This window comes from Streptomonospora wellingtoniae (genome assembly GCF_031845375.1).
GTDB classification, from domain to species: Bacteria; Actinomycetota; Actinomycetes; order Streptosporangiales; family Streptosporangiaceae; genus Streptomonospora; species Streptomonospora wellingtoniae.
This window is the reverse complement of record NZ_JAVREK010000002.1, coordinates 1-114,341: the sequence shown is the minus strand read 5'-3', so window position 1 is coordinate 114,341 and position 114,341 is coordinate 1. Positions and strand designations below refer to the sequence as shown.

Annotated in this window: 103 protein-coding genes and 3 pseudogenes; 55 read left to right on the top strand and 51 right to left on the bottom strand. The window is 72.7% G+C overall.

All coding sequences use genetic code 11. The features are described 5' to 3' along the window. The first annotated feature begins 21 nt into the window (after window positions 1–21). The 8 genes from RM446_RS02310 (at window position 22) to RM446_RS02275 (ending at window position 10,023) form a co-directional block, all read left to right on the top strand. Window positions 22–201, top strand: coding sequence for an LxmA leader domain family RiPP (locus RM446_RS02310; protein WP_311543376.1), 180 nt, complete (start codon window positions 22–24; stop codon window positions 199–201). Window positions 202–548: 347 nt separating this feature from the next. Next, complete coding sequence (locus RM446_RS02305) at window positions 549–1,589, top strand: methyltransferase (RefSeq protein ID WP_311543375.1); 1,041 nt, start codon at window positions 549–551, stop codon at window positions 1,587–1,589. Continuing rightward, window positions 1,586–3,388, top strand: a complete 1,803-nt coding sequence (locus tag RM446_RS02300) for an ABC transporter ATP-binding protein (protein WP_311543374.1) — start codon at window positions 1,586–1,588, stop codon at window positions 3,386–3,388. Before RM446_RS02305 ends, RM446_RS02300 begins: the two co-directional genes overlap by 4 nt. Window positions 3,389–3,395: 7 nt before the next feature. Beyond that, window positions 3,396–4,358, top strand: coding sequence for an LLM class flavin-dependent oxidoreductase (locus tag RM446_RS02295; RefSeq protein ID WP_311543373.1), 963 nt, complete (start codon window positions 3,396–3,398; stop codon window positions 4,356–4,358). A 5-nt stretch (window positions 4,359–4,363) separates the two neighbouring features. Next, complete coding sequence (locus tag RM446_RS02290; protein WP_311543604.1) at window positions 4,364–5,842, top strand: flavoprotein; 1,479 nt, start codon at window positions 4,364–4,366, stop codon at window positions 5,840–5,842. A 17-nt stretch (window positions 5,843–5,859) separates the two neighbouring features. Continuing rightward, window positions 5,860–8,373, top strand: coding sequence for an insulinase family protein (locus RM446_RS02285; RefSeq protein WP_311543372.1), 2,514 nt, complete (start codon window positions 5,860–5,862; stop codon window positions 8,371–8,373). A gap of 190 nt (window positions 8,374–8,563) precedes the next feature. After that, window positions 8,564–9,364 (top strand): class I SAM-dependent methyltransferase, encoded by an 801-nt coding sequence (locus tag RM446_RS02280; protein WP_311543371.1) that lies wholly within the window; start codon window positions 8,564–8,566, stop codon window positions 9,362–9,364. Between the two features lie 146 nt (window positions 9,365–9,510). Then, a complete protein-coding gene (locus RM446_RS02275) occupies window positions 9,511–10,023 on the top strand; it encodes an LURP-one-related/scramblase family protein (protein WP_311543370.1) in 513 nt (170 codons plus the stop codon). 136 nt (window positions 10,024–10,159) lie between these two features. On the opposite strand, the gene RM446_RS02270 is transcribed toward RM446_RS02275, so the two are convergent. Then, window positions 10,160–10,423, bottom strand: coding sequence for a helix-turn-helix domain-containing protein (locus RM446_RS02270; protein ID WP_311543603.1), 264 nt, complete (start codon window positions 10,421–10,423; stop codon window positions 10,160–10,162). 690 nt (window positions 10,424–11,113) lie between these two features. On the opposite strand from RM446_RS02270, the gene RM446_RS02265 reads away from it, so the two are divergent. Next, the gene (locus RM446_RS02265; protein WP_311543369.1) at window positions 11,114–11,422 is read left to right on the top strand and encodes a TraR/DksA family transcriptional regulator; all 309 of its coding nucleotides are present in this window, start codon (window positions 11,114–11,116) and stop codon (window positions 11,420–11,422) included. Window positions 11,423–11,503: 81 nt separating this feature from the next. On the opposite strand, the gene RM446_RS02260 is transcribed toward RM446_RS02265, so the two are convergent. Then, window positions 11,504–12,892, bottom strand: a complete 1,389-nt coding sequence (locus tag RM446_RS02260) for an MFS transporter (protein ID WP_311543368.1) — start codon at window positions 12,890–12,892, stop codon at window positions 11,504–11,506. Between the two features lie 322 nt (window positions 12,893–13,214). Between RM446_RS02260 and RM446_RS02255 the strand changes: the two genes are divergently transcribed. After that, on the top strand, window positions 13,215–14,642 hold the full coding sequence (locus RM446_RS02255; protein ID WP_311543367.1) for an MFS transporter: 1,428 nt from the start codon (window positions 13,215–13,217) through the stop codon (window positions 14,640–14,642). 100 nt (window positions 14,643–14,742) lie between these two features. Here the strand turns inward: RM446_RS02255 and RM446_RS02250 are convergent, their stop codons facing one another. Continuing rightward, on the bottom strand, window positions 14,743–15,600 hold the full coding sequence (locus RM446_RS02250) for a helix-turn-helix transcriptional regulator (protein WP_311543366.1): 858 nt from the start codon (window positions 15,598–15,600) through the stop codon (window positions 14,743–14,745). Window positions 15,601–15,902: 302 nt separating this feature from the next. Between RM446_RS02250 and RM446_RS02245 the strand changes: the two genes are divergently transcribed. From RM446_RS02245 to RM446_RS02235, 3 genes are all read left to right on the top strand, one after another. After that, a complete protein-coding gene (locus RM446_RS02245; RefSeq protein WP_311543365.1) occupies window positions 15,903–16,682 on the top strand; it encodes an SDR family NAD(P)-dependent oxidoreductase in 780 nt (259 codons plus the stop codon). 382 nt (window positions 16,683–17,064) lie between these two features. Beyond that, window positions 17,065–18,099, top strand: a complete 1,035-nt coding sequence (locus tag RM446_RS02240) for a zinc-binding dehydrogenase (RefSeq protein WP_311543364.1) — start codon at window positions 17,065–17,067, stop codon at window positions 18,097–18,099. Between the two features lie 96 nt (window positions 18,100–18,195). After that, on the top strand, window positions 18,196–19,173 hold the full coding sequence (locus RM446_RS02235; RefSeq protein ID WP_311543363.1) for an aldo/keto reductase: 978 nt from the start codon (window positions 18,196–18,198) through the stop codon (window positions 19,171–19,173). Window positions 19,174–19,369: 196 nt separating this feature from the next. Here RM446_RS02235 and RM446_RS02230 read toward each other — a convergent pair whose 3' ends face one another. From RM446_RS02230 to RM446_RS02170, 13 genes are all read right to left on the bottom strand, one after another. Further along, entirely contained in the window at window positions 19,370–20,260 is an 891-nt protein-coding gene (locus tag RM446_RS02230) for a helix-turn-helix transcriptional regulator (protein ID WP_311543362.1), read from the bottom strand. A gap of 144 nt (window positions 20,261–20,404) precedes the next feature. Further along, window positions 20,405–20,947 (bottom strand): flavodoxin, encoded by a 543-nt coding sequence (locus RM446_RS02225; RefSeq protein ID WP_311543361.1) that lies wholly within the window; start codon window positions 20,945–20,947, stop codon window positions 20,405–20,407. A gap of 609 nt (window positions 20,948–21,556) precedes the next feature. Continuing rightward, window positions 21,557–22,243 carry a class F sortase gene (locus RM446_RS02220; protein WP_311543360.1) on the bottom strand — a complete coding sequence of 229 codons (687 nt, stop codon included), beginning with the start codon at window positions 22,241–22,243 and terminating at the stop codon, window positions 21,557–21,559. Window positions 22,244–22,277: 34 nt separating this feature from the next. Continuing rightward, entirely contained in the window at window positions 22,278–23,033 is a 756-nt protein-coding gene (locus RM446_RS02215; RefSeq protein ID WP_311543359.1) for a CHRD domain-containing protein, read from the bottom strand. Between the two features lie 134 nt (window positions 23,034–23,167). Then, a complete protein-coding gene (locus tag RM446_RS02210; protein WP_311543602.1) occupies window positions 23,168–23,905 on the bottom strand; it encodes a DUF1295 domain-containing protein in 738 nt (245 codons plus the stop codon). Window positions 23,906–23,980: 75 nt separating this feature from the next. Continuing rightward, a complete protein-coding gene (locus RM446_RS02205) occupies window positions 23,981–25,372 on the bottom strand; it encodes a class I SAM-dependent methyltransferase (RefSeq protein WP_398694287.1) in 1,392 nt (463 codons plus the stop codon). Then, window positions 25,369–26,670: a cyclopropane-fatty-acyl-phospholipid synthase family protein gene (locus RM446_RS02200; protein ID WP_311543358.1), complete on the bottom strand. Its 1,302-nt coding sequence runs from the start codon at window positions 26,668–26,670 to the stop codon at window positions 25,369–25,371. The genes RM446_RS02205 and RM446_RS02200 overlap by 4 nt, the downstream gene beginning before the upstream one ends. Next, on the bottom strand, window positions 26,667–27,533 hold the full coding sequence (locus tag RM446_RS02195; RefSeq protein WP_311543357.1) for a DUF1365 domain-containing protein: 867 nt from the start codon (window positions 27,531–27,533) through the stop codon (window positions 26,667–26,669). The genes RM446_RS02200 and RM446_RS02195 overlap by 4 nt, the downstream gene beginning before the upstream one ends. Then, window positions 27,530–28,834, bottom strand: a complete 1,305-nt coding sequence (locus RM446_RS02190; protein WP_398694285.1) for an NAD(P)/FAD-dependent oxidoreductase — start codon at window positions 28,832–28,834, stop codon at window positions 27,530–27,532. The genes RM446_RS02195 and RM446_RS02190 overlap by 4 nt, the downstream gene beginning before the upstream one ends. Before the next feature lie 313 nt (window positions 28,835–29,147). Next, complete coding sequence (locus RM446_RS02185) at window positions 29,148–29,885, bottom strand: anti-sigma factor (RefSeq protein ID WP_311543356.1); 738 nt, start codon at window positions 29,883–29,885, stop codon at window positions 29,148–29,150. Beyond that, window positions 29,882–30,484 (bottom strand): ECF RNA polymerase sigma factor SigK, encoded by a 603-nt coding sequence (sigK, locus tag RM446_RS02180; RefSeq protein ID WP_311543355.1) that lies wholly within the window; start codon window positions 30,482–30,484, stop codon window positions 29,882–29,884. Before sigK ends, RM446_RS02185 begins: the two co-directional genes overlap by 4 nt. 89 nt (window positions 30,485–30,573) lie before the next feature. Then, window positions 30,574–31,236: a fasciclin domain-containing protein gene (locus RM446_RS02175; protein WP_311543354.1), complete on the bottom strand. Its 663-nt coding sequence runs from the start codon at window positions 31,234–31,236 to the stop codon at window positions 30,574–30,576. 86 nt (window positions 31,237–31,322) lie between these two features. Further along, complete coding sequence (locus RM446_RS02170; RefSeq protein ID WP_311543353.1) at window positions 31,323–33,062, bottom strand: molybdopterin-dependent oxidoreductase; 1,740 nt, start codon at window positions 33,060–33,062, stop codon at window positions 31,323–31,325. Window positions 33,063–33,523: 461 nt separating this feature from the next. On the opposite strand from RM446_RS02170, the gene RM446_RS02165 reads away from it, so the two are divergent. The 4 genes from RM446_RS02165 to RM446_RS02150 all read left to right on the top strand — a co-directional run bounded on the left by RM446_RS02165 (window position 33,524) and on the right by RM446_RS02150 (window position 38,301). After that, the gene (locus RM446_RS02165) at window positions 33,524–34,681 is read left to right on the top strand and encodes a polyprenyl synthetase family protein (RefSeq protein WP_311543352.1); all 1,158 of its coding nucleotides are present in this window, start codon (window positions 33,524–33,526) and stop codon (window positions 34,679–34,681) included. Window positions 34,682–34,778: 97 nt separating this feature from the next. Next, window positions 34,779–36,299, top strand: a complete 1,521-nt coding sequence (crtI, locus tag RM446_RS02160) for a phytoene desaturase family protein (RefSeq protein WP_311543351.1) — start codon at window positions 34,779–34,781, stop codon at window positions 36,297–36,299. Beyond that, window positions 36,296–37,243, top strand: a complete 948-nt coding sequence (locus tag RM446_RS02155) for a phytoene/squalene synthase family protein (RefSeq protein WP_311543350.1) — start codon at window positions 36,296–36,298, stop codon at window positions 37,241–37,243. Before crtI ends, RM446_RS02155 begins: the two co-directional genes overlap by 4 nt. Window positions 37,244–37,296: 53 nt before the next feature. Further along, window positions 37,297–38,301 (top strand): DUF5914 domain-containing protein, encoded by a 1,005-nt coding sequence (locus RM446_RS02150; RefSeq protein ID WP_311543599.1) that lies wholly within the window; start codon window positions 37,297–37,299, stop codon window positions 38,299–38,301. Here the strand turns inward: RM446_RS02150 and RM446_RS02145 are convergent. Further along, window positions 38,265–39,839, bottom strand: coding sequence for an FAD-dependent oxidoreductase (locus tag RM446_RS02145; protein ID WP_311543349.1), 1,575 nt, complete (start codon window positions 39,837–39,839; stop codon window positions 38,265–38,267). The genes RM446_RS02150 and RM446_RS02145 overlap by 37 nt on opposite strands. Then, entirely contained in the window at window positions 39,836–40,576 is a 741-nt protein-coding gene (locus RM446_RS02140) for a class I SAM-dependent methyltransferase (RefSeq protein ID WP_311543348.1), read from the bottom strand. The genes RM446_RS02145 and RM446_RS02140 overlap by 4 nt, the downstream gene beginning before the upstream one ends. Before the next feature lie 52 nt (window positions 40,577–40,628). Between RM446_RS02140 and RM446_RS02135 the strand changes: the two genes are divergently transcribed. Further along, window positions 40,629–41,816 (top strand): lycopene cyclase family protein, encoded by a 1,188-nt coding sequence (locus RM446_RS02135; protein WP_311543347.1) that lies wholly within the window; start codon window positions 40,629–40,631, stop codon window positions 41,814–41,816. Window positions 41,817–41,900: 84 nt separating this feature from the next. On the opposite strand, the gene RM446_RS02130 is transcribed toward RM446_RS02135, so the two are convergent. From RM446_RS02130 to RM446_RS02110, 5 genes are all read right to left on the bottom strand, one after another. Next, complete coding sequence (locus tag RM446_RS02130; protein ID WP_311543346.1) at window positions 41,901–42,542, bottom strand: response regulator transcription factor; 642 nt, start codon at window positions 42,540–42,542, stop codon at window positions 41,901–41,903. Continuing rightward, window positions 42,535–43,893, bottom strand: a complete 1,359-nt coding sequence (locus tag RM446_RS02125) for a sensor histidine kinase (RefSeq protein ID WP_311543345.1) — start codon at window positions 43,891–43,893, stop codon at window positions 42,535–42,537. The genes RM446_RS02130 and RM446_RS02125 overlap by 8 nt, the downstream gene beginning before the upstream one ends. 2 nt (window positions 43,894–43,895) lie before the next feature. Then, complete coding sequence (locus RM446_RS02120; RefSeq protein WP_311543344.1) at window positions 43,896–44,594, bottom strand: ABC transporter permease; 699 nt, start codon at window positions 44,592–44,594, stop codon at window positions 43,896–43,898. Between the two features lie 89 nt (window positions 44,595–44,683). Continuing rightward, complete coding sequence (locus RM446_RS02115; protein WP_311543343.1) at window positions 44,684–45,610, bottom strand: ABC transporter ATP-binding protein; 927 nt, start codon at window positions 45,608–45,610, stop codon at window positions 44,684–44,686. A 190-nt stretch (window positions 45,611–45,800) separates the two neighbouring features. Further along, entirely contained in the window at window positions 45,801–46,478 is a 678-nt protein-coding gene (locus tag RM446_RS02110; RefSeq protein ID WP_311543342.1) for a TetR/AcrR family transcriptional regulator, read from the bottom strand. 158 nt (window positions 46,479–46,636) lie between these two features. Between RM446_RS02110 and RM446_RS02105 the strand changes: the two genes are divergently transcribed. Beyond that, the gene (locus RM446_RS02105) at window positions 46,637–48,523 is read left to right on the top strand and encodes a sodium:solute symporter family protein (RefSeq protein ID WP_311543341.1); all 1,887 of its coding nucleotides are present in this window, start codon (window positions 46,637–46,639) and stop codon (window positions 48,521–48,523) included. Window positions 48,524–48,773: 250 nt separating this feature from the next. Next, complete coding sequence (locus tag RM446_RS02100; RefSeq protein WP_311543340.1) at window positions 48,774–48,926, top strand: hypothetical protein; 153 nt, start codon at window positions 48,774–48,776, stop codon at window positions 48,924–48,926. A 126-nt stretch (window positions 48,927–49,052) separates the two neighbouring features. Here the strand turns inward: RM446_RS02100 and RM446_RS02095 are convergent, their stop codons facing one another. The 6 genes from RM446_RS02095 to RM446_RS02070 form a co-directional block, all read right to left on the bottom strand. Further along, window positions 49,053–50,456 (bottom strand): glycoside hydrolase family 5 protein, encoded by a 1,404-nt coding sequence (locus RM446_RS02095; protein ID WP_311543339.1) that lies wholly within the window; start codon window positions 50,454–50,456, stop codon window positions 49,053–49,055. 70 nt (window positions 50,457–50,526) lie between these two features. Continuing rightward, window positions 50,527–51,411 (bottom strand): carbohydrate ABC transporter permease, encoded by an 885-nt coding sequence (locus RM446_RS02090; protein WP_311543338.1) that lies wholly within the window; start codon window positions 51,409–51,411, stop codon window positions 50,527–50,529. Between the two features lie 3 nt (window positions 51,412–51,414). Continuing rightward, on the bottom strand, window positions 51,415–52,302 hold the full coding sequence (locus RM446_RS02085) for a carbohydrate ABC transporter permease (RefSeq protein ID WP_311543337.1): 888 nt from the start codon (window positions 52,300–52,302) through the stop codon (window positions 51,415–51,417). A gap of 68 nt (window positions 52,303–52,370) precedes the next feature. Next, window positions 52,371–53,666 (bottom strand): ABC transporter substrate-binding protein, encoded by a 1,296-nt coding sequence (locus RM446_RS02080; RefSeq protein WP_311543336.1) that lies wholly within the window; start codon window positions 53,664–53,666, stop codon window positions 52,371–52,373. Between the two features lie 455 nt (window positions 53,667–54,121). Continuing rightward, a complete protein-coding gene (locus RM446_RS02075; protein ID WP_311543335.1) occupies window positions 54,122–54,946 on the bottom strand; it encodes an NAD-dependent epimerase/dehydratase family protein in 825 nt (274 codons plus the stop codon). Between the two features lie 21 nt (window positions 54,947–54,967). Then, window positions 54,968–55,705, bottom strand: coding sequence for an IclR family transcriptional regulator (locus RM446_RS02070; RefSeq protein ID WP_311543334.1), 738 nt, complete (start codon window positions 55,703–55,705; stop codon window positions 54,968–54,970). Window positions 55,706–55,827: 122 nt separating this feature from the next. Between RM446_RS02070 and RM446_RS02065 the strand changes: the two genes are divergently transcribed. From RM446_RS02065 to RM446_RS02035, 7 genes are all read left to right on the top strand, one after another. Next, the gene (locus RM446_RS02065; protein WP_311543333.1) at window positions 55,828–56,733 is read left to right on the top strand and encodes a 5-dehydro-4-deoxyglucarate dehydratase; all 906 of its coding nucleotides are present in this window, start codon (window positions 55,828–55,830) and stop codon (window positions 56,731–56,733) included. Beyond that, window positions 56,730–57,995 (top strand): glucarate dehydratase family protein, encoded by a 1,266-nt coding sequence (locus tag RM446_RS02060; RefSeq protein WP_311543332.1) that lies wholly within the window; start codon window positions 56,730–56,732, stop codon window positions 57,993–57,995. The genes RM446_RS02065 and RM446_RS02060 overlap by 4 nt, the downstream gene beginning before the upstream one ends. Beyond that, window positions 57,992–59,164 carry a hypothetical protein gene (locus RM446_RS02055; protein WP_311543331.1) on the top strand — a complete coding sequence of 391 codons (1,173 nt, stop codon included), beginning with the start codon at window positions 57,992–57,994 and terminating at the stop codon, window positions 59,162–59,164. Before RM446_RS02060 ends, RM446_RS02055 begins: the two co-directional genes overlap by 4 nt. A 2-nt stretch (window positions 59,165–59,166) precedes the next feature. Continuing rightward, window positions 59,167–59,841 carry a TRAP transporter small permease gene (locus RM446_RS02050; protein ID WP_311543330.1) on the top strand — a complete coding sequence of 225 codons (675 nt, stop codon included), beginning with the start codon at window positions 59,167–59,169 and terminating at the stop codon, window positions 59,839–59,841. Beyond that, complete coding sequence (locus RM446_RS02045) at window positions 59,831–61,129, top strand: TRAP transporter large permease (RefSeq protein WP_311543329.1); 1,299 nt, start codon at window positions 59,831–59,833, stop codon at window positions 61,127–61,129. The genes RM446_RS02050 and RM446_RS02045 overlap by 11 nt, the downstream gene beginning before the upstream one ends. A gap of 33 nt (window positions 61,130–61,162) precedes the next feature. Next, on the top strand, window positions 61,163–62,161 hold the full coding sequence (locus RM446_RS02040; protein ID WP_311543328.1) for a TRAP transporter substrate-binding protein: 999 nt from the start codon (window positions 61,163–61,165) through the stop codon (window positions 62,159–62,161). A gap of 146 nt (window positions 62,162–62,307) precedes the next feature. Further along, a complete protein-coding gene (locus RM446_RS02035; protein ID WP_311543327.1) occupies window positions 62,308–63,477 on the top strand; it encodes an L-talarate/galactarate dehydratase in 1,170 nt (389 codons plus the stop codon). Between the two features lie 72 nt (window positions 63,478–63,549). On the opposite strand, the gene RM446_RS02030 is transcribed toward RM446_RS02035, so the two are convergent. Continuing rightward, entirely contained in the window at window positions 63,550–64,392 is an 843-nt protein-coding gene (locus tag RM446_RS02030) for a helix-turn-helix transcriptional regulator (RefSeq protein WP_311543326.1), read from the bottom strand. Window positions 64,393–64,643: 251 nt separating this feature from the next. Between RM446_RS02030 and RM446_RS02025 the strand changes: the two genes are divergently transcribed. From RM446_RS02025 to RM446_RS02015, 4 genes and pseudogenes are all read left to right on the top strand, one after another. After that, window positions 64,644–65,666: an aldo/keto reductase gene (locus RM446_RS02025; RefSeq protein ID WP_311543325.1), complete on the top strand. Its 1,023-nt coding sequence runs from the start codon at window positions 64,644–64,646 to the stop codon at window positions 65,664–65,666. Window positions 65,667–65,747: 81 nt separating this feature from the next. After that, window positions 65,748–66,347 (top strand): TetR/AcrR family transcriptional regulator, encoded by a 600-nt coding sequence (locus RM446_RS02020; RefSeq protein ID WP_311543324.1) that lies wholly within the window; start codon window positions 65,748–65,750, stop codon window positions 66,345–66,347. 31 nt (window positions 66,348–66,378) lie between these two features. Continuing rightward, window positions 66,379–67,311 (top strand): annotated as a pseudogene (locus tag RM446_RS24820) (PEP/pyruvate-binding domain-containing protein); the annotation flags it as partial. 1,003 nt (window positions 67,312–68,314) lie between these two features. After that, window positions 68,315–69,136, top strand: a complete 822-nt coding sequence (locus RM446_RS02015) for a PEP-utilizing enzyme (RefSeq protein ID WP_311543323.1) — start codon at window positions 68,315–68,317, stop codon at window positions 69,134–69,136. Window positions 69,137–69,247: 111 nt separating this feature from the next. Here RM446_RS02015 and RM446_RS02010 read toward each other — a convergent pair whose 3' ends face one another. Continuing rightward, window positions 69,248–70,501: an Nramp family divalent metal transporter gene (locus RM446_RS02010; protein ID WP_311543322.1), complete on the bottom strand. Its 1,254-nt coding sequence runs from the start codon at window positions 70,499–70,501 to the stop codon at window positions 69,248–69,250. A 227-nt stretch (window positions 70,502–70,728) separates the two neighbouring features. On the opposite strand from RM446_RS02010, the gene RM446_RS02005 reads away from it, so the two are divergent. Then, window positions 70,729–71,595: a fructosamine kinase family protein gene (locus RM446_RS02005; RefSeq protein ID WP_311543321.1), complete on the top strand. Its 867-nt coding sequence runs from the start codon at window positions 70,729–70,731 to the stop codon at window positions 71,593–71,595. A gap of 57 nt (window positions 71,596–71,652) precedes the next feature. On the opposite strand, the gene RM446_RS02000 is transcribed toward RM446_RS02005, so the two are convergent. The 4 genes from RM446_RS02000 to RM446_RS01985 all read right to left on the bottom strand — a co-directional run bounded on the left by RM446_RS02000 (window position 71,653) and on the right by RM446_RS01985 (window position 74,667). Beyond that, complete coding sequence (locus RM446_RS02000) at window positions 71,653–72,195, bottom strand: NADPH-dependent FMN reductase (protein WP_311543320.1); 543 nt, start codon at window positions 72,193–72,195, stop codon at window positions 71,653–71,655. 92 nt (window positions 72,196–72,287) lie between these two features. Further along, complete coding sequence (locus RM446_RS01995) at window positions 72,288–72,713, bottom strand: ester cyclase (protein WP_311543319.1); 426 nt, start codon at window positions 72,711–72,713, stop codon at window positions 72,288–72,290. An 8-nt stretch (window positions 72,714–72,721) separates the two neighbouring features. Further along, window positions 72,722–73,240, bottom strand: coding sequence for a flavin reductase family protein (locus RM446_RS01990; protein ID WP_311543318.1), 519 nt, complete (start codon window positions 73,238–73,240; stop codon window positions 72,722–72,724). A gap of 35 nt (window positions 73,241–73,275) precedes the next feature. After that, window positions 73,276–74,667 carry an LLM class flavin-dependent oxidoreductase gene (locus tag RM446_RS01985; protein WP_311543317.1) on the bottom strand — a complete coding sequence of 464 codons (1,392 nt, stop codon included), beginning with the start codon at window positions 74,665–74,667 and terminating at the stop codon, window positions 73,276–73,278. 599 nt (window positions 74,668–75,266) lie between these two features. Between RM446_RS01985 and RM446_RS01980 the strand changes: the two genes are divergently transcribed. The 3 genes from RM446_RS01980 (at window position 75,267) to RM446_RS01970 (ending at window position 79,151) form a co-directional block, all read left to right on the top strand. After that, window positions 75,267–76,592, top strand: a complete 1,326-nt coding sequence (locus RM446_RS01980; RefSeq protein WP_311543316.1) for a flavin monoamine oxidase family protein — start codon at window positions 75,267–75,269, stop codon at window positions 76,590–76,592. 532 nt (window positions 76,593–77,124) lie between these two features. Continuing rightward, on the top strand, window positions 77,125–77,913 hold the full coding sequence (locus RM446_RS01975) for an IclR family transcriptional regulator (protein WP_311543315.1): 789 nt from the start codon (window positions 77,125–77,127) through the stop codon (window positions 77,911–77,913). Between the two features lie 176 nt (window positions 77,914–78,089). Continuing rightward, on the top strand, window positions 78,090–79,151 hold the full coding sequence (locus RM446_RS01970) for a type III polyketide synthase (protein ID WP_311543314.1): 1,062 nt from the start codon (window positions 78,090–78,092) through the stop codon (window positions 79,149–79,151). 55 nt (window positions 79,152–79,206) lie between these two features. On the opposite strand, the gene RM446_RS01965 is transcribed toward RM446_RS01970, so the two are convergent. After that, a complete protein-coding gene (locus tag RM446_RS01965; RefSeq protein WP_311543312.1) occupies window positions 79,207–80,130 on the bottom strand; it encodes an RNA polymerase sigma-70 factor in 924 nt (307 codons plus the stop codon). Window positions 80,131–80,280: 150 nt separating this feature from the next. On the opposite strand from RM446_RS01965, the gene RM446_RS01960 reads away from it, so the two are divergent. Then, entirely contained in the window at window positions 80,281–80,664 is a 384-nt protein-coding gene (locus RM446_RS01960) for a DoxX family protein (RefSeq protein ID WP_311543311.1), read from the top strand. On the opposite strand, the gene RM446_RS01955 is transcribed toward RM446_RS01960, so the two are convergent. After that, a complete protein-coding gene (locus RM446_RS01955) occupies window positions 80,639–80,947 on the bottom strand; it encodes a sugar phosphate isomerase family (RefSeq protein WP_311543310.1) in 309 nt (102 codons plus the stop codon). The two genes, RM446_RS01960 and RM446_RS01955, sit on opposite strands and share 26 nt — an antisense overlap. Between RM446_RS01955 and RM446_RS01950 the strand changes: the two genes are divergently transcribed. Then, on the top strand, window positions 80,948–81,142 hold the full coding sequence (locus RM446_RS01950; RefSeq protein ID WP_311543309.1) for a hypothetical protein: 195 nt from the start codon (window positions 80,948–80,950) through the stop codon (window positions 81,140–81,142). It begins immediately after the preceding gene. A 97-nt stretch (window positions 81,143–81,239) separates the two neighbouring features. Here RM446_RS01950 and RM446_RS01945 read toward each other — a convergent pair whose 3' ends face one another. Next, on the bottom strand, window positions 81,240–82,073 hold the full coding sequence (locus RM446_RS01945; protein ID WP_311543308.1) for an SAM-dependent methyltransferase: 834 nt from the start codon (window positions 82,071–82,073) through the stop codon (window positions 81,240–81,242). A 426-nt stretch (window positions 82,074–82,499) separates the two neighbouring features. Here RM446_RS01945 and RM446_RS01940 point away from each other — a divergent pair, with 426 nt between their 5' ends. The 5 genes and pseudogenes from RM446_RS01940 (at window position 82,500) to RM446_RS01920 (ending at window position 86,593) form a co-directional block, all read left to right on the top strand. Beyond that, window positions 82,500–82,685, top strand: coding sequence for a GntT/GntP/DsdX family permease (locus RM446_RS01940; RefSeq protein ID WP_311543307.1), 186 nt, complete (start codon window positions 82,500–82,502; stop codon window positions 82,683–82,685). Between the two features lie 70 nt (window positions 82,686–82,755). Next, a pseudogene (locus RM446_RS01935) lies at window positions 82,756–82,908 on the top strand (CoA transferase); the annotation flags it as partial. Between the two features lie 334 nt (window positions 82,909–83,242). Further along, the gene (locus tag RM446_RS01930) at window positions 83,243–84,136 is read left to right on the top strand and encodes a polyphosphate polymerase domain-containing protein (protein ID WP_311543306.1); all 894 of its coding nucleotides are present in this window, start codon (window positions 83,243–83,245) and stop codon (window positions 84,134–84,136) included. A gap of 82 nt (window positions 84,137–84,218) precedes the next feature. Further along, window positions 84,219–84,905, top strand: coding sequence for a DUF4956 domain-containing protein (locus RM446_RS01925; RefSeq protein ID WP_311543305.1), 687 nt, complete (start codon window positions 84,219–84,221; stop codon window positions 84,903–84,905). Further along, the gene (locus RM446_RS01920; RefSeq protein ID WP_311543304.1) at window positions 84,905–86,593 is read left to right on the top strand and encodes a CotH kinase family protein; all 1,689 of its coding nucleotides are present in this window, start codon (window positions 84,905–84,907) and stop codon (window positions 86,591–86,593) included. The genes RM446_RS01925 and RM446_RS01920 overlap by 1 nt, the downstream gene beginning before the upstream one ends. A 193-nt stretch (window positions 86,594–86,786) precedes the next feature. Here RM446_RS01920 and RM446_RS01915 read toward each other — a convergent pair whose 3' ends face one another. Next, a complete protein-coding gene (locus tag RM446_RS01915; protein WP_311543303.1) occupies window positions 86,787–87,422 on the bottom strand; it encodes a TetR/AcrR family transcriptional regulator in 636 nt (211 codons plus the stop codon). A 157-nt stretch (window positions 87,423–87,579) separates the two neighbouring features. Here RM446_RS01915 and RM446_RS01910 point away from each other — a divergent pair, with 157 nt between their 5' ends. Together RM446_RS01910 and RM446_RS01905 are read left to right on the top strand one after the other, a co-directional pair. Beyond that, window positions 87,580–88,266, top strand: coding sequence for a sulfotransferase family protein (locus RM446_RS01910; protein ID WP_311543302.1), 687 nt, complete (start codon window positions 87,580–87,582; stop codon window positions 88,264–88,266). Window positions 88,267–88,433: 167 nt separating this feature from the next. Beyond that, entirely contained in the window at window positions 88,434–89,033 is a 600-nt protein-coding gene (locus RM446_RS01905) for a TetR/AcrR family transcriptional regulator (RefSeq protein WP_311543301.1), read from the top strand. A gap of 124 nt (window positions 89,034–89,157) precedes the next feature. On the opposite strand, the gene RM446_RS01900 is transcribed toward RM446_RS01905, so the two are convergent. After that, complete coding sequence (locus RM446_RS01900; RefSeq protein ID WP_311543300.1) at window positions 89,158–90,549, bottom strand: serine hydrolase domain-containing protein; 1,392 nt, start codon at window positions 90,547–90,549, stop codon at window positions 89,158–89,160. Between the two features lie 350 nt (window positions 90,550–90,899). Between RM446_RS01900 and RM446_RS01895 the strand changes: the two genes are divergently transcribed. The 3 genes from RM446_RS01895 (at window position 90,900) to RM446_RS01885 (ending at window position 93,907) form a co-directional block, all read left to right on the top strand. Then, window positions 90,900–92,387 (top strand): sensor histidine kinase, encoded by a 1,488-nt coding sequence (locus RM446_RS01895; protein ID WP_311543299.1) that lies wholly within the window; start codon window positions 90,900–90,902, stop codon window positions 92,385–92,387. Beyond that, on the top strand, window positions 92,384–93,037 hold the full coding sequence (locus RM446_RS01890; protein WP_311543298.1) for a response regulator transcription factor: 654 nt from the start codon (window positions 92,384–92,386) through the stop codon (window positions 93,035–93,037). The genes RM446_RS01895 and RM446_RS01890 overlap by 4 nt, the downstream gene beginning before the upstream one ends. A gap of 441 nt (window positions 93,038–93,478) precedes the next feature. Continuing rightward, a complete protein-coding gene (locus RM446_RS01885) occupies window positions 93,479–93,907 on the top strand; it encodes a DUF3237 family protein (protein WP_311543297.1) in 429 nt (142 codons plus the stop codon). 27 nt (window positions 93,908–93,934) lie between these two features. On the opposite strand, the gene RM446_RS01880 is transcribed toward RM446_RS01885, so the two are convergent. Next, window positions 93,935–94,351 carry a DoxX family protein gene (locus RM446_RS01880; RefSeq protein ID WP_311543296.1) on the bottom strand — a complete coding sequence of 139 codons (417 nt, stop codon included), beginning with the start codon at window positions 94,349–94,351 and terminating at the stop codon, window positions 93,935–93,937. 225 nt (window positions 94,352–94,576) lie between these two features. Here RM446_RS01880 and RM446_RS01875 point away from each other — a divergent pair, with 225 nt between their 5' ends. After that, on the top strand, window positions 94,577–94,744 hold the full coding sequence (locus RM446_RS01875) for a hypothetical protein (RefSeq protein WP_311543295.1): 168 nt from the start codon (window positions 94,577–94,579) through the stop codon (window positions 94,742–94,744). Between the two features lie 193 nt (window positions 94,745–94,937). Here RM446_RS01875 and RM446_RS01870 read toward each other — a convergent pair whose 3' ends face one another. Continuing rightward, window positions 94,938–95,849: a LysR family transcriptional regulator gene (locus RM446_RS01870; RefSeq protein WP_311543294.1), complete on the bottom strand. Its 912-nt coding sequence runs from the start codon at window positions 95,847–95,849 to the stop codon at window positions 94,938–94,940. Between the two features lie 153 nt (window positions 95,850–96,002). On the opposite strand from RM446_RS01870, the gene RM446_RS01865 reads away from it, so the two are divergent. From RM446_RS01865 to RM446_RS01855, 3 genes are all read left to right on the top strand, one after another. After that, window positions 96,003–96,863, top strand: a complete 861-nt coding sequence (locus RM446_RS01865; protein ID WP_311543293.1) for an aldo/keto reductase — start codon at window positions 96,003–96,005, stop codon at window positions 96,861–96,863. A gap of 190 nt (window positions 96,864–97,053) precedes the next feature. Further along, a complete protein-coding gene (locus tag RM446_RS01860; protein ID WP_449657170.1) occupies window positions 97,054–98,802 on the top strand; it encodes a gamma-glutamyltransferase family protein in 1,749 nt (582 codons plus the stop codon). Between the two features lie 337 nt (window positions 98,803–99,139). Continuing rightward, complete coding sequence (locus RM446_RS01855) at window positions 99,140–100,930, top strand: M23 family metallopeptidase (protein ID WP_311543291.1); 1,791 nt, start codon at window positions 99,140–99,142, stop codon at window positions 100,928–100,930. 90 nt (window positions 100,931–101,020) lie between these two features. On the opposite strand, the gene RM446_RS01850 is transcribed toward RM446_RS01855, so the two are convergent. The 5 genes from RM446_RS01850 to RM446_RS01830 all read right to left on the bottom strand — a co-directional run bounded on the left by RM446_RS01850 (window position 101,021) and on the right by RM446_RS01830 (window position 106,779). Continuing rightward, the gene (locus tag RM446_RS01850; protein WP_311543290.1) at window positions 101,021–101,743 is read right to left on the bottom strand and encodes a polyamine aminopropyltransferase; all 723 of its coding nucleotides are present in this window, start codon (window positions 101,741–101,743) and stop codon (window positions 101,021–101,023) included. Window positions 101,744–101,961: 218 nt separating this feature from the next. After that, window positions 101,962–102,822, bottom strand: coding sequence for a polysaccharide deacetylase family protein (locus RM446_RS01845; protein ID WP_311543289.1), 861 nt, complete (start codon window positions 102,820–102,822; stop codon window positions 101,962–101,964). Between the two features lie 12 nt (window positions 102,823–102,834). Continuing rightward, window positions 102,835–103,593: an SDR family NAD(P)-dependent oxidoreductase gene (locus tag RM446_RS01840; protein WP_311543288.1), complete on the bottom strand. Its 759-nt coding sequence runs from the start codon at window positions 103,591–103,593 to the stop codon at window positions 102,835–102,837. Then, entirely contained in the window at window positions 103,590–104,936 is a 1,347-nt protein-coding gene (locus RM446_RS01835; protein ID WP_311543287.1) for a M20/M25/M40 family metallo-hydrolase, read from the bottom strand. The genes RM446_RS01840 and RM446_RS01835 overlap by 4 nt, the downstream gene beginning before the upstream one ends. Window positions 104,937–105,108: 172 nt before the next feature. Beyond that, window positions 105,109–106,779 carry a PucR family transcriptional regulator gene (locus RM446_RS01830; RefSeq protein ID WP_311543286.1) on the bottom strand — a complete coding sequence of 557 codons (1,671 nt, stop codon included), beginning with the start codon at window positions 106,777–106,779 and terminating at the stop codon, window positions 105,109–105,111. 68 nt (window positions 106,780–106,847) lie between these two features. Here RM446_RS01830 and RM446_RS01825 point away from each other — a divergent pair, with 68 nt between their 5' ends. From RM446_RS01825 to panF, 3 genes are read left to right on the top strand one after another with little or no spacing between them, the layout of a single operon-like run. Continuing rightward, window positions 106,848–107,978, top strand: a complete 1,131-nt coding sequence (locus tag RM446_RS01825) for a M20 family metallopeptidase (RefSeq protein WP_311543285.1) — start codon at window positions 106,848–106,850, stop codon at window positions 107,976–107,978. A 5-nt stretch (window positions 107,979–107,983) separates the two neighbouring features. After that, window positions 107,984–108,304 carry a YhdT family protein gene (locus tag RM446_RS01820; protein WP_311543284.1) on the top strand — a complete coding sequence of 107 codons (321 nt, stop codon included), beginning with the start codon at window positions 107,984–107,986 and terminating at the stop codon, window positions 108,302–108,304. Between the two features lie 6 nt (window positions 108,305–108,310). Further along, window positions 108,311–109,816, top strand: a complete 1,506-nt coding sequence (gene panF / locus RM446_RS01815; protein ID WP_311543283.1) for a sodium/pantothenate symporter — start codon at window positions 108,311–108,313, stop codon at window positions 109,814–109,816. A gap of 115 nt (window positions 109,817–109,931) precedes the next feature. Here panF and RM446_RS01810 read toward each other — a convergent pair whose 3' ends face one another. The 3 genes from RM446_RS01810 to fdhA form a co-directional block, all read right to left on the bottom strand. Further along, window positions 109,932–110,522 (bottom strand): DUF2752 domain-containing protein, encoded by a 591-nt coding sequence (locus RM446_RS01810; protein ID WP_311543282.1) that lies wholly within the window; start codon window positions 110,520–110,522, stop codon window positions 109,932–109,934. 110 nt (window positions 110,523–110,632) lie between these two features. Continuing rightward, window positions 110,633–111,097 carry a pyridoxamine 5'-phosphate oxidase family protein gene (locus RM446_RS01805; protein ID WP_311543281.1) on the bottom strand — a complete coding sequence of 155 codons (465 nt, stop codon included), beginning with the start codon at window positions 111,095–111,097 and terminating at the stop codon, window positions 110,633–110,635. Window positions 111,098–111,367: 270 nt separating this feature from the next. After that, complete coding sequence (gene fdhA / locus RM446_RS01800) at window positions 111,368–112,588, bottom strand: formaldehyde dehydrogenase, glutathione-independent (RefSeq protein WP_311543280.1); 1,221 nt, start codon at window positions 112,586–112,588, stop codon at window positions 111,368–111,370. A gap of 563 nt (window positions 112,589–113,151) precedes the next feature. Here fdhA and RM446_RS01795 point away from each other — a divergent pair. Further along, window positions 113,152–114,036, top strand: coding sequence for an NPP1 family protein (locus tag RM446_RS01795; protein ID WP_311543279.1), 885 nt, complete (start codon window positions 113,152–113,154; stop codon window positions 114,034–114,036). A 101-nt stretch (window positions 114,037–114,137) separates the two neighbouring features. On the opposite strand, the pseudogene RM446_RS01790 reads toward RM446_RS01795, so the two are convergent. Then, window positions 114,138–114,341 (bottom strand): annotated as a pseudogene (locus RM446_RS01790) (IS110 family transposase); the annotation flags it as partial.

Genomic DNA, 114,341 nt, shown 5'->3' with positions numbered 1-114,341 from the left:
CCCGACGATCAGGAAGAGTTTATGAGTGACGAGAAGAACACCTCCGTGATGGAGCTCATCGGCTCCTACGACTCCTACGTGTCCGCTGAGGAGCTGTCGGCAGACGCTGCCTCCGAGGCGCCGGCGACCACCCTGCCGTGCGCGTCGGCCAGCTCGGTGCCGTGCTTCAACGTTTCGTACACGGTCGTCATCCACTGCTAGCACGCATGGGCGTTTCCAACGCCCCATGGGACGCGCCGGGCCGGTAGGGCTCGGCCCGGCTCCGCAGCCGCCAGCAGGTGCGCACGACCGCCGCCGGAAGCAGTCGAGTTCCGGTGTCAGACCGTGCCCCTGCTGGTCGGCCGGCAGGCCGGACCGCCGAATGGGGCGGCGCCCGCCCGTGGGGCCCGAGCGCCCGATCCGTTGCAGCGTGCCCGCACGCCCGCCCCCGTGCTGATTGGCACCGAGCGACACGGGGGTCTGAGACCGCAAGCCGTCCCGCTCAGGTCCACGGCGGCCGAGTGCGATCCGGGCGGGACCGTCTCCGCCGATCAGAAGGAGCCAGACGAGTGTCCACTCAGCCCTCGACCAGCGCGGAGGAGGCGGTCCGAACCCTGTTCGACATGGCCGGAACACTCCGCCCCGCTGCCATAAGGGCGGCAGCCACCCTGCGTCTAGCAGACCCGATCGCCGCCGGCACCACCGCCGCGGCGGACCTGGCCGACCTGGTCTCGGCCGATCCGGACCGCCTGACCAGATTGCTGCGCTACCTGGCCGCTCTCGGGCTCTTCGAGCGCACGGACGGCGACCACTACACGCTGACCGAACTCGGCGAGCTGCTCCGCTCCGACGGCCCTCTGAGCATCCGCGCCATGCTGGACGCCGACGGCGTCCTCGGTCGTGCCGACCTCGGGACGATGGATCTCGTGCACACCATGCGCACCGGACGTCCGTCCTATGAAAAGGTCTTCGGCACGGACTTCTGGTCCGACGTGCAGCGCAATCCTGCCTACGCCGAATCCCTCGAAGCCGTCCTGGGCTCGGGTGTGGGCTGGGATGCCGAGCTCATCATCGACTCCTACCCCTGGAAGTCGGCGACCCATGTCACCGACGTCGGCGGCGGTACCGGATCCCTGCTCATCGAACTGCTGCGCAAGCACGGCCACCTGAACGGCCGAGTGGTGGACCTCCCCAACGCGGTCGCCGCCGCGCGGCGGCGCCTGGCCGCAGCGGGACTGGACAGCCGGGGCGAGGCGACCGAGGCGAGCTTTTTCGACCGGATCCCCACCGGATCCGACGTCTACCTGCTGTCCGCGATCCTCGCGGACTGGACCGACGAGGAGGCGCAGCGGATCCTGCGCACGGTCGCCGAGGCCGCGGCGCCCGACGGACGGGTACTCCTGTCCGAAGTCAACCTGCCCGAAGCCGGTGCGGCCACCGACGATCCGGCCTCCACCGCGGCCGACCTGTACATCTCGGCAACGGTCACCACTCCCGCGCGGACCACGTCGGAACTGGTCCGTATCGCCGAGGGCGCCGGGCTGCAGCTGTCGTGGCGGGGCCCTGGGACCGAGGTCCGCTCCCTCCTGGAATTCACGGTGGTGTCATGAGCGACTCGAAGGAACCCGCCACGGAGAAGCGGGCCTCCGACGCGGCGGACGCGGTTCCGCCGCCCGCCGGGTTCGACGTGGTGTCGGAGCTGCTCTCGTACCGGGGCCGCATCGCGTCCGTGGTCGTCCTGGCCCTGCTCTCGACCGGCGGAACCCTTGCCCTGCCCATCCTCATGGCCCAGGTGATCGATGACTTCGGACAGGGCCCCGCCGTGGCAGCGTGGGTGGCGGCCATGGTCGCGGCCGCCCTGATCGGGGCCGTGGCCAACGCACTCGCCACCTACCAGCTGCAGGTCGTCGGCAACGCGGTCATCCTCGGGGCCAGGGAACGCGTGATGCGGCACAGCCTGGGCACCTGGGTCGGAAGGATCAAGCAGATCGGCTCCGGCGACCTGGCCGCCCGGCTGACCTCCGACTCCGCCCGGATCAAGGCCGCGGTGGAGACCGGTCTGCAGCTGCCGATGGCCGCGGTCAACCTCATCGGAACTGTCGTGCTGATGGCTGTACTGGACGTCAGCCTGCTCCTGATGACCGTGGCGGCGTTCGCCATCGCGTCCGCTCTCGTCGTCGGGGTCTTCCGCGCTCTGCGCCGCATCTACACGGCCGTGCAGGGAGACATCGGAACCATGTCGGAGAGGTTCGTCGCCGCTCTGGACGCCGTGACGGTCATCAAGGCCGGCCGCGCCGAGAAGCGCATCGGCGACGAGCTCGCCCGTGTCGCCGAACACGTGCGCGGTCTGGAACTCAAGGCTGCGCGGCTCGAGTCCTTGGTCGTGCCCACCATCACCTTCGGCCAGCAGGTCGCATTGGTCGTCGTGATCATCGCGGGCGGGGTCCGGGTGCTCGAGGGCCAGCTCGACATGGCCACCTTCGCGGCCTTTCTGCTCTACATGCTGCAGCTGGCAGCCCCGATCCTCATGGCCGCGACCAGTATGACCACCATCCAGGCGGGGCTGGTGGCCCAGCAGCGCTTCAACGGGGTCCTGTCCCTGCCGTTGGAAGGAGACGACGACCGCCCCGGGACTCGGCCCGAGTCCGACGACGCTCCTGCCGTCCGTTTCGAGGGGGTCGACTACGCCTACGACGGCCGCCCTGCACTGTCCGGGGCCGACATCGACGTGCCCAGGCGCGGTCTGACCGCCGTCGTCGGCCGCTCCGGAGCGGGCAAGAGCACGGTGCTCGGATTGATCGAACGGTTCATGGTCCCGACCACCGGCACGGTGAGCGTCCTGGGCCGGGCCACCACCGCCACGGACTTGTCCGACCTGCGGAGGCGGATCACCTACGTCGACCAGTCGTTCACCCTCCTGTCCGACACCGTGCGGAAGAACCTTCTGCTCGGTGCGGCCAGCGGCCGTGCCGACGACGAACTCTACGCCGTGCTGTCCGAGGTCGGCCTGGCCGAGGCGGTCCGGGACCTGCCCGCCGGCCTCGACACCGTGCTGGGAGGCGAGACCGACCTGTCCGGTGGCCAGCGCCAGCGGCTGGCGCTGGCTCGCGCCATCGCCGCGGACACACCGCTCGTCCTCCTGGATGAGCCGTCCTCCCAACTCGACGGCGTGAACGAGAACCGCCTGCGCGATACCGTCCGCCGCCTCGCCGCGGACCGGGCGGTCGTCGTCGTGGCACACCGGCTCTCCACCGTTCGTGAGGCCGACCACATCGTCGTTCTGGACGAGGGAAGGGTCGTCGGCCAGGGCTCCCACGACCATCTCGCGGTGACCTCAGCCGCCTACACCGCCCTCCTGGAAGGCCAGGGGGCGGCCGTCGGAACCTCCACCACCGGGACCGAGGAGTAGTCGCCTGATGGGCACGGTCTCCATCCTGATGCCGCTGGTCCCGATGCGTTCGGAGCAGATGCTGCCCTACGCCGCACTCGTTCAGTGGACGTCCGCGGCCCGCTTGTGGCAGGGGCACTCACCGCTGATCGACCCCCTCGACTCGTTCACTCAGACCGCAGGCGCCGGCTTCCGGGTGCCTGCGGGCATCGGTGTCGCCCTCATGCCCTACCGGCACCCCATGCAGGCGGCCCTGCAGTTCCGCTCGCTGGCGCTGGCCACGGGTCACCCGGTCGTCGCGGGGTTCTCGCCCGGGGATCCCCGCATACAGGAGGCGTTGCTCGGGCGGCCGTACGACAGTCCGCTGCGGGCCACTCGCGAGTACGTCTCCACCGTCCGCCGACTCCTGGCCGGTGAACACGTGCGCTTGGGCGGGGACTACGTTCGATGCGACATGTCGCTCTACCCCTTGCCCCACCCCGGCGTGGAGGTGGGTGTCGGCATGCTGCGCCCGAGGATGGCCCGCGTCGCGGGAGAGGTCGCGGACACGGCGATCACCTGGCTTGCGCCCGCCTCCTACCTCAGGGAGGAACTCATCCCCCGGATGCGGGAGGGAGCGGCCGAGGCGGGACGGCCGGCGCCGCGTGTCGCCGCAATCGTCCCCATGTGCGTGGACGCACCGGACCGGGACCCCCTGCAGGTACTGACGGCGGGAAGCAGCTCCCATCTGAGCAGCGCCCACTACCAGGACATGCTGCGCCGCGCCGGGGTCGCCGTCGATCCCGAGGACCTCTCCAAGACGGCCGAACAGGTCATCGAGGCGGGTGCCTTCCTCACCGGCGACCCCACCGGGCTGGCCGGGCGGATCTCCGATTTCCACGATGCGGGTGCCGACGAGGTCGTCATCAACCTCACCGGAACACACCAGCTCTCAGGCACCGCGGCGACGCTGGCGGAGATCGAGACCGTACTCAAGGAGACGGAACCGTGAACGGAATGCTCAACGCAAACGATCTGGCGCCCCCCGACGTGGGTGTGCGCCGGCTGCTGTTCGTCGTCACCGGTGCCGCCCCGGCAAGCTCCGTCCCGGGATGGCTCTCCTGGTTGAACGCCTCCGTCCCGGACCTGGAGACCACGGTGGTCGCGACGCGGAGTGCGTCGCGGTTCGTCACCCCCACAGCGCTCAGCGCGGCCGGAGTCAGGAAGATCATCGTCGACGAATGGCCCGACGACCCCGGCGGCGAAGGAGCCCTCCACGTCCGGCTGCAGGAGTGGGCCGAGGCGGCCGTGGTCTTCCCCGCCACATTGCACTACATGGGAAGGCTCGCGCTCGGGCTGGCCGACAGTCCGTCGCTGCTGGCCCTGCAATCCACGTCCGTTCCGATCGCGGTCGTGCCGTCGGTTCCGCCGGGAGCGAGTGAGGCCGAGCCCTTCCAACAGCACTGGGCCCGCCTGGTGGAACGCCGCAACATCGTGCTCGTTCCTCCCCTGGAGGGGACCAGCCTCACCACCGGCAAGCAAGGGGTCGGCGGTTCCGGGCCCCTGCACGACGCTCTGTGGCGCCTCCAGGAACGCCGCACACGGCTCCTGGAAGGGGCGGACCCCGCCCCGGGAAGGGGGACCAGCAGCGCGCTGCAGCGCTGCCGCGTCGACCGCACCGATGACTCGGACTACACCTGGACGGTCGAGCCGGGGTGGTTGCGTCCGAACGGCTTCGGCCGCATCCCCCCGGAGGTCGCCCGCCACGCCGAGCAGTCCACCGGAACCGTCCGCCTCCTGTCGGGCGGCGACGCGCCCGACCGCCGGGTCTACCGAACCCGCGGTGTCGACTCTGCGGCGGCGTTGCTGCTCTCGAAGGACCGGGATCCGGTTGACGGCGGCCCCCTGCCCGACCTGCTGCGGGGCATGGGGGAGGCTCTGCGCGCACTCCACGAGTGCGCTCCCGCTCCCGCGCACCACCCCCTCCCCCCGGCCATGGACCGGCTGAACCGCTGGCTGGAGGACCGTCCCGTCAGCTCCCAGTCCGCTTCGGTGGGGCGGCTGCTCCGCAGCACGGTCGGAGAGGGCCACTGGCGCACCCTGCGGCGTTGGGCACGGGAACTCTCCGAGCGGCAGGACACAGTGATCGTGCACGGATTCCCCAGCCTGGGTGCGCTGGTCCCCGACGCCGAGCTGACCCGCGCCGACCTGCTGACAGGCCAGGATACGGCGGTCTGCGCCCGTGAGTACGACCTCGGATTCGTCCTGGGCGAACTCATGGAGCTGCGCTGGCAGCGCGGGAGCGGTCCCGCCGCTTGGCAGGAACTGGCCGACGCGCTCGGCAAGGGGTACGGGGCCGCGCTGGACGATTCCTGCCACAGGGCCGCCACCCTGCGGATCGCACTGCACCTGCACGACTATGCCGCCTCGTTTCGATGGAACGCGGCCGAGATGCGGACCTACGGCTCCCTCCTGGGCCGCCTGCTCTCCATGTGACCCGTGAAAGGCGATCCATGCCCCCCGAACACATCCACCGGTACGCACTCTCCAACGGGCTGCGGGTCGTGCTCGCTCCGGACTCGCGGACTCCCCGGGTGGGCGTGGCCGTCCACTACGGAGTCGGGTTCCGGTCCGAGGAACCGGGCCATGCCGGATTCGCCCACCTGCTCGAGCATCTGATGTTCCGGGGGAGCCGGAACCTGCCGGACGGCCGCTTCCACGACCACATCGTCCAGAGCTTCGGCGAATCGGGCGGAACCACGCGCCAGGACTACACCGAGTACTTCCAGAAGGTGCCCGTAGGAGCGCTCGAGGCCGCCCTGTTCGCCGAGGCGGACCGCATGCGCGCCCCCCTCTTCACCACGGAGTCTCTTCGCGACCAACTGCGGGGCATCCAGCAGGAGATCGAGGACGCGATCCACGGTGACCTGCTTGGCGACCTCGCCTGGCCGTCCCTCCCCGCCGCCGCCTATCGGACGTGGTCCAACGCCCACAACGGCTACGGCCGCCCGGAGGACCTGGCCGGTGTCACCCCGGACCAGTGCGCCGCCTTCTTCCACCGCCACTACACTCCCGGCAACGCCGTCCTCACTGTGACCGGGGACTTCGCCCGGGACCGGGTCGTCGATCTCGTCGATCGCCATTTCGGCGACATCGGGGCCCATGACCCGTCTCCCCTCGGACTACCGGCCACCGAACCGGCCTGGACCGCGGACCAGTGGCACACCGGGACCCAGCCGGGACTCCCCGGGGCCGCGGTGGCCTTCGCCCACCGGCTCTCCTCCCCCCGGGAGGATCTCGACGGATACCTCTCCCACATGCTCGTGGCCGAACTCCTCACGGAGGATCCCGTCGAGCTCCCAGGGGCGTCTCCCGCCCGGGTGGACAGCTCCTGCGGGTTCTTCGAGCCCCTCGACACCCTCGGCCCGGACACCCTGGTGACCACCGCGCGCCTTCCCGCCGCCGAACACGCTGCCCCTCTCCTCGCGGGACTGCGGGACCGCGCGACCGGTATCGCGAACACCCGCGGAACCGGCAAGGAGGCGGCGGCCAGGATCATCCAACGACATCATCGGGAACACGCCGATCCGATGCGGCTGGCGCGATCGCTGGGGCGCACCGAACTCCTGCTCGGTGACGCCGAGCTGCTCCACCGGATCCCCGAACGGCTCGACGCTGCCATCGAACTCCTGCCCGTGACGGCCCGTCGAATCGGCAGCGCGCACGCCGCCGCCCTGGTCCTCGTCCCCGGGGCGCGCAGGGAAAGGCCGACCCACCGCTCGGAGCCGGAGGCTCCGACGGCCCGCCGGTCGGCTGCCCCGGCCGGCGCGGGCTCCAGCCGAGCGCTCGCACCGCCGGCCCTCATACCGCAGACCTCGGATGTGGCGGCCGACGTGTTCGACACCGCGGTCGACACGAGACTGCGACTCGTGGGAGCCCGTGACGCCCGCGTCCCTCTCGTCGAACTCAGGCTGCGCATCCCCCTGGGAGAACGGGTGTGGGCCCGGCCCGGTCGGGAGGGACGGCTCGTCCACGCCCTGCAGATCCGACTCTCCGAACTCGGAGGGCCGGCCCCCGGTACCTCGCTCGAACTGGACACCGACGGCCAGTGGCTGAGAGCGGTGGGAGCCGCAAACCCAGACCGCGTTCAGGCCTGGCTCACGCGCCTCGGGGCGGTTCTCGCCGGTCCTTCCGGAACATGGAACCGCCTCCCTCCGGCGCGGCCGCCTCAGTCACCCTACGTCTTCGCGGACGTCGCGATCCGGGCACTGGCCCTGGCCGGCGTCGAGACCACGGACGAGGAGCCGGTGGCGGCCCCCGCTCCGGACGGCGCGCTCCTTGTGGCGGTCGGACCGGTGGATCCGGAGAAGCTGCGTGTCATGGTCTTGGAGTCCTTCTCCGCATGGTGGGCCCGCGCCCCGGACAAAGCCGTCGAACACGCACCGCGGGAGCCGAACGGCGAACCGCTGTTCCTTCCCGGACGGGGCCGCAGCGCCCATCTGACCCTATGGACGCCTCAACCCGCGGGGATCCCCTCCGCCGCCTCCCTTCATCTGGCCATCGCCGCACTCGGGGGGCATCCCGCGTCCCGACTGATCACGGCCGCCCTGCGGCAGGACGGCAAGGGAGCCATCGTCTATGCGGGATACGACTGGATGGGAGACCGGGAACGCGTATTCATCCGATCCTCACAACCACGCGAGGGCCTGGAGGCGTCGCTGAGTACGTTCCGTCGCGAACTGCGGCGCCTGGCGGACGATCCTCCGTGCAGCGACGAACTGGCCGGGGTCGTCGACTACTGCACCGCTCAGATTCCGGTCGCCTTCGACTCTCCGAACGCCCTCGCCGACATGCTTGCCGCCGTGGTCGGCGGCCGGTTCGGCGCGCGCTGGCCCACCGAAGCGGTCGCCGAACTCCGCAGCACCAGCGCCGATCAGGTCCGTGAGGCCGCCGGGCTCTTGGGACGTGCCGACTTCCAAGCGGTTGCGGTCGTCCCGCAGGCCCCGGCGGGAACCTCTGGTGAATGACCGAGCCAGAAAAGCGCCGGCTGCCAAGAGTGGAGCGACGGCAGGCGGCTACGGCGGTGGCCGCCGGCGCGACTGGACCCGCCCGACCGAGCACTCCCGCTCTTCGGTCTCAGCCGCGAACCGATTCTATAACGTGAACGAGCGCCGCCCGACGAGATGAGGAAACGAACTTATGCCGGACTTTTTTGGTATGACTGAAGTGATCCATGGCCTGGATATTCCCGGAACCCAGGTCACGACAATGTACGACGGATTCCACGGTACGATCTACGGCAGCTTTGTCGACCAGAGGGCCGTCGACATCAATGTGGTGCAGAAATGGGCCGGCGATCGGCCGGCGCGAATACTGGATCTGTGCTGCGGTGTCGGCCGCTTCGCTCGGACCCTGGCGGCCGACGGCCACTCCGTCACCGCTGTCGACCTCTCCGAGGACATGATCGGTCGTGCCCGCGGGCTCTGGCACGACAAGGCCGGCCAGGCTCCGGGGCGAGTCGAGTTCATGACCGGCGACGCCACCTCCCTGGACCTCGGGGAGCAATTCGACGTGATCGTCGTGGGCGGCCTATCGCTGAGTACGTTGGACGACGATGGAAGGATTTCCACTCTCAAGGTGATTCGCCGCCACCTGGCGCATGGCGGAACCCTGCTGTGCGACTACATGCCCAGGCCCGATTGGACCGGAACCAAGGAGAATCACCTCTCATTCTCGTTCCCCAGTGACAACGGAAAGGCGTTCACGGTGATGTCCGTGCGCCAGGCCCCTTCCGAAGGCCGCCAGATCAGCAACATGTACTCCGAGATCATCGGAGAAAACGGTTCCACTCAGCGCATCCTCTCTGCGGAGACCGTCGGATATCTGGACCCGCCGACCGTCGTGGAGGAACTCCAGAGCGCGGGCCTTCGAGTCGAGGAGGAAGTGGAGATCAAACTACCGACAGGCTCGGACGACTCTTTCTTCTGTTTCGTCATGGTGCGTTGCACGGCCGTCTGATCGGCCACGCCCATCCAGCCGGCGCGAAGGACCGGTGCGCGTGGCGGTGGACGCAACCGCCGAGAGGACGGCAGGCATAGGCTTACCCCCGCGAGTAAGGGCGCCCGGTGCCGACGAGCGCTCCCCTGCTGACGGAGGGATTCCCGGTGAAGTTCACTGTCCGTGACCGAGTCTTCGACATCGGAGACGACTACTGGGTGGAAGACGAGGACGGAGAACGCGCCTTCCTGGTCGACGGAAAGGCGCTGCGGCTGCGCGAGACCTTCGAACTCAAGGATCCGGACGGAAACGAGCTCGCCGTCATCCGCAAGAAGCTGTTCAGCATCCGCGACACCATGCGGGTAGAGCGCGGCGGCGAAACGGTGGCCACCGTCCGCAAGCGGATGTTCAACCCCATCAAGGACAAGCTCGTCGTGGAGCTGGCCGACGGCCCCGAGTGGGAGATCACCGGCGACTTCTTGGACAAGGAGTACGCCATCAGCGACGACAGCGGCCCCATCGCCCACATCTCGCGGAAGTGGTTCCGAATCCGCGACGCCTACGCAGTGGACGTCAACACCTACCGCGACGACCCTGGAGGCGATCCCGCCCTCGTGATCAGCGTCGCCGTGTGCGTGGACGCCCTCACCGACGAAAGCGAGGAGAGCGAGGAGGAGTAGGACCGCGTCGCATCCGGGCATGCCGGGTGCCTGAGGCGGGCGGGGCCGGGCCGCGCGGTGCGCTGGATCCACCGGCCCTGCACTCGGGTGCCGGGCGCGTGCGTACCGATCCAGCGGCGGCGGGGGCCGGCGAGCTTCACTCCGGCGGGTCGGCGCCCGGCATCTCCTCGTTGATCCGTCGCGCCTCCTCCAGCTGGTCCTGCAGGATCACGATCTTGCAGGCCGCTTCGATCGGCGTGCCCTCATCGACCAGCTCGCGCGCCCGGGCCGCGATACGCAACTGGTAGCGGGAGAAGCGCCGGTGCCCGCCCGCCGAGCGCAGCGGTTCGATCAGCCCGGCCTCGCCCAGAGCGCGCAGGAACGCCGGCGTCGTGCCGACCAGTTCCGCGGCCCGGCCCATGGTGTAGGCGGGAAAGTCGTCGTCATCAAGTCGGTCATCGGCGTCGGATTCGGTCACTGCACCTCGTCAACGTCTCCGTGAGCACATCGAGGGCCCCGGCGCCATTGCGGCGCCGGGGCCCGAGAGTTCAACACCATCTACCTACCGGCACCAGCAGGGCCGGTCTGCCGATTCCCGTAGAACCTACTGCGACGGGAATGCGGGGATCGCGGTTGTCTGACCGTGGACCACCTTCTTCCGAACCAGGGTCCTGCGGTACCCGCGCGGCGACGTTCCTCGCGCGGGCGATCCTGATGGGGTCTACTCCTCTCGTCCTCACAACCTGCAACTGCTTCTGCTTTTCCATACTGGACCGCCGATCGCAGCGGTCCGTCGTACCACCGGCTCCCGGTGCCCTGACACCTGCACCGGTCGAGCCCTCCTGCTCCGCCGATACTCACCGGCGGCCATCCGCAGCCCGCTCTCTCGGCTACGACAGGAAAGTTAGCAGCAACCCCGACGCATGTCTACTCCGGCCACAACAGACTTTCGCATGCTGCCCGGGAAGACCGCTCGCGAAATAGCCGCCGCCCGGATGGCGTTGTGGCCTGCACCATGAATGACGCAGCCGATCTCCCTGAGCAGCCTTCCGGAACGGACCACCGCGCGGCAGCGGAGCGGATCCGCCAGGCCAGAGCCGAAGCGGAGGGATTGGCCGAATCCCTGATGCGCCAGTGGGACGGCGTCGTCGAGGCGGCCGCATCGACGGCGAACGACGACGAGCACGATCCCGAAGGACCCACGATCGCCTACGAACGCGAACAGCTCCAGGCCATGCGCGAACACGTGCGCGCCGAGCTCACCGATCTCGACCGGGCCGCCCAGCGGCTGCGCGAGGGGGTGTACTGGACGTGCGAGGGCTGCGGAGGTCCGATCGCCGCGGCGCGCCTCGGCGCGCGCCCCACGGCCCGAACGTGCATCGGCTGCGCGGGCAAGGCGCAGACCCGCTACCGGAGCTGATCGCAGCATTCCCCGCGCCGCGGCGTCCTCGCGCCCCATGTTCGTCGTTCGGACGTCGAGCGCACAGGGGGTTCGCGGGAATCACCGCGCGTCTCTCCGGGCCGCGGGCTCGACGGGCGGGTGCACGGGGCGCCCCGCGGGCAGCAGCGCGGCCGCCACGGCGGCGGCCGCCACGAGGCCGGCCAGGAGCAGGAACGCACCCCGGTCGGTACCGCTCGCCGCCGCGGCGGCGGAGGCGGCGGCCAGCCCCAGAGCACCGCCGAACTGCTTGCCGGTGTTCATCAGCCCAGAGGCCGCGCCGGCCTCATCCGCCGGCACCCCGGTGGTGACGGCCGTGGCCAGCGGTGTGTTCAGCAGTCCGCCCCCGATACCGATCACCAGGCTGGGGCCCAGCAGCGCCGAGACGAACTGCCCGGCACCGCCCAGGCCGAGCCACACCAGGCCGAACGAGGCGAGCACGGCGCCGAGGCCGACAAGCGCCCGGGGACGCAGGCGTTCCATCAACCGCGGCGTGATCCAGGTGTTGACCGCGAGCATGGCCGCCGTCAAGGGCAGGAAGGCGAACCCCGCCTGCAGCGCCGAGAAGCCCAGCTGACCCTGCATCCGGAAGGTCAGGAAGTACCACAGCGCGACCTGGAAGCACGTGCCGGCAAGCACGGTGGCGATGTTGCCGCAGACTACGGCGCGGTTGCGCAGCAGACCGGGCGGGACCAGCGGATGGTCGGTGCGGCGCTGGTGTGCGAGAAACAAGGCGAACAGTACAGCGCCCGCCGCGGCCGCGGCGCCCGAGGCGGCTGTTGCACCCTCGCCGACCGCGGAGAGTGCGTAGGCGGCGCAGGTCAGCCCGGCGGTGGCCAGGAGAGCACCGGCCGGGTCGATCCGGGCCCGCTTGCCGCCGGCCGGGGTGCGCCGGCGTAGCAGGACTGCGCCGACCAGGACGGCGCCGCCGATCGGCAGGTTGATCAGCAGCACGGCGCGCCAGGAGACGAGGTCGGTCAGCGCACCGCTGAGGATGTTGCCGATACCGCCTCCGGCCAGGCTGACCGCCGTCCAGGCGGCCACGGCCCGGATGCGCTCCCGCCCTTCGGCGAAGGCCGTGGTCAGCAGGGCGAACGTCGCGGGCGAGACGACCGCGGCGCACAGGCCCTGCACGGCTCGCGCGCCGACCAGCACCGCGCCGTCGGGTGCGAGGCCGCCCAGCGTCCCGGCGAGCGTGAACAGGGCCAGCCCCCACGGCAGCACCACCCCCGTACCGAAGACGTCGGCGAGCCGCGCGCCGGCCAGCAGTGCGCCGGCGAAGCCGAGGGTGTAGGCCAGCGCCACCCACGCCGACAGCGCCGGGCCGATTGCGAGATCGGCCCTGATCGACGGCAGCGCGACGTTGACGACGGAGACGTCGAGGACGACGAGCAGTTGCGCGGTGCAGGACACCCACAGTGGGAGGGAACGGCATGGTGCGGCTGACGACACCCGACCTCCTTTGATACAGTCGTATCACGGTGATACAAGCGTATCACCGGTGAGAACCCCCGGATGCCGAGCAGCCCGCGAAGAGATCCTGGACGCGGTCGAACGAATCCTCGCCAGTGCGGGCGCGCACGCGGTCACCTGCGGGGGAGGTGCCGTCCGTGCCGGGCGGCCGCCTTCCCGAAGGCGCGAGCGCCGCCGCGCCGCCGCGTGGCTCGTCCCCGCGATGTGGTGAAGGCAACGGACATGGCCCCCGTCTGAACACTGACGGAAGAGTAGGGTTCTGGGTGTCGTCCGCCTTCCGCGCTGCAGCGGGTCCTGTCGATTGGATCACTCCGGAACCCGCGCCGGAGGCGTCGGCCGACCACCCCGGATCGCAACCGCCCGGCCCCGGCGGTGCCGCCTTCCCACGTCGACCGAGGAGTCCTTCCTGCCTGCGCTCCGCAAGCCCGCGTCCACCACTCCCGCAGACGCGCCCCGCGCCGCCTCGCCCCCGCACCCCGTCCTGCTCGTCGCCCTGTCCGGCACGGTGCTCGCCCTCAGCGGCCCCGGGCAGACCGCCGGAATCTCCGTCTTCGTCGACCACATCATCGCCGACATCGGCATCAGCCGTTCGGCGGTCTCCACCGCTTACATGGTCGGCACCCTGTCAGGAGCCGTCGCGCTGCCCTGGATCGGCCGCGCCGTCGACCGCTTCGGCGTCCGCCCGGTCCTGGCCTGTGTCGCGCTGGCCTTCGGCGCCTTCCTGCTCCTGCTCGCCGCAGCCGGTGAGCTCGCCTCCCTGACCGCCGCGTTCGTCGGCGCCCGCGCAATGGGCCAGGGCGGCATGACCATGATCGCCACCACGGCCGTGGGCATCGCCGTCACCCGCAACCGCGGCACCGCCCTGGGCATCACCGGCGCCGTCGGAGCGGCCGGAATCTCGCTCTTCCCCCTTCTGGCCGAGCGGCTGATCGCCCTACTGGGCTGGCGCCACGCCCTGCTGGCCGAGGCGCTGCTGGTGTGGGCCGTCGTCCTGCCGATCGCCTGGTGGGGCATGCGCGGGGTGCGCAACGCCTCCGCCGCCCGGGCGGAGTCCGGCGCCCGCGCCGATGCCGCAGCCGCCTGGCCCCTCCGCGCGGTGGTGCGCACGTCGATGTTCTGGACGATCTCCGGCGCTGTGGCCTGCAGCGGCCTGGTCACCACCGCGGTGTTCTTCCACCAGGTCGCCCTGCTGGGCGAACAGGGGCTCACTCCCACGCAGGCGGCGGCCAACTTCCTGCCCCAGACCGTGGCCGGGCTCCTGGCCTCCATGGCCTTCAGCTCGGCCACCGACCGCTTCTCCCCCAAGCTGCTCATCGCGGCGTCGATGGCGGTGCACGCCCTCACCCTGGCCCTGCTCCCCTTCGTCGCACCCGGGGTCAGCGCCATGGCCTACGGCGCGACGCTGGGCGCGGCGGCGGCCGGTGCGCGGGCAGTGGAGGCCGCGGCGTTCCCCTACTACTACGGCACCGCGACACTGGGCACGCTACGCGGGCTCACCCAGTCGATCGCCGTGGCCTCCACCGCCGTGGGCCCGCTGCTGCTCTCCCTGGGACACGACGCCACCGGCTCCTACCAGCCCGTCGTGCTCGCAATGGCGGCCCTGCCCGCGGCCATCGACCTGGCCGCCCCCTTCGCCCGGCGGCCCCGCACGGCCGACGCAGCGGCGCCGGCGCAGGGTCCGGGTGAACAGGAGGCGGCCGAACCTGCGGAAGCGGCCCTGCGCGAGTAGTCCCGCAGCGACCGGTCTCGGGCCGCGGCGCCGACGCTCGGCGTTCAGCGCAGGGGCAGAGCCCGTCGGCGGTCGCCCGGCGGAGCGGCGGCCATCCGCGTCAGGAGCCGGGCTGCCGCCCAGTGGGCCCTTCGACGAGTGCCTGCGTCCCGATGACGTCCAGGAGTGCCAGGCGGTCGGCGTCCTCGGTCCCGGGTCGGGCCGTGTAGACCATGATGCGCAGGTCGCTGCCCGCGACGCTGAGGACGTCGCAGTCCAGGGTCAGGGCGCCGATGCGGGGGTGGTCGACGGTCTTGCGGGCGGCTTGGTGCCGGCCGACGGCGCCTGATTCCCACAGCGTGTCGAAGTGGGTGCTGCGGCGGCGCAGCTCGGCGATGAGGGCGTGCAGATTCGGGTCGCCGGGGTAGCGGCCGGCGGTGCGGCGAAGGTCGGCGACTTGCGCTGCCTGAAGCTCCGCTTGGGACCCGGGGGTGGGGCGCACGCGGCTGCGGGAACTGAGGAAGTTGCGCCAGACCGCGTTGAGGTCGCTGCCGTGCCATTCCCCCATGAGCGCCGTGTAGAGGGGGTTGGCGAGCAGTTGGGTCCAGGCGGCGTCGAAGACGGCGACAGGCGTTGCGGTCAGCCGGTCCAGCATGCGGTGCACGCTGGGGGTGATGTGCTGCGGAACCAGACCGTCGCCCGGCGGGGCGAGTCCGGCCAGCTGGAAGAGGTGGGCGCGTTCCTCCTGGGCGAGTCGCAGCGAGCGGGCAAGGGCTCCGACGACCTGGGGTGAAGGATGGGTGGCACGTCCCTGTTCGAGCCGGATGATGTAGTCGGCGGAGACGCCGGCCAACTGGGACAGTTCCTCGCGGCGCAGTCCGGCGGCGCGCCGCCGGCCTCCTGCGGGAAGACCGACGGCCTGGGGCGAGACGTTGTCGCGCCAGCGGCGCAAGGCCGCGCCGAGTGCTGTGGTCGCCATGCCGTCGATTATGACGAGCACAGAGCCGCCTGTCCTGGTACGCCCGTTCCCAGGAAAACGAGACGACTATCTGACCATGCGTCTCAGGCCGATCGTGGAGGCATGGCACACGCACGAGCATCCCCGGGGTTCGTTCCGGGGTTCACCAGACCGGGTGGTCAGGTCCCTACTCGTGGCCGCCGCGACCGCCGACCGTGAAGCGGCAATCCCCTGCACGCCCGGGTTCGACGCTCCGCCTCCCTCCCCGCCCGCGGCGCGGTCTCCGACTGCTCACCGACCGACGTCAGTAAGGAACTGCACCCATGAGCAAACTCGCCCTCGTAACCGGCGCCACGTCCGGCATCGGCGAGGCGTTCGCCGAACGCCTCGCCGCGGACGGCTACGACCTGATCATCGTCGGCCGCCGCACCGACCGGCTCGACGGTTTCGTCGCCGACCACCCCGGCGTCGCGGTGCGTACCGTCGCCGCCGACCTGTCCACCGCCGCCGGCATCGACTCCGTCGCCGAAATCTGCGCCGCCCAGCCACTGACCATGCTCGTCAACAACGCCGGCGTCGCCCACTACATGCCGATGGCCGACCTTTCCGCCGACCGAGCCCGCGAACTCGTCAACGTCAAGGTCCTCGCCCCCACCATGCTCACCCGCGCCGCCGTCGCCGGCATGCAGGAGCGCGGCGAAGGACAGATCGTCAACGTCGCCGGAATGATCGCCTTCAGCGGCCCCGCCGACGGTTCCGTCATGCCCCGGCGCGCCGTTTACGGCGGCGCACTGGCGAACCTCGTGGCCATGTCCCAGATCCTCAGCGCCGAACTGGAAGGAACCGGCGTCCAGGTGGAAGTCCTCTGCCCCGGCGTCGTCGCCACCGAGTTCCACGAGCGCCAGGGCCTCGACCTGAGCGCCGTACCCCGCATGACCGCCGCCGACGTCGTCACAGCCGGACTGCGCGGCCTCGAACTCGGCGAAGTCGTCTGCGCCCCCGGGGTGGAAGACGCCGGCCTCCTCGACGCCGTCTTCAGGGCCGACCTCGCCGCCTTCGGCGGACAGAGCCCCGAACTCGCCACCCGCTACCGGGCCGGCTGAACCAGTCGGCCTGCGGGTCGTCCAGCGCACTGCGCACGTGCTCATTCGCCGCCCGGGGCCGGTTCTCACACACCCCGCCCCTCCGCGCACCGCGATCGACACCCCGGGGGCACATGGGCGCCTGGACCGGTCAAGCGCGCCGCGCACGCTGTGGGGGTGTCTGCCGGTACCCCGATCGACAGGCCCTCCCCGTCCGCCCGCGGCTCTGGTTTCGTGGGAGGCACCGCATGCAACCAGAGCCGACGCGGCCTGCGGCGCGCCGCACGGCGGCAGGCACCCTGGACGGGTTGCCGTATGGAGCCGGCGGCAGGCCCGTTCGCGTGCCTGCGCCCGGCGGGCTCTGGTTGCAGCCGCAATCGACTGCAACCGACGAGGTGCTTCCATGCGCGCAACACTGATCTACGGGGCCGGCGACATCCGCGTCGAGCAGGTGCCCGACCCCAAGCTGCACGAGCCCACCGACGCCGTCGTGCGGGTGCTGCGCTACTGCATCTGCGGCAGCGACCTGTGGCCCTACGGCTCCCACCCCGCCTCCGAGCACGGCGACCGCATCGGCCACGAGTTCCTCGGCGTCGTCGAGGAGACCGGCTCCGAGGTCGCCGGGCTCACGGCCGGCGACGTGGTGGTGGCCCCGTTCGTGTGGGCCGACAACACCTGCGACTTCTGCGCCGAGGGCCTGCAGACCTCGTGCCGCCACGGCGGCATGTGGGGCGCCGACGGGGTGGACGGCGGGCAGGGCGAGGCGGTGCGGGTGCCCCAGGCCGGGGGCACACTGGTGAAGCTGCCGGTCGCGGTGGACTCGGCGCTGCTGCCCTCGCTGCTGACGCTCTCCGACGTCTTTCCCACCGGCCACCACTGCGCTCTTACCGCCGGGGTCGGCCCGCGCACCTCGGTGACGGTGATCGGCGACGGCGCGGTCGGCCTCTCGGCGGTACTGGCCGCCAAGCGGCTCGGCGCGGAGCGCATCATCCTGATGGGCCGTCACACCGACCGCACCGAACTGGGCCGCGACTTCGGCGCCACCGACGTCGTCGCCGAGCGCGGGCAGGAGGGCGTCGAGCGCGTCCGCGAACTGACCGGCGGCGACGGCACGCACACCGTGCTGGAGTGCGTCGGGCTCGCTCCGGCCGTGGAGACCGCGCTGGGCGTGGTGCGCGACGGCGGCGTGGTCAGCCGTGTGGGAGCGCCGCAGTACCAGCAGCTGCCCATGGACTTCGGCACGTTCTTCCGCAATATCACCCTGACCGGCGGTGTCGCTCCCGCCCGGGCCTACATCGACGAGCTCCTGCCCGACGTGCTGGAGGGCCGGATCGAACCGGGCCGGGTCTTCGACCGCACCCTCAGCCTGGACCAGGTTGCCCGGGGATACCAGGCCATGGCCGACCGCGACGCGCTCAAGGTCCTGGTCACGCCCTGACCTCCCGACCTCTGCGGGCGGGCCGCACCGCGTCAGGCAACGCCCGCCGGCCCACCCGTTCGCGGCATCGAGGACATAACCGAAAGGACGGCGACTGTGCAGCACATCGCACTCGGCACCCTGGACGTCTCGCGCATCGGCCTCGGGGCGATGGGCATGTCCCACGGCTACACCGGCGCGGGCAGCGACGACGCGGAGGCGATCCGCACCCTCCACCGGGCGCTGGACCTGGGCGTCACCCTGATCGACACCGCCGAGATCTACGGTCCCTTCACCAACGAAGAGCTCGTCGGGCGTGCGCTCAAGGGCCGCCGCGACGAGGCTGTACTGGCCTCGAAGTTCGGCCTGGTCTCCCACGCCGGCGGCGGAGAGTGGAACCTCGACAGCAGCCCCGCCAACGTCCGCGCCGCTGTCGAGGGTTCGCTGCAGCGCCTGGGCACCGACCACATCGACCTGTACTACCAGCACCGCGTCGACCCCGAGACACCCATCGAGGAGACCGTCGGCGCTCTGGGCGAACTGGTCGCCGAGGGTAAGATCGGCCACATCGGGCTGTCCGAGGCCAAAGTGGCGACCATCCGCCGCGCCCATGCCGAGCACCCCGTCACGGCACTGCAGTCGGAGTACTCGCTGTGGACGCGCGACCCCGAGGCCCAGGTGCTGCCGCTGCTGCGCGAACTCGGCATCGGCTTCGTGCCCTACTCGCCGCTGGGCCACGGCTTCCTGACCGGCAAGGTCCGCTCTGAGGCGGATTTCGGCGCCGACGACTTCCGCGCCACCAATCCGCGCTTCACCGGCGGGAACCTCGAACGCAACCTGCACCTGGCCGACGAGGTCCAGGCGATCGCCGCCGAGGTCGGCGCCACACCGGCACAGGTCGCCCTCGCCTGGCTGCTGGCCAAGGGCGACGACATCGCCCCCATTCCCGGCACCAAGCGCGTGGCACGTGTAGAGGAGAACACCGCCGCCGCCCGGGTCCGCCTCAGCGAGGAACAGGTCGCCAGGCTCGACGCCCTGCCTCCCGCCGCCGGCGGGCACCACAACGAGGAGCAGATGCGCATGATCGGCCGGTGACGCCGGCGGGTGCGCAGTTTGGGCCCGCGGTTCCGGGACGCGCGGCCCGGCATGCGGTGCCGGACCCGCGCGGCCCGCTCTGCTGGAACCGCGGCGGCGCCGCGGTGTGAGCTGCGCCTTCCAGGCCGTGCGAGGCCGCTCGCCCTCGGGGCCGCAGCGCGGACGGGCGCCTATCCGGGAACCGGACGCTGGGCCCTCAGTCCCGGTCGCCCGTCGGCGACTCCTCGGACAGCTCCTGGGTCGCCGCCCAGCTGGCCAGCATCGTCAACCCGTCGGCGGTAGGCGTGCCGCGAGCCGCGGTGTAGACGTTCAGAGACAGCCCGGGCTCGGAGGGCAGCTCCATCGACTCGAAGTCGAGGTCGAGCCGGCCCACCACCGGGTGGTGCAACCGCTTGCGGCCGCTGCGGTGGAACTGCACGTGGTGGGTGGCCCACCGCTGGCGGAACACCTCGCTGCGCGTCGACAGCTCCCCCACCAGCGCGACCAGCTCGGCGTCGTTGGGGTTGCGGCCGGCTTCCAGCCGCAGCATCGCCGCGGCGTCGTTGGCGATGCGCTCCCAGTCCACGAAGAAGTCCTGCGCCGCCGGGTCCAGGTAGACGAAGCGCGTCGTGTTCGCGGGCCGCCGCGGATCCGCGAGGACCGGGGAGTACAGGGCGCGGGCGAGGCGGTTCACCGCGAGGATGTCGTGGCGGCCGTTGCGGACCCAGGCCGGGGCGTCGGAGACGGCGTCGAGCACCTGCTGGACGGCGGGGCGCACGCTCGTGGGCGGCGCGCGTCGCAGCCGCCGGCGCTGCGGACCCGCGGCCCGGGCCAGGGCGTGCAGGTGGTCGCGCTCGGCCTCGTCCAGCTGCAGCGCACGCCCCAGCGCGTCCAGCACCTCCTCGGAGGCGCCGGACAAGTTGCCGCGCTCCATGCGGACGTAGTAGTCGATGGATACCCCGGCCAGCATCGCGACCTCCTCGCGGCGCAGCCCCTTCACCCTCCTGTTGCCGCCGTAGGCGGGTAGCCCGGCCTGGTCGGGGGTGATGCGCGCCCGCCGCGAAGAGAGGAACTCGCGCACCTCGGCGCGGTGATCGACCTGCTTCATACCTCCACACTAGGTCGCCCGCCTTCCGCATGGGAGGGAACGACGGTACCCCCTGACCTTCGGGGCCGGACGCCGAACCGGTCGGGGAGGCGGTATCCGCGCCGCGCCCGCGACCACCGCTGGGCCTCGGTACGGCGGATGCGGTCACGACTGGAGGAGACCGATGCCGGTCAGCCAGTGCTCGATATCCGGCTCCGCTTCTGCGACTTCCTCCCCGCGCAGGGCGAGTCCCTCGCCGATGACCGCACGGCCCACGTAGAGGTCCGCGTAGTCGTCGAAGACCTGGCCCACGCCGATCCCGTATGTCGCGAACGGATACATCGTCTTGCCGGCCATGTCGAAGCCGTCGAGGAACGTGTGCATGATCATCGGGGCGCGGTTGTTCCAGACCGGGCACCCCAGCAGGACCGTGTCGAAGCGGTCCGGATCCGGCAGGCTCCCCGTAATCAGCGGGCGGGCGTCACGGGCCTGCTCTCGCTGGTTCCGCGCGAGCGTGGTGTCGAAGTCGTGGGGATAGGGCTCGTCCTCCTCGATGCGGAACACCTCCACACCGGCCAAGTCGGCGATGGTGTCGGCTGCCGCCTTCGTGTTGCCGACCGCGAGGTCCCTTCGGCGCCCGTACCAGTAGTTCTCCCCGGCACGGGAGAAGTAGGCGAGCAAGGTGGCTGAGGTTCCGGCCGGTTTCATGGACGGTCCCCTCCCGGGTGTGGTGCGCAGGGTTCCCGGCGCCGGGGAAGCTGCGGCCGGGCGCGCCCGGTGCACTCCGGTCCGCCAGGGGTCCGGGCCATGTCTCGTCCTCCCTGTGGTGTCTGTTCACGACGGCAGGGCACTGCGGCGGGACGTCGTCGCGCATGGTCGCCCGGTCACCGCTGCGGCCGGGCGGGGCCGGAGAACCGGTCGAACCACCGCCGTCCAACCCCAAGATTGGCCCATCTCCCCTGGTCCAGAGGGTCCGCCTCGCCGACGCGGGCTGAGAGATCTCCGAACCGGGTGGCGCCCCGCCCGCGCACCGCCGCCGCCTGCTCCCCGCCGGACCCGTTCTGGAGCCGTCGCGCGACCGGGCGGACCCGACGGCCGCCACGGCCCAAAGGCGCGGCGCGGCCCGGTCCGCGCCGGCGCCGGCGCCGGCGCGCGGACGGCATGTCGATGCGGCGCGCACGGCCGCACAGACTTTCCGCCACCGAGCTGCCGCGGTGAAGCCGGGCCGGTGTACGCCGATGTCCCCGCCGAGCATCCCCCTGCGACCGGGGCTGTGCGGCACGGCCGCGGGGGTCGGGCCGCACAGCCCCGGTCGCGTCACGCCACGCCGCTCATCCGGGCGTAGACCACGGTGTTGTCGCGGTAGTGCCCGCTGTCGCCGTCGAAGGTGCCGCCGCAGGTCACCAGGCGCAGCTCGGCGCGGTTCTCGGTGGGGGCGTAGACCTTGCGCGTGGGAAACGCGCTCTTGGCGTACTGCTCTACCGCATAGACGGTGAACACGGCGGTCGTGCCGTCCTGGCGGCGCACCCGCACCTCGTCGCCGCTGTCCAAGTCGGCGAGGCGGTAGAACAGCGCGGGCCCGGAGTCGGAGTCGACGTGCGCACCCATCAGCGCCGGGCCGAACTCGCCCGGTGTGGGGCCGCCGTCGTACCAGCCGACGGTGTGGTCGCCTTCAGGCACCTGGATCTTGCCGTTGTCCCGGGTGCCGAGGGCGACGGTCTCACTGGTGTCGACACCGATCGCGGGGATCTCCAAGCCGTCCGGGGCCGAGCGGGGCAGCGTCTCGGTGTCCCGCTGCCCGGCGGAGCCGGACTCGGCGCCGCCGGGCGCCGCGCTCGGCGCGGCCGCAGAAGCGGACGACGCCGGCGGCCCGCCATCGGGCGCCTGCCCGCATCCGGCGGCGAGCGCCGCGAGCAGGAGAAGCGCCCCCGCGGCCGCCGCGGCACTGGTGGTGCCGCGGCGGCCGCTCGTCCGAGGACGCGGGTGATATGCGTCTTCGGGCACAGGGACCGGTGCTCCCATTCGGTTCATGCGCCGGTCAGCTGTCGTGGCGCAGGCGCCTGGCGGCGACGGCCCCGCCCACGGCCGTGGCCGCGAGCACACCGCCGAGACCGATCAGGCCGGCGTTCATGTTCATGCCGCCACCGGCCGTGCCGCCCGCACCGGTGTCCATGCCGCCCTGGGGGCTCAGCTGCAGCTCGCCGCAGGCGGCCGGTGCGGTGGCCTCCAGCGGCAGCTCCTCGTCCAGCGGGCTCTTGGCGTCCCCGCTGTACTCGCCGTCGCCGTTGGCGTCGATCCCGTGCACCACGACCGAGGCGGATCCGTCGCTGATGTCCTGGATCACGTCGTCGGACAGATCGACGGTGCGCTCGTAGGTATAGCCGTCGCCGGCGGGCATGCGGTCCACGGCCACCGCGCTGTCGGCGCCGGTGTCCCCCTCGGTGGTCAGCGACACCTTGACTCCGCCGTAGGAGCCTTGGCCCTCGGGAGTGGAGACGATGCCGTCGTCGTTGTCGTCGGCGTCCATGGTCGGGCAGACCCCCTGACCGCCGATGTGGATGTGCTGGGCGTGCGGCGAGTCGGGGACCGCGCCGCTGACGTTGACGGTGATGTCGGCGGTGTTGCCTTCGACCTCCACCCAGGCCTGTCCACTGGTGCCGGAGTCGTTGAGCTGGGCGAGGTTGCTCTGGAATGTCCATGTCTCCGCGGCGCTCGCGGGCGCGGCGGCGAACAGGCACGTCGAGAGGCCGAGCGGTAGGGCGATGGCGAGCGGTGCAAGCTTCCTGGCGTTCACAGTCGGTTCCTTCCGTGCGGGTTGTCGCGTGTGGCCGCACGCGTTCCTGAGGCGCCTCTACGTGGTATTCGGGCCTACGAAAGGGACGGTTTGGTCTGAATGGGAGAATGCTTCGATTTGTCGTCTTCCGGGTGCTACGCAAGTGGGCGCCGCGGCGGGAGCGGGAGGAATCCGCTGGTGCGGCGGGCGTACTCGGACCAACCGGGCCGATCGCGCATGCGCGCCTCCAGCAGGCGCTTGCCCGAGCCCGCGGTCAACAGCAGGGTCATCACCGCCGGCGCGGGCAGGGTGAGCAGACCGGGCCAGGTGTCGGCGCCCGCGATGTAGAGGCCCCACCACACGCACGCGTCGCCGAAGTAGTTGGGGTGGCGGGTCCACGCCCACAGGCCCCGGTCCATGATCCGGCCGCGGTTGTCGGGATCGGCCTTGAACCGGGCGAGCTGGGCGTCGCCGACCGCTTCGAAGAGGAAGCCGGTCAGCCACACGCCCGCGCCGACCGCCAGGAGGGCGCTCGCCGGGCCGGGCGTGTAGGCGGCCGCCTGCACCGGCAGCGAGACCGCCCACACGAGGAGGCCCTGCGGGAGATAGACCGTCCGCAGCGCGTAGATGTCGCGGCGACCGGGGGCGCCGGAGAGCAGCTCCGTATAGCGGGGGTCCTCGCCCGCACCGCGGCGCCGGGCACCGATGTGCACGGCCAAGCGCAGACCCCATACGGCGGTGAGCCCCGCGACCACCCACGTCCGCAACGGGTCGCCGTGGCCGGTGGACAGCAGCGCCGACACGGCGGCCACGAGCGCGAACCCCGCGCCCCAGGCGACATCCACGAGGTCGTGGCGGTCCTGGCGCCGCGCGGCCAGGAAGGTCGCCGCCATCAGGACCGCCACGGCCGCCCCTGCGGCCGCGAGGTTGATCCCGAAGCCGGCGAGTGCGCTTTCGGCGACCACGGTTCAGCGCACCCGCTCCGCGCCGCCCGCCGCAGCGCCGTCCAGGGGTGCCTTGGCGCCGCCGCGGCCGGCGGGGTCGCGGCGCACGGCCAGGATCTGGTCCACGCCCATGCGCCCCTCCTCGAAGGCCAGCGCGCCGCCCGCCAGATAGAGCCGCCATACCCGGGCCGTTTCGGCGCCCATGAGGGCGGCGACCTCGTCCCAGCGCCGCTCCAGTTCCGCCGCCCACGCGCGGGCGGTGCGCACATAGTGCTCGCGCAGCGCGTGGACGTCGCGCACCTCCAGACCCGCCCGTTCCAGCCGCTCGACCGTCCGACCCACCGGGCGCATGTGCATGTCGGGGGCGATGTAGGTCTCGATGAACGGCCCGCCCCCGGGCCGGCGCCCGCGCCGCGACATCTGCTGCACCAGGAGGCGGCCGTGCGGCGCCAGCAGAGCGCGCAGGCGCCCGGCGAACGCGCGGTACTCGCGTCGCCCCACGTGCTCGCCCATCTCGATCACGGCGACCGCGTCGAATCCCTCGCCGTCGAAGTCGCGGTAGTGGTCCTCCCGCACCTCGACCAGCTCGTGCAGACCGCGCTCGGCGACGCGTGCGCGCACGTAGCCGGCCTGCTCGGCCGAGAGGGTCAGGGCGGTGACGCGGGCCCCGTGGTGCTCGGCGGCGTGCAGGGCCAGAGAGCCCCACCCGCACCCGAGGTCGAGCAGCCGCGCGCCCGGACGCAGCGCGAGCTTGCGGCAGACGAGATCGAGTTTGGCGTTCTGGGCCTGGTCGAGGGTGCGCACGCAGGCGTCGGACCAATAGGCGCACGAATACGCCATCGACGGGTCGAGCAGCATCCGGTACAGCTCGTTTCCGGCGTCGTAGTGGTGGGAGACCGCATCGGCGTCGCGCCGGCGGCTGTGCCGGCGCCCGCTCAGCCGGGCCTCGGCCGCGGGCGGCGGAGGCGGCGCGCCGACGGCGCCGAGCACCAGGGCCGTGTGCGCGGCGCGCGCCAGCGCGGCCGGCCGGGGCCGGAACGGGCCGCGGTCGCGGAGGTCGGCGAAGACACGGGCGAGGGCGTCGGTAAGGTCGCCTTCGACGTCGATCTCACCGCTGACGTAGGCGCGCGCCAGACCGAGCTCGTCCGGTCGCGCCAGCACGCGGCGCAGCGCGGCCCGGTCGCGCAGCACGACGGTGACCGCGTCTTCGGGGCCGGCCTCGCTGCCGTCCCAGGCGCGTACCCGCACCGGCGCACGGCCGCCGAAAAGGCCCGCCGCGGCGGGCACGAGCATGTGCGCGACGCCGCGGGGCAGCCGGTCGGTACCCGCGGAGGGCGGCTCGGGCGGCCCTGCGGCGGCCGGCGCCGCGGACGGAGGCCGGGAGCCGGTGGCAGGAGAGGCGGGGCGGGTGGTCATGGCCGGTCACGCTCCATCACGATCTGCTCGACGTCGATCATCCCCGCGCGAAACCCCGCCTCGCAGTAGGCCAGGTAGAACGACCACATCTTCCGGAACACGGCGTCGAACCCGAGCGCGGCGACCTCGCCTTCGGCAGCCTCGAACCTCTCCCGCCAGATCCGCAGCGTCTCGGCGTAGTCGCTGCCGAACGCGCGGCGGTCGGCGATGCGCAACCCGGTACGCCTGCGCACCTGCTCCTCGATCGCGGGCACGGAGGGGATCAGCCCGCCCGGGAAGATGTACTTGTGCATCCAGGTGTCGCTGCCGCGCGAGGCCCGCATCAGGGTGTGCTCCATGGTGATCGCCTGCAGGCCGACCCGTCCGCCGGGTGCGGTGTGCCGGTCCAGCTCGGTGAAGTACACCGGCCAGTACCGCTCCCCCACTGCCTCGATCATCTCCACGCTCAGCACGGCGTCGTATCGGCCCTCGACCTCCCGGTAGTCGCAGAGCCGGATGTCGGTGCGGTCGGCGACGCCCGCGCGCCGCGCGCGCTCCCGGGCGAGGTCGCGCTGCTCCGGGGAGAGGGTGACGGAGGTGACGCGGGCGCCGCGTCGGGCGGCGCGCAGGGCGAGCTCGCCCCACCCGGTGCCGATCTCCAGGACGCGGGTCTCCTCCCCCACGCGGGTGGCGTCGAGGAGCCGGTCGATCTTGCGCCGCTGCGCGGCGGCCAACTCGGCGGGGCCGCCGTCTGCGGCGCCCTCGAACAGCGCGGCCGAGTAGGTCATCGTCTCGTCCAGGAACAGCGCGAAGAGGTCGTTGGACAGGTCGTAGTGGTGGTGGATGTTGCGCCGCGCCCCGCTGCGGGTGTTGCGGTGGCGGTGCGAGCGGCGCGGCAGCGTCACATGGCGCAGGGGTTGCAGCGGCCGCGGGACGAGAGCGCCGTAGTGCTCGGCGAGGACGGTGAGCAGCCGCACCGGTTCAGGCGCGGACCAGTCGCCGGCCATGTAGGACTCGCCGAAGCCGATCAGTCCGGCGGTGGCCAGTCGGCGGTAGAAGTGGTCGGGCCGGTGCAGTTCGAGCAGCGGCGCGTCGGGGCCGCCGGCTGCGGGCACCGGGCCGCCGGGGGTGGCGACGCGGATCGGGCTGTGCGCGAAGGCGTACGCGGCCAGCGCCCGTGCGGCGCGCCCGCGCAGGGGCGCCCGCGGGACGCGGACGACGTCGGGCCAGCGCCGGGGATCGATTCCGGGTTCGGCGCGGGTGCGGACGCCGGACGGGTCGCCGGGCTGGGCTGCGCGCGGAGGGTGGGTGGTGCTCATCGCCGATCCACCGCCTGTTCTGCTGTCGTATCGGTCGGGTCGGGTGTCGGGTCGGGTGCGGGTTGCGCGGCGCGCGCCCCGGCGGCGTCGCGCCCGAACGGCGGGCGCGCGAGGCGTCGGGCCGAAAGGGCCGTGCCGGCCGCCGGTGCGGGCTCCGGCCGCGGAAGCAGCGGCAGGCCGCGCAGCAGCAGCTTGATTCCCTGCAGGCGGATGCGCAGCGCGCCCAGCAGCGGCGTCATCGGGTGCCGGAGGGCCAGCCCCAGCAGCGCGCGGGGGGTCGCCGGGCGGCGCACGCCGCTCAGCGACGCCGTGAACGGAGCGCGGTCGTCGCGGTGCAGGGCGATCGCCAGCCGCAGTGTGCGTCCCGGTTCGGGCAGGCTGAGCCGGTAGGCGCCGTCGACCGCGTTGAACGGCGAGACGTAGAGCTCCTTGGGCGCCCGGGCCCGCCCGCGATGGTCGGTGCGCAGCAGGTAGCGGTGCCGCTGCCGGTAGGTGTTGTGCACCTCGGCGACGACGCACTCCAATGCGCCTTCGGCCGTGTGGCACCAGTAGACGGTGATGGGGTTGAACACCTGGCCCAGGACGCGGCCGTGGGCGAGCATCAGGACGCGGCCCCCGTGCAGGTCGATGCCGTGTCCGTTGAGGTAGGCGTCGATGTTGGCGCGCAGCGTGGCGCCGGGGTCGCCGCAGTGGTCGCGGGCCCGGAAGCGGGCCAGCGGGCGCAGCGGAGCCGGCAGGTGCGGCAGCGCGTCGAGGTCGACCAGCCAGTAGTAGCCGCGGTAGGCGAAGGTGTTGCGTACCGGTTCGGTCCGGGTGTGGCGGACCGTGGCCTCGTAGAGGGCGGGCGCCGCAGCGGAACTCATCGCCGCGCCCCCAAGCGTTCGGCGGCGCGCACGCCCGATCGGCAGCCGTCCTCGTGGAATCCCCAGCCGTGGTAGGCGCCCGCGAAGGCGAGCGCGGCGTCGCCGAGGTCGGGCAGCCGCTGCTGGGCGGCGACGGAGGCGGGTGTGTACACGGGGTGGTCGTAGGTCGTGTCGGCCACCACGCGGTCGGGGTCGACCGTGTCGGTGGCGTTGAGGCTCACGAGGTAGTCGCGGCCGGGGTCGAGCCCTTGGAGGCGGTTCATGTGGTAAGTCACCCGCACGGGGGTGTCACCGGGGGTGCAGGAGTCGAGCCGGTGGTTCCAGCTCGCCCAGACGCCGCGGTGGCGCGGCAGCAGAGCGGTGTCGGTGTGCAGCAGCGTCCGGTTGCGGGAGTAGCCGAAGGCGCCCAGGACGGCGCGCTGCTCTGCGGTGGGCCCGTCCAGCAGCTCCAGCGCCCGGTCGGCGTGGGTGGCGACGACGCAGCCGTCGAAGCCGGCCGCGTCGCCGTCGTCGGTGCGGACCTCGACGCCGTCGGCGGTGCGCACGACGGCGCGCACCGGCGTGGCCGTGCGTACCGCCGACAGCCCTTTGGCGAGGCGCTCGACATAGGTCCGCGATCCGCCCACGACCGTCCGCCATTCGGGTGAGCCGCCCAGGGAGAGCATCCCGTGCTGGTCCAGGAATGTGAAGAGGTAGCGCGCCGGATAGTCCAGAGCCGTTCCCGGCGGGCAGGACCACACCGCGGAGACGAGCGGCACCAGGTAGTGCGCGATGAAGTAGTCGGAGTGGCCGCCCTCGCGGGCGAAGTCGCCGAGGGCGGGGCCTCCCGCCGCCAGGAGCGGGTCGTCGGCGGCGCGTTCGAGCAGGGCGCGGGCCGAGCGGTGGAACCGCGGTATCTCGGTGAGCATGCGCAGGTAGGGGCGGTGCGCCAGGATGTGCGGTCCGGGTGCGAGGCCGCGGATGCCGCGCGACCCGGCGTACTCCAGGCCGCACCCGCGGCACTGCACGGACAGGCTCATCTCGGTACGGCGGGTGGCGATGCCGAGCTCATCGAAGAGGCGGGTCAGCTCCGGGTAGGTCCGCCGGTTGTGCACGATGAACCCGCTGTCGACCGCGAGCGCGGAGCCGGCCGGACCGGGAACGTCGTGGGTGTGGGCGTGTCCGCCCAGGCGGCTCTCAGCCTCGAACAGGGTGACCTCGGCACCGCCGCGCTGCAGGACGTGCGCTGCGGTGAGGCCGCTGACCCCGCTGCCGACCACCGCGACCCGGCGCGCCCTCCCCGACGCAGACATGAGGCTCATCGGACTCCGATCCCCTTTCGGTGCGAGCGCATCAGTCGATGCGGATGTGCTCCAGGGGTTCGTGGCCGGAGCGGGGAGCGGATTGGTCGACTTTCTCCGACGTGTGCGCATTGCGCGCGCGGAGGTCGGCTCCGGCCGCCGGGGCCGGAGCCGTTCGGACAGGGCGAGGGCGAGGCGGGCGGACATGCGGCGACCGCGGCCCGGGGAGCCGGCCGGTCGGCCGCGCCCGGCCCTCCTCCACGCCGCCGGCCGACACGACGCCCGCCCCGGCGGTGCCGGCGGCGGGCGCGTGGTCGCTCCGGAGGCGGCGGTGTCAGCTGCTCAACGGCATCTGCATCATCGGTTCACTCGTGGGCTGAGCGGAGCCGCCCTCGGGTTCGACGGTGACCGCGATGCCTTCGGCTTCACCGATGCCGGCGGCCAGCAGCGGGCGGACCTCGCCGCCCGGATCGACCCGGAGCAGACCGGCAGAACGCACCGAGCCGTCCGGGTCGGCGAGCCAGAGCTGGTAGTCCTGCTCGCTCAGCGGCTCCAGTCCTTGGGCGCTGAAGACCAGGTCGCCCCGGTTCTCGGAGGACACCGCCGTCACCGCGACCCCCTCGGCGGGCTGAGCGCTGGCCACTTCGGCGTCGGGCGCCGACAGCACCGCGGCGATCGACTCCTCGTTCTCTTCGAGCTGGGCGATCTGGCGCTGCTGCCAGGCGACCACCCCGCCCAGCGCCAGCACCACGGCCAGGCACGCGGCCAGCACCAGGCCGCCGCCCCAGCGCCACCACCGCGAGCGGGGCGCCGCCCAGCGGGTTTCGGCCGGAGCGAGCTGGCGGGTCCGGGAGACCTCCTCCAGGACGCGGCGGCGCAGGTCCTCCGGCGGTGTCCGGGCGGTGGCGGCGCCCAGCAGAGCCGCCGTCTCGGTGAGCCCGCGCACCTCCTGGACGCAGGACTCGCAGTGGGCGAGGTGCTCCTCGAAGCGGCGCAGCTCGTCCTCGGGCAGGGCGTTGAGCGCGTAGGCGCCGGCGAGGGTGTGCAGATCTTGGCGCAGTCGGGACGTCACCACTCCACCCCCAAGCAGTCGCGCAGGCGGATCAGTCCGTCGCGCATCCGCGTCTTGACCGTTCCCAGCGGCGAGGACAGCAGCTTCGCCACCTCACGGTAGGTGTATCCGCCGTAGTAGGCCAGACGCACCGACTGGCTCTGCAGTTCCGTCAGCGTCTCCAGGCAGCGCCGGACGCGCTCGTGCTCCAACCGCCCGGTGGCCTCCTCCTCGACCTCGTCGTACGGGCTTCCGTCGCCGACAGCGGCGGCCCGCGCCTCGCGCTCGGTTGCCGCCTGCTCGGTGCGCACCCGGTCGACGGCCCGGCGGTGGGCCAGGGTCATCATCCACGCCTGCGGACTGCCGCGGTGCTCGTCGTAGCGGCAGGCCCAGCGCCACACCTCGACCATCACCTCCTGAGCGACCTCCTCCGACTGGGCGGGATCGCGCAGGATGCGCCGGACCAGTCCGTACACGGACGGACTCATGCGGTCGTAGACCTGCTCGAAGGCGCGTTCGTCCCCGCGGGCGACACGGCGCAGCAGGTCGCTCAGCCCTTCCCGTGGCGGCGCCTCCGGACCGGCATCGCCCGCCAGACGGGGCACGGCATCGTCGTTCATCGTCCTCGTTCCTGTCCCGATCCACTACCCGGGCGGGCCGTTTCCACCGCGCCGACCCGCCCGGGAGCCGAAATCAGGGCACTGGGCCCTCAGCTCTGCGGCATCAGGACGCCGTCGATGATGTAAACCGTGGCGTTGGCGGTCTGCACGTTGCCGCAGACCACCCCGGCCTCGCCGTTGACCGTGTAGTCCTCGCCGGAACCCGAGGTCTCGACCTTGTCGCCCTGGAGCGAGGTGAAGGACCCGTCCTCGAGCTCGTCGGGGGCGTGCTTGCCTTCGACGACGTGGTAGGTCAGCACCTCGGTGAGCTGCTCCTTGTCCTCAAGCAGCGCGTTCAGGTCCTCTTCGGGAATCGCCTCGAACGCGGAGTTGGCCGGGGCGAACACGGTGATGTCCTCGGCTCCGTTCAGGGTATCGACCAGATCGGCCTGGGACACGGCGTCGACCAGTGTCGACAGCGCCGGGTTGTTGGACGCCGCGGTGGCGACCGGGTCCTCGGCCATGCCGGAGAAGCTGCCTGCACCGTCCTCGGGCACGTCGGCGCAGGCCGGGCCGAACGGCTCGTCCATCGCCGCGTCGGTGCCCCCGGTTTCGGCCGGCTCCTCGCTCGCTCCCCCGCTGCCGCCCGAGCCGGCGTTCTGCTCGTCGCCGCCTTCGGACATGCCGCCGCAGGCGGACAGCCCCAGTGCCAGAACGGCGACGGCCGAAGCGATTCCGAACCTGTTGGCGTTCTTGGCGTTGATGGTGTCCATGATGATCCTCGTTCCTTGACTGATTCGTCGTTCATTTGCGGTCGGGGCAGGGTGCGGGCGGTGCGTACAGGGCGCCCGCGGGGTGCTCACACCGTGGTGATCTGCACGGAATGCCAGCCCGAGGCCCCGTCGGGGATGGGCTCGACACGTTTACTGGTCTGCGTGTATCCGCTGTTGTCGGTGGCGCGGACTTCGAAGGTGTGGCGTCCCGGGCGCAGGTCGAACTCCCCGCTCCACTGCACCCAGGTGTCGATCCCGGGCACCTCGGCGAGGCGGGCCTCGCGCCAGGTCCCTCCGTCGACCCGCACCTCCACCACCTCGATCCCGCGCCGCTGCGCCCAGGCGACGCCGGCGACCGTGGTCGGGCCCGCCTTGGTCTCCTCCAGCGGCCGCGGCACGTCGATGCGCGACATGGTCTTGATCGGCGCCTTGAGCGCCCATCCGCGCTGCGCCCAGTAGGCGCGCGCGTCGGCGAAGCGCGTGAGGCGGATGTCGGTGACCCACTTGGTGGCGCTGACGAAGCCGTAGAGGCCGGGCACCACCATCCGCACCGGGAATCCGTGCGCGAAGGGCAGGGGCTCGCCGTTCATCGCCACGGCGAGGATCGCGTCGCGGCCGTCGAGGACCGCCTCGGTGGGGGTGCCGCAGGTCCAGCCGTCCTGCGAGGTGCTCAGGACCTGGTCGGCGCCGCTGTGCACGCCCGCTTCGCGCAGCAGGTCGTCCAGTCGCACGCCCAGCCACCGGGTGTTGCCGGCCAGATCGCCGCCGACCTGGTTGGATACGCAGGTCAGAGCGGTGTCGGACTCGATCAGCGCTCGCCGGAGCAGTGCGTCGTAGTCGAGTTCGACAGGCCTGTCGACCATGCCGTGGATCCGCAGCCGCCACCGGTCCGGATCGACGCGCGGCACCGTCAGGGCGGTGTCGATGCGGTAGAAGTCCGGATTGGGCGTGGTGAACGGAGGGAGTCCGGGCACGGCGAGATCAGTGCCGTTCGGCAGCGGCGGCAGCGGAGCGGCGGCCGCGGGCAGCCGCAGCGCTGCGCGCTTGTCGGCGACACCGCGCCCGGAGGCGAAGAAGCGCCCGATACCGCCGGAGGCGGCCGCCACGGCCAGGACCCCGGCACCGGTGGCCAGGAAGCGCCGGCGCGAAGCCGCCTCGGCCGCGGTCCCCGCAGCACGCGCGGCAAGGCCGCGATGCTTCGGGGACCGGTGCGGGTAGCCACCACCGGGTTCGCCGCTGGCACCGGAGCGGGAGGTCCCGCCGCTTCGGGCGCCGGCCCCTCCAGCGGCACCCGAAGCGGCGGATGGGGCCCCGTAGGCGGACGGGACGAAGACGCCGCCGACGGGACCGGTCGGCCGCGCCGTCCGGCGCAGCGAGGACAGCAGGAGCAGCAGAGCCGCCTCACCCGCGAGCGCTCCCGCGAGCACGGGGACCACCGCCAGCGGTTCGTCCGTTCGGCGCACGGTCACGGCAAGGGCACCCGCCGCCGCGAACACCGCGAGCCCGATGTAGCCCGTCAGAGGGCGGCGGAGTGCGAGTGCGCCCAGGACCGCCGACAGGAGCGCGACGGCCGAGTACACCCCTGTCAGCAGCGCGATCTTGTCGTAGGTCCCGAAGAGCGCGATCGCGAGGTCCTTGGCCCACGACGGGCTGTTGTCGACCAGGGCGTCACCGACGACGATCACGGGCGACGACGTGCCGGCAAGGCCGGCGGCCAGTTCACCGACTCCCAGAGCCGTCCCGGCAGCGAGGAGCCCGGCGACCGCTCCCGCCGCACGCGGGCGCGGTACGGCCGACCGGGTGACGTCCTGTCCTGTGGTGCTCACACCGGGGATTCGGCGCCCCGGGAGCGCCGGATTGGTGGCAGGCGGATTTTCCCGTCGATCTTTCAGCCATCGCGAAGGAAAGCGATTTCCACTTGCGATGGATACAAGATCGCCGGTGCTGCGACGGGCGAGAGTCCCGGCATCGCTCGGCGTGCCGGGGGCGCCCGGCGCGGCCGCCCGCCGATATTCTCGGGCTCTTCCTCGGAGAAACCGCCAGGGAGGCCGGTATCGCTTCGCGGGGCTCCGGGTGGTCACCAGCGGTAGGAGGGCGCGTACGCCGAGTGACCTACGGGTGTTCACCTCGCGATGGGCCACCGTGGTGCGGGGCACGAGCACGCGGTGCTCGCAGCGGCCGACGGCGCAGGCGAGCGCACCGGCGGTGATCCGCACGCGCACGAACGGCTGCCGTTCGACCGAACCCGGTAGAGCGACACACGCGACCGCTTGTCCAGGAGGCCGGCATGACGACACCCCGACCGGGCGTGTGGACCCCGGGCGCTCGACAGCAGCGCGACGAGCCCCGCTCCGCGGCGCTTCGGGACGGTGCTCTGCATGAGGCCGTCCTCGGCCACCTCGAGGACTTCCTGGGACGGCGGAGTCTCACCGTTCTCGGCCTGGACGCGGATTTCGCCGATGAGGTCTTCGACCGCCTGGCCCGGTTCGTCCTCGACGGAGGCAAGCGGATCCGGCCGACCTTCGCCTGGTGGGGCTGGCGCGCCGCGGGCGGCGCCGAGGACGGCCCTGAGGCCGCCGCTGCGCTGCGCGCCGCCTCGGCGCTGGAGCTCGTCCAGGCGTTCGCGTTGCTCCAGGACGACGTCATGGACAGGTCCGCCGTTCGGCGCGGCAGGCCCGCCGTCCATGTGGAGTTCGCGAACGAGCACCGCTCGCAGGGATGGTTCGGCGACCCCGACCGCTACGGAGAGAGCGCGGCCGTGCTCGCCTCCGATCTGGCCCTGGTCTGGGCAGAGGACATGTTCACCGGGGCCCTGCGCCACATGCCCGACGCCCGGGAGCGGGCACGCGAACCCTGGCTGGCCATGCACACGGAGATGGTGGTGGGCCAGTTCCTGGACCTGCGCTCCCAGGTCCGGTCCGACGCGGCGGAATCCACCCCGCTGCGGGTCAACCGGCTCAAGACGGCTGCCTACAGCGCCGAGCGCCCGCTGCACCTGGGGGCGTCTCTGGCCGATGCGAGCGAGGAGACCGTCTCGGCCCTGCGCAGGTACGGGGAGGCGATCGGTTCCGCCTACCAGCTGCGCGACGACCTGCTCGACCTGTACGGCGAAACCGCGCGGACGGGCAAGGCGGTCGGCGCCGATCTGCGGGAGGGCAAGCGCACTCTGATCCTGGCCGTGGGACTGCGGCGAGCACGCGAACGCGGGGACCGCGACGCGGTGCAGACGCTGGACTCCGCGATCGGCGACCCCGGACTCACCGACGCCGACGTGCGCACCGTCGCCGACCTCTTGGCGGCTCTGGGCGCCAGGAAAGCCGTGGAACAGCGTCTCGCCGCGCTCCTGGACCAGGGGACCGGCTGCCTGACGGACGCGCCCATCACCCCGGTGGCGCGCGAGGAGCTCCGGCGCCGGGCCCACGGGGCGATCGCGCGCATGACGTGAAACACCGGAAGCGCGCCCTGCCGCCGACAGCAACGCGCCCACCGGCACACCGCCCGGCTGCGCGTCCTCCGACACTCCCCGACAGAGAAGAGGGGCCATGAAGCAGAGCCCGCCGCAGACGCCTCCCCTTCCGGGACGCACCGACCACGTCGTGGTCGTCGGCGCCGGCCTGTCCGGACTCTCGGCCGCGCTGCACCTGCTGGGGGCCGGACGGTCCGTGGCGATCGTCGAACGCGAGGAGCATCCGGGCGGGCGCGCCGGGCGCCTGGACGTAGACGGCTTCCGCATGGACACCGGACCCACGGTGCTGACCATGCCGCACCTGATCGACGAGGCCCTGTCGGCCGTGGGCGACTCCCTCGACCGCCGCCTGGACCTCGTCCGGCTCGACCCCGCCTACCGCGCCCGCTTCGCCGACGGATCCACCATCGACGTGCACACGGACGCGGAGTCGATGGCCGAGGAGGTCGCCCGCACGGCCGGTGGCCGGGACGCCCTGGGCTACCTGCGCCTGCGCGCCTGGCTGAGCCGGCTGTACCGGCTCCAGATGCGCTCGTTCATCGACGCGAACTTCGACTCGCCGCTGCAGCTGCTCACCCCGGAGCTCGCGCACCTGGCCGCCATGGGAGGTTTCGGGCGCCTCGCACCGACGATCGGGCGCTTCGTCTCCGACGACCGCCTGCGCCGGATCTTCTCGTTCCAGTCCCTCTACGCCGGCGTGGCCCCGCAGCGGGCGCTGGCGGCCTATGCGGTCATCGCCTACATGGACACCGTCGCGGGCGTGTACTTCCCCCGCGGCGGCATGCGGGCGCTGAGCGACGCGCTCGCCGACGCCGTGGCCGCCGCCGGAGGGACCCTCCACTACGGCCAGGAGGTGCGGCGCCTGGTGCGCCGCGGCGACAGGATCACGGCGGTCGAGACGGCTGCGGGCCTGCGGCTCGACTGCGACGCCGTGGTGCTCACCCCCGACCTGCCCATGTCCTACCGCCTGCTCGGGCGAACCCCGTGGCGCCCGGTCCCGTTGCGGTTCTCCCCCTCGGCCGTGGTCCTGCACGCCGGGGTCGACGGCGCGTGGTCCCAGACGCCGCACCACACCCTCTCCTTCGGCGCCGCGTGGGAGAGGACCTTCGACGAGATCTGCCGGCGCGGCACCACGATGAGCGACCCCTCCCTGCTCATCACCCGCCCCACGGCCACGGACGCCGCGCTGGCGCCCCCGGGGCGCCAGCTGTTCTACGTGCTGGCGCCGTGCCCCAACCTGCGCACCGGCGGTATCGATTGGCGGCGCGCGGCGGACGGATACCGCGACAGCCTCGTCCGGGCGCTGGAGCGGCGAGGGCTGGAGGGTTTCGGGTCCGCGATCGTGACCGAGCGGCTGACCACTCCGCTGGACTGGTCCCGCGCAGGCATGGCCTACGGCACGCCCTTCGCCACGGCGCACACGTTCACCCAGACGGGCCCGTTCCGGCCGCGCAACCGCGTATCGGGCACCGTCAACGCAGTCCTGGCCGGGTGCGGTACCACGCCGGGGGTCGGCCTCCCCACGGCCCTGGTGTCCGGGAAACTGGCGGCCGCCCGGATCGCGGGCGCGGCGGCCGTGGGGAAGGCGGCGCGGTGACGGGGAGGGCGGCGGCCGCCGAGCTCGACGCGGCGGGCATCACCGACACCGCGCTGCGCCGCGACTACGCGTGCAGCCGCGCACTGCACGCACGGCACGGGCGCACCTACTACCTGGCGACCCGGATACTCCCCGCCGGGCGCAGACCCGGAGTCCACGCCCTGTACGGATTCGCCCGCTGGGTCGACGACATGATCGACGAACCCGAACCGGGGCAGACCACCGAGCACAGCGCGGTGCTGCTCGACGGGGTCGAGCGTGATCTGGACGCGGCCCTGGCCGGCAGTCGGGCGCAGGCTCCGCCGGTGCGGGCCCTGGCCGACACCGCCCGGCGCTACTCGATCCCCGCTGAGTACTTCGCCGCGTTCATGAGGTCCATGCGCGCGGACCTGACCGTCACCGACTACGCCGACTACGCCGAACTCAGCGACTACATGTACGGCTCCGCCGCTGTGATCGGCCTGCAGGTGCTACCGGTCCTGGGCACCGTGGTGCCCCGGTCCGAAGCCGCGCCGCACGCGGCGGCGCTGGGTACGGCGTTCCAGCTGACCAACTTCCTGCGCGACCTCGCCGAGGACCTCGACCGGGGGAGGGTCTACCTTCCCGCCGACGTGCTCGCCCGCCACGGCGTCGACCGCGGCCTGCTGATGCGCTGCCGCCGCACACGCGTCCAGGACGCCCGTGTGCGCAGGGCTCTGGCGGACGTGGTCGCCCTCAACCGCGCGGTCTACCGCGAGGCCGAGCCGGGGTGCGCGATGCTCTCCGCGGTCGCGCGGCCGTGTGTCGAAACGGCCCTGCTGCTGTACCGGGGCATCCTGGACGAGATCGAGGAAGCCGACTACGACGTCTGGTCGCGGCGCCACCGCGTCGCGCGCTCCCGCCGTGTGCGCACCGCGGTGCCGGCGCTGGCCCGGGCCCTGGCCGCACGCGGGTTCAGCGCGTGACCCGCCCTGGGGGTCCCCAGGCGGCGGCGCCGAGGATGTGGAGGATGCCGACCATGCCCCTGCCCGGATTCGAGCCCCGGCGGCTCCCGTTGCGCCGACTGCCCGCGACGCGGTGGAACGGCCAGCGCCCCACCTGGCGCGAGGCGTCGCCCGCGGTCATCGGCGCCGCTGTCGAGCGTGCGCTGGCCCGCCCGTCCGGAAACTGGTACGTGTTCGCCGCCAGCGCGGAGATCCGCCCGGACCGCCCGTTCGGGCGGATGGTCGCCGGCACCGAGATCGTCGCTTGGCGCGACGGCGAGGGGCGCCTGTACGCGGGGCCGGGCGCCTGCCCGCACCTGGGAGCCCCGCTGTGCCGGGGCGCCGTCGACTCGGGGAGGCTGCGGTGCCGCTGGCACGGCCTGGGCCTGGGGCCGGAGGGCTTCCCCGGGTGGCAGCCCTATCCCGCCTATGACGACGGGACGCTGGCGTGGGTCCGCCTGGACCGGGTCGGCGGCGAAGAGCCGCTCCCCCGCCCCGCCCTGCCCGAGCGGCCCGCGTCCGCCACCGCCCTCACGGCGGTGGAGAGCCTGGCCGGGCGCTGTGAACCCGAGGACGTGGTGGCCAACAGGCTCGACCCCTGGCACGGGTCGTGGTTCCACCCCTACTCGTTCGCGGGCCTGCGCGTCACCGAGACGGCGTCGGGAGGCGATCCGGACCCCGACCGGATGGTCGTCGAGGTGGCGTTCAAAGTCGCCGGCCGGTGGGGGGTGCCCGTGCGGGCCGCATTCAGCTGCCCGGAGCCGCGCACCGTGGCCATGCACATCATCGAAGGCGAGGGGGAGGGAAGCGTCGTGGAGACCCACGCGACCCCGTTGGGCGTGCGCGGCGGCGTCCCCTCGACAGCGATCATCGAGGCGACCATCGCCTACTCCGAACGGCCCGGCTTCGCCTTGGCGGCCCGCGCCGCGCCGGTGGTGCGCCCCCTGATGCGCGCGGCGGCCCGGCGCCTGTGGCGCGACGACATCTCCTACGCGGAACGGCGCTACGCGCTGCGCACGCCGGGCGGCAGGTCCGGCTGACCCCCGGAGCGCCCCCAGCGCGCCAGCGCCCGCACCGGTGCCCACCGCCCCCGGCGGGGCACGCTCCACATCCGGTGACCAGGCAGTCCCCACCCGGCCAACAGCTCGTTGGCGGCCATCAGCCCGCTGGTCGCGGCGCGCTCCATCAGGGCGACCGGGAGGTCCACGCGAACGTGGTCTCCCGCGACCACCAGCCCGGGCTCGGGGGTGGCGGGGGCCAGGCGGTGCTCGTAGCCGCCCGGCGGGAAGAGGGCGCAGTCCGCGCGGAGCTCGTGGCGCTGATCCACGACGGCCGCCCGCGCGGTCTCCGGGAAGACCCGGTGCAGCTGGTCGATCAGGCGCCGCCGCTCGACGTGCTCGTCGCAGGACTCCGGCAGCGCGTAGGCGTGCAGCTCCACGACCGAGCCGCCCGTGCGCCGCGCCCACCGGGCGGCCTCGTCCTCGAAGCGCTCCAGCACGCTGATGTTGTCCAGCGTGGGGTAGCCGGCGGTCCCGAGAAAACCGGGGCGCTGGGCGCGCACGGGGCGGTCCAGCCACAGCCGGCTCACCAGGAAGGGCGGGGCGCTGGGCACGGCGAGGGCCCGGCGGCGCCAGTCCCGCCCGCCCAGGGCCGGGGAGCCGGCGGTCAGGTGACGCAGGCCGGCGACGTCTGTGGCGAGGACGACGGCGTCGAACTCCTCGGCCGCCCCGCCCTCCGGGTGGACGGCGAAGCGGTGCCGTGTCCCCTGTGCAACGGCGCAGACGGGCGTCGAAAGCCGCTGCCGCGCTCCGAGGCGTGCGAGATAGGCGGACCAGGGCTTCCAGAAGGCGCGGGGGAAGGGCGCGTTGGCGACGTCGAACAGCAGGCCCTCGCTGGAGCCGAGGAAGTAGAGGTGGAACATGACGGCGAGCTCGGCCGCCGACAGCTGCGCGGGAGCGGCGAAGAAGCTGCGCGAGAACACCTCGAAGGCCAGGTGCCGCGCCCGCGGGGGAAAGCGGATCGCCTCCAGCAGCGCGGGCGCGTCCCGGTGGTCCAGTCGCCGGTAGACGCCGGGAACGTCGACGTCCAGGAGCTGGAGGGCGGCGGCGAGGTTGACCCGGGCGAGTTCGCGGGCGGGGAAGCTCCGACTGCGAACGGCCAGCGCGACGGCGTTCAGCGGCGGCGAGTCGGGGAGCCCGGTGAAGCCGTCGCGCAGGCCGTTCGCGTGCACGAGCGGGTAGTCGGGCAGCGGGCTGAGCATGCCCAGGCCGGGGTCCAGGCGTGCCAGTAGCGCCCGCAGGTTGTAGTACTGGCGGAAGAAGGCGTGGAAACCGCGGCTCATCGTGGCGTCGCTGCCGTCGGCCAGGACGGTCGGCCACCCCCGCAGGCGCCCGCCGAGCCCGCTCTCGCGTTCGAAGACGGTGGTCGACACGCCGCGTTCGGCCAGGGCCGTCGCCGCGGCCAGTCCCGCGATGCCGCCGCCCACGACCGCCGCCCGCGGAGCGGCGGCGGGCCGGGCGGCCCGGGGCGCGGCGGGTGCGACCTCCTCGGCGCGGAGGTCGGCGGGAGCCCACGTCACCGCGGACCGGGGGCGGTGGGAACCGTGCCGGCGAAGGTGTGCACGATCCCTCGCTGCCAGCCGCCCAGCGCCAGGGTCCGGACGTTCTCCAGGCCCGCCTCGCGCATCCGCCGGCGCAAGCGGGCGGCACCGTCGAACTCCAGGACGCTGCGCCACAGGTAGCGGTACAGCGCGGACCGCCCGGTGACGACGCGCCCGAGCGGGATGATCACGCCCCAGCAGACCAGCGACCACACGCCGCGCGCCGCCGGGGAGTCGGCGACGGAGTACTCGTGCAGGACGATCCTGCCTCCCGGCTTGAGCAGGTCGCGCAGCGCCGCCAGGGCCGCATCGGGATCGGGGCAGTTGCGCAGCAGGTAGGCGGCGAAGACCGCGTCCGCGGGGCCGCCCAGGTCGCCCGCTGCCAGGTCTTCGGCGCGGGCGTGCACGAAGCGGACCCGGGGACCCCAGCGCTTGGCGCGGGCCCGGGCGAGCATGCCGTCGGAGGCGTCCACACCGATGATCTCGGCGCGGGGGAACGCGCGCGCCAGAGCGGCGGTGGAGGCGCCCGTTCCGCAGCCGAGGTCGAGTACGCGCAGTCCCTCCCCGCCCCGCAGGAGTCGGAGCCTGCGCGCCGACACGCGCAGGTGCCGGTGGTATCCCGGGTTCGCCGCGACGAGGCGGTCGTAGGACGCGGCGGCGCGGTCGAACTCGTCCCCCACCCCGCCGGCCTTCATTCCGCGGACCGTTCTGGTCATGATCCTCCGAGTCGCAGCGAAGGGAACCGGCCTCCGTGACAGGCTAACCGCCATGCGGGGATTCGACTTGCTCATCGTCGGTGCCGGCGCGGCCGGCCTCAGCCTGGCCCGCGCCGCCGCGGGGATCGTCCTGCCCGGCGTCGGCACGCCCCGGATCGCCCTCGTCGAACCGCCGGCCGGAGGACCGCGCTCACCGGACCGGACCTGGTGCTTCTGGGAGCGCGGCGCGGGCCCCTGGGACGCGGTCCTCGCGGCCCGGTGGGACACGGTGTCGGTCGTGTCCCCCTCGGGCGCCGGGCATGAGCAGGCGATCGGCCCCCAGTCCTACAAGATGCTCCGCTCCCGGGACTTCGACGAGTACGTCCGCGCGGGTCTGGGGCCCAACGTCCACCAGTACGCGGCGACGGTCACGGCGATCGACGACGGTGCCGACCATGCGACGGTCCATGCCGAAGGCGCCGACGGTTCGCCGGTGTCGCTCACGGCGCGCCGGGTCTTCGACTCCCGCCCGCCGACGGCGCTGCCCGCCGCCCGCACGACGCTCCTGCAGCACTTCCGCGGATGGTTCCTGCACACCGCGCACGACGCCTTCGACCCCGCGACGGCGCTGCTGATGGACCTGCGCACTCCCCAGCCCCGCAACGGCGTCTCGTTCGGCTATGTGCTCCCGCTCTCCTCCCGCGAGGCGCTGGTGGAGTACACCGAGTTCACCCGCCGGGTCCTGGACGACGAGGGCTATGATCAGGCTCTGCACCGCTACACCCAAGATGTGCTCGGCTTGGAGCGGTTCACGGTCGCGGCCTCCGAGCAGGGGGTCATCCCCATGACGGACGGACGCCTGCCGACACGGGCGGGCCGGTGCGTCTTCCGGCTGGGAGCGGCCGGCGGCGCGACCCGGCCGTCCACCGGATACACGTTCAGCGGTATCCAGCGCCAGGTCGCCTCGGTGGTGCGCGACCTGGAACGCGGCCGGCCCCCGACACCGCCGATCCCCCACAAGCGGCGGCACCTGGCCATGGACTCCGTGCTGCTACGCGCGCTGGACTCCGGGCGCCTGGACGGTGCGGCGTTCTTCGCCCGGCTGTTCGCGCGCAACGACATGCGGGACGTTCTGGACTTCCTGGACGGACGGGCGGTGCTGGGGCGCGAGCTCCTCGTGGCCGCGACTGCCCCCGTGGCGCCGATGTCGGTGACGGCCCTGGAGTGCGTGTTCCGGCCGTCTCCCCCGTCGATCTTGTAGCTATCGTGATGGAAAACGATTTCCGTTTGCGATGGCTACAAGATCGACGGGGCTGGGACGGGCCCGGCCGCGCGGTCACCCGGATCAGCCTTCGCCCGGGTCAAGCAGGCCCCGCCGGAAACCGGCGGCGACGGCGGCGGCACGGTCGCTGACGCCGAGCTTTCCGTAGATGTGCAGGACATGAGTCTTGACCGTGGCCTCGCTGATGAGCAGGCGCGCCGCCGCCTCACGGTTGGTGGAACCGTCGGCGATGAGCCGGAGGATCTCCAGCTCCCGCTCACTCAGGGAGGCGGCGGGTGCGCGGACCTTGCCGACCAGCCGGGCGGCCACCGCCGGGGAGAGCACGGTCTCGCCGCGCGCTGCCAGGCGGACGGCGCGCGTCAGCTCCTCGGGGAGGGCGTCCTTGAGGAGGTAGCCGGTGGCCCCGGCCTCGATGGCGGGACCGACGTCGCTGTCGGTCGCATACGTGGTCAGAACCAGAACCCGGGCCGGGAGTTGCAGCCTGGCCAGCTCGCGGATGGCCTCCACTCCGTGCGTGCCCGGCATCCGCAGGTCCATGAGGACCACGTCGGGTTCCAGGGACCGCGCGAGCCGGACGGCACGGGCGCCGTCGTCGGCCTCACCGACCACCTCGAACCCCGGATCACCCGTCAGCATGCCTTTGATGCCGTCGCGGACGACGGGGTGGTCGTCGGCGATCAGCACGCGGACGGGGGCTTCACTCACCGGGTTCCTCCCTGGGAACGGCGGGAACGGAGGCGGAGACCACCGTCCCCGCACCGGGTCTGGACTCGATCGCCAGGGTGCCCGCCAGGCGGGTCACCCGCTGCCGCATCGACGTCGTTCCGAACCCGCCGTCCGTGCCCCCGGGTGTGCGCCCGTGGGCTGCGCCCTCCTCCGGAGCCGGCTCCGCAGGCAGGGGCGGCCCGAAGCCCGCTCCGTCGTCGTGCACGTCCAGGAGGACCACGTCCTCCGCGTACGACAGGGTGACCCGGACCCGGGCTGCTTCGGCGTGCCTGGCCACATTGGCCAGGGCCTCCTGCACGGTGCGGAGGAGGGCCGCCTCGACCTCCCCGTGCAGCGGACGGACCGGGCCTGTGGCGGTGAAGTCGGCGGGCACCCCGTTGAGCCGGGACCACTCGGCCGTGAGGGCGGCCAGGGCGCCGGGCAGCGGAGCGGCCTGCAGGGGCGCCGGGCGCAGGGCGTGCACGGACCTGCGCGCCTCCGCCAGGTTCTCGCGGGCCAGACGTATGGCGTTGGCGGTTCGTATCCCCCGCTCGGCACGGTCGGCCTCCGCCGCGCCGGCGGGCCCGGTGCGGCCGCCGGCGGTTTCGCCGCCCTCTGCCCCGACCCGGTCCTCGGCGCGCTCGGCCGCCTGGAGCTGGGTGATGATGCCGACGAATCCCTGGGCCAGGGTGTCGTGGATCTCCCGAGCCATGCGCTCGCGTTCGTCGTGCGCCCCGGCCTCGCGGGCCTGCACCAGCAACTGGGCGTGCAGGCCCTCGTTCTCCCGGATGGTCTCCCGCAACCGCTCCACCATCCGCCGGCGCTCGTCGCTGCGGTCCGCGGTGACCTCGCCGACGAGGCTGAACACCGCGACCAGACCGGCCACGGAGGCGACGAAGAACAGGTAGAGGAGGACAGACGAGGGGGTGGGGTCGGGGAGGCCTCCCATATAGGCGGTGACGGTGACAGCAGCGGTGGCGGCCACCCCGACGAACCTCCACCGGCCGCGGAGGAACGTCCAGGAGTACACGTAGCCGACGAAGCCGAAGAACCCCGCGAACCAGATGCCGCGGGTGCTCAGCACCGCGATCATCACGATCAGGGCGGCGACGAAGGCGCCCATCGGCCTCGGGCGGGTGGTCCATTCGGGGTTGAGGCCGGTCATCGTCCACAGCAAGGCCGCGGTGAGGATGACGAGTCCGAGCGTCTCCAGCAGCCGCGCCGCGGAGAGGTCGCGCATGGCCAGGGTCAGGACGGTGGAGGCCGCCAGGAGGATGTAGGGCACGGAGGCCGTGAGGCGGCGCAGCCGCTCCTCCCGCAGGGCGAGGTCGCGTTCCGGCACCGTCTGCATACTCACTCCCAGCGGAAGAACCTGGCCGCGACCAGGCTGAGGCCTACGGCGTACACGGCCATGACGACCAGGGGCAGCGGCGCGGGGACGCCGCTCCAGACGTCGTGGAGGCTCTGCCTGAGTGCCCCCATCGGCGTGTACCCGCCGACCAGCGCGAGGATATCGGGCATCCGGTCGGCGGGCTGCATGAGTCCGCCCAGGTACGCCAGCGGGAAGAAGAGCAGCACCCCGAAGCCGTTGGCGGAGCGCCCGTTGGAGGCGAGCGCGGCGATGAGCAGGCCGACGGAGAACATCGCACCCGTGCCGCACAGGAAGACCGCCGCGAGCACCAGGGCCCCGGGCGCCCGGGCACCGAGGACGCCGATACCCACACCGAGCAGCAAGGAGACCGCCAGCACGGTCAGGACCAACTGCAGCAGGAGCTGAACGGCGAGCAGGCTGCCGGGGCGGACCGGAGTCACCGAGAGCCGGCGCAGGACGCCCCTTTCCCGGTAGGTGGCCAGAGTGGTCGGCAGCAGGTACAGGCCGACCAGGCCGATGGCCATGGTCACCGCCATCGGCAGCAGGACGGTGTCCCCCTCCGTGATCGCACCACCGAAGACCACGAGTATGAACAAGGGGATGAGCAGGGAGAACACGGCTCCCGGTTCGCGGACCAGGAGCTTGGTCTCGACGGTGGCGAGTTTGGCGAGGGTGTTCACGGCGGTTCTCCGTCCTATTGGGCGTCGTGCCGTCGGGGACCGGTCCGGTCCGGCGGGTCGCGGCGGTCGAGGCCTGAGCGGGGCCCGGCTCAGGCCTGCAGGGAGCGGCCGGTCAGCGCGATGAAGGCGTCGTCCAGGGTGCGCTTGTCGATGCGCAGGTCGCCGACGAGAATGCGCTCGCGGGCCAGGGAGGCGGTGACCGCGGAGGTGAAGTCGCCGCGCCCGACCACGACGACCAGGTCCGCGTCACGGGACACCGATGTCACCCCGTCGAGGCGCCCCAGCAGCCCTTCCGCATCGGGGACGCTCGCGTCACTCCCGTTCAGGAGCCGGAAGCTCATCCGGTACTCGGCGTCGACACCGTCGACCAGCCCCGCAGGACTGTCGAGGGCGACGACGGCTCCGCGATCGAGGACCGCGACCCTGTCGCACAGCTCCTCGACCTCGTCCATGAAGTGGCTGACCAGGACCACGGTCACGCCCTCGGCGCGGACCCGCTTGACCAGCTCCCAGGTGGCGCGGCGGGCCTGGGGGTCGAGCCCGGTGGTCAGCTCGTCGAGAAACGCCACCTTGGGGTCCCCGACCAGGGCCAGGGCGATGAACAGGCGCTGGCACTGCCCTCCGGAGAGCTTCCCGAACCGCACGTTCCTCTCGTCAGCAAGCCCCCACCGCTCCATCAGCCCGCGCCAGTCGCGGGCGCGCTCGTAGAACGAGGCGTAGAGGTCGAGCGCCTCCCACACCTTGATGTTCTCGGGCAGCCGGGTGTGCTGGAGCTGGACGCCGATGTGCTCCCGCAGCCGCCGACCCTGCCGCAGCGGATCCAGCCCGAGCACCCGAACCGATCCGGAGTCCTGCCGCCGCAGGCCCTCCACACACTCGACGGCGGTCGTCTTGCCGGCACCGTTGGGGCCGAGTATCCCGAACACCTCCCCCTCCTCCACGGAGAAGGAGACACGGTCCAGGACGACGCGGTCGCCGTACCTCTTGCGGAGCCCTTCGGCCTCGATGATCGCCATACCCACGAGCCTGGCCCACCGGCACCCCGGCGCGTATCGCCCGTCGGGCCCCGATCCGCCGGGAATCCGACCGACCCCCCGCATCCGCCGAACGGTGGATGCCGCCTCCCCCGGTCCGGTCGGTCGCTCCGGCCCCGCGCCGGAGGACCGCGGCGGGCGTGCCCACGGCGGCGGCTCGCCCCACCGGAGGTCAGGCACCCTCCGCCTGCTGCGCCCCCCGGACGCCGGGCGCGGCGGCCAGGCCTCCGATGAGCAGGTCGACGACGTCGTCGGCCAGTTCCGCCACCTCTTCGGCGGGCTGGCCCTCGATCTTGCGGTACCACATGTCGACGGCGTTCAGATTGCTCAGCAAGGTCCGGGCGGCCAGTGATCCGTCGACCCGGCGGAGCGAGCCGTCCCCCATGCCCTCGGCCACGACCCGGCGGAACATGCGCTCGTAGTCGCGCCTGAGCTCGTTGAGCGCGCTCAGCGCGTCGCGCTGGCGGATCTTCAGCTCCGCGGAGTCCTGAGCGCGTACGCCTTGGTGGACCACGTGGTGGTAGGCGAGGTCGGTCATGAGGTTGAGGAGGTGGGCGCGGGACATCGCCGCGAGTCGCTCGCGCCCGCTGCCGCCGCCCGCCGCGTGCGGCTCGACGCGGTCCCGGACCCGCCTCATGCCCTCCTCGTACACGGCCAGGAACACGTCGAACTTCGACCGGAAGTGGTAGTAGATCAGCCCTTTGGTGGCTCCTACCAGGTCGGCGATGTCGTCGAGGGTGGCACCGGCGAAGCCCCGGCGCATGAAGGCTTCGGCGCCCGCGTCCAGGATGCGGTGCCTGGCCTCCGGCGTCCCTCCGACGGCCCCGGTGTCCTGAGCGCTGATGCTCAACGATCCCCCTTCTGGCGGGTCGGCGGTGGGCCGCACCGCCCCGCCCCCTGAGAGTGCCGATACCGGCGAACGGTTGACTATTGTGTCCTGGAACACATAATACTGCGTAGTATGACAGACCGCACGGGGGAGGTCGGGCTCTAGGAGGATTGAGGCGCATGAACTCAGCGATCGTGTTCATCCTGATCTACTTCGCGCTGATGCTCGGTATCGGCTACTGGGCGAGGTCGAAGGTGAAGTCGTCGAGGGACTTCCTCGTCGCGGGTCAGACACTGGGCTTCTTGGTGATGGCGGTCGGTACGTTCGCCTCCATCCAGAGCGGTTTCGGCATGATCGGCCACACCGCCAACACCTACGCATGGGGCGTGCAGGCGATCGTCGCAGCGGCGCTCTTCGTGCCCCTGGCCTTCGCACTGTCCTGGTTCCTGCTCGGAAGCCGGCTGTACCGGCTGGCGCGCGAGCACGACGTCTACTCGATTCCGGACGTGATCCGGCTCAGGTACCCGGGCCGTTCGGCCCATCTGGCCATGTCGGTGGCCATGTTCATCGGGGCGGTCGCCTACATGACCGCTCAGGTGACCGCGATCGGCGTGATCGTCGCCCTGATCTTCAACACCTCGACGACCACCGGTGCCCTGATCGGATCGCTCGTCGTCGCCCTCTACACGATCGTCGGCGGAATGCTCGCCGGCGCCTGGACCGACTTCATCCAGGGCATCCTCATGGTCGCCACGTCCCTCGGCATCTTCGTCGTCGCAACCAGCACCCTCGGCGGTTGGGGAGCGATGCTCGAAAGCATCGCCGCCCAGGACGTCTCGTTCCTGCGCATCGATGCGACCCAGCCGATGACGTGGATCTGGACCTTCGTGATCCTGGCCGTCCTCGGCGCCGCGGCACAGCCGCAGCTGATCACCAAGTTCCTGATGCTGCGTTCGCCCGCCGAACTGAAGTGGGGCGCCCTCGTCGCGGGCGTGGCCTACGCGGTGACGACCCTCTTCGCCCTCGGTGTGGGGCTGGCGACACGCGGACTGACCATGGACGGGCGGGCGCCCGAGCTGGAGAACATCGACAGCACCGCCACGTGGTTCCTGGACAACATGGTCTCCCCGACGTTCGCGGGATTCGTGCTCGCCGGGCTGCTCGCCGCGATCATGTCCAGCGCCAACTCCTTCATCGCCGTCGGAGCGTCGGCGCTGATGCGCGACGTCACCGGGGCGCTGGGGATCCGGGTCCGCAGGGAACTCCTCTGGGCACGTGCGGCCAGTGCGATCGTCGTCGCGTGTTCGCTGGTCTTCGCCCTCTACCTCTCCCAGGTGGTCTTCATCCTCGGCGCCATCGGCTGGGCGGCGTTCGCGGCCGCCATCTTCGGGCCGCTGGTCCTGGGCCTCTACTGGCGCCGCGCCACGGCGTCGGCCACCACCGCAGCCGTCGTCTTCGGCATCGTCGCGAACCTCGCGCTGACCGTTCTGACCGCCGAAGGCATGGTCACGCTGCCGGCGTACCTGCAGGGCGGCGGAGCGGTCGTCTGCCTCGGGATCCTGCTCTTCGTCGCCGTCTCCGTCGCGGCGCCCTCCCGGACGTCCTCGGAACGGTTCGTCGAGCTGGCCGGGGACCGGCCCGCGGGCCCGGACCGCGTCGACTCGCTGGTGGCCGCCACCTTCGCCACCATCGCGGCCGCGACCGCCGGAATGCTCTTCGACCTGTGGTTCCTGGTGTACTACGCCGTCCCCGTGCTGGCAGCGGTGTTCATGCTGATGGGCTCGCTCAACAGGCGCGACCTCTGGTCGCGGCCCATGGTCGGCCAGGTGGCCGCCTTCGGCGCCGCGCTCGTGGTGCTGTTCGCCGTCGCCCACGTGACGCTGGACGGCACAGGCACGCTGGGGGGCCTGCCCACCTCCACGGCGATCTTCCTCTACGTGGTCTGGCCGGTGACCGCGGTGGTGGCGCCGCTCCTCTACACCACCCTCTACCGCACCTGGCTCCGCCACGACCTGGAGGAGAGTCCGGGCCGCGACTCCGCGCGGCCGACCCGCACCGGCGAGTAGGAGCCCGGCCACGGGACCGAGGACGAAGGCCCCTGAACGGGTCGCGGCGCGCACCGGCCTGGTGCTGGCGGTCGTCGGCCGTCCTACTGTGCACCGCGGCGGCCACCCGGCCGGCTCCGGCCGGGGCCGCGGCGGCGCAGGTGGCCCAAGGTTTTCGACGGCGTCATCTCGGCCTATCCGGGTCAGCCGCGGGTGGCGGACGGGCCGGTGCGCGGGATCGGCCGGGGAGCGGACGGCGCTGCTGCGGGCGGTGTCCAGGACCGGGCTGGTCATACCGCCGGGAGCGTGGCTGGTCGCCGCCGCCCTCACCATCGTCCTGGCCGGCGCGGCACTGACCGCCCTGCCCGCATGGATTCACACCCGCAGCCCCGCCGGGCGCACCCTGGGCGCCGCGCCCGCCTGACACATCCGGGCCGCCGATCGCCCCTCGTCCTCGGCCGCCGGCGGCCTCCCGGTGACCGGACCGGGGCGGCCGGAACCGGCGGGCCGGGGCCGCGGGGCGATCGGCGCGGGTGCGCAGGAGCAGGCCTCACCTTCCGTGCGCGGCGGTGCCGGAGTGCTCGGCCAGGACCTCGGCCAGAGGGGTGCGGATGCGGCAGTTCTCGAACAGGAAGGAACGCATCAGAGTGTCGATCTCCTCGTCGGTGACCCCCCGGAAGAGCTCCGCGAACTCCTCCACCATGGGCTCTGAGAGCAGGATGTGCCGCACGAGCTCCTGGATGTCGCGCGGCGCCCCGAACGGGAAGGGCGCGTAGTCGGGGAACTCCCGCGCGAACAGCTCCCGTATCGGCCCCATGACCTCGGTGATGCCCTCCTCGGTTCCGCCCCAGCTGTCGGCGCCCAGCCTCGCCTTCTTGCGCAGCATCGGCTCGACTCGGCGCATCCACGCCGAGTCGGGCGCGGCGCAGGCGACCCCCTGCAGTCCGATGTCCTTGTAGAGCCAGACGGCCCAGCTGGCGCCGTAGCGCCGGTAGATCTCCAGCTGGTCGCGGAGCACCCGGTAGCGCATCGCGTCGGCCTCGGGGTCGCCGGTGTAGACGGGACCGAACTCGCCCACCCACACGTGCAGGCCGCGCTCCAGCATGTAGGCGCTGCGCCGCCGGAACGTCTCCTCCAGCACCTCGCGGTCGACGTAGGTGCCGCGGCTCACCCCGGGGTAGGGGCCGCCGTCGACGAAACCGGGAAGCGCGTAGTCGTGGTTGGTGTAGACGACGTTCTCCCAGGGCTCACCGAAGATGTGGAAGTCCTGGGAGTAGCGGTTGCCCTCCAGGAAGATCACGTGGTCGGGGTCGTGGGCGCGGATCGCCTCGTAGAGCCGGGCGTAGAACGGCATGATCATCTCTTCGCTCGGGTCGGCCGGCTCGTTGATCGGGTTGTAGCCGGCCACCCACGGGTTGCCGCGGTAGCGGCGGGCGATGGCCTCCCACAGGTGCACCGTGCGGTCCTGGAAGTGCTTGTGCTGCCAGAGCAGGGCGCGGTGGGTGGGGTTGTCGGAATGCCAGTGCTGGTTCTGGTAGCCGGGCAGGGCGTGCAGGTCGATGATCGTGTAGATGCCGTGGCGGGCGCACAGGTCGACGACCCGGTCCAGGTGGCGAAACCCCGACTCGTCGATCTCGAAGGGGCGCATGTCGTCTTCGAAGTGCCGGTAGTTGATCGGCAGCCGGACGAGGTTGAGGCCCAGGGAGGCGATGTAGCGCGCGTCCTCCTCCGTGAAGAAGTACTCCAGGAACCGGTCGAAGAACAGGTGGTACCTCCGCTCTCCCAGGACCCGCCGGACGGAGCGGCGGTGCGCCTCCTCGTTCGCCGGGTAGCCGGTGATGAAGTTCTCCATGTTCATCCACCCGCCGAGGCCGAACCCCCGCAGGACGACAGTGGTGCCGTTGCGGTCCACGAGCGTCGAGCCGCGGACGGACAGCAGGGCGTCGCCAGTCAAACCTGACTCCTCTCAACCGTGGACCGGCCGCCGCGGGCGCGGTCGTCCGCGGCGCGCCGGTCCGTTCGAATCACCTTCCGAAGCCGGCGGTCAGACCCCCCAGGAGTTGCCGGCGGGCGACGATGTAGAGCACCACGATCGGCAGCGTGGACAGGAGCACCGCGGCCATCAGCCCGGGGACGTCGACTCCGTACTGGCCCTGGAACTGCTGCAGCGCCAGCGGGATCGTCCGCACGTTCGCGCTCTGCGTCAGCACCAGCGGGAACAGGAAGTTGTTCCAGGCCTGCAGCGCGTTGTAGATGACGACGGTGACCAGGGCCGGCCGCGAGAGCGGGAGCACGAGGGTGCGCAGGGTCCGCCGGTGCCCTCCGCCGTCGATCTTCATCGCGTCGAAGAGGTCGTTGGGGATGTCGCGGATGAAGTTCACCAGGATCAGCACCGTCAGCGGGATGCCGAACGCCACCTGGGGCGGGATGAGGGCGTAAAGGGTGTCGTACAGCCCCATCTCAACGATCAGCAGGTAGACGGGGATGATCGCCGCTTGCAGAGGGATCGCCAGCCCCATCAGGAAGGTGGTGAAGACCCCGCGTACGGCCCGGCTGCTGATGCGCGCGATCACGTAGGCGGCCAGGAAGCTGACGAAGACGATCAGGCCCACCGACAGGGTGACCACGAACAGGCTGTTGAGGAAGTACAGGGCCAGGCCGCTGCTGAGGACCTCGGTGTAGTTACCCGCGACCGGGTCCAGCGGCGGGAGCCACGGACTGCCGTCGAGGTAGTCGCCCTGCTCCCGCAGGCTGCTGATGAACATGTAGTAGACGGGATAGAACGCCGCCGCGAACCAGGCGATCCCCATCAGCGGGACGAACGGGAAGGACCTCCGCGGCCGGTGCCCGGAGGCCCGGCCGGCGGCGGCGTCGGACGTGTCGGCGGGACCGCCGTGTGTGCCTGCCAAGGCTCACGCTCCCTCTGCCTGGCTCTCCATGCGCGAGTACCCCGAGATCCTCAGCAGCGCGAGGGACAGCACGAGCCCGAGCGCGACCAGCAGGACCGCGATCGCGCTGCCGTAGCCGATCCGGGTCTCCTGGAAAGCGGTGATGTACATGTGCAGCGGCAGGATCCGGGTGGAGTTCTCGGGGCCCCCGCCGGTGAGGATGAAGAAGATGTCGAAGTAGGTGATCGAGCCGTTGACGATGAGGATCGACGAGGTGATGAGGGTGTACTTGAGCTGCGGCAGGGTGATCGAGAAGAACTGCCGGAGCGTGCCCGCACCGTCGATGCGCGCTGCCTCGTAGAGCTGGCGGGGGATCTGGCGCGCCGCCGCCTGGTAGAGCAGCGTGTGCAGCGGGATGAACTGCCAGGCGATCACGATGATCACGGCGTAGATCGCGGTGCCGGGGTCGCCCAGCCAGGGTTGGGCGATCGCGTCGGCGCCCACCGAGCGCAGCAGGGTGTTCAGCGCGCCCTGAGGGCTGAGGATCGCCTGCCAGATGAGTCCGACCGCCACAGCCGAGAACAGCAGCGGCAGGAAGTAGGCGATCCCCAGCACGGCGCGGTAGCGCTGATGGCCCGCCAGGAAGACGCCCAGCAGGATGCTGGCCGGGGTCTGCAGCAGCCAGGACAGGACGATCACCAGCAGGGTCAGCCGGACGGAGTCCAGGGTCAGCGGGTCGGTCAACACCCGGGCCCAGTTGTCCAGGCCGATCCACTGCGGCGGGGTTATCCCGTTCCACTGCAGGAAGCTCAGGCACACGGCCGCGACCAGCGGCGCCAGAGCGAAGACGGAGAAGAACAGCAGCGCCGGCATCAGCAGCAGCGGCGCTTTCCGATCGCGTGGTTCAGACACGAGTCTCCCCTGTGTCGGGGTGGGGCGGCGTGGTGGGCCCCGCCGTTCGCGGGCCGGGGCTGGCGTGCTCAGCGCTTCGGGATGCGGTTCATGTTCTGGGAGAACTGCTCGGGGGTGATGCTCCGCGCGAACACGCGGCCGAGGTTCGTCAGCATCTCCTGGGCCACCTCGGGTGCCAGCGCCTGATCCCAGGACAGGTCGAAGTGGGTGGCGCCTCGCGCCAACCGGTAGATGAACAGCAGCCACTCGGAGCGGTCGCTTTCGGCCAGCCGGTCCTCGATGCCCTCGACAGGCGGCGCCAGTCCCAGCCCGATCAACCGGTCGACCATGTACTCGTTCATGACCGCCTCCTCCAGGAACGCGACCGCCTGGTCGCGGTTCCGCGAGGCGCTGCTCAAGGCGTAGAAGTTGGTGAGGTTTCCGGCCACGGCGCCGGCGTCGCCGCCGGCGCCCTCGACAGCGGGGAAGGGGAACCAGCCCAGGCTGCCGCCGGCGAAGTCCGGGGCGTCGGTGACGAACCGCTGGTAGTTCCACGCGCCTTGGAGCAGCATGCCCGCCTGCCCCGAGTACACGAGCTGGGTGTCCTGGTTGGTGTCGGCGTCCAGCGCCGCGAACCCGTCCGGGAAGGCGCCGGCTTCGACGAGCTCCTGGATCATGGCGACCGACTGCTGGAAGGCCGGGTGCGACCAGGCGCCGTCCTCGCCGGCGAGGACGGCCCTGAAGGGCTCGCGGCCTCCGACCCGGTTGACGAGGTACTCCAGGTACATCATGTTCGTCCACAGGTTCTTGCCGGCGAGGGAGATCGGGGCCAGGCCCGCGTCGGAGAGGACACCGACGATCTCCAGCAGGTCGCTCCAGCTCTCCGGAGGGCTGAGGCCGTGCTCGGCGAAGAGGTCCTTGTTGTAGAAGAAGACCTTGGGCGCCGTGCCCGACTTGGGGACGCTGTAGACGCGCCCGTCGAAGGTCACCGCCTCCATCACCGACGGGAAGTAGCGGTCGGTGGCGACCGACGGGGGGATCGCGGCGGCCTCTCCGGCGTCGACGAACGCCTTGAGCTGGCCGCCGCCCCAGTTGTAGAACACCTCGGGCGGCGTTTCGGAGATCATCGACGTCCGCAGGCGGTTCTTGTAGGGGTCGTTCTGGAAGAACTGGGCGGCAACGGACGCGCCGTCGCTGCGGCGGTTGAACCTCCGCACCACGTCGTCGAGCAGCTGCTGCTCACTGCCGGTGGAGATGTCCCAGATCGCGGCTCCTGCGCTCAGCCGAGAACTGCCGATGCCGAACCCGCAGCCGGGAAGCAGCAGGGCGAGTGAGGCCGCCGATCCCGCGGAGAGCAGGTGGCGGCGGGAGAGTTCCCTGGCCATGTGTGTCCTTCGTGCTCGTGTGAGGGCATCGCTCCACCGGTGGATGTATGAGGGCGAAGGGTGCGGTCGGCGACGGAGGGCCATCGCGCTGTGACGCACCTAATTTGTGCTGAAAGTAAACTAATTCGATTACGGAGCAGGGGTCAAGGGTTGGATGTGGTTCCCGTCACCGGGCGATGTGGCCGGGGCCGCATGGGGCGCCCGGAACCGGGGCGCGCACCGGCCTCGGCGGCGCTGCGCCTGGCGGCCACGTCGCGGCCGTGGAAGCGCCGGACCTGCCGGCCGACGAGATCAGGACGTTCTTTCGCGGAGTCCGCTGACCCGGTCGGCCGCCGGACTCGCGGCCCGGCCGTGCGCCGCCTGGTCCGCATCGCTGAAGGCCGCGGCCCGCGCGCGGCTCGGCGTCCGGTCGGCGCAGGGACGCGGAACCGCGCGCGGGAAGGGCGGGGCGGCTCCTATCCCCGGTCGATCCGGGGAGTGCGGTTCTCCGGGTCGGCGGCGGCGAGCCTCCAGTAGCCGCCCACCTGGTTGTGCGGCGGGCTGTCGAGGTCGGGGGCGCCCTCAGCTGCGCGCTTCTCCTCGGCGTATACCTCCGAGTCGTCCTGCGGCTCATAGCCCAGCGCCCGGGCGGCGTCCAGCGAGGTCCACCGCCGGGTGTTGTCCGAGACGCCCCAGACGACACGGAACCCCGGCGAGGGGGCGCTGAGGCACGCCTCGAACAGTCGCCCTCCGTCGTCGGGCGACATCCAGTGGTCCAGCATGCGCGTGTCCTTGGGCTTCTCGAAGCAGGAGCCGACGCGCACGGCGATCACGTCCATGCCGAAGCTGTCGTGGTAGAGGCTGCCGAGCGCCTCCAGCGCCACCTTGCTCACGCCGTAGAACGTGTCGGGGCGGGGGAACGCGTAGTCGGGCACCTCGGGCACGCGGGGGTGGAAGCCCACGGCGTGGTTGGAGCTGGCCAGGACCACCCGCGGGACGCCGGCCAGCCGCGCCTGCTCCAGGACGACGTAGCTGCCGTGGATGTTGACGTCGAGGATGTCCTCCCACGGCCCCTCCAGGCTGTGGCCACCCAGGTGGATCACCGCGGAGACGCCCCGCATGGCCTCGGCCACCGCCGCCGCGTCGGTGACGCTGGCGGTGACGACCTCCTCGTGGGGAGCGGGGTCGGTCGGCGTCGCGACGTCGAGCAGCCGCAGCTCGCGCCCGGACCGGGCGAGCCGGGGGCGCATCAGGCTCCCGAGTCCTCCGGCGGCGCCGGTGATGAGAATCCGCTCGGTCATGGCAATCCCTTCCAGACGGGTTCATCGGGCAAGCAGCTCGGAGATGCGGCGGGACGCGTCGATGAGGGTGGCCACGATGTGCCGGCCGTGCTCCTCGTCCAGGCGCGCCAGCGGAACCGAGCAGCTCAGCGCGTCGGTCACCGGGTCGTTGTAGGTCAGCACCACCGCTCGGCAGCCCAGGCCGAGATTGGTCTGCTCGGACTCCTTCGAGTAGTGCATCCGGCGGAACTCGTCCAGCTCGGCGAGGATCGCCTCGCGGTCGGTGAGACCCCGCGGACTGAGCGCCTCGGGGCGTTCCGGTACCAGGTCCGCGCCGTCCCGACGCTGGGAGAGGATCGCCCGCCCCAGCGCTGTGGCGTAGGCCGGCAGCCGCCGTCCGACGCGGGAGACCGTGCGCAGCTGGTGCCGCGACTCCCGGCTGGCCAGATAGACGATGCTGTCGCCGTCGAGCCGCGCCAGGTGCACGGTCTCGTTGACCTCGCTGCGGACCTCTTCGAGGATCGGCGCGGCGGCGCGGACCACCGGATCGCGGTCGAGGTAGGAGGTACCGGCCAGCAGCGCGCGTACGCCCACCCGGTAGAGCGATCCGCGCGCGTCCGTCTCGACCCACCGCCGCTCGACCATCGTCTGCAGCAGCACGTACAGGCTGGACTTGGGATAGCCGAGCTCCTCATGCAGCTCGGCGAGCGACAACGGCGCGGTCGCTCGCGCCAGCACCTCCATGACCTCGAGCGTCCGATCAGCGGACTTCACCGTCATGACGTGGCCCTTCGTCGCACAGTCACCCGTTACACCCCCTTGACACCGGTAATCGAAAATTTTACATTTCTAGCCATCATTTACAAGGGAGATTTTCGTTCATATATGTGGATAGAGATGCGATGCAGTTAGACGGCCTTCTGTTCTTCCCGGTCACACCGTTCGACACTGCAGGCGATCTGGCGCCCGAGGTGCTCGCCGACCATGTCGCCGACGGCGTCGACGCCGGTGCCGGCGGCGTCTTCGCTGCGTGCGGGACCGGCGAGTTCCATGCCCTGGACCTCGCGGAGTACCGGCAGCTCGTCGGCGCCGCCGTGCGGGCCGCGGCCGGACGGGTACCGGTGCTCAGCGGCGCCGGCGGCCCCCTCCCCCACGCCCGCGCTTGCGCCCGGGCCGCCGCGGAGGCCGGGGCGGACGGTCTGCTGCTGATGCCGCCGTACCTGGTGCAGGGGCCCGGGGGAGGGCTCGAGTCCTATGTTCGCCAGGTCGCCGAAGCGTCCTCGCTGCCGGTGATCATCTACCAGCGCAGCAATGCGCGCTTTTCCGCCGAAGACGTCGCGCGCCTGGCCAAGGAGCCGTTCGTCGTGGGCTTCAAGGACGGCCTGGGCGACATCGAGCACGCGCAGCGCGTCGTGCTGGAGGTGCGCGAGGCCGTCGGCGACGAGTTCCTTCTGTTCAACGGCCTGCCGACCGCGGAACTCTCCGCACCCGCATATCAGGCGGTCGGCTTCGACCTGTACTCCTCGGCCGCCTTCGCCTTCGTCCCCGAGGTCGCCGGGGCCTTCCACACGGCCCTGCGCAACGACGACCAGGTGGTCGTGCAGCGGCTGCTCTCCGGCTTCTACCGGCCCTTCGCCGAACTGCGCGACCGCGTCCCGGGCTACGCGGTGTCCCTGGTCAAGGCCGGGGCCCGGCTGCGGGGCCGCGCGGTCGGCCCGGTACGCGCCCCCCTGGTCGATCCCGGTCCCGAGCACCTGGCCGTTCTCCAGCGCATCATCGACGACGGCCTGCGACTGGCCAGGGGGTGACCGTGCGCATCAGCGGCATCACCGTGACCCCGGTGGCCTTCCACGATCCCCCGCTGCTCAACGCCACCGGCGTGCACGAGCCGTGGGCACTGCGGGGCATCGTCGAGGTCTCCACCGACGACGGCCTCACCGGGCTCGGGGAGACCTACGGCGACGAGGCGCACCTGGCGATGGTGCGCGCCGCCGCCGACGCGCTCCTGGGCACCGACCCCTACGACCTCCACCGCATCGGCACCCTGGTCGCCGAGTGCGTGGGCTCGGCGGTCGTCACCCACCAGCACGGCCTCACCGGTGCGGGCAGCAACCAGAAGACCGCCGACGGCGTGTTCTCCGCCTTCGAGGTCGCCTGCCTGGACATCCAGGGCAAGGCTGCCGGCCGGCCGCTGGTCGACCTCCTGGGCGGGCCGGTCCGTTCGGCCGTGCCCTACAGCGCCTACCTGTTCTACAAGTGGGCCGCCCATCCCGGGGGCCCCGAAGACCCCTTCGGCGCGGCCCTCGACCCCGACGGGATCGTCGCCCAGGCGCGCCGGCTGGTCGCCGACTACGGATTCGGCTCCATCAAGCTCAAGGGCGGGGTGTTCCCTCCGGACGAGGAGATCGCGGCGGTCCGCGCCCTCGCCGAGGCGTTCCCCGGCATGCCGCTGCGCCTGGACCCCAATGCGGCCTGGACCCCCCAGACCTCGGTGCGGGTCGCCGACGAGCTCGACGGGGTGCTGGAGTACCTGGAGGACCCCACCTCCGGCATTGACGGCATGGCCGAGGTCGCGGCCCGCTCCCCCATGCCCCTGGCCACCAACATGTGCGTGGTCACCCCCGACCACCTGCCTCCGGCCGTCGCCCGGGGCGCGATCGGCGTCCTGCTCATCGACCACCACTACTGGGGCGGCCTGCGGCGCTCCACCCAGATGGCCGCCCTGTGCCGGACCTTCGGCATCGAGTTGTCCATGCACTCCAACTCCCATCTCGGCATCAGCCTGGCGGCCATGACCCACCTCGCCGCCGCCGTGCCGAACGTCAACCACGCCTGCGACACCCACACGCCATGGCAGAACGGGCAGGACGTGGTCGCCGCCGGCGCGCTGCGCTTCAGCGACGGCGCGGTCGCGGTCCCCGAGGCGCCGGGGCTGGGCGTGGAACTGGACCGCGACGCGCTGGCGGCCATGCACGAGCAGTACCTGCGCTGCGGGATCAGCCGGCGCGACGACACCGCCTACATGCGGCGCTTCCACCCCGACTACCAGCCGAAGACGAGGTTCTGGTGAATACCGTCTACGCCTACCCCTGGGACGTGGTCGGCGACCCCGGCGCCCCCGACCGCCTGGCCGGCCTCGGTGCCGGTTCCGTCGCGGTCGCCGCCTCCTACCACACCGCCCGTGCCGCCACTCCCCACCACCCCGGCCACAGGTTCGTCCACGCCCGGCACGCCGCCTGCTACGTGCCCGTCACGCCCGAGGCGTACCAGGACAGCAGGCTCGTGCCCGGCAGCCCGGACTGGGTCGCCGGGGACAACCCCTTCGCCGCGGCCCGCACGGCCCTGCGCGCCGCAGGCCTCGCCGTGCCCGCGTGGGTGGTGCTGACCCACAACTCGCTGCTCGGCGCGGCCCACCCGGAACTGACCGTGCGCAACGCTTTCGGCGAGCACTACGAGTACGCGCTGTGCCCCGCATCCCCCGAGGTCCGCGACTACTGCGCGCGCCTCGTGGAGCAGATCCTCGCCCTCGGCGAACCCGACGGCCTGATCCTGGAGGCCTGCGGCCCGCTCGGCGTCCGCCACGGCGGCCACCACGAGAAGACCGAGGGCGCGGAGTACACCCCGGTCCAGCTGGACCTGCTGTCGCTGTGCTGCTGCGCGGCCTGCGACCGGCGCTACCGCGACGCCGGCGCCGATCCGGCCGAGCTGGTCCTCCGAGTGCGCGCCGGGGTCGACGCGGCCGAGCCCCCGCCTTCGGTTGAGGAGGCGCTCGGACCGCTCGCCGAACCCGTGCGCAGGGTACGCACCGGACTCGCCTCGGAGCTGCGCTCGTCGCTGCTGGCACGGGCCCGCAAGCTTCGTCCCGGAATCCGCGTCGCGCTGCACGCCTCCGCCGACCCGTGGGCCACGGGGCCGTTCGCCACCGTCGCCGACGACCCGAGCGGTCTCTCCGCCGACTGCCTCGTGGGCACCTGCTGGACGCCCGACGAGGAGGCCGCCGCCGGGCTGGCCGGGCTGGCCGCTCACGCGCGGCCCGCGGACGCGGGCGTGGGTGCCTACGTGCTCGCCCTGCCGCCGCGACCGGCGGACCCGGCCGACCTGGAGCGGCGCCTCGACCTGTACGCCGGATCGGGCGCCACGGAGTTCCACGTCTACCACGGCGGCCTGGCCTCGGCCCGCCGCCTGTCGCAGGTCCGCCGCGCCCTCGCCGAACGCGCCGCACCCGCAGGGGGTCGATAGCCGTGCCTCCCAAGTTCCAGTCGATCGCGCGCGGCGTCCTGCGCGCGGTCGACCGCACGACCGACACCCTGGCGCTCACGGCACTGGCCGCGGTGGTGCTGGTGGTCACCTGGCAGGTGTTCGGCCGCTACGTGCTCCAGGCCAGCCCGCGCTGGGGGTCGGAGGTCGCGCTCATCCTGCTGGCGTGGGTGGGCTACCTCGGTATCGCCATCGGCTTGCGGGAGCACACGCACATCGGGGTCACCTTCATCACCGACCGGCTCCCGCGCAGGCTGCGGACCGCCGCGGAGACGCTGACCCCGCTGGCGTTCCTCGCCTTCGCCCTCTACCTGGTGTTCCAGGGCTGGCAGTTCACCGTGTCCACCGCGGGCACCACCCTTCCGGCGACCGGCCTGCCGTCCTCGGTGCAGTACGCCGTCATGCCGGTGACGGGCGTGCTGGTCGCCGTGTACAGCGTGCTGCAGCTGCTCGGGGTCGACACCCGCCGGGACACGCGCCCGCCCGGCGAGGAGGACGGCGCACACGACATCGCCGCGGCGCCCGGAATCGAGGCGGTGCCCATCTCCGGCGAAGGACTGACCGCCGGCCCGCGTCGCGCAGCCGAACCCGCGCAGTCGCGGACCGCCGAGGAGACCGAGGCCGAACCCGCTCCCGAGGAGGACGACGATGATCGGTGACCCCCTGGCCGTCGCCATCCTCATCGGGGTGTTCGTGGCCGCCCTGGCGCTGCGCATCCCGATCGCCCTCGGGCTGTCCCTGGCCTCGCTGTGCACCGCGCTCTACCTGCAGATCCCCCTGCCGGTCGTCGGCCAGCAGATCGTCAACGCGCTGCTGACCTTCCCCCTGCTCGCGATCCCGTTCTTCGTGCTCGCCGGGGAGATCATGGGCGCGGGCGGGATCTCCCGCCGGCTCATCGACCTTGCGAACCTGCTGATCGGGCGGCTCCGCGGCGGTATGGCGATGCTCAACGTGGTGGCCAGCACCTTCTTCGGCGGCATCTCCGGATCGGCGGTGGCCGACACCTCCTCGATCGGCTCGGTCATGGTGCCGATGATGAAGCGCAGCGGCTACGACGCCCGCTTCTCCGTCGGGGTCACCGTCTCGAGTTCGATCCAGGGCGTGCTGATCCCGCCGAGCCACAACATGATCATCTACTCGCTGGCCGCGGGCGGCAGCGTGTCCATCGGTGCGCTGTTCCTCGCGGGAGTCCTTCCGGGGCTGCTGCTCGCCTTGGCGCTGCTGGCACTCACCTACTACCTCTCATGGCGCCGCAAGTACCCCAAGGGCGAACGCGTCCCCCTGCGGGAGTGGCCGCGGGTGATCTGGCAGGGCATGCTGGGCCTGCTCACACCCGTGATCATCATCGGCGGCGTGATGAGCGGCGTGTTCACCGCCACGGAGTCCGCGGCCATCGCCTGCGTATGGGCGCTGATCGTGGCGCTGGTGATCTACCGGGAGCTGACCCCGCGCGGGTTGATCGGGGTCCTCAACCGGTCCATGCGCACACTGTCGTCGGTGCTGTTCCTCATCGCCTCGGCGGGGGCCTTCGGCTACCTGATGACCCAGCTGCGCATCCCCGCCGCGCTGACCCAGGCGCTGACCGGCATGTCCGAGAACCCGATCGTGGTGCTGCTGCTCATCAACCTGATGCTGCTGGCGCTCGGCACCGTGATGGACATGGCCCCGCTCATCCTGATCACCACCCCCATCCTCCTGCCCGTGGCGATCAGCGTGGGCATGGACCCCGTCCAGTTCGGCGTCATGCTCATGCTCAACCTCGGCCTGGGCCTGATCACGCCCCCGGTCGGCGGCGTCCTGTTCGTCGGGGCCGCGGTGGGCGACGTGCGGGTGGAGGACGCCACCCGCGGCGTACTTCCGTTCTACGTGCCCATGCTGCTGGTGCTGCTGGCCATCACCTTCATCCCCGCCCTCTCGCTCTGGCTGCCGTCCCTGGCCGGCATCTAGCGGGCCCGTCCCCTCTCCTCCGAGGAGTTCCTCATGCAGAAGCTGACACGACCTCTACGAACACTTGCCGCGCTGGGACTGGTCGGCGCACTCGCCCTCACCGGCTGTGGCGGCGGTGGCGACGGCCAGCAGTGGTCGCTGGGCGAGACCCACCCGAAGAAGTACCCGACCACCCAGGCCGACATCTGGTTCGCCGACCGCGTCCGCGAGCAGACCGACGGCCGCATCGACATCAGCGTCCGGCACTCGGCCCAGCTCGGTGAGGAGCGCGAGGTCATCGAGCAGGTGCAGATGGGCGCCGCGGAGATGACCCGGGTCAGCACGGCGCCCGTGGCGGAGTTCGTGCCCGCGTTCGGGGTGTTCTCGATGCCCTACCTCTTCGACGACGAAGAGCACCTGTGGCGGTTCCTCGAAGGCGACTACGCCCAGGGGATGCTGGACGACCTCCGCGAGAGCGGCTTCGTGGGCCTCGCCTACTACGAGGCCGGCGCCCGCAACTTCTACACTGTGGACAAGCCCGTCACCTCCCCCGACGACCTGAAGGGTCTGAACATCCGCGTCATCGAGGGGTCCGTCAACGCCGACATGGTCGAGGCCATGGGCGGCTCCCCCGTGACCATGGACTATGGCGAGGTCTACAGTTCGCTGGAGACCGGGGTCCTCGACGGCGCCGAGAACAACGAGCCCAGCTACGTCAGCAGCGGCCACTACGAGCTGGCCAAGCACTTCACCATGGACGCGCACCAGCGCATCCCGGAGGTGCTGATGATCAACGCCGACCTGTTCGACTCCCTCAGCGAGAAGGACCAGACGCTGCTGCGCGACGCCGCACAGGAGTCCATCGCCGAGCAGCGCAAGCTGTGGGACGAGGAGGTCGAGTCGTCCCTGGCGGAGATGAAGGACGCCGGGATCAAGATCCACGAAGTGGACACCGCCGAGTTCCAGGACTCTGTGTCGGGCCTGCTGGACGAGGCCCGCAAGGGCAAGTACAGCGAAGTCATGGCCGCCATCGACGAGGTCCGCGAAAGCTGAGGCACCGCCAGGGCACGGGAGGCGGGGCGCCCCGCCCCGCCTTCCGTGCCCCCCGCTCCCCCTCCCCCCTTCTCGTCGTCCCCTTGGCCCTCGGACCCCCTCGGTCCTCCGTGGCCGCGACCTGCCGCGAAAGGACACCGCCGCCGATGCCCACCAGCACCTCCGCCCACTCCGCCCTGGTCGCCTCCGGCCCCGCCACGGTGGACCGCGTCACCGCGGTACGGCTGTCCTCGGTCACCCTGCCCCTGGACACCCCGATCAGCGACGCCAAGGTCCTCACCGGCCGGCAGCGCCCGATGACCGAGGTGGCGATGCTGTTCGCCGAGATCTCCACCGAGTCGGGACTCGACGGGGTGGGGTTCAGCTACTCCAAGCGGGCCGGAGGGCCGGGCCAGTTCGCCCACGCCGCGGAGATCGCCCCCGCCCTGCTGGGCGAGGACCCCAGCGACATCGCCAAGATCTGGGAGAAGCTCGCGTGGACGGGGGCGTCGGTCGGCCGCGGCGGTCTCGCAGTCCAGGCCATCGCCGCCTTCGACATCGCCTTGTGGGACCTCAAGGCCAAGCGCGCGCGGCTGCCGCTCGCCAAGCTGCTCGGCGCTCACCGGGACTCGGTGCGCTGCTACAACACCTCCGGGGGCTTTCTGAACGCGCCCGTGGAGGAGGTCCTGGAGAAGTCGAACGCGGCGGTGGAAGCCGGGATCGGCGGCGTCAAGCTCAAGGTCGGCCACCCCGACAGCACTGTGGACCTCGCCCGGGTGCGTGCGGTGCGCGAGCACCTGGGCCCGGACGTGCCCCTCATGGTCGACGCCAACCAGCAGTGGGACCGCGCCACCGCGCGGCGGATGTGCCGCGCACTGGAGGAGTTCGACCTGGTGTGGATCGAGGAGCCCTTGGACGCCCAGGACTTCGCCGGACACGCCGCGCTGGCCGCCGGCGGCGCCACCCCGGTCGCCACGGGCGAGATGCTGACCAGCGTGACCGAGCACGCCGACCTCGTCCGCGCAGGCGGCGCGGACATCGTGCAGCCCGACGCGCCCCGCATCGGCGGGATCACGCAGTTCCTCAAGGTGATGGCCATGGCCGACCAGCGCGGGCTGGAGATGGCTCCGCACTTCGCCATGGAGATCCACATCCACCTGGCCGCCGCGTTCCCGCGCGAGCCATGGGTCGAGCACTTCGAATGGCTCGACCCGCTGTTCAACGAGCACCTGGAGATCGCCGACGGGCGCATGCACCTCTCCGCCCGCCCCGGCCTGGGTGTCACCCTCAGCGACCGCGCCCGCGCCTGGACCGTCGACAGCACCGCGGTGGAGTGACGCCCACGGCGCGTGTCCGAGCCGGCGCCGGTCCCCGGCCGCCGCGGGCGCCGGCGGCCCCCGCTCTGCGGCTCAGCCGCGGGTGAGGTCCTGAAGCCCGATCACGCGCAGCAGCTCCAGCCGTTCGCGGGACTCGCTGCCGGGGCGGGCGGTGTAGACGACCAGCCGCTGGTCGTGCTCAGGGCTCAGCAGCACCTCGCAGTCCAGCTCCACCAGGCCGACGACCGGGTGCAGGAAGCGCTTGACGTCGGCGCGGCGCACGGTGACCTCGTGGGTGTCCCACAAGGCCGAGAACTCCTCGCTTCGGGAGCGGAGCCGGCGCACGAGCTCCGCCAGCCGCACGTCGTCCGGGCGGCGGGCCAGTGCGGCGCGCAGGTCCGCCACCGCCGTGCGGGCGGCGCGGTCGCGGTCCTCAGTCGGGATGAGCTCCCGCGCGGACGGGTCGGTGAAGTAGCGCCAGGCGACGTTGCGCTCGGACGCGGGACGGGCGGAGGCGTCGCCGTGGAGCGCCTTGGCCATCGCGTTCTGGGCGAGGAGGTCGCCGCGGTCGGTCACCACTTGGGCGGGAGCGTCGGTCAGCCGGTCGAGGACGAGGAGCAGTCCGGGGCGGACGTGTGCCGACGTCGGCCGGCCGCGCGGGGGCTCCTCGCCGGCCAGGTGGAAGAGGTGGTCCCGCTCGTCGCCGCTCAACCGCAGCGCGCGGCCGACGGCCGCGAGCATCTGGCGGGACGGGCGCGAGCCGCGGGCCTGCTCCAACCGCGTGTAGTGGTCGGTGGACATGCCCGCGATCTGCGCAACCTCCTCTCGGCGCAGCCCGGGGGTGCGGCGCCGCGCGCCCGGCGGCAGCCCCACGTCGGCAGGGGCGAGCCGCGTTCGGCGGCGGCGCAGGAAATCGGCCAGCTCGGTTCGGTCCACACCCCCACCATGCATCTGCGGCGCCGGACGCATCCAGGGACCGCCCGTCCCCGGACAAGGCGTCTCTTCCGCCTGCGCCCGCAACGCCGCAGGCTGGGATCCGGCTCGGCAGACCGTCGGCGCCAGCGGACGCGACGCGGCGCGCAGCGGTGCGGCCGCCTCTGCCGTTCCCGGATCGGCGGTGCTGTCGGCACGTGCCGCCGGCACCGCCGGACGTTCGGATCCCTCTGCTACGAAAGGCCATCGCCGCCATGCAGTACCGCACACTCGGCAGGACCGGCATCAAGGTCAGCCCTTATGCACTCGGGGCGTTGATGTTCGCCACGTCCGTCGGCAACCCCGACCCCGACGACTCGGTCCGCATCATCCATCGAGCACTGGACGCGGGAATCAACCTCGTCGACACCGCCGACGCCTACGGCGACTCCGAGGAGATCGTCGGCAGGGCGCTCAAGGGGCGGCGGGACGACGTGGTGCTCGCGACCAAGGTCGGCCGCCCGATGGGTGCCGGTCCCAACCGGCAGGGGGCGTCCCGGCGCTGGATCACGACCGCGGTCGAGAACTCGCTGCGCCGCCTGCGGACCGACCGCATCGACCTCTACCAGCTGCAGCGGCCCGACCCCGACACCGACATCGAGGAGACGCTTTCGGCGCTCTCCGACCTGGTCCGCAGCGGCAAGGTCCGCGCGATCGGGACGTCCACGATGCCCGCTTCCGGCATCGTCGAAGCCCAGTGGGCCGCCGAGCGGCGCCGTCTGGAGCGGTTCAGCACCGAGCAGCCGCCGTACTCGCTCCTCGACCGCGGCGCCGAACGCGAGGTGCTGCCGACCGCGCAGCACCACGGGATGGGCACGCTGGTCTGGGGGCCGCTCGGGCAGGGCCTGCTCACCGGGCGCGTCCGCAAGGGCCGGCAGAACGGGCTCCGCCGCGCCGGCCTCTTCGATCACCTCAACGACGAGCGCCGCCTCGACGCCGTGGAGCGGTTCGTCTCGCTCGCCGAGGAGGCGGGCCTGTCGCTGACCCACCTCGCCATGGCGTTCGCGACCGCCCATCCCGGCGTGACCGCCGCGATCGTCGGGCCGCGCACGATGAGCCACCTCGACGACCTCCTCTCCGGCGTCGACGTGGCCCTCACCGGCGACATCCTCGACCGGATCGACGAGATCGTCCCGCCCGGCACCGACGTCGGCACGCTCGACCAGGCCTACGTACCGCCGGCTCTACGGCAGCCGAGCCTCCGCCGCCGCCCCGTCGGGGAGCGCGCCGCCGTCTGACACGTCCCTCCGCCGCGGAGGACAGAGCCGTCGCAACCGCGGGGTCGCCGGCGGCGCGGTCGTCCTGCTAGTTTTGTACAAGTGAACAGTTCATTTGAACAAAACCCTCCGGCGCGAACGCGGTCCGCGGAGACGCGGCGGCGGCTGCTCACCGCCGCCGCCGCTCTGATCGCCGAGGTGGGCTGGGGGCGGGTGACCACGCGGGCGGTGGCCGAACGGGCCGGGCTGCCGCTGGGGGCGGTGAGCTACCACTTCCGCGGCAAGCGGGAACTGCTCGCCGAGGCCGCGCTGGAGACGGTCGAGGCCGCCTTTCCGATCGGCGAACTGGCGGCCGTGACGACGCTGAGCCAGCTCATCGAGTTGATCACCGCTGCGGTGGCCCGCCGTGGGGATGCCGAGCGGGTGCTCTCCGGCGTACTCGTCGAGACCCTGCGCGAAGCCGGACGGGACCCGGAGCTGACCGAGCGCGTGACCGCCCTGCTGGCCGAGTACCGGCGCCTGCTGAGCGGGTTGGTCCGCGCCGAGCAGGAGCGGGGGGCGGTGCGCGCCGACGCCGACCCCGACGCGGTGGCGGCCCTGCTGGCGGCCTCCGGCGACGGCCTGGTGCTGCACGGACTGCTCGACCCCGCCACCGACACCGTCGGCGCCTTCGCTACGTTGCGCGCCCTGCTGGAGACCTAGCTAGGACCGACCCCTCGCCGGAAGGACGACGATGAGGGAAGAATTGGACGCAGCGCTGTACACCTTCACGACGGCCGAACACCCCCCTGCAGCGCAGGTGGGCGGCAAGGGCGCGGCACTGATCGACATGACCCGCGCCGGGCTGCCGGTACCGCCGGGCTTCGTGCTGACCACGGCGTTCTTCCGACCGTGGCTCGAACGCCTGCGCACCACCCGTGCGTGGACCGGCTTCGCCGAAGCCGTGGGCGCCGACTCCCCCTCTGACGACGACCTGCGCGCGCGCACCGCCGATCTGCAGGCCGCGGGCGGGGAGCTGGCACTGGCGCCCGGGCAGGAACGGCACCTCTCCGAGGCGCTGCGCGGGCTGGCGGGCGCGGGCCCCGGGCCCGACCGCGCCCCGGGGGCGCCGCTGCTGGCCGTACGCTCGTCGGCGCCGCACGAGGATCTCGCGGGAGCGTCCTTCGCCGGGGTCTACGAGAGCGTCCTGGGTGTCCGGCCGGACGCCCTGGCCGCGGCTCTGCGCACGGTGTTCCTCTCCGCCGTTGGGTTTCCGGCGGTCTCCTACAAGCGCCAGCGCGGGTTCGATCCCGCCGCGGCGGAGATAGCGGTGGTCGTGCAAAGCCAGCTCGACAGCGCCGCGGCGGGCGTCGCCTTCTCCCTGAACCCGCAGAACAACGACTACGACGAGGTCGTGATCCAGGCCAACCGGGGGCTGGGCGAGACCGTGGTCTCGGGCAGCGCCACACCGGACCGGTTCGTGGTGGACAAGGCGACGGGACGCCTTGTCGAGACCAGGCCCGGCGCCAAGGAGACCTCGCTGTGGTCCCGGCCCGAGGGCGGCTCGGTGGAGAGGCGCGCCGAGGGCGGCGACCACTCGCAGTGCGCCCTGACAGCCGAGCAGGCCGCGGCCCTCGCCCGGATGGTCGAGCGCGCCGAAGCGCTTACCGCCGCCCCGGTCGACGTCGAATGGGCCTACACCGCCGACGGCAGGCTCTCGCTGCTGCAGGCGCGCCCGGTCACCTCCTACTTCCCGGTGCCGGAGGAACTGCGCACCGCACCGGGGGCGCCACGGCGGCTCTACCTGGACACCACGCTGCTCGAAGAGGGGATGCAGGAGCCGCTGTCGGTGCTCGGCGAGCAGTGGATGGCCGACGCCGTCGTCGAGATGGTCCGGCAGGTCACGGGGCGGCGGTTTCCGACGCGGGACGGCGGCGGCCTCATGAGCACCGTGGGCGGCCGGTGGTACCTGAACGCGTCGGACGTGCTGTGGCTGGGCACCGAGCGGCTGGCGCGGTCCCTGGCGGCGCTCGACGTCCACGCGGCGCGGACCATGCGCAACATCGACGCGCGGTACTACCGCAGGGCCGCGGCGCGGCCGGCACCGGCGGACGCCGCACGGACGGTCGCGGGCACGGTCGCACGCTCCTCCGGCCTCCTCGCCAGGACGCTGGGCGCGCTGGCGGCTCCCGAGCGGGCGCGGCGGCGCTATACCACCGCCGTCACCCGGCATCGCCGCCGTGTGGCCGGCGTGGAGCGCGCCGCGCCGTCGCTCCGGCACCTGGGCGAGCAGACCATGAGGCCGGCCGTCCGCCTGCTCGTCCGCGAAGGGCTGCCCCTCACCGCCGCGGCCGAGGCGGCGACGTCCCTGCTCACGGCGCTCTACCGGCGAGGCCCGGCCGAGCAGCGACGGCGCCTCGACACCGCGCTGCGCTCGATGCCCGACAACACCACCGTCGAGATGGGACTCTCGCTCTACGACCTCGCGCGCTCGCTGGAGGAGCACGCGGGCCCGGACGCCTACTCCGATCCCGCGGCCTTGGCCCGCCGGATCGGCGCACGGGAACTCCCGCAGGCGTTCTTGGACCGGTGGGACGCGTTCATGGCCGACTACGGGTTCCGCGGCCCCGACGAACTGGACCTCGCCGCCCCCCCGCTACGCCGACGACCCCGGGCCGGTACTGGAGCAGATGCGCAACTACGCGCTGCTCGACGCGGAGACGCAGGAGGACCCGCGGCAGGCCTGCGAGCGGCGCCGCCGCGAACGGCGCGACGCCTACCGCCGGCTCCTCGACGAAACCCGCAACCCGCTGAAGGCGCGGCTCGTGAAACGGCTGTACCGTGCCGCCGAGCTTCTCGGCGGCCTCCGGGAGATCCACAAGTACCAGCTGGTCCGGGACGGCTACCAGGTGCGCCGACGCGCACTGGAAACCGGTCGCGGGCTCGCCGCGGCCGGACTGCTGGACGCGGCCGAGCAGGTATTCGACCTGACCTGCGACGACCTCGACCACGCACCCGAGGCGCCCGGCGCGCCGCAGGCGGACCTGCGCGCCCGCGCCCGCGCCAACACCCGCTATCGCAGGCTCGTCCGGCGGCTGCCGGGCGCCGGGTTCCCGGTCGCGGTGGACTCCCGCGGCCGCATCCCCCGGCCCGCGCCCCGGGCACCGGACGCGAACGTGCTGGCCGGAGAAGGGGTCTCGCCCGGCCTGGCGTCGGGGCCGGCGAAGGTGCTGAGCCACGTCGGCGAGAAGCCCGTGCTGCCCGGAGAGGTGCTGGTCGCCCGGGCCGCGGATCCCGGCTGGACGCCCCTGTTCGTCAACGCAGCGGGCATCGTCCTGGAGACCGGCGGCAGCTTCCAGCACGGCGCACTCGTCGCCCGCGAGTACGGCAAACCCTGCCTCGTCGGCATCGAGGACGCGGCACGACGGATCGTCGACGGCCAAATCGTCGAGATCGACGGCACCGCCGGGACCCTGACCGTCGTCTCCGCCCCCGCGGAACCGCGCGCCTGACGCGCGCCCGTCCGAACCCTGCTGCCCCGTTCGACCCCGCCGGCGGTCCTGCGGAGTCGAACCCGGCCGCGGCCCCGCCGCACCGCCGCAACCCGGCGGACGTCTCCCCGCTCAGCTCCCGGTCGCGGTGAGGTAGACGAGCGCGGCGTTGAGGGCCACCACGGCCACCGCGACGGCCGCGGCCGCGGCCGTGACCGCGCGCCCGTTCGCGTACTCGCCCATGACGTCGCGCCGGGCCGTGAGGACGACGAGGGGCACCAGCGCGAAAGGGATGCCGAAGGACAGCACCACCTGCGAGAGGACCAGGGCGCGGCTGGGATCCAGCCCCAGGGCGAGTACGGCCAGGGCCGGCAGGAGGGTGATCAGCCTGCGCGCGAACAACGGGAGGCGCCGCCGCAGCAGGCCGTCCATCACCACGGCGCCCGCGTAGCAGCCCACCGCCGTCGAGGAGAGCCCGGAGGCCAGCAGCCCGATCGCGAACAGCAGCCCGACGGCCGGTCCGAGGTTCGCGCTCACGGCCGCGTGGGCGCCCTCCAGCGACTCGCCGGTCTCACTGCCCTGGAGCGCGCTCGCGGCCAGCAGCAGGAGGGCGAGGTTGACCGCGCCGGCGAGCAGCATGGCGGCCCCCACGTCGACCTTGTTGGCGTCCAGAAGCCGCTGCAGGAACGGCCCGCGCCGGCGCCCGTGCCGGTCGCGCGCCAGCGCCGAGTGCACGTATACCGCGTGCGGCATCACGGTGGCCCCGAGCATGCCGGCCGCCAGCAGGACGCTCTCGCCACCCGCGAACCGCGGTGCGAGTCCGCCCAGGGCGCCGGAGGCCGAAGGCGGCTCCACCACCAGTCCTGCCATGAACCCCAGCGCGATCACGGCCAGCAGCCCGGTTACGGCGCGCTCGAAGGGGCGCTGGCCGTAGCGGTTCTGCAGCGTCAGGAGCCCCAGCGAGACCACCCCGGTGATCACGCCGCCGAGGAGCAGCGGGACGTCGAAGAGGATGCGCAGTGCGATCGCCCCGCCCAGCACCTCCGCCAGATCGGTGGCCATGGCGACCACCTCCGCTTGGGCCCAGTAGGCCAGCCGGGCGGAGCGCGGCATGCGCTCGCGCAGCGCCTCGGGCAGGGACCGGCCGGTCACCAGCCCGAGCTTGGCTGAGAGGTACTGCACCAGGAAGGCCATTGCGTTGGCCGCCACGATGACCCACACCAGCAGGTAGCCGTAGGACGCGCCGGCGGCGACGTTCGTGGCGACGTTGCCCGGATCGACATAGGCGATCGCGGCGACGAACGCCGGACCGAGCAGGGCGACGCCCGAACGCAGGCGCGACGTCGTCGAACGTGCCGCGCCGGTCGGGGAGTCGAGCAGTCCCACGCCTGACCTCCGTGCCGCTGGGATCCGCGATGTTCGGCGAGGCCAACTTAGTCGAATGGAGCGCCGAACATGGAATCGGCACCCGGTGCACCGGCCCGTCCCCGCTGCGGGCCGCCGCACGGCCGCGAGGGACCGGCCGCGCCCCGCGACCGCCGCCCGGCGGCCCCGTGCGGCTCGCGGCGGTACCGTGTGTCCGAAACCGGCACCCGGCCCCAGTGAGCACGCCCATGCCCCAGCCGACTTCCGCGCCCTCGCCGGCGGCGGCAATCGCCGCGGCCGCCTCCACCGGGGTGCGCTCCTGCACGCCGCTGGGCTCCTCGCATGCATGGACGCTGCACCGCGGCGAGCTGGCCGACGGGCGCCCCTTCTTCGCCAAGGTCGCCGACGGCTACGCCGAGGCGCTGGGCTCCGAGGCCGCCGGGCTGCGCTGGCTCGCCGAGGCCGCCGGAGGGGCCGCCGTACCCGAGGTGCTCGCCGCCGACGGCGGAGTGCTGGTGCTGGAGCTCGTGCGCGAGCACGGCGCGAGCGCAGATGCCGCCGCCGAGCTGGGCCGGCGCCTGGCGCTCACCCACCGCGCCGGGGCGCCGTCTTTCGGCGCATCCCGGCCCGGGTGGCTGGCCACCCTGCCCCTGGACAACACTCCCGGAGAGCGGTGGCCCGAGTGGTACGCCCGACGCCGCCTGCTGCCCTACCTGCGCGACGCCCGCGACCGGGGATTCCTGGACTCCGCCGACGCGGCGGAACTGGAACGCGTCCTCTCGCGCATCGACGGCCTCGCAGGGCCGGGCGAGCCCCCGGCGCGCGTCCACGGCGACTTGTGGAGCGGCAACGTGCTGTGGAGCCCCGAGGGGACGGTGCTCATCGACCCCGCTGCCCACGGCGGGCACCGTGAGACCGACCTCGCCATGCTGCAGCTGTTCGGTGCTCCGCACCTGGACCGGATTCTCGCCGCCTACGATGAGGCCTTTCCGCTGACCGAGGGTTGGCGCGCCCGCGTCCCGCTGCACCAGCTGCACCCGCTGCTCGCCCACGTCTGCCTGTTCGGGCGCAGCTACCGCACACCGCTGCTCGACGCCGCGCGGCGACTCCTCTAGGGGGCCGCGGTGCCGGTCGAGGGCGCTTCGGCGGCCCCGGCACGACGCCCGGCGGTCTCAGGCGAGCGGCCGCAGGGCGCCGAGCGCCGTGGAGTCCCGCACAGCGCGGACGAGGTCGACCAGCGCCGCGCCGTGTGCGCCCGCCAGGTCCGCCGCGTCCCCGAGCAGGCGCTCGCGATCGGCGAAGGCGTTCTGCGGCAGGTAGAGCCCGGGTGACAACACCTGCGCCGCGAAGAAGCCGGCCAGGACGCCGCGCAGGTCGTCGACGGCCAGAAAGTGGTGCCAACCCGCTCCGGTCAGCGCGACCGCGCACGCCTTGCCCTGCAGCGGCGCGGCCGTCTCCCCCCACATCCCCCGCGGCACCGCGTCCAGGAACGACTTCAGCGGATAGGCGGCGCGGGCGCGGTAGACGGGAGCCGCGAAGACCGCTCCGTCCGCACGGTCCAGCGCCGCGACCGCGTGTTCGGGACCGGCGGCTCCGGACAGTTCGAGGACCTCGGTGTCGGCACCCGCCGCGCGGGCTCCGTCCAGTACCGCACGGGCGGCGGCGGTGGACCGGCCGCCCGCAGCGGGCGACCCGATGATCGCGAGCACGCGCATGGCGGCGCCCTTCCTTTCCGGTCGGTCGGCTTCGGGCGGGGACCGCCCCCGCAGCGGCCGGGGTGCACGCTCGTCGCACACCCACACGGCTCCTAGCGTTCGGTGCGGGAGCCCAGCGCCCAGATGTTCATCGCCGACAGGAGTTCGCGCGGGTCCCAGACGACCCACTCCTCGGCCAGCAGCGCGCCCTCGAAGCGGCAGAAGGACGCACCGGTCACGGTCACCATCCGGTCCGTGGGCGGCACGCCCATGAACTCCCCGGTGTGCGTCCCCCGGCTCTGCCAGCGGAGCGCGAGGACCGCCCCCTCCTCGACGGTTTCGAGGATCTCGGTGCGCAGGTCCGGAAAGGCCTTCTGCGAGGACTCGATGGCGGACCTGACCGATTCGACCCCCTCCGATCCGGTCTTGGTGTGGCGCACGTACCCGCTGGCGAGGAGGCGTTCGAAGGCCTCGACGTCGCCGTTTCCCCAGGCGGCGTGCCAGGCGTCGAGGAGGTTCCGGCGCCGGTCGTCGTGCATGCCCACTCCTAACCCGCTACCGCTGCGCTTTCGGACAGGCCGGCGTACCGGCCGAACTCGCCGGCCTGGAAGAGCAGCGGCTCCCCCGCGGCCGACTCCATCGAGACCACGCTGCCGACGATCATGAAGTGGTCGCCGACCGCGACCTCCGCCTGCACCTCGCAGTCGATCCAGGCGATCGACTCCGGCAGGTGCGGCGTCCCCAGTGGGCCGCTCGTGTAGTGCAGGCCCTCGAACTTGCCGGCTCCCTTGCGCGACAGCGCGCGGCACACGTGGGTCTGGTCGCTGGCGAGGACGTTCGCCGTGAAGTACCGCCGGCGCCGGATCCTGGGCCACGTGGAGGACGTCGCGCCGACGCTGAAGGTCACCAGCGGCGGTGTCAGGGAAAGCGAGGAGAACGTCCCGACGATGAGGCCGAGCTCCTCGCCGTCCTCATCCAGGCCGGTGACCGCCGCCACTCCGGTGGGCAGGCGCCCCATGACGCTGCGGTAGTGCTGCTGGGAGATCGCTGACTCGAACGTCGACATGGACCACACCTCCTGTCGATGCGTGCACTGGGGTTCTAGGCGCCGACGCCCTGCGGTCGGCGCGCGCGGTAGCCCGCTCCGGGGTGGTCGTCGCGGAGGCGGGTCGCACCGGGGCCGTAGAGCTTCTCGCGCAGGGTGGAGCCGTCGTAGTCCTCCCACACCAGTCCGCGCCGCTGCAGCTCGGGGACGACCAGCTCGATGAAGTCCGCGATGTCCCTGTGCTTGAGCGCGTGGCCGATGTTGAAGCCGCTGACACCGGTCCGGCGCATCCACTCCTGCATCTGCACCGCTACGGTGGCCGGCGAGCCCACCAGCGTCGGCCCGGTCCCGCCAACGCCGATGTACTCGGCGATGTCGCGCGGGGTCCAGTCCCGGTCGGGGTCGGCCGCGGAGAAGATGTCGACCATGGTCTGCCCGGCGTCGGTCTTGACGTGCCGCAGCGGGACGTCGGGGTCGAACTGCGCCATGTCGAGGCCGGTCCAGCCGCTGTAGCGGGCCATCGCGCCCGCGTAGCTCACCAGGCGGCGGTACTCCTCGTAGCGCTGCTGCGCCTGCTCGTCGGTCGGCGCGCAGACGACGGTCAGCATCTGCAGGACCCGGACGCCTTCCGGATCCCGCCCCGCCGCCTCGGCCTGCGAACGCAGGTCGTCGACCTGCCGCTTCAGCGCGCTCATCGACGTCGCGTTGGCGAACACCGCCTCCGCGCTGGCCGCCGCCAGGGCCCGGCCCTTCGACGAACCTCCGGCCTGGAAGATCGCGGGGGTGCGCTGCGGCGACGGCTCGCACAGGAAGAAGCCCGGCACGGTGAAGTAGGTGCCCCGGTGCTCGATCGCGTGGATGCGCGAGGGGTCCGCATAGACCCCCTCGCCGCGGTCGCGGCGGACCGCGTCCTCCTCCCAGGACTGCTCCCAGAGCTTGTAGCAGACCTCCAGGTACTCCGCGGCCATGTCGTAGCGCTGGTCGTGCGGGACCTGGCGGCCGGTCCCCATGTTCCGCGCCGCGCTCTCGGCGTAGGAGGTGACCAGGTTCCAGCCGATGCGCCCGGAGGTGAGGTGGTCCAGCGTGGTGAAGCGCCGAGCCAGCGCATAGGGGTGCTCGTAGGAGGTCGAGGCGGTGATGCCGAATCCCAGGTGGGTGGTGGCGCTCGCCATCGCCGACACCACCAGGGCCGGGTCGTTGACCGGAACCTGCGCCGCATCGCGCAGGGCCGCGTCCGCGCTCCCCTCGTAGACGTCGTGGTACCCGGCGTTGTCGGCCAGGAACAGGCCGTCGAAGCGGCCCTCCTCCAGCAGCTTCGCGTACTCCGTCCAGTAACGGACGTCGGTGTAGCGCGCACCCCGGTCGTCCGGGTGCCGCCACAGACCCGCCGACAGGTGCGCCGGCCCGTTGAAGTCGAAGGCGAACAGCCGCATCCGCTCGTGGGACATTGACCCCCCTTTTGTTCAATAAATGAACACGAAAGCCACTATATGAACGTCATTGAACGCACAGTACGATCGGCCGTTCCGAGCCGTCAAGATGCGCCGGAGAGAATCTCCACCGGTCGCCGTCCGATCCGACATCCGGTCGAAGACGCCCCGCCCGCCAGCGGCCCCCACTGCCTGCGCACGCCTGCGAGGCCGCCTGGCAGGGCAGGTGGACACCGCAGTTGATCAGGGGCGCGACCCCATACGGCACACCCCGCCTCCGAGCCCCGTGCCGCCGACGCGGACCACTGCGCCAGGGCGGCCGCGGCGCATCGCCGAGGCACTGCGCGCCCCTCCGCGAGCCGGACTGCGCGCTCCCCCGCAGGCCGGGGCCGGGCCTTGACGGTGCCAGCGATAGCTTCTTAAAATGAACGTCATGTCCATTAAATGAACGCCTAGCGCAGCGGTATCCCGCTTCCCGGTGCGTTGTCCCGACATCCGCCGATGATCGACGGTCCCCGTTTCGTCTTCGCCGGGCAGGCGCCCGACCGGCGATCCGGCGGGGCCGCCCTTCGTCGGCCTGCACGCCGAGAGATCCGAAGCACCCGAGAGGGGCAGCCATGCAGGAGAAGAGCGACGTCGTCATCGTCGGGGCCGGAATCGCCGGCCTGGTGGCTGCCCGCGAGCTGGGCCGCACCGGGCTCCGCGTCACCGTCCTGGAGGCCCGGGAGCGGCTCGGCGGGCGCGTATGGACCGACGAGCGCCTCGGCCGCCCCCTGGAGATCGGCGGCACGTGGGTCCACTGGGTGCAGCCGCACGTCTGGGCCGAGATCACCCGCCACGGCCTGCCCGTCACCCGCGGGCCGCGCCCCGAGAAGGCCTACTGGCTGGCCGGCGACGAGGTCCGCACCGGCTCACTCGACGCGTTCATGGAGCTCATCGACCCGGGCATGCGACGCCTTACGGCCGGGACCATGCAGGCGATCCCCCGGCCGGACCTGCCGACATCGGCACCCGGGATCGGCGCCCTCGACGGCGCCACCGTGCAGGAGAAGCTCGACGAGCTCGACCTGCCGGTGGAGGAGCGCAACGCCAACGAGGCCGCCTGGGTCGGCCACCTCAACGCCCCGCTGGACCAGGCGGGCTTCAGCAGCGCCCTGCGGTGGACCGCGGCCACCGCAGGGTCCTGGCACCTGATGCACGAGGCCTCGGCCGTCTTCCGGCTGGCCGGCGGGACCCGCGCCCTGGTCTCGGCGATCGCCGCCGAAGCCCGGGCCGACATCCGCACCTCGTGCCCCGTCGAGCGGATCGACCACGGTCCCGAAGGTGCGGTGGTCACCACCGCGGGCGGCACCGAGATCGGGGCGGAGCGGGTCGTCGTGACGCTGCCGCAGAACATCCTCCCGGACCTGGGCCTGTCCCCCGGGCTCCCGGAGGACAAGCTCGCCGCCGGCCGCGAGAAGACCGCGTCCCAGGGGGTGAAGGTGTGGATCCGGGTGCGCGGCCCGGTCGCCCCCTTCTTCGCCTACTCCTCGGCGCACCACCCGCTCTCCGTCGTACGCACCGAGTTCCTCGGGGAGGACGACGCCGTCCTGGTCTCCTTCGGGGCGGACGCGCAGCGGATCTCCCCCGACGACCGCGCCGCGGTCCAGCAGGCCCTCCGCGTCTGGCGGGACGACCTGGAGGTCCTCGATGTCACCGGGCACGACTGGATGGCCGACCCGCACTCCAAGGAGACGTGGCTCATCCACCGCCCGCACCAGCTCACCCGGCACCGGGACCGGCAGCGCAGCGCCGAGGGCGTCCTGCACTTCGCCGGAAGCGACCACGCCGACCTGTGGCCCGGGTTCATCGACGGCGCGATCGAGAGCGGCCTGCGCACGGCGGCCGACGTCGCCGCCGCGGCCGGTCGGAGGGCCGGCGCCACCGGGCCGACCCGTACCTGAGGCAGGGGCGGGTCCGCCGCTCCCCGAACCTGGGCCTCCCGCCCCCCGGCCGCCCCGAAAGCCGCGGGGCCCGCGGCGGTGCGAGCGCGCGAAGCCCGGTCCGGCGCGTGCGGCACCGGCCCGAAAGCCGGGCCGGTGCCCGGGTGGGCCTGCGCCGCCCGAGGAGCCGGCCCACCCGGGCCACCCGGGCCGCGAACGCGAAGCGCTTTCGCGCCGGAACCCGATGGCGGAATCGCTTGTCCCGTCCCCGGACCCGGCGACGCGCATTCCGTTCCGTTCTTTTCTGCGCGTGTATTCCACACATTGTGAATTCGGTGCCTGCCGGCCTTTCTCGAAAGAGGAATCAGAAAGGTCCGCCCCGATCGGCCGCGCAGGCGCACACCGTGCCGCAGGGATCCGGCGTGGGGTGGCGCCGAGGTCGGCGCCACCGCCGGCGACGTGCGCGCAACACGTCGTCCCTGGTCCCCCCGATACAGTGGGAACTGCAATGCGTCCCGCTATGTGCGGGCGAGGACGAGCTGGAGGCCACCCCATGGGCGACTCACCCGAACCGGCGGACATGACCAACAAGTCCGTGGTCAAAGCCGTCCGCCTGCTTCGGGAACTCGCCGGGCACCCCAACGGCGCGACGGCCACGACCCTGGCCGCCGCGACGCGCATCGCCCGCCCCACGGCGTTCCGCCTCCTCTACAGCCTGGAGCAGAACGGCTTCGTCGACCGCGTGGACAACAACTACATCCTCGGGTGGGAACTGGCCCGGCTCGGCAAGATCGCCGATCCCTACTCCGGGGTCGTGAAGAGGGTCCACCCCGTCCTGGACGAGCTCGCCGCCGAACTCGGTGAGACGGTGACCCTGTCCGTCACCGTGGGCGACGACGGTCTGGAGCTGATCGCCCAGGCCGACAGCTCGCACCTGGTCGGAGTCGCGATGGGCAAGCAGGTGGGCCGGCACTTCCCGCTGCACGCCAGCTCGACCGGCAAGGTGCTGCTGGCGGAGATGTCGCAGGAGAAGGTCACCTCGCTCCTCCCGGAACGGCTCGACTCCTTCGCCCCCCGCACCATCACCGACCGCGATGCTCTGCTGAAGGAACTGTGCGAGGTCCGCGAGCAGGGCTATTCGGTGATCGACAACGAGTTCGAGGAGGGCCTGCTCTCGCTGTCCCGGCCGGTGCGCGACTCCTCGGGGAGCCTCGCCGCGATCCTCACGGTCGACGGCCCGCGCTACCGGTTCGGCCGGGACCGCATCCCCGACGCGCTGCAGCACATGCAGGCCAAGGCCACCCGGATCTCCGACTTCCTCTGGGGCGAGGCCCCGGACTAGGCACCCGCGCCGCGAGGCCCGCGGGTCCGCCGGAGCGCGCGCCCCTGCCGCACCCGTCGCCGCGGCTCCTCGGCGGACCCGGCCGCGTGGCGCTTCGCGACTTGGCTCACGGGTAGCGGACCCGGCGGCGCGGTGGGGGCCGTGTCGAGGTGGGCCCCCGAGCAGACCTGGGAGCGATGATGCGTGTCGCGGCCGTACGAACCGTGCTTCCGGAGCACTACTACAGCCAGGAGGAGATCACCGACGCCGTCGCACGGTGGACCAACGCCGACGAGCGCCTGGTGCGCCGGTTCCACGCCGCCACCCAGGTGACCGGGCGACCGCTGGTGTGGCCGATCGAGGCTTACCGCGACCTGGACGACTTCGGCACCGCCAACGACGCCTTCATCGACAACGCACTCGACCTGGGCGAACGCGCGATTCGGGAGGTCCTCGCACAGGCGCGGACCCATGCGCGCGATGTGGACCGGATCCTCGTGTGCACCTCCACCGGCGTCGCCACCCCGACCCTGGACGCCCGCCTGGCCCAGCGCGTCGGGTTGCGGGCCGACGTCGATCGCGTCCCGCTGTTCGGGCTGGGCTGCTCCGGGGGCGCCGCCGGCCTGGCGCAGCTGCACCACCACCTGCACGGCTGGCCGGACCAGACGGCCGTGCTCGTGTGCGTCGAGCTCTGCTCGCTGACTCTGCAGCGCGATGACACCTCCACCGCGAACCTGGTGGCCAGCGGCCTGTTCGGCGACGCGGCCGCGGCCGTGGTGGCGCTCGGGGACAGGGCCGCCGAACGGAGCGGCACGTCCTGGGACGGCCCCCGGGTCGCGGCCTCCCGCAGCAAGCTCTACCCCGACACGGAACGCCTCATGGGCTGGGACATCGGCGAGCACGGATTCCGCACCATCCTGGCCCCCGACCTGGCGGACCAGGTCGAGGCCGTCCTCGCCGACGACGTGGCCTCGTTCCTCGGCGACCACGGGCTCTCGCCGAGGCAGGTGTCGTCGTGGGTCTGCCACCCCGGCGGCCCCAAGGTGCTCGAGAAGATCGGCGACGTCCTCGGCCTCCACCACGGCGAACTGGACATCACCTGGCGCTCGCTCAGGCGGCTGGGCAACCTGTCGTCGGTGTCGGTGCTGCATGTGCTGGAGGAGACGATCGCGGACCGCCGTCCGCCCGCGGGCGAACCCGGCCTGCTGATGGCCCTCGGCCCCGGGTTCTCCGCCGACCTGGTCCTGCTGCGCTGGTGAGGGTGCAGAGATCTGCGCCCGCGCCGGCGGTCCGTCGCGCGCCGCGTGCCCCTGCTCAGCGGCTCACCGCGGTCTCCTGCTCGATGCGGGACAGCTTCTCGGGGTTGCGGACGGTGTAGATCGCGGTGACCAGGCCGTCCTCGACGCGCATGCTCATGACGCTGTCGATCCTCCCGTCCAGCAGGAACGCGAGTGCGGGCCAGCCGTTGACGTGGACGGGGGCGACCGCGAATGCGGCGCCGACCCGGTCCAGGCCGGCCTTGAGCACGCGGGCGACCCGGTCGGCACCCGTGATCGGCCGGGGCAGCGCCTGCTTGATCCCGCCGCCGTCGGCCAGGGCGACGACGTCGGGGGCGAGCAGGTCGACCAGCCCCTGGAGGTCGCCGGTCTCGACCGCGCGCTGGAAGGCCGCGGTCACGCTTCGCGTCTCCGCCGGCGACGCGGCGGCGCGGGGGCGGCGCGCGGCGACGTGGGACCGGGCCCGTTGGGCGATCTGGCGTACCGCGGGCACGTTCTTGCGGAGGGCCTGGGCGATCTCGTCGTAGCCGAAGTCGAACACCTCGTGCAGCACGAACACCGCCCGCTCGGTCGGCGTGAGCGTCTCCAGGACCAGCAGCATCGCCGTAGAAATGCTCTCGGCCAGCTCGACGTCCTCGGCCACGTCGGGCGCGGTCAGCAGCGGTTCGGGGAGCCAGGGCCCGACGTAGGTCTCCTTGCGCCGGCCGAGCGTGCGCAGGCGGGTGAGCGCCTGGCGTGTGGTGATCTTCACCAGGTACGCGCGCCGGTCCCGCACCGCGGCGAGGTCGACGCCGACCCACCGCAACCAGGTCTCCTGGAGGACGTCCTCGGCGTCGGCGGCCGAGCCGAGGAGTTCGTAGGCGACGGTGAAGAGCAGGTTGCGGTGGGCCAGGAAGGCCTGCGTCGCGTGGTCCGCGCCGTCGTTCCTGTTCGCCCCGTCATCCGGGCCTGAGTGGGCCATGCCGTGCTCCTGTCGCTTCTCCTGGGCGTGTCCACCCACGAGACGCCGGCCTCCGCGGTTCTGTGACACCGCAGCGGGCGGTGTCACAAGTATCCGATCGCCGGCGTCTCATGCGCGACGGATACGCCTGCTGCATTTCCAGGAGACCCGATGGACCTCGCGCTGTGGATCGTCGCCGGACTGCTGGCCCTCGCCTTCGGGGCCGGCGGTGCGCTCAAGATCGTCGTTCCCAAGGAGAAGATCATCACTGTGCGGACCGGCCGGTGGGCCGAGGACTGGAGCCCTGGCGCCATCAAGGCGATCGGTGCCCTGGAGGTCCTGGCCGCCGCGGGCCTGGTCCTGCCCGCCGCACTCGGTGTCGCGCCCGTCCTGGTGCCGCTGGCCGCCGTCGGCCTCGTGCTGGTCATGGCCGGCGCGATCATCGTGCACGCGCGCCGGGGCGAGGGCAAGCAGATCCTGGGCAACCTGGTCTACGTCGTCCTGGCCGCCTTCGTGGCGTGGGGACGATTCAACCCCGCCCCGCCGATCTTGTAGCTATCGTGATGGAAATCGATTGCCATTCACGATAGCTACAAGATCGACGGTGGTATGCGGACTGCCCGCCAGCCTCTCGGCGGGTGATCTCGACCGATCCGGGCATGCCCGACGGCGGGTAGATGGCGCCGGCGAGCTGGACCACCGAGCACGGCCGCAGCTGCGACAGGGCGTCGGCCATGGCGACGGTGGTACTGCTCCAGGCGACCCCCAGCGCGTCGCCGTCCTTCACCGCCGCGGCCACCTCCTCGGCCAGGGCGCGGCCGACGTACTCCACGGCCATGTGCGGCGAGGACGGCGCAGCGGCGAGGAGGGGCAGCTCTTCGACCTCGCGGCCGACCCCGGCGAGTCGGTCGACCTGTGGGACTCGGCCTCCGCGGAGCCTGCGGCGGCCAAACTGCGGCTGCGCCGCGAGGTGGGCCGCTGGCGGGCGCACAGCGCCCTGCACACCGCCGACATGCACCGCGCCCACCGGTGAGGCGCCGACGGTGGGCGGAGCGGCGCGGACGTGCCGGCTCGGACCGGCCGACGCACTGCCGCCGCTCCCCGCTTCGGCCGTCGCAGTGCCCGGCGCGTCAGGGCTTGCGGCCGACCCCGGCCAGGGAAGGGGCGCCGGACGGCGCGCCAGAGTCGGTCCCCACCTCGGTGGGGGCGGGGCGCCACTGCGGGCAGGGGACCAGGCCGGGCTCGACGACCTCCAGGCCGTCGAAGAGCGACGCGATCCACTCCGGGCTGCGGTGCCGGTAGGGCAGCGGCGCGTTGGCGTTGTACTCCTCCAGCGCGGCCAGCACACCGGGGTCGGTGTCGGTGCCGTCCCACAGCGCGAGATAGCTGCCGCCGGGCAGGGCCTCGACGAGGGCGCTGATGATCCGGGGGACCTCGTCGGCGTCGATGTGGCCCAGCACGCCCATCAGGACCAGGGCGATCGGCCGGTCGAAGTCGAGGCGCTCGCGGACCATGGCGACGACGGTCTCGGGGTCGCGTATGTCGGCGTGGATGTAGTCGGTCGTGCCCTCGGGCGTTCCGACGAGCAGGGCGTGGGCGTGCGCCAGCACCAGGGGGTCGTTGTCGATGTAGACGATGCTCGACTCGGGCGCGTGGGCCTGGGCGACCTCATGGGTGTTGTTGGCGGTGGGCATGCCCGTTCCCAGGTCGAGGAACTGGCGGATGCCGGCCTCGCGGGCGAGGTAGGTCACCGCGCGCATGAGGAAGCCGCGGCCCTGGCGGGCGAATGCGGGCACCTGCGGGAAGCGCTGGAGGAACTGGTCGCCGGCCTCGCGGTCGGCGGCGTAGTTGTCCTTGCCGCCCAGCCAGTAGTTCCAAACCCGGGCCGAGTGCGGGACCGAGGTGTCGATGGGGGTGGGCGCCGACCCGTGCACGGGGTCCGGCGAGGGGGTGTCGGCGTTCATCGGTCCTTCCCGGGGGTGGCAGGACGCGTGAGGCGGGCACACCCGATGTCGGGAATCGGAGCCCAATCCCCGCCACACGGCGCGTTCGGGCACTTATCCTACGAGCACGCGGCAAGCGCCGGACACACCCGGCGACCGTGCGGGCACGCGGTGCGGTATAAGCACCGCTTATGCGCATCTCGCAATCCGACGTCTACCGCAATCCGCCCTGGTCGTGTTGCATGGCCGGGTCTGTGTCGCGGCACACAGAGGCGGGTGTGCGATGTAGCACACATCCCTGCACCCCCGCCGTGTCCGGCGGCCTGCGAGCACCCCCACCGCACCCCTCGGAGTCGGCGTGCAGCCGCGTGCACCCGGTGTTCCGCGCCCCGCGCAGGTCGCCCGTGTGCGGCCGCGATCAAGGGCAGCCTGGACCTGCCCCCGCAGGTGCCGGGTCTGGCCATCGACTCCGGCGCGCTGTTCGCGCTGCAGGTCAACAGCAGCTTCTTCTGGATGTTCCAGTCGCTGCTGGGCGTCACCACCCGGGGCACGCTCAAGGCGCTGACCTTCGTGACCACTCTGGCGTCGGTGGTCTCCCTGGTCATCGTGTCCGCGATCAGCCTCGTCGCCTGAGCGCGCGGCGGAGTCACCCGCCCACCCCTCGCAGCCCGCGTCCACCGCACCCACACCAAGCGGAGAGGCCATGCAGCCGCTTCGCGGAGTAACCGTCGTGTCCTTGGAGCAGGCCATCGCCGCTCCCTACGCCAGCCGCCAACTGGCCGACCTCGGCGCGCGCGTCATCAAGGTCGAGCGCCCGGGCGCAGGCGACTTCGCCCGGGGCTACGACTCGCGAGTGAGTCATGCCCCGATTCCATCGCACCGCCGGGCCCGGGGACGTGAGTGGGCGTACTCAGGTCGGGGTGTCTTCGCGGTGGCGCTCCGGTCCGGGGGACCGGCGGAGTGGTCGAGCGGTGACACTGCGCCGTTGCAGCCTAGGATCATCGCCCTCCGACGGACCAACGGAACCGCCCCGCCGAGACCCTTATCCGAATTCTTACTCACCGCCGGCCTTCCGGCGTGACCTGCGGTCCCGGTGGGAGCCTCAGACTTTTATCAGGAAGCTCTGCCGTTGTTCACGGCCCGGTCGGTTTTCGTTCCCTGCGTGGTCATCGACGACGGAGGGAGACCGCATGACGACGCTGCGACCGGGCCCCGAGGCGCCCGGGACCGGTGATGCGACCGCCGGCGAACCCGGCGCCGCCGAGGCCGGGCACCGCTTCCGCGCTCCCAGCAGGCTGCACGCCTTCAACCGGTACGAGCTCAAGTACCTCGTTCCCGTCGAGCAGGTCGGCGACGTCCGCGCCGAGCTCACCGCCCGAATGGAGTCCGATGCCAACGCCGGGCCCGACGGCTACGGCGTGTGGAGCCTCTACTACGACACCCGGCGTCTGCGGTTCTACTGGGAGAAGATCGAGGGCCTGAAGTTCCGCCGCAAACTGCGCATCCGGCGCTACGGCGAGACGGGCACCGGCAGCGACGACACCATGGTCTCCGTCGAGATCAAGCAGCGCGTCAACCGGGTCACCCAGAAGCGCCGCGTCCTGCTTCCCTACGGTGACGCCCGCGCCCTGTGCGACCGCCGGCGACGGGTCGAGCATCCCCGGGCCCAGCCCTTCGTCGACGAGGTCCTCGACCTGCTGCACCGGCTGGACCTGCGCCCCAGCGCCATGACCGGCTACCGGCGCGAACCCTACGTCGGCACCGGCGCCGACCTGGGCCTGCGCGTGACCCTGGACCACCGGGTCCGCGGCCGCGACCGCGACTTCGACGTGCGCGCCGAAGCCGAGAGCCGCTACATCATCAGCCCGCGCTATGCGGTCATGGAGGTCAAGGCCAACGAGCGCGCGCCCTACTGGATCACCGACATGGCCGCACGCCACGGGCTGCAGGTCCAGCGCATCTCCAAGTACTGCCAGAGCGTCGAGGCATTCGGCAAGGCGCCCCGCTCGGTCTTCCACGTGCCCGAGGAGGACCCGGTGGGCGAGTCGCGGCCGATGAGCGCACCGCAGCCCTGGCAGATGTAGCGCCGCGCCCCTCCCCCGCCGACGGACCGCTCCCCCCGAAGCCGTGAACCCGTGAACCCGTGAGAAGGCACCGATACCAGCCATGAACCTCAACTTCGGCATCACCGACCTGTCCGGCACCTTCAGCGTGATGGACGTGGTCCTGTCCCTGGCCCTGGCGTTCGCCACCAGCGTGGTGGTCGCCTGGACCTACCGCGCCACTCACCGCAACATCTCCTACAGCCAGAGCTACGTGCACACGCTGATCATCCTGGGCATGCTCATCGCCCTGATCATGCTGGTGGTGGGCTCCAACATCGCCCGCGCGTTCGCCCTCGTCGGCGCCCTGTCAGTGGTGCGCTTCCGCAACGCCATCAAGGAGACCCGCGACGTCGGGTTCATCTTCCTGGTGATGGGGCTGGGCATGGCCTGCGGTACCCGGTTCTACACCCTGGCCGTCATCGCCACCGTCGTCATCTGCGCCGTCATCCTGCTCATGCACCGGTTCAACTGGTTCTCGCTGAACGTCCAGCGCCAGGTCGTCAAGGTCCAGGTCCCGGCCGACGAGGGCGATTACACCGGTGCGATCGAGGACGTGCTCGTCGCCGCCACCGAGGAGTTCGAGCTGATCAGCACCGAGTCGGTGCGCGGCGGCAGCCTGCTGGAGCTCGCCTACTCGGCCCGGCTGAAGAAGGGCGTCACGCCGGGTGAGGTCATCGAGCGGCTGCGCACCCTCAACGCCGGCCAGAAGGCCACCGTGCTGACCGGATACGACCAGACGGACATGTGATGACGGCGACCGACGACCACGAACCGCCCGCACGGCCCCGGCCGCCGCGCCGACGCCTCCGGCACCGACTGCCCGTGCGGCTGCGCCACTACTGGAAGACCGCCGCCGTCGTCTGCGCCGCGCTGCTGGCGCTGGTGCTGGTCTTCGGCGAGGCCCGCGTGCGGCCCTACATCACCTCCGATCTCGTCTCGCCCGACGCCGTCACGAACGACATCGAGGGCGAGGGCGACGTGTTCGACGGCGGCGAGCACAGCATCCGGGTCACCTACAACGAGGACGAGTACGCCGACATGATGGAGACCTTCCGCGAGGAGGGCGAGAAGGAGTTCATCAGCGCCGACATCACCATCGACGGCACTGTGATCGACGACGTGGGCCTGCGGCTGAAGGGCAACTCCACCTTGTCGAGCCTGCGGGGCGACGACGCCGTGCCCGGCGGCCCGCCGCAACAGCAGAACGGTCGGGGGCCGGACCTGCAGCAGGGCCGAGCGGGCCGGACGGAGGGGACCCAGCAGCAGAACGAGGGCCAGGGCCCGCAGCAGGGCGGCGGTCCGGGCATGGTCCAGCTCTCCGAGGACGAGCCCGAGAAGCTCCCCTGGCTCATCAGCTTCGAGGAATTCCAGGAAGGGCGCGCCTACCAGGGCCACACCGAGATCGCCCTGCGCCCGGCGACGGGCACCTCCGACACCGCCCTCAACGAGGCCCTCGCCCTCGACGTCACCGCCGCCGACGGCCAGACCACGCAGGACTACTCGTTCACCTCCTTCGGGGTGAACGGCGGCGACACCGCGCCGCGCCTGCTCATCGACGCACCCGACGCCGCCTGGGCCCGGTCCTACGGCCAGGGCGTCCTCTACAAGGCCCGCGCCGGAGGGTCCTTCGACTACCTCGGCGACGACCCCACCGATTACGAGGAGGCCTTCAACCAGATCAACGGCGCGGGCTCCTACGACCTGGAGCCGGTGATGTCGCTGCTGGAGTTCGTCGATGCGTCCAGCGACGAGGAATTCGCCCGCGAACTCGAGGACCACCTGGACGTGGACGCCTTCGCCCGCTACCTCGCGATGCAGGATCTGATCTCCAACGGCGACGCGATGGACGGGCCCGGCAATAACTACTACCTGTGGTACGACACCGGCAAGGAGCGCTTCACCGTCCTGTCGTGGGATCTGAACCTCTCCTTCAGCGGCATGGGCGCCATGATGGGCGGCGGCCAGATGCCCGAAGGGATGCAGGCGCCCCAGGACGGGCAGGTGCCGGAGGAGGGAAGCGCGCCCCAGGGCGGCGGGATGCCCGAGGGCATGGGCGCGCCCCCGGGCGGCCGGGCCCCCGGCGGCGGGGAGGGCGGCCAGGGCGGCATGGGCATGGGCGGCAGCAGCGCGCTCACCGAGCGGTTCATGGCAGACGACGCGTTCGCGAAGCTCTACCAGCAGGCCTATGCCGACATGTACGCCGACCTCGTCGAGAGCGGCAAGGCCGCCTCCCTGCTCGAATCCGCCGCCTCCCGCGCCGAGGCCGCGGGCGGCACCGGCGCCGCCGAGGCCGCCGAGCAGCTCACCGAGCAGATCGAGTCGGTCTCGGCAGCACCGCCCGACGACGCCCGGCAGCAGAGTCGGCAGGGCGAGCAGGACCAACAGGGGCAAGGCCAGGAGCAGGCCGCGCAGGAGCAGACGGGCGCCACCGGATAGGCGCCGACCGGGGCACCCCCGGTGCGGGCCGCTGCCGCCCGCACCGGGCCCCTCCCCGGCCCGTTCGGCGGCCCCCTGGTGGCGGTCCGGCCTTACGACCGCGCGGGCGGGGCCGCAGGGACGCCGGTTCCTGCCGCGCCCCGCGGCCGTTGCAGCGGAGGCCGACCGCGCTGACCGGCACGCGGCCGCCCCGCTACTCTCCGGGCCGGTCCGCGCACTCCTCACCGGGGACCCGCATCGCCACGGGTCGCCCGGGCAGCGCGGGGCCGCTGCCCGGGCGCAAGCCGGCGACGGCGACCGCGAGTGCGCGATCGATGAACTCCGGGACGTGCTCCTGGGGCAGGGCGGGAAGCGGGCGCGCGATGGCCATGATCAACAACAGGATCTCGTCGGCCGCGACGTCGGAGCGCACCTGGCCGCGCCGCTGCGCCGCGGCGACCAGGTCGCGGACCGCGTCGACGACCGCGTCGCGGGCCCGTCTCAGCTCCGGGTCGGTGGCCAGGTCGGGGAGCATGGGCACCAGCATCGGCATGAGGACCCCGGCCTGCAGCCCTGCCGCCGTCTCCACGAAGGTGCGCCAGGCTCCTGCGGGGTCCTCGGCCAAGCCGTCCCGGGCGCGGCGCGCCGCCCGGTCCATGGAGCCGATGCCCTCCAGCACGATGGCGCGCACGAGCGCCGAACGGTCGGGGAAGTTGCGGTAGAGGGTCGCGATGCTGACGCCCGCCCGCTGGGCGACGGCCTCCAGGGCGACGTCCGCGCCCCGCTCGACGAACAGCGCCCGCGCCGCACGCAGGAGCTCCTCGCGGTTGCGCCGCGCGTCGGTCCGCACAGTCCACCTCCACTCGATGGCGTCCCACCCGATGCCTTGTTGCCGTGGTCGCAGTCTAACCGTAGGCTGCATCTACGGATTTCCGTAGGAAGTTCCTACGATTGGCGACAGGCGGAAGCGAGATCCCGCCGATTCCCCCGAGTCCGCAGGAAAGGGAGTGCAATTGCTGAAGGTCATCGGAGCCGGGCTGCCGCGCACGGGCACCAGTTCTCTCAAGTCCGCCTTGGAGCGCCTCGGGTTCGGCCCCTGCCACCACATGTTCGAGGTGATGAGCCACCCCGAGCACATCGAGCGTTGGATGCCCGCCCTGGAGGGCGGGTCGGCCGACTGGGACCACGTGTTCGAGGGGTACCGGGCGGCCGTGGACTTCCCCGCCGCCATCTTCTGGCGGGAGCTGAGCCGGACGTACCCGGACGCGAAGGTCATCCTCACCGTCCGCGACCCGAGGCGCTGGCACGAGAGCGTCCGCGACGCCTTCCCCGACCGGTCCGCGATCGACGCGGGGAGCCTCCCCGGTCCGCTGCAGGGCTTCTCCGACTTCCTGCCGGCCTTGACGGGGGCGGCCGAGGAGCGGCTGGGCCTGGACTGGACACCCGGCCGCCCGTTGACCGAGGACGAGGCGGTGGACGTGTTCAACACGCACACCGAGCAGGTCCGCGCGGCGGCGCCGGCCGACCGCCTCCTGGTGTTCTCAGCCCGCGACGGCTGGGGGCCGCTGTGCGACTTCCTCGGCGCCGATGTTCCGGACGAACCGTTCCCCCACCTCAACGAAACCGAGACGATGCAGCGCATGTTCGCCGCGCTGGAGGAGTCGGGAACGGTGGCCAGCCCCTTCGACGCCTGAGGCGTGCCCCCCGGGGCGGTCCGGCTGCGGACCGGCGGAGGCCGGGTGGGGCGAACGGGACGGAGACGGCGCGGTAGCGGCCGTTCCGTTCGCCGTGTGCGGCGGGCCGATCCGGGCCGAACTAAAATACAGCACTGTTCTGTATTGTTGACTGGCGGGTGGTGACCGTGGGACCGACCTCAGGTGCGCCGGGGCGTCCACGCAGTACGGAGGCCGACACGGCCATACTCGACGCCGCGCTGGACCTGCTCGTCGAGCGCGGTATCGGGGCGATCAGCATCGAACAGGTCGCGCAGCGCGCGGGCGTCACACGCGCGACCGTCTACCGGCGCTACGCCGACCGGACCGAGCTGCTGATCGCCGCCATCCACCACGACCACGACGCGGCGCCGGACGAGCTCCCCGAGCCCGACGACGTCGAGCAGCTCCTCTCCTGGTGGGCCCAGGCCCTCGGAACGCCCGCGGCCGGCCGCGGGTGGCCGCTCATCCGCCGCCTCATGACCGAGCTGTACGACCACCCCGAGCTCGCGGAGGCCTTCACGGAGGTGAGCGTCGAGCCGCGGAACCGGTGGATCCGGGCCGCGCTCATCCGGGACCGCGACCGCGGGCGGTTCCCCGCCGACGCCGACCTGGGCGTCGTCCAGCAGATCATCACCGGCGCGGTCGTGACACACCTGCTGACCCGGCCGGACGGCACCACCGCCCACGAGATCGAGGACTACCTTCTGGCCGTGCTGCGCGAGACCCGCTATCGGAGGAACCCGTGACCTCCCGTGCTCGCGGCGGCCGCGGTCGTCGCCGCCTGGCCGCACTCGGCCCGGCTTCCGCCGCCGCGCCCCCGACGGTCGGCGGTCCCGGCGCCGGACGCGGCCGGCGGCGGGACCCGGCCGCCTATCGGCGCTTCTCCCGCGCGAGGGCGGTGACGCGGACCGCGACGACCCCCAGGCAGACGAAGGAGGCGAGAACGAGGAAGGACAGTTCGGCGGGGATCGCGTAGAAGCGCTGCAGCCACGTGCCGTCCCTGCCTCCCAGCAGGATGTCGACGGCGGGCTGGAAGACGGCCAGCAGGCCCGGCGGGACGAGGTAGGCGAGCAGCCGACCGGCGGTCCGCCACAGCGGGCGGCCCCGGCGGCGCCGCGCCCAGTCGCCGCTGCGCAGCACTCCGCAGACACCCAGTGCGACCGTGGCCGCGGTGAGCACCCCGAACACGGCGTCGACCTTCCACAGCGACGAACCGCCCTCCGGGGGTGTGCGGCCCTCCGTCAGCGCCAGCAGTCCGTCGACGAGGCGCGCCGAATCCTCCTCGGTCAGCGCGATCCCGGTGTTGAGCAGCACCGCGACGCCGTAGCCCGTTTCAGGCACCAGGAACTGGTAGGAGGAGTAGGTGGAGAGGGCGCCGCCGTGCCAGGTCTGCGGCAACCGGGCGTGGTCGCCCTCCTCAGGCTCGCGCCGCATCCAGCCCAGCGCGGAGCGGCCGTCGTGGGAGGAGGGCGCATGCATCTCGGCGACGCTCGCCGCCGACACCACGCGCTCACCCGTGGCAGAGCGCCCGCCGCTCTGCTGGAGGACGAGCCATCGCGCCATGTCCTCGGCGGTGGACACCATCCCGCCGGACCCGGCGCTGAAGTGGTCGGGCTCAGGCAGCGCGATGTCCGCCCCGTAGGCGCGGACGAACCCGTTCGCCAGCCCCGGGCTCGGCGCCCCCGACGACTCCAGCGCGACGGTGTCGTCCATCCCCGCAGGCGCGAACACCTCCCGGCGCATATAGCTGCCGAACGGGAGCCCGCCGACCTTCTCCACCAGCCGCGCGGCGACGTGGTAGTTGGGGTTGTGGTAGTTCCACTCGCTGCCGGGGTCGGCGGAAAGGCCGGCGGTGCGCAGCTGCGCGACGGCCTCCTTCAGTGACTGGGGCTGGTCGGGGCGCGAGGCGTCGGGAAACGTCCGGTCGGACATGCCCGAGCTCTGGTCGAGGAGGTGGCGGACGGTGATCCGCCCGCCGCGCGGATCGGCGACCCGAAACTCCGGCAGGTAGCGCTGCACCGGCCGGTCCAGCTCGACCCGGCCCGCCTCGACCAGCTGCATGACGGCCAGCGCGGTGAACGACTTGCTCAGCGAGGCGATCCGCATCGGCGAGTCGGCGGTCAGGGGTGCGCCGTCGGAGGTGCGGCCGTAGCCGGCGGTGAGCACCGTCTCGCGCCCCTCGGTTACGGCGACGGTTGCGCCCGGCAGCCCGGTGCGCTCCACATAGCGCTCGGCGAAGGCGTCAAGCCGCGCGGCGCTCACACCGCTCTCCTGCGCGGCCGCGGGCGGACCGGACGCCGCGAGCGCGGCCAGGGCGCACACTGCGGCCGCGCCTGCTGCGCGGCGGCGCCCTCCGAGCGGTTCGCGCCGACGCGGGGCGCGCGGGCGGCCTCGATTGAGCAGCATGGTCTTCCTCCCACGTGGTCCCGATGCCTGCCCGGAAACGCTAGGGAGCCGGCGCCCCGCAGCGCATCATGCGAACGTGCCCGGCCGCGCCCGCACCTTCGTGGCGCCCGGAGGCCCGCCACCCCCTCCTTCGTGGCGCTCCGCCCCCGCGATCCCCCCACTGACGGGCGAAGATACCGACGCAGGCGTTCTGTACGGTTGGCACCGTGCAGCCGATCGACGACACGCCAACCCCCTCCCCCGCCGTGCGCACCGCAGGCACTGCGCGGCGGGGGACCGTGCTGTGGGCGGTGCTCGCGCTGTGCGCGGCCGCGGACAGCGGCGCCGCGCTCGCCGGAGGCGGCATTGTGTCGGTCGCCTCCCCCGCCGTGGGCGTCCTGGCATTCCTCTGCGGGCGCCTGACCGCGCGAGACCGGCTCGCTCTCGGCGTTTCCGCGGCGCTGCTGGTGCTCCAACCGACCGCCGCGCTGCTGGGCCGCGCCACGGTGACGAGCGCTTTCGCCACGGCGGCCTCGGCTGTGCTTGTCGCGGTGCTGCCCTGGCTGCTCGGCCGCTACCTGCGCAATCGCGCGGAAGCGGCCTCGCTCGGATGGCGGCGCGCCGAGCTGCTGGAGCGCGAGCGGAACCTGGTGGCCGAGCACGAACGGATGCGCGAGCGAGCCCGTATCGCCCAGGAGATGCACGACTCCCTGGGGCACGAGCTGAGCCTGGTCGTGGTGCGCGCCGGTGCGATGCAGGTGGCGCCGGACTACGGCGAACGGGACCTGCGGCGCGCGGCCGGCGAGGTGCGGTCGGGCGCGGCCGCGGCGGTCGAGCGGCTGCAGGAGATCATCGGGATACTGCGCGAGACCGGCGACCCGCTGGCGGGCGACCCGCTGAGCCAGAGCGCCGTGGAGCTGGTCGACCGCGCCCGCGACGCGGGCATGGACGTCGCGGTGCACGGTGCAGAGCTGCTCGACCGCGGCTCCGGCGCGGCGCAGCGGGCGCTGTGCCGGGTGGTACAGGAGGCGCTGACCAACGCGGCCAAGCACGCGCCGGGCGCCGCGGTGCGCGTCGACGCCGAGGAGGGTGCGGAGGGCGGGTGCACGGTACGGGTGCGCAACACAGCGCCGCGCGGAGCTCCGAGCGCGGCCGGCGCCTCCGGCGGCAGCGGGCTGGCCGGGCTGGCGCGGCGGCTGCGCCCGCTGGACGGCACCATCGCATCGGGCGTCCGCAGCGACGGCGGCTTCGAGGTGGTCGCGCACCTTCCCCCGGCCGCCGCCGGGGCCGATACGGGCGGCACAAGCGCCGCGGAACTGGAGTCGCGCTACTCCGCCTCCCAGCGCCGCGCGCTGGGTGCGGCGGTGCTGGCGCCGGCGGGGCTGCTCGGCGTGCTGGCGGCGGCGTGGCTGGGATACTACGGCTACGTTTCCGCCGGATCGGTCCTGGAGCCGCAGGAGTTCGCCCGCCTGCGCATCGGCCAGGAGCAGCGGCATGTCGAGGAGGTCCTTCCGGCGATGCGGATGCTCGACCCGCCGTCCGAGCGCAGCGGTGCGCCCGCCGACGGCGCCCGGTGCCGCTACTACCGCTCGGAGATCGCCCTGCCGGGCGCCGCCACCACCGCCTACCGGCTGTGCTTCGCCGAGGGCCGGCTGGCGGCCAAGGCGGCGGTGCCCGTCGGCGAAGGCGCCGGAGCCGGCGGGGCCGCCCGGTGATCCGGGTCGTACTCGCCGACGACGAGGCCCTGATCCGGGCGGGCATCGCCACGATCCTGTCCGCGGACCCCGATATCGAGGTGGTCGCCGAGGCGGGTACGGGGAGCCGGGCCGTCGAGCTGGCCGGGGTGCACCGTCCCGACGTCGCGCTCGTCGACATCCAGATGCCCGAGACCGACGGGCTGAGCGCGGTACCGGAGATCCTGCGCGTGTCGCCGCGTACGGCGGTCGCCATCCTGACGACGTTCGGCCAGGACGACTACATCACCCGCGCGCTGGACGGAGGCGCGAGCGGGTTCCTGCTCAAGACCGCAGAGCCGCAGGAGCTGATGGCCGGGGTGCGTGCGGTCGCCGACGGCGGCGCGTTCCTGTCGCCGCAGGTCGCCCGGCGCGTGGTCGCCCACCTGCGGAACCGGCCGACGGCGCCGGCGGCCGAGGCCCGCGAGCGCGTCGACGTGCTGAGCCGCCGCGAGAAGGACGTGCTGGCCCTGCTCGCGGTGGGCGCCTCCAACGCCGAGATCGCGCGAGGGCTGCACCTGGCCGAGGACACCGTCAAGGCCCACGTCAGCGCGATCCTCGCCCGCCTGGGGCTGCGGAACCGGGTGCAGGCCGCCGTCCTGGCGCACGAGGCGGGTCTGCGGCGGGCGTGAGCGGTGGGCACCCGACTCACAGGGACCGAACCCCGTTGATCTTGTAGCTATCGTGAAGGAAACCGATTTCCATTTGCGATAGCTACAAGATCGGCGTGATGGGCGGGCGGGTGTCGACCATGGGGACGATGACGCCCGCCGCGCCGGCGTCCAGCGCCCGGCCGATGGCGGTGGGGTCGTTGGCTTCGACCCGCACCATCCCGACCGCGGCACTGGCGCCGTTTGGAACGCGGGGGTCGAGGTCGTCGCCGTGGCCCCGGACGGCTCCCCCGCGCGCTGATGACCGCGGGACGCGGCCCGGCCTTCCTGCGAGAATCGGGCGGCGGGAGGCGCCGGACGCGCGGCGCTCGGCCGATTCGGCGGCGGAGCTCCTCGGGAGGCGGGGCGCCTTCGCGGGTACGGACCTCCCGCACGCCCGCAGCCCTACCCGGACGGAGCCCGATGGCCCTCGCGCTGGAGCACGCTTTCACCGTCACCGTCGAGCTCGGAGAGGTCCGCGAAGTCGGCCTGACCCCCGCGGGGTACCGCCGGGTGATCCCGATCGTCGGCGGCTCGGTCCGCGGCCCCGCACTGGCCGGCGAAGTGCTGCCCGGCGGCGCGGACTGGAACCTCGTGCGCCCCGACGGCGGGGTGCACGTCTGGGCGCGCTACGAGATCCGCACCGCCGAGGGGGCGGTGATCTCGGTCGTCAACGAGGGGCTAGGCAACTCCGGCGCGGGCGCGCGGTCCTGCGCCACCCGCCCGGTGTTCGAGGCGCCCGAGGGCGGTCCGGTTTGGCTCAACACCGCCTTCTTCGTGGGGGAGCTGCGCCTGCCGACCGCACCGGGCGGCCCGGTCGGCGTCGAGGTCCACCGGGTGCTCGCCGGCTGAGGCGGCGCACCGCGGCCGGATCCGCGTTCACCGCCGTACCAGCGCCGCCAGTTCGCGCGTCCGGGGCCGGCGGCCCCACGCCACAAGGGCGAAGACGACGCCCAGCACGACGGTCTGCGCCGCGAAGGAGTGGTAACCGGGGGTGAGCAGGTTCCCGGCGGTCGCTCCGGCCATGACGCCCAGCAGCCCCAGCGCGGCCAGACCGGACAGCCGCGGGATCAGCAGGCCTACAGCGCCGGCGACCTCGCAGACGCCGGTGACGTACCGCAGCCACTGCCCTGCGCCGAGGTCGGTGAACAGGCGGACCGCGTCCTCGCTGCCCGCCAGCTTCGTGCCGCCTTGGAATAGGAAGAAGGCGGCGAGCAGGATCTGCACCACCCACAGCACGATGTTCAGGATGCGGCCGCGGCGCCGCGCAGCGCTCCCGGTCTCGATCGGACTCACGGGACCGCCCCCTCACTCCCCCGAGGGGGACCGTCGGTGCGAACAGCCTATCGCGCGCAAGCGGAAGCGGAAGCGGGAAGGGGAAGGGAAAGCGGGGCCGCGGCGGCCGCGACCGCGGCGGGCGCCGCTGCTCCGCCAGCCCTGCTTCGGAGCCGGTCGGAGCCTGCGGCGCAGCACCGGCTTCCCGGGAACCGAGCGGCCGAATTCGCGCTCGCGGAAACTCCGGTGCAAGTACCGATCCCCGTCCCCCTGCCCGAGATCCGGAGCCCGCTTCCGGGAACGCCGCCCGCAGACCCGGATTCCGACGAAATCGGCCGGACCTCTCCGTTCTTGTCCTCGACCGAGGATCTCGCCGCCTACGGATATGTCGAGGAGGAGTTCCTGATCTCCTGACCGCCGCCGTCCACTCCGGCGGCGAGGAGGTGTCCGGGCACCACCAAGGGCACCTGCCTCCGCGCGGTCGCGCGTGTGGACGCGGGCAACGTCCGCGGCGGCGACCTCACCCCCGCCGACGCCGCACACAACCGGCACGAGGCGGTACGGTCGGGGATCGGCGGATAGGGCGCGGGCGGCTGCCGCGTCCCGCTCAGCCGCGGCGGCCCGCGGCCGGGGTGCCGCGGCCGGGCGCGAGGTCCTCCTCGACCATGGCGAGCAGCGCGCGGGCGGCGGTGCCGGCGGCGCTTCCCGCCGCAGTGACGGCCGCGGTGCGCCACTGCGGCGCGTCCTCGATCGGGACGAAGCGCGCCTCGGAGGTCTTGACCGAGAAGTGCTCGGGCACCAGGGCGATGCCCAGCCCCTGCGCGGCGAACGCGAGCAGCGAGTGGACGTCGTTGACCTCGACCGCGACGCGGCGGCGCGCGTCGGCTCCGGCCAGCATGGCGTCGACCTCCTCCCGGATGCCCGAAGCGGGGCCGAAGTCGACGAACGCCGCGCCGTCGAGCTCCCCCAGCGCGACGCGGCCGCGTTCGGCCAGCGGATGGGCGAGCGCGCAGGCGAGCACCATCGGCTCCGCACCGATGGGCAGCTCCTCCAGGTCGGCGGTGGTGCCCGCGCCGGTGGAGGTGAAGGCGACGTCGACCGCGCCGCGGCGGACTCCCTCCAGCAGCGCCGCGGCCCCGTCCTGCTGGAGCCGGATCTCGACGCCGGAGTGCTTGCCGTGGAAGCGGCCGAGCAGCGCCGGGACGTCGGGGGCCGCCAGGCACTGCAGACTGCCCACGGTCAGTGTGCCGCGCAGCAGGCTCTGGACGGCGGCGACCGCGTCGCGGGCACCGGAGACCTTCGCGAGGACGTGCCGCGCCTCGGGCAGGAGGGCCCGGCCGGCGTCGGTCAGCTCCACCCGGCGGGTGCTGCGCACGAAGAGGCGGGCGCCCAGCTCGCGTTCGAGGGAGCGGATCGACGCCGACAGCCCGGACTGTGCCACGAGCACCCGCTGGGCCGCGCGGGTGAAGTGGCGCTCCTCGGCCACCGCGACGAAGTACTCCAGTTGGCGCAGCTCCACGATTGATCACCGCAATCGAACAGTTCCATCGGTTTATTCTCTTGGACAGCTTAGTGGGGTCGGCGTGAAGCTGGGAGCGCCGCGGAGGGCGGACCAACGGCCGGCTTCCGGGGCGCACCGCATACGCCATCCGATTTTCGGGAGACCCGGATCATGCACAACCGCAGTATCGGAGGACGCACGGTCAGCGCGATCGGACTCGGCGCCATGCCGATGTCGATCGAGGGCCGGCCCGACCGCTCCCGCGCGACCGCGACCGTCCACGCGGCGCTGGATGAGGGCATCACCCTCATCGACACCGCCGACGCCTACCACCGCGACGCGGACGAGGTCGGCCACAACGAGTCGCTCATCGCCGAGGCGCTCGCCGCCGCCAAAACAGCCGGGGACGGCGTGCTCGTCGCCACCAAGGGCGGACACCTGCGGCCCGGCGACGGCACCTGGACCCTGGACGGCCGGCCCGAGTATCTGAAGCGGGCGTGCGAGGAGTCCCTGAGCCGCCTCGGTGTCGAGGCCATCGGGCTCTACCAGTTCCACCGGCCCGACCCCGGCGTGGACTACGCCGAGTCGGTCGGGGCGCTGGCCGAGCTGCTGGACGAGGGCAAGATCCTGATGGCGGGGATCTCCAACGCCGACCCCGACCAGATCCGCTCCGCGCACAAGGTGCTGGGCGGGCGCCTGGCCTCGGTCCAGAACCAGTTCTCGCCGAAGTTCCGCTCCAGCGAGCCCGAGCTGCGGCTCTGCGAGGAGCTCGGCGTCGCATTCCTGCCCTGGAGCCCGCTGGGCGGCATCAGGGAGGCCGCCGACCTGGGCTCGCGCTACTCGGCGTTCGCGGCGGTGGCCGAGACCCGCGGCGTCAGCCCGCAGCGGGTGTGCCTGGCCTGGATGCTGGCCAAATCGCCGGTCGTGGTGCCCATTCCGGGCTCTTCGCGGCCGGAGACCGTGCACGACAGCGCGCTCGGCGCCGATCTGCAGCTGAGCGACGAGGAGATCGCCCGCCTCGACCGCGCCTGAACCCACCGCCCGGACCGTCCGTCCCACGCATGCGGTCGGCTGTCCACCGGAGCCCGCAGGTCCTACCATCGGATCACGCGGGCTCCGGCCGGCCCGCCCCCGCTACCCCCGATCCGGCCGGCGTCCGGACGCGCCGAGGAGGCCTCGCCCGTTGTTCACCACCAGACCGACCCTGCAGGGCACCTACGGCATGGCGGCCTCCACGCACTGGCTGGCCTCCGGCACCGCCATGGCAGTACTGGAAGACGGCGGCAACGCCTTCGACGCCGCGGTCGCCGCCGGCTTCGTGCTCCAGGTCGTCGAGCCGCACCTGAACGGCCCCGCCGGCGAGGTGCCGATCATCCTCGCGCCGGCCGGCGGCCGCCCGCTGGTGCTGTGCGGCCAGGGCCCGGCCCCCGCCCGGGCCACAGTGGACCATTACACCGGGCTGGGCCTTGACCTGGTGCCCGGAACCGGCCCGCTCGCCGCGGCCGTCCCCGGCGCTTTCGACGCGTGGATGCTGCTACTGCGCGACCACGGCACCAAGCCGCTCGACGACGTGCTCTCCTATGCCGTCGGCTACGCCGAGCGCGGCCACCCCGCCGTCGAGCGTGTCGGCGAGACCGTCGAGACGGTGCGGGAGCTGTTCGAGTCGGAGTGGCCGAGCTCCGCCGAGCTGTACCTGGCCGGCGGCCGTCCGCCGCGGCCGGGCGGCCTGCTGCGCAACCCGGCGCTCGCGGCCACCTGGCGCCGGCTCCTCGGCGAGGCGCGGGCCGCCGGCGGGGACCGTGAGAGCACCATCGAGGCCGCGCGCCGCGTCTGGCGGGAGGGCTTCGTCGCCGAGGAGCTGGCCGCCTTCGCCGCCCGGCCGACCCTGGACTCCTCCGGCGAGCGCCACGCCGGCGTGCTGACCGGCGACGACCTGGCTTCGTTCGCCGCCTCCTACGAGGAGCCGGTCGGCTACGACTGGAACGGCTGGCGCGTCTTGAAGGCCGGGCCGTGGAGCCAGGGCCCGGTCTTCCTCCAGCAGCTCGCCCTCCTGCCCGAGGATCCGGACGCCCTCGACTACGGCACGCCCGAGTACGTGCATACCCTGACCGAGGGCACCAAACTGGCCATGGCCGACCGCGAGGCCTGGTACGGCGACGCCGCCGACGTGCCCCTCGCCGACCTCCTCTCCGACGCCTACAACCGCGCGCGCCGCTCCCTCGTCGGCAGCGCGGCCTCCCACGAGCTGCGCCCGGGCTCGCCCGGCGGCCGCACGCCGCGGCTGGGCCGCGACGCGCTGTCCCGCACCGGAGTCGCGGCCCCGGCGGCGGGCGCGGGAGAGCCGACCGTGGCCCCGAACGGCGGGACCCGCGGCGACACCTGTCACGTCGACGTCGTCGACCGGCACGGCAACATGGTCGCCGCCACCCCCAGCGGCGGGTGGCTGCACTCCAACCCGGTGGTGCCCGCGCTCGGGTTCCCCCTCGGCACCCGGTTGCAGATGACCTGGCTGGAGCCGGGCCTGCCCAACTCTCTGACCCCCGGCCGCAGGCCGCGCACCACGCTGACGCCCTCGCTCGCGCTGCGCGGCGGCGAGCCGGTGATGGCCTTCGGCACCCCGGGCGGCGACCAGCAGGACCAGTGGAGCCTGCACTTCTTCCTGGCGGCGGCCCTGCGCCGAGCGGTGCGCGGCGGATTCGACCTCCAGGGGGCGATCGACGCGCCCAACTGGCACACCGAGAGCTTCCCGGGCTCCTTCTACCCGCGAGCGTGGCGGCCGGGCTCGATCACCGTCGAGTCCCGCGTGGGCGAGGCGGCGATCGCCGAGCTGCGCCGGCGCGGGCACGACGTGACCGTGGGCGAGGCGTGGTCGGAGGGCCGTCTGTGCGCCGTCGCGCGCGACCCCGAGACGGGGGTCGTCTCCGCGGCGGCCAACCCGCGCGGCATGCAAGGATACGCGGCGGGCCGCTGACGGCCGCCGGTCGCGCGCCGCCGACCGCGGGGCTCCCGACGGCGGCCCTCTTCTTCGACGGGCGCCGGTCGGTCCGGACCCGTCGGACTCCCGCCGCGACTGCGACGGGCCGCGAACGCATTCGGAGCGGAATACTCCCGTATGACCGGCGCAGTCCTTTCCTGGGCGCCCAATACCGTGCCGCAGAAACGGCCGCCCCCGATTCACCGGCGCAGTGATCGAACCAGAATGATCATCCGCCGATCTTCGTCCGAAATTGGCCAATTCCTTCCGGTACGCGGATTCGGCACCCTAGTGTCACCTCGCGGACGGCAGATCCCGACCGAAGGAATACCGCATGCCGAATCCGCAATCGGAAAAGGCCGCCTCTGCCCGATCGCCCCGCCCCGCCCGCCGCCACCGCGGGGGACGGGGAACGGCGCTGACCGCCGCGCTGGCGGCCGCCCTGCTCGCTCTCACCCCGATGGGCGCAGCACAGGCCGACCCGCAAGAACCCCCCTCCCCGACCGCGCTTCCGGACGACTTCCTGGCGCCGTTCGACTGCGATCAGCAGTGGGAGGCGAATACCCGCAGAGACCACAGTCCCCGGCCCGCCGTCGACTTCCAGCGCCCCGACGCCCTGGGCGAGAACGCCCGCGCCAGCGCCGGCGGAACCGTGTCGACAGTGGACTTCGCCGAAGGAAGCTACGGAAACTACGTCGAGATCGACCACGCTGGCGGATACTCCACCCTCTACGCCCACCTGGACTCCGTGGACGTCGCCGCGGGCGACGACGTGAGCCAGGGCGACGTGATCGGCGCGGTGGGCAACACCGGGGGCTCCTTCGGCGCCCATCTGCACTTCGAGCAGAAGCTCGACGGCGACCCGGTCCGCGTCGTCCTCGACGGCCAGGAGATGGAGTACTACACCGAAGGCGACGATCCGCTGGTCACCAGCACCAACTGCGGTGACGGCGACCCGCCGGACCCGGAGCCCGCTCCCACCCGGCTGGCCTACACCGGCCCCGAGTCGGTCTCCAACGGCTCCGCCGCCGAACTCAGCGCCACACTCACCGAGGAAGGCGGCGACCCCGTCGCCGACCGCACCGTCGCCTTCACCCTCGGCACCGCAGACCACGAACAGACCTGCGAAGGCACCACGAACACCGACGGCACCGCCACATGCACCATCGACGCCGTCGACCAGCCCCTCACCGACGACGCCACCGTCCCGCTGACGGCCGGCTTCGCCGGCGGCGACGACTTCGCTTCGGCAGAGGCCTCCGCCGAAATCGTGGTCACACGGGCGACGGAGCTGGCCTACACCGGCCCCGAGTCGGTCTCCAACGGCTCCGCCCCCGAACTCACCGCCACACTCACCGAGGAAGGCGGCGACCCCGTCGCCGACCGCACCGTCGCCTTCACCCTCGGCACCGCAGACCACGAACAGACCTGCGAAGGCACCACGAACACCGACGGCACCGCCACATGCACCATCGACGCCGTCGACCAGCCCCTCACCGACGACGCCACCGTCCCGCTGACCGCGCGGTTCGAGGGCAGCACGGCCTTCGAGCCCTCGGAGGCCTCCTCGGAACTGCGGCTCCAGTACGTCACCGGCCGCTCCTACGGGATCAAGGCGGACGTCCCGGTGCTCGGACTGCCGGTGTCGATCGATCCCACGCCCGACACCGGCGAGGTGCGCACGGCGCGCGCCGAGACGGTCGGGCCGCAGTGCGCGCAGAACGTCAGCGCGCTGGTTCTGTCGGCGAACACGCTCTGCACCGAGGTCGCCGCCCAGACCGGGCCGAGCGCCGCGACCTCCACCGCCAGTGTGGAGGAGGCCTCGATCGGGCTTCCGGGACTGCCGGTGGTCGGGCTCTCGGGAGTGCGCTCCACCTCGACGAGCACGTGTGACGACCAGTCGGGCAGCGTCGACATGGAGCTGACGGTGGCCGGGACGCCGGTCGACGTGGGCGACACGCCCAACCTCGAGGTCGACCTCGGGGCCGCGGGCACCAAGCTCGTGGTCAACGAGCAGGTCCGCGAGGACGGCAGGCTGACCGTCAACGCCCTCCACCTGACCGCTCCCGGCGGAGTCGACGTCGTGGTCGCCTCCAGCACGAGCGCCGCCCGCAACTGCGGCTGATCGGCGGATGCGGCCGGGCGGAGCACCGCGGCGGCCGCATCCGGCACCGCGCCCGCCGCCGACCCGGTCGGCGGCGGGCGCACCGGCGCGTCAGGCGGAGTGGGCGGTCGCGAGGTAGACCGTGTTGGCCGCGTCGCGCTCCTGCAGCGGGTTGGGGAAGGCGACGACCTCGGCGCGCACCTCGGCGAAGACCTCGCCGAGGACTGCGGAGAAGCGCGCCTCGGGCGGGTCGTTGGACCACAGCGCGAAGACGCCGCCGGGGTGCAGCAGGCGGGACAGGCGGCGCAGGCCCTCCGCCTCGTAGAAGCCGGCGTGGCTCTCGTCGAGCAGGTGGCGCGGCGAGTGGTCGATGTCGACGAGGACAGCATGGAAGCGGCGCCCCGGCTCCTGCGGGTCGACGCCGTCTTCCGACCCGCTCATCGCGAAGAAGTCGCCGTGCACGAACCGGCAGCGCGGGTCGGCCGTCAGCCGGGCGCCCGCCGGGATCAGCCCGCGCTCGTGCCACTCGATCACCTCGCCCAGCGCCTCGACGACCACGAGCGAGGCCACCCCGGGCTGGTCGAGGACGGCTTCGGCGGTGAACCCGAGGCCGAGGCCGCCGACCGCCACGTCCATCGGGCCCCGCTCCGGCTCGCCTAGGGCGAGCCGGGCCATCTCCTCCTCGGCGACGGTGAACAGGCTCGACATCAGGAAGTCCTCGCCGAGCTTGATCTCGTGGACGTCGGCGCGGAAGACGGGGTCCCATCTGCGGCGCAGCACGAGGTCGCCCATCGGTGTCGGACGCCAGTCCAGTTCCTCGAAACGACGGCCCACGGCCCGCTCCCTTCACGCTCCGCATGCCCGCGCCACGTCGGCGCGGGCCCCGCGGCCGAGCAGACGGTGCAGCAGGCACTCCGCGGTGCGGCGCTTCCCGCGAGCACGCCCACGCCCACGCCTCCGCGGCCCCCGACACTATCCCGGTGGGGCCGCATCGGCTCCGCCGGCGGCGGAGCCGGGTGCTCGCCGGCCCGGCGCAGGGGTGCGGGTCCGGCTCAGCCGCGCGGCGGTGCCGCCTTGGGGCGGCCGAGCCGGGCGCCGCCGACCGCCAGGTCGGCGACCGCGCCGACGGTGGCGAACTCTACGCCGTACGCCGCGACGCGGTCCAGCCACTCCTCCAGCCGCAGCAGCCGGTGGCCGCGGCCGATCACCTGGGGGTGCAGCGTGACGGTGAGCACTCCCTGCTCGGTCTCGCGCAGCATGTAGCGCAGGTCCAGCTCCCAGTCGGCGAACATGCGCTCGGCGTCGCCCAGACCGGGCAGCGTCCGCGCGGGGGAGCTGAGGAACTCCAAGTGCGGAAGGTCGTCGAGGCTCCAGCTGACCGGCACCTCCACCAGCGGGGTCTCCTCGCCCCAGACGGTGCCCTCGGCGTCCACCCGGTCGCCGGTGCGGCACCGGTAGGGCGCGTAGTCGTGGCCCATCATGGAGCTGTCGTAGCGCAGCCCGCGCTCGTTCAGCAGCGCCACGGTGTTCTCCGACAGGTCCCAGGCCGGCGCCCGGAACCCGCGGGCCTCGGTGCCGGCGACCTCCCGCAGCGCCTCGATCGAGCGGTCGAGCACCGCCCGCTCGGCGTCCTCCTCAAGCACGGCGACGTTCTCGTGCGCGTAACCGTGCAGGGCGATCTCGTGCCCGCCGTCGCGGATCCGCCGGCACAGCTCCGGATAGGTGCGCGCGGTGTGGCCGGGAACGAACCAGGTGGCCGCGAGCCCGCGACGCGCCAGCGCGTCCAGCAGCCGGGGCACGGCCACCGCCGCGAACTCGCCGCGCGAGCGCGGGGTCGCCGTCAGCTGGCCGCGGTTCACCCACACCGACAGCGCATCGAAGTCGAAGGTGAGGCAGACGTATCCGTGCGGCATCGCGGTGCCTCCTCAGGCCGGCGGGAGCGCGGCGTTGCCGGCCCCCGCCCCTCCGTCGACGGTGACGGTCGTACCGGTGATCCACTCGGCGCCGCCGGAGCACAGGTAGGCCACGGCCGAGGCGACGTCGTCGGGGGAACCGGGCCGCGGCCAGGGCCGCCCGGCCTCCACGGCGCGGACGTAGTCGGGCCGGAGCGGGTTGACGTCGCTGCCGACCTCGATGAACCCCGGTGAGACGGCGTTGGCGCGGATGCGGTGCTCGGCGAGCTCCAGGGCGAGCGCCTTGGTCAGCATGGTCAACCCGGCCTTGGACGTGCAGTAGTGCGCCGCACCCCGCCGCGCCCGCTCGCCCGCTCCGGAGGTGATGTTGACGATGTCCCCGGGACGGCCCGCCGCGACCAGGGCGCGGGCGAACTCGGTCGACAGGGCGAACGGCCCGTCGAGGTTGGGAGCGAGCACGCCCCGCCACTCCGCGTCGCTCATCTCCAGCAGCGGGCGGCTCGGGTAGACACCGGCCGCGTTGACCAGCACGTCCAGCCCGCCGGCGCGTTCCCAGGCGATGCGGACGCAGGCGCGGGCCGCTTCCGGATCGGCGACATCGGCGGCGACGGTGCCGACGCGCTCGGGCGCAGCGAACTGCGCGGCCGCGGCCGCGCACCGCTCCTCGTCGCGTTCGCTCAGCACGACCGCGGCTCCCTCGTCCAGGAACCGGCGGGCGACGGCCGCGCCGATCCCTCCCGACGCTCCGGTGACCAGAACTGTGCGGCTCACGCTTCCTCCCATGTCCGGCGGCGGGTGATGCTGCGGCGCAGGGCCAGGTACTCCGGTACGGACATGCGCGGCGGTGATTCGCGCAGCACCCGGCGGGCCTCCCCGGCTCCCTCGCAGAGCAGGTCGACGACGGTACCGGCGAGGTAGAGCGCCGGTTCCACGGCTGCGGCGCGGTGGTCGACGACGCGGTAGTCGCTGCTGTGGTGGTCGCCTGCGGCGCCCCCGCAGTAGGGGTGGGACACCGGCATGACGTGGGCGAGATCGCCCATGTCGGTGCAGGCGCCCAGGTGGCGGCCGCGGGCGGTCGGCGCGTCCCCCACGACGGGCCCGGCGTTGCGGGAGACGACGTCGTCCAGCGCCGGGGCCGACTGCAGCGGCAGGTAGGCGAGCAGCGTGTCGGTCTCGACCCGAGCGCCCAGGGCGAGTGCGCCTGCGCGTGCGCAGCGGGCCACGGCCTCCGCGGCGCCGCGCAGCGCATCGACGCCGACGGCGCGGACCATGGCGTGCAGCGCGGCCGAGGCGGGCACCGAGCCCAGCGTGCCGTGGCCCCCGGTGACCAGGTAGTTGATCCGCACACGATCGTCCTCGGGGAAGGCCTCGCGCTGGGCGTCGAGCGCGTGGGCGGCTACGGTGGCGGCTTTGAGGGCGTTGACGCCCAGCCAGGGGCTCGACCCGGCGTGGGCGGAGCGGCCGCCGAAGCGGGCGCGCACGAGGCAGGACCCGTTGAGCGTGTCGCCCACGGAGAAGCGGGGGCCGCCACCGCGCCCGGTGTGTGCGAGAAGGGCCATGTCGACCCCGTCGAAGGCTCCCGTGCGCAGCAGCTCGGCCTTGCCGACGGGGAACTCGGCCCGGTCGGAGCGCTTCGCACCGCCGGTTGCGCCGGCCGCGGCGTCGAGGAGAGCGTCGGCCTCGCCCAGTTCCTCGGCGGGAGCGGCGATCAGGGCGACCGACCCGTCCAGCTCGGCCATCACTTCGCGCAGGCCGGCCGCGGCACCGGCCACGGCGGCGATCTGGGCGTGGTGGCCGCAGGCGTGGGCCGCACCGGTAGCCGGGTCGGCCAAGGGGTGCTCGGGCAGCACCAGGGCGTCCAGCTCGCCTACGAGCGCGACGCGCGGCCCGTCGCCGCGGCCGGGCAGCACGGCCCCGACCCCCGTACCGGCGAGCCCGGTGCGCGGCGTGAGCCCCAGATCCTCCAGCCAGGAGCCGAAGCGCGCCGCGGTGGCGTGCTCGGCGTAGCCGGGTTCGGGTGTGTGCATCAGCTCGCCGCTGAGGGCCTCGATCGCGTCGGCGCGGCGCTCGACGGCCGCATGCGCCGCCCTCTTCAGGCGCGCGGCGGTGCTCATTCGCGCTCCGCCGCCGTGCGCTTGCGCGCCGCCGGTGCGCGGCGGGGACGGCACCCGCCCCCGCACGGGGCCCGCGCCGGGCGGCGGTCCTGCGCCGGACACGCCCTCAGCACGCCCGGCTCGCGTCGGTTGCTCACGTCGCCAGTATGGCGGCGGCGGGCGGGCCCGGGCCTCATGCCCGGCTCTGAACTTCGGCCGTCCCCCTTGTGCGCAGGTCCAAACCCGACCGGCGCAGGGACAGGGCCGCGACCAGCCGGTCGTCGGGATCGTCGAGGTCGATGCCGCAGATCTGCCCCATGCGGCGCAGCCGGTAGCGCAGGGTGTTGGGATGGACGTGCAACGCGCGGGAGGCCCCGATCACGTCGCCGAACGCGTCGAGGTAGGCGGCCAGGCTGGCGGCGTAGTCGGTCTGGTGCCGGTGGTCGTAGGCGAGCAGGTCGGGCACCGGACCGGCGGCGAAGCGCGCGTCCTCGGCCACCAGGTCGGCCAGTACGAGTGCGCCGATGGCGGCGCGCACCTCGCCGGGATGCACGACGCAGGTGTGCGCGGCGCCCCGGTCGCGCAGCACGCGCAGCACCAGGTCCGCCTCGGCGAGGGAGCCGGGGGCGCGCCCGGCGTCGGGAACGACCGTGCCCAGCGCGCCCAGCACCGCGCAGCCGGCCGCGCCGGCCGCGCGCTCGACCACCTCGCGGGCGGCACCGGCCAGCTCTGCGCTGCCGCGGCCCTCCACCCCGCACAGCAGCACGTCGACGCGCCCGCGGGAGGCCACCGGGACCGCCGGATGGTCCAGGGCGGGCAGGTGCACGCTCAGCAGGTCGGCGAACGCGCGCGTGTCATGCGGCCGTCCGTCGGCGAAGACGCAGCTGAGGACGGCCGCGGGCCGGTCCCGGTCGACGTCGAGCCACTCCAGCGCCTCGTCCTCGGCGGTGCCGTCCAGCAGCCTGCGGGCGGCCGACTCGGCGGCGCGGCGGCGGGTCTGCGTGCGCACCCCCATCCGCGAGAGGTATTGCCCGGCCGACGCCGCGGCCCGGCGCAGCACGACCGGCGCGTCCTCGGGCAGCGGGCCTCCGCGCTCGGCCACCCAGATGGACCCGAGGATCTCGTCGCCCGAGCGCACCGCCGCGGCCAAGCGGCGGTTGATCCCCTGCTCGGGTACGGCCGGTATGTCGACGACGTCGCCGTCGCGCCACAGCCGCCGGTAGACGCCCTGTTCGCGCAGGCGCGAGCGGTACCAGGCGGGGCCGCGCTGGTCGAGGGCCGCCTGCCGGCGCATCGCGTCGTCGGAGTCGGCGAGCCGGGAGGAGGCGAGCACCTCCTGCTGCGGGTTGAAGATCATCACCGAACCGCCGACCGACTCGCACAGCGCATTGGCGAAGTCGGCGAGCTCGCGCACGGGCGGGGCGGATGCCTCGGCGTCCAGGCCGGCGCCCGCGGTGGCGAGCAGGCCGCGCAGCTGGCCGGAGAGCTCCGCCCAGCCGGTGCCCGACTCCAGCGCGAGCAGCGCGACACCGGCGTGCCGGGCGAGCGCGCTCAGCCGCTCGCGCATCTCGGCGGAGCCGCGCACGACCACCGCGGCGGCGCCGCGCCGGGCCGCCTCCTCCAGCACCTCGGGGGCGCCCGCTTCGTCGACGCCCACAGCCAGCAGCAGGTCGCCGGGCTCGGCGGCGAACTCCGCGGCGGAGTCGTGGATCACGACGCCGTGGCAGAGCACCGCGGGGTCGGGCGGTTCGGCCCATACCGACAGCAGGTTCGCGCCGATTGCCTCGACCACCGTGTTCAGCGTCGGTCCGTGCACCTGCCCCACCTCCTTGTCGCAGACGACAAGTTCCGTGCGGTTCTTCATACCAGCGGATCATTACAGCGCGACGATCACTCGCCGAAACTGGCGGCTATACGTCATCCGGGGAGGCAATGCCGATGCAGGGGAAGTTCACCTCCGCACTGCGCTCGCTGGTCGATGCGGAGTCGCCGTCGGCCGACGCAGCCGCGGTGGAGAGGTGCGGCGACCGCCTGGCCGAGGTCGGCGAGGCGGTCGCCGGCGCCGCGCCGGAGCGTATCGCGCTGGCGGACGGGCCCTCGGCGCTGATCTGGCGCCAAGGCGACGCGCGGGCTCCCGGCCGCGTGCTGCTGCTGGGGCACCGCGACACGGTGTGGCCGCTGGGCACGGTGGCGGAGCGCCCGTTCGCGGTCGAGGACGGCCGGGCCCGCGGGCCGGGCGTCTTCGACATGAAGGCGGGGCTGCTCGTCGCCCTGTACGCCATGGCGGAGCTGCAGCCGCAGGTGCCGGTCACGCTGCTGGTGACCGGCGACGAGGAGGTGGGCTCGGCTGCCAGCCGGGAGCTGATCGAGGCCGAGGCGCGGACGTGCGGGGCCGTGCTCGTGCTAGAAGGGGCCGCCGAGGGCGGAGCGCTCAAGCGCGCCCGCAAGGGGTGGTCCATCTACACCCTGCGCTGCCGGGGGCGCTCGGCCCACGCCGGACTGGAGCCGCACAAGGGGCGCAACGCCCTCGTGCGGATGTCCGAGCTGGTCGCCGAGTCGCAGCGGCTCGGCGCGCCGGAGCGCGGGCTGACGGTGACCCCGACACTCGCGCGGGCGGGCCATACCGTCAACACCGTCCCCGACGACGCCGAGCTGCACCTGGATGTGCGCGCCAGTACCGCCGCCGACCAGCGCCGCGCCGACGAGAGCATCCGCCGCCTGGCCGCCGCGTCGACCGGCGTCGAGGTGCACGTCGAGGGCGGGATCAACCGGCCGCCGATGGAGGAGAGCGCGACGGCCGCCCTGCTGGAGCGGACTGAGCGGCACGCGCGCGAGCTGGGCGCGCGGCCGCCCGAGTCGGCCGCCGTCGGCGGCATCTCCGACGCCAACCTGGTGGCCGCGCTGGGAATCCCCGTCCTCGACGGGCTCGGCGCGGTCGGGGGCGGGCCGCACGCCGAACACGAGTGGGTGGACGTCGACGCCACCCTGCACCGGATACCACTGGTCTCGGCTCTGGTGGACGGCCTGGCCGAACACCCGCTGCCGGATCCCGAAGGGATGTGAGAACCATGCCGCAACCCGCCACCCGGACCGGCGACTCCGACTTCGAGGAGGACCCGCGCTACCGCACCGCCAAACGGGAGCTCTTCATCGCGCTGGCCTACTGGGGCGCGTTCACCGTCGCCGTCACCGCGACCGCCTGGCTGCTGGGCGGGGGCAAGGCCGCCGACGAGATCGCCTTCGTCATGGGCTTTCCCGCCTGGTTCTTCTGGTCGGTACCCGTGGCCTGCCTGCTCTTCTCCGGAATCGCCTTCATCCTCGTCCACCGCTTCTTCACCGACATCCCCCTCTCCGCCGGCGGCGACGCCGGGGAGCCCGACGAGAGGTAGCCGACCATGCGCTGGGGCGTCATCATCCCGATCCTGCTCTACGCCGTCGCACTCCTGGTGATCGCCTGGTGGAGCTTCCAGCGGCGCCGGGCGGTCGCCGAAGGCCACAAGACCGAGCACTACTACATGGGCGGGCGTTCGCTCGGCTGGCTGCTGCTGATGTTCACGCTGCTGGCGAGCGGCGCCAGCGCCGGCACGTTCATCGGCGGCCCCGGCCTGGTCTACGGGCAGGGCTACGGCTGGATCCTGGTGTCGGTCTTCCAGGTGCCGACGGCGTTCATCGCGCTGGCGGTGCTAGGCAAGAAGTTCGCCATCGTCGGGCGCAAGCTGGGCGCGCTGTCGATCGTGGACATGCTGCGGCACCGCTACGAGAACCCGGCGGTGGTGATCGTCAGCTCGCTGGGCATCGTCGTGTTCCTGACCGCCTACATGGTGCCGCAGTTCGTCGGCGGCACTCGGCTGCTGGAGGCGGCGACCGGCGCCGACTACACGGTCCTGCTGGTGTGCCTGGCGGCGCTGATCGCGCTCTACACGACCTTCGGCGGCTTCCTCGCCGACGCGATGAGCGACGTGCTGCAGGGCGTGATCATGCTGGTGGGCGCGGTGGCCGTGTGGGTGGCGCTGCTGGTCGCGGCCGGGGGCATGGGCCCGGTCAACGAGCAGGTGATGAGCACCAGCCCGGAGCTGTTCACGCTGCCCGGTCCGGCCGGGTTCACACCGCAGATGATCGCCTCCTACTCGCTGCAGCTGGGCCTGATGTTCGGCGTGCTGCCGCACCTGGCCGTGCGGGCGATGAGCTACCGCGACTCCCGTTCGGTGCACACCGCGATGAAGGTCGGCCCGCTGGTGATGACCGTCATCACCCTGGGCTTTCTGACGATGGGCATGATGGCGCGCTACTTCCGGCCCGACATGGAGGTCGGCGACCTGGCGCTGCCGATGACGATCATCGAGGTGCTGCCGTCGGGCCTTGCCGGCGTGCTGTTCGCCGCGCCGCTGGCGGCGGTGATGTCGACGGTGGACGCCATGATCCTGGTGGTCAGCGGCACCATCGTGCGCGACCTCTATGTCACCTACGTCAACCCGCGCATCAGCGACGGCCGCACCTCGGTCGTCACCTCGGCGACCACGCTGGGGCTCACCGCGATCGTGCTGGTGCTGGCCCTGAACCCGCCGGACTACCTGGAGCTGCTGGTCATCTACGCCATCGGGGGCCTAGAGGTGGCGTTCTTCTTCCCGCTGGTGCTCGGGCTGTACTGGAAACGGGCCAACGCACTCGGCGCGGGGCTGGGGATGGCGGGCGGCATGGCCTGGTACACGGTCGTCAACAACTGGGCTCCGGGACTGGCCCTGGGCATGTTCCCGATCGCGACGTCCTCGGCCGTCGCCCTGGCGCTGTTCCTGCTGGGCAGCTACCTGGGCCCGCGCCCGCGACGCGAGGTGCTGGTGAAGTTCTGGGGTACCCAGGCCGAGATCGACCGGCTGAGCGAGCCCGTCGGGCCCCTGCGCTAGGCCTCGGAACGGTCGGGGCTCGCCCGGCCGATCGACACCCCAATCGCCCCCTCATGCGGCGGCCGGGGCGCGGCTTCCCTCTCGCGCCCCGGCCGCCGCGCTCGCTCCGGGCGGATCAGCGCGCGGACGCACGGCCTGCGCCGCGGGCGGCACGGCCGGAGCGCGTGCTGACCACCGCGACCACGGCCGCCAGCGCCGCGCCGACGGCGTAGACCGCCATCGTGGCCAGCGGCGTGGCGTCCTCGGCGGAGGTCTGCAGCAGGTCGCGGTTGAGCTGCTGGTTCACCTCCAGGGCGATCACCAGGACGGTCGCGACGACGGCGGCGGCGGGCCAGGAGACGACGCGCACGTTCACCCAGCGCCCGGTGACCAGCCCTGCGGCGAGGCGCAGCAGGGTGGCGAAGGCGCCGGCCACCAGGACGATCCCCAGGGGGTTGTAGCGCAGGGACATCGCCAGGTCGCCGCTCATGGCGGCCCACACCGCGCGGGTGGCGCCGCAGGTGGGCATCATGACGCCCATGTAGTGCAGCGGGCTGTGCAGTTCGACCGGGGGCAGGCCGAAGACCGCCATGGCCGCGCCCGCGAGGAGCCCGCCCACCGCCACGTACAGGACCCAGCGGTGGCCGTCGTGCGTCTCGACCCGCATCCGGACGGGCAGCGCCCAGGCGGGCACGCTGGCGCCGATGCCGCGTTCGCTGTCGCTCATCGCCCTATTGTCCCCCGTTTCCGGCTCCGCTGCGCCAGCCCCGACGGGGTCCGGCGCGGCCAACCCCGGCGGGGGCTCCGCGGCGTCGCCGCGGACCCCCCGGGCGGCGGTCACACCAGCCAACTGCCGTCCAGCATCAGGTCGCGCTCGGGCAGCTCGTCGACCTCGCGCCAGGCCTGGACGAGCTGCGGACGGACGCGGTAGTAGAGGTTGCCCTCCGAATCCCGCGGGTCGAAACCGGTCTTGGCGGCGAACGCGTCGAGGGTCCTCGGCGGCAGTTCGGCCGCCGCCAAGGCCTCGGCCTCGCCCTCGACGAGCACCACGTCACGGGGAGGACCGACCCCGATCCGGACCCGCCCGGAAGTGCGCAGATTGCGCCCGGTCGGGCTCGCCGCGACCGTGGCCAGCAGCAGCGTCGCGCCGTCCCACAGGAAGGACAGCGGCACCATGTAGGGCGTGCCGGCGGGGCCGCCCGCCGTGGCCACCCAGGCGTCGACGTCGGACTCCAGTCGGGCGAGGGTGTCGAGCTTGCGCTGGGAGCGCGGGCGCGGGGGTGCCGAGGGGGCCGTCGTCATGGCGTCGGGGCTCCTTGCCGTGATCGGGGTGCGGTCGGGGCGAGCGGGACCCGACGCAAGAGTAGACGCCGCGTCGGGGCGCGCTTCCACCTCCGGACGGGTCGTCTCCGCCGCGGCCGCCCGCGGGCGCGCGCCGCCGCCGGGGCGGGCGCATCGCCGGAACCTCGTCCGTAGGAAGCGTCCGCGCCGCGGAGGGGCGCACGGCCCCGCCGCGGCGCGGTTCTCCCCTCGCCCGCCGTCGGAGAGGGGAGACCGGCCGACACGGCAGGCTCAGCCGGAGCCGAGCAGTCCGTGCGGGTCGAGGACGTACTTGCGGGCGGCGCCCTTGTCGAACTCCTGGTAACCGCGGTCGGCCTGCTCCAGCTGTATGGGTGTGGCGTTGACCGCCCGGGCGATCTGCACCCGGTCGTGCAGGATCGCCTGCATCAGCTGGCGGTGGTACTTCATCACCGGGCACTGGCCGGTGAAGAACGCGTGCGACTTCGCCCAGCCCAGTCCGATGCGGATGGACAGCGAGCCATTCCGCGCGGCCTCGTCGGCGGCACCGGGGTCGCCGGTGACGTAGAGACCGGGGATGCCGAGCGACCCGCCGGCGGCGGTGACCTCCATCATCGTGTTGAGCACGGTCGCCGGCGCCTCGTGCGCGGCGTCCGCGCCGTGGCCGCGGGCCTCGAAGCCCACCGCGTCGACCCCTGCGTCGACCTCCGGCACGCCCAGAAGCTGCTCGATCCGGTCGCGCGGGTCCTGCTCGGAGACGTCGACAGTCTCGCAGCCGATGGCGCGCGCCTGCTCCAGGCGCTCCTTGTTCAGGTCGCCGACGATCACGACGGCGGCGCCGAGCAGCAGTGCCGAGGCCGCCGCGGCGAGCCCGACGGGTCCGGCACCGGCGATGTAGACCGTGGAGCCCACGCCCACCCCCGCGGTGACGCAGCCGTGGAAGCCGGTCGGGAAGATGTCGCTGAGCATGGTGAGGTCGAGGATCTTTTCCATGGCCTGCTGCTTGTCCGGGAAGCGCAGCGCATTCCAGTCGGCGTAGGGCACGAGGACGTAGCGCGCCTGGCCGCCGACCCAGCCGCCCATATCGACGTAGCCGTAGGCCGATCCCGGCCGGTCCGGGTTGACGTTGAGGCAGATGCCGGTACGGCGCGCCTTGCAGTTGGCGCAGCGGCCGCAGGCGATGTTGAAGGGCACCGAGACGAGGTCGCCGACATCGAGGAACTCGACGTCGGGCCCCTTCTCGATGATCTCTCCGGTGATCTCGTGGCCCAGCACCAGCCCTTCCGGCGCGGTCGTGCGGCCGCGCACCATGTGCTGGTCGCTGCCGCAGATGTTGGTGGCGACGACCTTGAGGATGACGCCGTGGGGCACAGGCCGCCCCACGTTCGCCGGGTTCACGCCGGGGCCGTCCTTGAGGACGAACTCGGGGTAGTCCATGTCGACGAGCTTTACGCGGCCGGGACCCGCGTAGGCGACGCCCCTGTTCTCAGCCATAGCTCCCCCAAAAGCATGATGTGGATCACGTTTCGGTCGTGGACTGTGCTACCCGGGTGGGGCGCCGCCGATGTACGCAAAGCACATCGACTCCGATCGGTGATACGGAAAGCACTCAGAGTGCCCAACGGCCGACCGGGGCCGGTCCGACGCCTCCGGCGAAGCAGGCGCGGCTGAGCTGAACGGACGCGGCGCACGGCGGCACGGGCCCATCAATACCGGCTGCGGGGGAATGGGGCGGTGCACCGGTGGAATCGCGTCGACGTAGTGGGAATGCCACGCAGAGCATCCGCACGACCCCTTGCAGTAGCCGTCGGACTCCGCTACGTTTGCCGCGCCATTGTGAACCGGATTCCGCACGGGAGCCTTTCCCGACCACGCTGCAACCGTCCGCACCCCTTGCGCGGACCTTGCGCGCATTCGGGCGGGCGAACCGCTGGAGCGCCGTGTGCGCGCTGAATCCCGACGTACTGCGATTCCCTCACCACTCCGATCACCGATTCCCGCCCCTGCCCCGACGAGATCAGACGAAAACTGTCAGCGCAGATCGGATACCCCGCTCGATGAATATCATCGCCATGGGCGGAGGACGCGTGTCCTCCGCCTTTTCTTCGCCTGTCCGGAAAACCCGCCGCCCCGCTTCGCCGCGGCCGGGCGAATCCGAACCCGCCCCTTCTCCCGGCCGCGCCCGCACGCGGCGCCGGCGGCGCGGGGCGCTCGCTCTCGCCGCTGCGGCGGCGCTGGCCGTCCTGCCCGCCTCCCCCGCCTTCGCCGATCCGCCGGAGGCGCTCCCCGCCAGCGTGGCCGCACCCGACGGCACGTGGCAGCCCGCCTTCGACTACGACACCGACGGCTGCTATCCCACCCCGGCGATCGGCGCCGACGGCACGGTCGCGACCGGACTGAAGACCTCCGGTGCACTCAACGGCAGCTGCCGCGACGGCTGGGACCTGGACAACACCAACTCCTACGCGCGCGCCGAGTGCGACCCCAGCGGCTGGTGCGCCTACATGTACGCGCTCTACTTCGAGAAGGACCAGACCGTGCACGGGTGCTGCGGGCACCGCCACGACCTGGAGCACGTGATCGTCTGGGTGAAGGACGGCCAGGCGCGCTACGTATCGGCCTCGGCCCACGGCGACTACGACACCCGCGCCGCCTCCGACATCCGCTGGGAGGGCACCCACGCCAAGATCGTCTACCACAAGGACGGGGTGAGCACCCACGCCTTCCGCTTCGCCGCCGACCACGACGACCCGCCGGAGAACCACGACGGGGTCTGGCAGTACCCCGACCTGGTGAGCTGGAACAACTTCCCGTCCGGCATCCGCGAGAAGCTCGTGGCCGCCGACTTCGGCAGCGCCCGCCTGGCCCTCAAGGACGGCAACTTCGAGGCCGACCTGGAGGAGGCCGAGCCCTCCGGGATCGAGTTCGACCCCCGCGCCTGATCCGCCCGCCCACGTCAGCGGCCTCTCCAGGTCCCGCCCGGCTCGGTACGGACGGGACCGCCGCTTTTCGGGGGGGGGGGGGGGTGCCTCTATGTTCTTTGTCAAGCCGGGCGTGGTGCTCGGGGTTCGTAGAAGGTTCCGTCGCGGAGCATGGCGAACAGGACGCTGATGCGGTGGCGGGCCAGGCGCAGCAGAGCTTGTGTGTGGGTCTTGCCGCGGGCCCGGCACTTGTCGTAGTAGCCGCGGGAGGCCGGATCATGCAAGGCCGCGAACGCCGAGAGGAACATGGCCCGTTTGAGCTGCCG

Excerpts from the sequence above, each read along its gene's own strand:
- RM446_RS02250 (WP_311543366.1), bottom strand. The coding sequence starts at position 15,600 with ATGGCGACCACAGCACTCGGCGCGGCCTTGCGCCGCTGGCGCGACAAC.
- RM446_RS01955 (WP_311543310.1), bottom strand. The coding sequence starts at position 80,947 with ATGGCCGTGGAGTACGTCGGCCGCGCCCTGGCCGAGGAGGTGGCCGCG.
- RM446_RS02295 (WP_311543373.1), top strand. The coding sequence starts at position 3,396 with ATGGGCACGGTCTCCATCCTGATGCCGCTGGTCCCGATGCGTTCGGAG.
- RM446_RS02125 (WP_311543345.1), bottom strand. The coding sequence starts at position 43,893 with ATGCAGACGGTGCCGGAACGCGACCTCGCCCTGCGGGAGGAGCGGCTG.
- RM446_RS02025 (WP_311543325.1), top strand. The coding sequence starts at position 64,644 with ATGCAGTACCGCACACTCGGCAGGACCGGCATCAAGGTCAGCCCTTAT.
- RM446_RS01995 (WP_311543319.1), bottom strand. The coding sequence starts at position 72,713 with ATGCACGACGACCGGCGCCGGAACCTCCTCGACGCCTGGCACGCCGCC.
- RM446_RS02270 (WP_311543603.1), bottom strand. The coding sequence starts at position 10,423 with ATGGGCCGGGCCGCGGAACTGGTCGGCACGACGCCGGCGTTCCTGCGC.
- RM446_RS01975 (WP_311543315.1), top strand. The coding sequence starts at position 77,125 with ATGGGCGACTCACCCGAACCGGCGGACATGACCAACAAGTCCGTGGTC.
- RM446_RS01825 (WP_311543285.1), top strand. The coding sequence starts at position 106,848 with ATGCCGATGCAGGGGAAGTTCACCTCCGCACTGCGCTCGCTGGTCGAT.
- RM446_RS02000 (WP_311543320.1), bottom strand. The coding sequence starts at position 72,195 with ATGCGCGTGCTCGCGATCATCGGGTCGCCCGCTGCGGGCGGCCGGTCC.
- RM446_RS02080 (WP_311543336.1), bottom strand. The coding sequence starts at position 53,666 with ATGGCCAGGGAACTCTCCCGCCGCCACCTGCTCTCCGCGGGATCGGCG.
- RM446_RS01965 (WP_311543312.1), bottom strand. The coding sequence starts at position 80,130 with ATGGCCCACTCAGGCCCGGATGACGGGGCGAACAGGAACGACGGCGCG.
- RM446_RS01860 (WP_449657170.1), top strand. The coding sequence starts at position 97,054 with ATGGCGGCCTCCACGCACTGGCTGGCCTCCGGCACCGCCATGGCAGTA.
- RM446_RS01920 (WP_311543304.1), top strand. The coding sequence starts at position 84,905 with ATGACGGCGACCGACGACCACGAACCGCCCGCACGGCCCCGGCCGCCG.
- RM446_RS01795 (WP_311543279.1), top strand. The coding sequence starts at position 113,152 with ATGAATATCATCGCCATGGGCGGAGGACGCGTGTCCTCCGCCTTTTCT.
- RM446_RS02070 (WP_311543334.1), bottom strand. The coding sequence starts at position 55,705 with ATGACGGTGAAGTCCGCTGATCGGACGCTCGAGGTCATGGAGGTGCTG.
- RM446_RS02225 (WP_311543361.1), bottom strand. The coding sequence starts at position 20,947 with ATGAAACCGGCCGGAACCTCAGCCACCTTGCTCGCCTACTTCTCCCGT.
- RM446_RS01990 (WP_311543318.1), bottom strand. The coding sequence starts at position 73,240 with ATGTCGACGTTCGAGTCAGCGATCTCCCAGCAGCACTACCGCAGCGTC.
- RM446_RS02310 (WP_311543376.1), top strand. The coding sequence starts at position 22 with ATGAGTGACGAGAAGAACACCTCCGTGATGGAGCTCATCGGCTCCTAC.
- RM446_RS02045 (WP_311543329.1), top strand. The coding sequence starts at position 59,831 with ATGATCGGTGACCCCCTGGCCGTCGCCATCCTCATCGGGGTGTTCGTG.
- RM446_RS01885 (WP_311543297.1), top strand. The coding sequence starts at position 93,479 with ATGGCCCTCGCGCTGGAGCACGCTTTCACCGTCACCGTCGAGCTCGGA.
- RM446_RS02135 (WP_311543347.1), top strand. The coding sequence starts at position 40,629 with ATGCGGGGATTCGACTTGCTCATCGTCGGTGCCGGCGCGGCCGGCCTC.
- RM446_RS02075 (WP_311543335.1), bottom strand. The coding sequence starts at position 54,946 with ATGACCGAGCGGATTCTCATCACCGGCGCCGCCGGAGGACTCGGGAGC.
- RM446_RS02040 (WP_311543328.1), top strand. The coding sequence starts at position 61,163 with ATGCAGAAGCTGACACGACCTCTACGAACACTTGCCGCGCTGGGACTG.
- RM446_RS01930 (WP_311543306.1), top strand. The coding sequence starts at position 83,243 with ATGACGACGCTGCGACCGGGCCCCGAGGCGCCCGGGACCGGTGATGCG.
- RM446_RS01855 (WP_311543291.1), top strand. The coding sequence starts at position 99,140 with ATGCCGAATCCGCAATCGGAAAAGGCCGCCTCTGCCCGATCGCCCCGC.
- RM446_RS02165 (WP_311543352.1), top strand. The coding sequence starts at position 33,524 with ATGACGACACCCCGACCGGGCGTGTGGACCCCGGGCGCTCGACAGCAG.
- RM446_RS02240 (WP_311543364.1), top strand. The coding sequence starts at position 17,065 with ATGCGCGCAACACTGATCTACGGGGCCGGCGACATCCGCGTCGAGCAG.
- panF (WP_311543283.1), top strand. The coding sequence starts at position 108,311 with ATGCGCTGGGGCGTCATCATCCCGATCCTGCTCTACGCCGTCGCACTC.
- RM446_RS02205 (WP_398694287.1), bottom strand. The coding sequence starts at position 25,372 with ATGACCACCCGCCCCGCCTCTCCTGCCACCGGCTCCCGGCCTCCGTCC.
- RM446_RS01830 (WP_311543286.1), bottom strand. The coding sequence starts at position 106,779 with ATGAAGAACCGCACGGAACTTGTCGTCTGCGACAAGGAGGTGGGGCAG.
- RM446_RS01960 (WP_311543311.1), top strand. The coding sequence starts at position 80,281 with ATGGACCTCGCGCTGTGGATCGTCGCCGGACTGCTGGCCCTCGCCTTC.
- RM446_RS01810 (WP_311543282.1), bottom strand. The coding sequence starts at position 110,522 with ATGAGCGACAGCGAACGCGGCATCGGCGCCAGCGTGCCCGCCTGGGCG.
- sigK (WP_311543355.1), bottom strand. The coding sequence starts at position 30,484 with ATGAACGACGATGCCGTGCCCCGTCTGGCGGGCGATGCCGGTCCGGAG.
- RM446_RS01865 (WP_311543293.1), top strand. The coding sequence starts at position 96,003 with ATGCACAACCGCAGTATCGGAGGACGCACGGTCAGCGCGATCGGACTC.
- RM446_RS02175 (WP_311543354.1), bottom strand. The coding sequence starts at position 31,236 with ATGGACACCATCAACGCCAAGAACGCCAACAGGTTCGGAATCGCTTCG.
- RM446_RS01805 (WP_311543281.1), bottom strand. The coding sequence starts at position 111,097 with ATGACGACGGCCCCCTCGGCACCCCCGCGCCCGCGCTCCCAGCGCAAG.
- RM446_RS02115 (WP_311543343.1), bottom strand. The coding sequence starts at position 45,610 with ATGGCGATCATCGAGGCCGAAGGGCTCCGCAAGAGGTACGGCGACCGC.
- RM446_RS02300 (WP_311543374.1), top strand. The coding sequence starts at position 1,586 with ATGAGCGACTCGAAGGAACCCGCCACGGAGAAGCGGGCCTCCGACGCG.
- RM446_RS02065 (WP_311543333.1), top strand. The coding sequence starts at position 55,828 with ATGCAGTTAGACGGCCTTCTGTTCTTCCCGGTCACACCGTTCGACACT.
- RM446_RS02195 (WP_311543357.1), bottom strand. The coding sequence starts at position 27,533 with ATGAGTTCCGCTGCGGCGCCCGCCCTCTACGAGGCCACGGTCCGCCAC.
- crtI (WP_311543351.1), top strand. The coding sequence starts at position 34,779 with ATGAAGCAGAGCCCGCCGCAGACGCCTCCCCTTCCGGGACGCACCGAC.
- RM446_RS01820 (WP_311543284.1), top strand. The coding sequence starts at position 107,984 with ATGCCGCAACCCGCCACCCGGACCGGCGACTCCGACTTCGAGGAGGAC.
- RM446_RS02105 (WP_311543341.1), top strand. The coding sequence starts at position 46,637 with ATGAACTCAGCGATCGTGTTCATCCTGATCTACTTCGCGCTGATGCTC.
- RM446_RS02285 (WP_311543372.1), top strand. The coding sequence starts at position 5,860 with ATGCCCCCCGAACACATCCACCGGTACGCACTCTCCAACGGGCTGCGG.
- RM446_RS02290 (WP_311543604.1), top strand. The coding sequence starts at position 4,364 with ATGCTCAACGCAAACGATCTGGCGCCCCCCGACGTGGGTGTGCGCCGG.
- RM446_RS01945 (WP_311543308.1), bottom strand. The coding sequence starts at position 82,073 with ATGAACGCCGACACCCCCTCGCCGGACCCCGTGCACGGGTCGGCGCCC.
- RM446_RS01970 (WP_311543314.1), top strand. The coding sequence starts at position 78,090 with ATGATGCGTGTCGCGGCCGTACGAACCGTGCTTCCGGAGCACTACTAC.
- RM446_RS01845 (WP_311543289.1), bottom strand. The coding sequence starts at position 102,822 with ATGCCGCACGGATACGTCTGCCTCACCTTCGACTTCGATGCGCTGTCG.
- RM446_RS01835 (WP_311543287.1), bottom strand. The coding sequence starts at position 104,936 with ATGAGCACCGCCGCGCGCCTGAAGAGGGCGGCGCATGCGGCCGTCGAG.
- RM446_RS02150 (WP_311543599.1), top strand. The coding sequence starts at position 37,297 with ATGCCCCTGCCCGGATTCGAGCCCCGGCGGCTCCCGTTGCGCCGACTG.
- RM446_RS02015 (WP_311543323.1), top strand. The coding sequence starts at position 68,315 with ATGCGCAACTACGCGCTGCTCGACGCGGAGACGCAGGAGGACCCGCGG.
- RM446_RS02140 (WP_311543348.1), bottom strand. The coding sequence starts at position 40,576 with ATGACCAGAACGGTCCGCGGAATGAAGGCCGGCGGGGTGGGGGACGAG.
- RM446_RS01985 (WP_311543317.1), bottom strand. The coding sequence starts at position 74,667 with ATGTCCCACGAGCGGATGCGGCTGTTCGCCTTCGACTTCAACGGGCCG.
- RM446_RS02005 (WP_311543321.1), top strand. The coding sequence starts at position 70,729 with ATGCCCCAGCCGACTTCCGCGCCCTCGCCGGCGGCGGCAATCGCCGCG.
- RM446_RS02190 (WP_398694285.1), bottom strand. The coding sequence starts at position 28,834 with ATGAGCCTCATGTCTGCGTCGGGGAGGGCGCGCCGGGTCGCGGTGGTC.
- RM446_RS02280 (WP_311543371.1), top strand. The coding sequence starts at position 8,564 with ATGACTGAAGTGATCCATGGCCTGGATATTCCCGGAACCCAGGTCACG.
- RM446_RS01925 (WP_311543305.1), top strand. The coding sequence starts at position 84,219 with ATGAACCTCAACTTCGGCATCACCGACCTGTCCGGCACCTTCAGCGTG.
- RM446_RS02230 (WP_311543362.1), bottom strand. The coding sequence starts at position 20,260 with ATGAAGCAGGTCGATCACCGCGCCGAGGTGCGCGAGTTCCTCTCTTCG.
- RM446_RS01980 (WP_311543316.1), top strand. The coding sequence starts at position 75,267 with ATGCAGGAGAAGAGCGACGTCGTCATCGTCGGGGCCGGAATCGCCGGC.
- RM446_RS02245 (WP_311543365.1), top strand. The coding sequence starts at position 15,903 with ATGAGCAAACTCGCCCTCGTAACCGGCGCCACGTCCGGCATCGGCGAG.
- RM446_RS02035 (WP_311543327.1), top strand. The coding sequence starts at position 62,308 with ATGCCCACCAGCACCTCCGCCCACTCCGCCCTGGTCGCCTCCGGCCCC.
- RM446_RS02200 (WP_311543358.1), bottom strand. The coding sequence starts at position 26,670 with ATGAGCACCACCCACCCTCCGCGCGCAGCCCAGCCCGGCGACCCGTCC.
- fdhA (WP_311543280.1), bottom strand. The coding sequence starts at position 112,588 with ATGGCTGAGAACAGGGGCGTCGCCTACGCGGGTCCCGGCCGCGTAAAG.
- RM446_RS02210 (WP_311543602.1), bottom strand. The coding sequence starts at position 23,905 with ATGGCGGCGACCTTCCTGGCCGCGCGGCGCCAGGACCGCCACGACCTC.